An 85489-nucleotide genomic window follows, 5' to 3' on the forward strand; every position below is an offset into this window, starting at 1 on the left:
GAAAAAAAGGGGCAGCTTTTTGCTTTTGCAGCCATTGGTCTTGATGTTTGAACGGAAACTGGCAGTGGTAAGGGGAAAGCTACATATTTTTGATGTTTCCGTTTCGCGATAGTTTTTTCCTATTTGAAATGCTTCTGCAATTTTTGTAAGTATATCTCCTGTTTCTAAATGACGATCGCTGAAATTTTCCATATTTCGTACATTTTTATCTTTTAGCACTTGCCATAATTTATCGATTGCTTGAAATCCCTCTGTCGTGTTTTGAATAAGACCAAGGTTTAAAAGGCGATTAATAGATTTGTGAATGTTTTTAGTTTCTGAATTGACAAGTTTGAGGATATCAGAAAGAATTTTAGCACCAAGTATAATAACAGTATAGACAGCGCGTAGTGTCGGTGAGGTCATGGAAAAAATGAGCGAATTATAAGAAAAATGCTTTGGCTGTATTGCACATGGATATCAATAGAATATTATTCGTGCAGAATGTAGCTACCTTACGCTTGTCTATCCCATAATCCTTTAAGCTATGAGACAATTTGTAACGGCGTTTACAGAGCAATCTTTAAAGACCATTTTGAGCTTTTTTGCCGCAGAGTGTGTTACAAAATCATAATTGAGCCATTTATGGCGAAGTGTTTTGCGCACCCTTGTTGTGCCCCCAGTAGCAAAAATTATATGTGACATTGAAGTTCCTTATTTTTTTAGTTTGCATAAGGCAAAGGCAAGAAGCAAAGGCGGAGACACCAACAATCATGCAAAAGGTGAAAGCGATGTGATTGTTGAAATGGCTGATGATCCATCCACTTGTCCATGAGCCGGCAGCTTGGCCAATATTTGAAATAACAAGAATATAACTAAAAAGAACACTGGTAGAGAGGGATGAGGTTGTTTTCCTTGCTTGATAGTATATCTCTGTAATCATGACAGATTCATAGACACTGTAGGCAATTAACGCAGTCACAGCGGTAAAGACGCCACCCATGAGGAAAAATGCAGCGAAACTTCCCATAAGCCATAATAGGTAGAAAGTTGATTTATCAGAAAGGCTGAGATGTTTATTGATTATTCCTTGCCAGATACAAATACTGATGCCAACAATTGAAAAGAAAATTCCACTATAAGGGGTGAGATTGCTGTCAAATTTACTGAGAAGTGTTGTGGTGGTGATGAAAATTCCCATGAGGAATGCACAAAGCAAAGCCGTGACCAGCAAATAAGCAATAGAGCGATTATATATTATTGTTTTTAAAGAAGAAAGAAAAGAATTCTTTATTTTTTTGTTCTTTTCAAGAGATAATGTTTTATGTGGGTAATGATAAACAATTTGAATGGATAAAACACAAAGATACAAACCAATGAGTGCAAAAAAGCCATCAAAAAAACTGATGCGTTGTATTTTATGGCACTCGTTGCAACAAGAGGGGCGATAACGACAGCAGCATTTTGAAAAAAAGAATAGAGAGTTAATGCGCGTTTAAGAGCATTTTCATTGAGATGTTCTGATAAAATTTCTCTCAAAAATGGCTTTGAAATTGCTTTCGAAAAAGCCATTAAGGTAAAAAAGATCAACCATGCAGAAGGTGTGAGCGATAGGATAATGCACACAAAAGCGCTACTCCTTAAAATAAAGGCGGTAGCCATTAAGAGTTTACGCGAAAATCTTTCTAATAAACTCGTTGTGGTTACCATGAGAATGCTTTCAAGGATTACTGATCCAGCGAGATAAAAAGCGACATTGGCAGCAGTTATGAGAGAAGAGTTTCCAAGCAAAGGGAGTACAAAGAAAAAGGAAAATTCAGAAAGAAAAACTGTGCTATAGATGAAAAAAGTTATTTTATTTTTGCCCATGGAATTTCCATAGAAGTGTCGTTAAATGATCAAATACATTTTGTTGTATCTCTTGAGGAAGTTTTGTCAGCCCTGTTTCTGCTGTGCACATTTCGTTGAAATAGTATCCTTCTTGATTCACCAGCCAGTCCACTGCAAGAATATTGTTTTTTGTTTTTTCTACGATGTTTTTAGAAATATCGAGCATGATTTGGATTGAGCAACAACACTGTGCGCGGATGTCTACGCAACAATCGTAAGATCATTGAGACCTTGATCCTATATCTTCTCCTGATGGTTTTGACTGTTCCTAATCCTATTTGATAACCAATTGACATCCCGCATTCTTGTTTTTCCATTTTAACCTTTATGAAGAGGATGTACTATCCCTCCATAGATTGTCAACATATGAATGGGATGAATGATTTTGTAACCTTTTAATGAATTTATATTTTTTAGTGGAAGGTTATACATTCTCTTGAAATAGAGAAGAAAAACGATAGCGTTCGCTAATCATTTTTCAATTCTCTTTTAGCGCATGCGTTGATATTTTCCTCCATGGCGTTGTAAAAAACCTCTCTCAACAAGAGTGCGTCGTAATCGGGCAAAGTCTATCGTAAAGAGGTTGCATATCTTGGAAACTTCCGTTTCGCTATAGATTTTTCCCATTTGAAAGGCTTCACCAATTTTTGATAGCATCTCTTCTGTTTCTAAATGGCGGTCGCTTAAATTTTCCCTATTTCGTTCATGTTTATTTTCTAGCATTTTCCACACTGTCTCTTCGGCTTGAAATCCTTTTGTTGTGTTGTGAATAAGTCCAAGGTTCAAAAGGCGATTGATCGATTTGTGAATTGTTTTGGCATCTGAATCAATATGTTGGAGGATATCAGTAAGATTTTTTGCACCAAGGATAATGGCGGCATAAACAGCGCGCAGGGTAGGAGAGGCCATGGCAGAAATGAGCGAATTGCGTGTGCTGCGTTTGTGAAGGGTTTCTTTTCCCATGGGCAAAAGATCATTGCGAATGGGTAGTTCATTGATTTCTATAAGTTCTTCTTGTAGTGATTGTGCGCGTGTAGCCTGTTCGGCTGGGGTGCTTTTGCGAATAATTCCCAGACCACTTTGACGATATTTATGGTTTTCGGGGAGTGTTAAAGCTTCATAGGAGCCATCAAGCCGATAGAGGAGTTCTTCCCAGATAGGGGTTCTAACGCGTCGAACACGTTGTTCGCTATTGAGAGCAATCGTTGTGGTCATTGTTGGTTCATGCAGACAAAGATAACCACCAGGTGTGATATGTTCCCAAAGGGTTATAACAAATCGTACATCATCTGCTGGCGTTCCAGCATCAATCCAAGCAAAATCTATTGGCACCCAAGATTTGAGAGTTCTTTCATCAAGAGAGAAAAAATTTTCATTGATAAATGTTACAGTATCTTGTTCAATGCCATCTTTAAGAAGTCTTTGCCATGCTTCTTCTGCTGATTGACCTTCTACTGTAAAATCATCAATGGTAATAAGCCGAGGTTCGTAATTTTCAGGAATTCCTGAAGGGTCAAGCAAAGCTGTACGCTCTTCCCAAATGGCGGATTCTAGAAGCTTTTTATCCTGTTGCCATGCTTGTTTTGCTTTTTGGAGTGCTCTTGCGATAAAGCGCGTACTATCACCAGCACCGATTTCAATGACTGTACGCGGTCTTGCCATTTGAATGAGTGCATGGATCAGTTGAGCACTATTTTCTGTTCCCATATCAGGTCTTATCAGCTGCATCTTTTTATCCTTATAATTTTATCAATGTAGCATTCCTGCTTTTACAAGAAACTTTATTGAATCCTCTAGCGGGTGTTGAAGATGCATTGGTGTGGTGGCTTGCTTCAAGAGATGTTTTGTTTTTTCATGAAGCCGGATTGTACGTCCATTAAGTTGATTAATGGCAAGGAACCCAAGAGAAGAATCTATGATAATACATGTTGGCTCTCGTAAAAGAGCGGTTGCATCATTTTTTGAAAAGGCTTTTTGATTTGTTTCGATGAGACCGTGTCGTAGCAGTGATATCAAAAGACTATTCACGTCAAAAAAGCAACCATTGAGTTTGATTTCTTTTAAGGATTGGACAAGGCAGCCTTCACGAAGTGCTTCAAATGTGGGAAAGTCGAATCCGCCAAATGCCGCTCCTTTTGTAGAAATAACGATTGCAGGTTGTATTTGCCGTTTTCCAATTAAAGCTGGTTTATTTCTCGTTATCTGTACGTCCTTTGCCCATTGAACGCGTGATAAAGGATTGAGTTCACGTGGGTAAACGTCAAAAGAATTGATGGCTGTGGGCGGTGTGGTTTTTTGTAAGGCAAGGGTGTGGATGCTTTCATTCAAGTCATGTAGCATATAGTCTGCCAGTTGCCATATATAACCACCTGTTCCATTGTAAAAGTTTAAGCCTATAGGGTCTTGCTGCATGATGTTAAACTGTTTTCTTCTGCTTTAAAATATCAAGTTTTGGCAAGGGTTATTTGCTTGGGTTGTTTGCTCCTCCACACGAGAATGGTTTATCAAAATCACATTGCTTGGTATAGGGTTGCATGGGAGATACAATAATTTGATCAAGTGGTGATTTTTATGCCATTTTTGGGCATGTTTTTTTTCGAGAGAAAAGATGGTAAAGTTTGCTAGGCATTATCCCATTCCTTTTTTTGCAGAGCGCGGTTTAATGTAAAGCCTAATATGCCTGTGATCATGGTGGCAATGCCGATGATAAGGAGTGTGTATTGGGTGTGATGCACTTTTACAAAACCTGCACTGATAAAACCAATGCACACGGCTGTTTGTATGATAAAGATATAGGCGGGCATTTGACTGTTTCGTTGTTCTTTTTGGATGGCTTTCATCATAAAACTTGCCATTAGTGCATTTTGCACACCGTTGGCACCCCCAAGGATGAAAAATGACAGCATCATCAACCATACAATGTGTGTGAGAGAAAAGCAGAAAATTGCAAATCCAATTATTGTCGCAGCCAGTGATGCTCCAGCAGCATTGCCAAAGCGGTGGAAAAGGCTGGAAAAGCAGAGCGGTCCAACGACGAGCCCTAGACTTATCATACTTGCAATTATCCCGTAGGTTTCAGCGCTTAAATACAGTTCGGTGCGGATGCGGACAATTGATAGGACATTAAGAGCCGAGGTGAGGGTGATGGTAATGATGAGGGGGGAAAGAGCATAGACAACATTTTTTTTACGCAAGAGCCCTCTTAAGTCTAGTCCCTTTTTGGCTTGTTGTACTGCGTTTGTTGTTGGCGTATGCATTTTTAAACTTTTAAAACAGAAGAGAGTGATAAAGGTTGCACAGAGAACCATGATGGATAGTGCAAAGAGCCCTTTTTGCCCGTTTGAAAGACCATATAGTACACCTCCTAACAGTGGTCCTGCAATGTAGCCGAGATTACGGACTGTTTGGATAATGCGGTTGTTACGGTCTAATTGCCGATCATTTTTTGCGAAGTCAGGTACAGCAACAAGGATAGCAGACCAAAAGAGTGAACCAGCACACCCTAGTGCAAAAGAAAGGGTAATATAAAGCCAAAATTGGTTAGCGATTGCGGCTGCGGCTATGAAAAATGCTTCAAACAATAAAACAATGGGGACTGTTCGCGTTGGTTGGAAGCGATGTAAGAGGCGCGGCGCAATGGGTCCTGCACAAATTGCTCCTATAAGCCCTGCAAAAAGCAGCATTGAAATCGAGGCTGTACTTTCTGCTAAGTGTAAAGCAAATGTGACCTGCGCTGTTTCATCGGCAAAGCTGCTAAGAGCCAAAATAATAAAAAGCCCTATTTGGGCGAAAATCATGGATTTCTTCTTTGTCACAATGCTCCCCAAGATGCCAAAGCTTTTACAGCTTTCAAAATTTCCTGCTGTGCATATTTATATGGGGTATCATTTAATTTTGCTAGATCTAATTTTTTCCTGATAAAAGTTGGGAAAGGAAGCTCTCTAGATGAGATCTATACTCAAAATTGGCGCAATGCCCATTTGCAGCGATAAGGAGTTCTTTTGTTTCTAGTAAGGGCACCCATTGGAGGGTTGTGAGTGGGCGAAGAGTGATTTCATTTTCAATCTCAGAGACGTCAACAAGATGGCGACCGATGCATAAACGTGAACTTGTATCACAAATTAATTGAGAAACCAGCATATGGCGTTTTAAGGTACCATTTGCGATGGCGGAGTTTAGTGCAGAGTATTGAAAAGCATTATCAGGGTTTAAATTTGCTCTTCCTGATGCGCGGATATCATGTAGCGTTCGATCATCAAGATGGAGTAAATGCGTGACATAATTTTTATGATGTTGTGCATCGTGTGCTGTTTCCCAAAAAGCAATATTGATATTTGCCGCGATATTTTTTCCAGTTTCAGCAACGTGGAAAGCATCATGGGGAAAGTAGGCAACACGGTCTGTACGGTTTTGCAGCGCAATTGCTGTTAATTTATGCGCTTCATATTCAGGATATTTTAGCCCTTGGAGGTCTTCTCGTGTGTTGGGCCATGCAAACATTGTTTTGCCATCTTGTAGAGTAAAACCAAATATGAGCGTGATCCACATGTATCCCAACATGGGTGGAGGAATATCGGCCGATGAAGCAGTCAATATCCACGCGTCCATTAGGACTAAAACCTAAAGAATGAGCTAATTGATCTGAAAACTATTTTTCCACATCCCATAGAACAGGGGTTGCAGCGTATAATCCATAATACATGACCACCCATTCTTGTCCTTCGGCATATTGGTCAATGCGGGCAGTATATTCTTCTATAGTTCTATCCGTATCTAAAACAAGAAAGTTTGAAGGAGGGTGTGGAGCCCACACGCCATTAACCACTGTTACTACTTCGGATTTAGGATTAAGAGCTAAGAGTTTATGAGGACGTAGAGCGTATTGTCTTAAAGCATCCAAAACATCCCTTTCATTGAAAGGGATGTACGAAATTGACAATTCAGCTGCTTGCTTAGCCCAAATTTTTTTGAGAAAAGCCCTCTGAAAATAATTCAAGCATGCACTTAAATATACTTAATTTTAAAGTTAGATATGTAAATAGATCTGTATCAACAATACATTATTAAACTTCTAACGAACCATTCACATCAAGCTCATTTTGACAAATTTGAGTATCGTTACGCTGTGCATACTTATCAAGCATTATAGTTGGCACAACTTCGTCAGCAGTCAATTCAACAGCATCTTTTACTTCATTAAGTGAAATATTCATACATCTCCCCCTTATAGTTGATAAAAAAACAATGATAACCAAAATAAAAAAATTACCGCTTATTTCCTCTTAGTATGGATTTTATTTTTTATCAAATGTTATGTTGATTGCAAAGAGCATTTTAAATAAGAGGGCTGAATTTTAGAGTGATCAAGAAGAATTTACAAAAAAAGCTGCACCATGCGTGCAGCTTTTTGTGTATTTGCTTTAGAGGTAGACGTTTTAAAGCATGAAAGTGTCTTTACGGCTTCTATAACCATAATAGCCAAAAACACTCGAAATAATGGCGCCTATGAGGCTTCCTAAAAAGCCCCACCACCCCATATTGGAGGCTGTTTTTGTGGCTTTAGTTGCAGTGTTTTTTGCTCCCTTGATAGTATCCTCAAGATTGTCTGAGAGTTTTTCAGCCCGTTCTTCAAGGGCTTTGATGGCTTTTTCGGTTTTTCCCTCTGCGTTTTGATAGAGTTGAACGGCACGGTTGGCCGCTGTTTGTGCCTCCGCACGGGTCATGCCATCCTTCATAAGCGCATTGATGATATCGCTTCGATTAAATTTTGTCGTGAGATCTTCTACACGATCAGACAGGCGTTCACCAAGATTTTTTAAAGTGGTGCGATAGTGAGACGGATCATTTTTAAAAGCTGTTATCGCAGAACCGATATCGTTGAGTGCAGCCTGATAGGTTTGTTTTAAGCGATTAGCATTGAGAGCAGGAATATCGCTTTTATTGAGAAGAGTGTGTAACTCATTGCCAAGTTGGTCAAAATTAACTCCATTGTCACTTTTTGTTGTAAAAAACTTTTCAAGACTTTCACTGTTTAAGTTTGACAGTAGGGGGAATATGTTTGTTTTAAAACTATCTACGGTTTGTTGTATCGTAGCAGTGTTTTCTAGAGCGGTTTTAGCCCCTATTTTTGCTGTACTAGAAACCACGTGGATGGCTTGGAGTGTCAGAAGAAGTGTTATGAGAGCCCAGGTTAAGAACCCATGAAGAGCTCCTGCCGTTTCAGCAAAACGTCCGGCGACAAAGCCTCCCAAGGCTAGGCTAATCAGTGTAACGATAACAGAACCCACGCCAAAGGAGAGGAAAGAGCCTTCAAATGGGGATGAAGAAGTGAAATCCATTTGGCTGAAGCCCAAAGCAGAAATGAGAAAAGAGAGGCAGATTGAGGTGGCAAGAGCCGTCACCAGTCCCGCAAAGATCGCGGACCATGAAATGGGTGTGTGAAAGAATGGATACTTTTCTTCTAGAGATGTTTCTCCTAGAAAATTGGTATCGAATGGTGTGTCTTCAGGAATGCGAGTTTCCATGTTTTATCTCCTTGAATATGCTGGAGATACAATGCCTTTTTGCTAATTATGTTCCAAAAGTGAATAGATATGAGCCAAAAAAGGAATAGGAAAGATCTAAAGTTAAGATTGAGATCATCATGGTGGGGCATTTTCTTTTGAAACTTTGTTTAAAGCGCGTTCATAGAGAGTTTTTGTTGATCATAAAAAAGGGTGTGAAAACGACAAGGTACGCTTATAGGGCTTTATGAGGTCATAATAATATGGATGCTTTTTTGTTTATATTCTTTCATAAATTTGAATTTTTATCTCATGACAACGTCTTGGTCGATAAACATATGATAAGCGTTACGAATGGGAATATATTTATGTTTCATGAATAAAAGCACACTTTGTATAGAGAGCTCTTCTTTGTGTTTTCGCTATTGTATTCTTTTGACAAATGCTTTTCTTTTTGATTGTATCAAAAAGTTTAAAGAGAGACCTTGTTAGGATATAAAATGTTTCGTTCAACTTTTTTTAAAAATCGTGAAATCTATGGACCTCTTTGTATTGGCTTTGATCCGAGCCATAAAGTTTTGCAATCGTGGAAACTAAGCTTTGATTATAAAGGTCTAAAAGATTTTTGTGATATTCTCTTAACAGCAGTTGTGGGTAAAGTAGGTATTATAAAGCCGCAAGTCGCATTTTTTGAATTATATGGTGTGGAAGGTCTTCAAGCTCTGAAAGAACTGATTGAAAATGCACACGAACAAGGCATATTGGTTCTGGCGGATGCAAAAAGGGGGGATATTGGCTCTACTGCTGAAGCCTATGGTAAGGCTTGGCTTGGTTCAAGCGGTGCGTTCAAAGCTGATGCCATGACAATTAATCCTTTTTTGGGTTTTGATGCTCTTATTCCTCTGATAAAGGTTGCTGAAGAAACAGGAGCAGGGGTTTTTGTAGTGGTTCAGTCTTCTAATCCAGAGGGGAAACAAATACGAAATGCGCTTATTGGTGACCAGACACTCTCTCTTCATCTTGCACAGTGTATTTGTGATTATAATAGTCAGTCTTCGGTTCTCCATCATAATATTGGCCCCATAGGTGCGGTTATAGGAGCGACATTAGGATCTGAATCAAAAGATACAATTGAGCAGTTAAACAGTAGTCTGTTTCTCGTTCCAGGTATTGGCACCCAAGGTGGAACAATGACACAACTAGCAAATCAATTTCCACAAAGACTTTGGCAGAATGTTATTCCCTCTGTATCACGCTCTATTACAGATGCTGGACGAAATATTGTTGATTTAAAAAATGTTATCAATCATTTTGCAGAACAAGCGCAAAGCACACTGATGTCTTGAGGATTTTTGCATCTGTAATAAATCTGAAGAATTCTGAGAGGGAGGGCTTTTGAGGGGGATGTTTCCGATTTATCCAGAATCAACAGTTGCTTTGTGGTTTCTTTCAACAAGCACAGATGTCTTTTCATTGAATGTTAAGCGTGCATTTCATGTTGAGCGGGGGGCTATGTTCCTATTGAAAATGCAAATATTTTCAGTAGATTGCCTTAAGGGTAAAGGTTTGCATTTTTTAAAAGCAAAAGCTTATGCATATTGTTACCAGTTTCCAGTTGATAAAGGTATTGCAGCGTTTGTTTCTATAAGATAGACACACGTTATCGGTGAATATATATTGTTGTTAGAGAAAAATATGTTATCAAAACAAGAAAAAACCAAAGCCCGTTTACCCCGTGGGTTTGTTGATCGTACAAGTGCACAGTTGTATGCAACTGAAACAATGATTGCGCAAATTCGTGAAGTTTATGAACTTTATGGTTTTGAAGCACTGGAAACACCAATTTTTGAATATACAGATGTGCTGGGTAAGTTTTTACCGGATTCAGATCGTCCAAATGCGGGCGTTTTTTCGCTACAAGATGATGATGAGCAATGGATGTCTTTGCGCTATGATCTGACTGCTCCTCTTGCTCGTTATTTTGCAGAGAATTTTGAAGTTTTGCCAAAACCTTATCGCAGTTATCGTCTTGGCTTTGTTTTTCGCAATGAAAAACCAGGTCCAGGGCGGTTTCGGCAATTTATGCAGTTTGATGCGGATATTGTTGGAACACCAACGGTAGCAGCTGATGCAGAAATTTGTATGATGGCAGCCGATAGTTTGGAAAAACTAGGGTTTCAGCATCATGAATATGCCATTCGTCTGAATAACCGAAAAATTCTCGATTGCGTTTTAGAGAAAATTGGTTTGGGGGGAAATGAGCAGGCTGAAAAGCGCTTAACTGTCTTAAGAGCAATTGATAAACTGGATAAATTTGGTTCTAAAGGGGTGCGTTTGCTTTTGGGAAAAGGGCGTTTGGATGAAAGTGGTGACTTTACAAAAGGGGCGGAGCTTAAGGATAAAGAGATTGAGTGTATTCTTACCTTAACTGCTGCTGGAGCTGAAACAGCAGAAGAAACGCTTGAGGCTCTTAAAGAAGTGGTTGGTGATCATGTTCAAGGGCGTGAGGGAATTCGTGAGCTTGAGGAAATGCAAGCAATTTTTGCCGCAAATGGTTTTCAGAATCGTATCAAGATTGATCCATCGGTGGTGCGTGGACTGGATTATTATACAGGTCCTGTCTTTGAGGCTACGTTGCTGTTTGATGTTTTCAATGATGATGGGCAGAAAGTTGTTTTTGGCTCCGTTGGTGGTGGTGGGCGCTATGATGGATTGGTGGCACGCTTTCGTGGTGAAAACATTCCAGCAACAGGTTTTTCAATCGGGGTCTCACGCTTGATCGCTGCTTTGCAAAATCTTGGAAAGTTGCCTATGAAGGAGACAACAGGGCCGGTTGTGGTGCTGATGATGGATAAAGAGCCAGAGGCGGTTGCTGGTTATCAAAAAATGGTGATGCAGTTGCGTGGTGCGGGAATTCGTGCTGAGCTCTATTTGGGGGCATCGGGGATAAAAGCGCAGATGAAATATGCGGATCGACGCCAAGCGCCTTGTGTGGTTATCCAAGGCTCACAAGAACGTGAGAGCGGAAAAATACAGATTAAAGATTTGATTGAAGGGGCGCGGTTATCTCATGAGATCAAAGATAATCAAACATGGCGTGAAAGTCGACCAGCACAAGTGACGGTTGATGAAGATCAATTGGTCAAAACGGTACAGAATATTTTAGCTACCCAAAAGTGATAATGGTAAAAGTCTTTATCGAAAGGATTACCTGAAATATTCGGAAAAGTTGAGATTCAATTTTTGAAATTTGTGCTTTGCTCGTTTATACGTGCTGGCACACGCGTTCAAAAGTGGGGTTTTGAAGTGCGTGCGGCATAAAAGAGAGATTTTTTAAGAGATAAAAGTAAGCGCTATTCGCTATAAAATGTGCCCTTCTGAGGATGCGATGATAATGCATTAAAATGTGCAAAAAAAATAGTAACGAACAAAAACTCTGAGAAAATTAAAGGGTTTCACGTAATGCTTCTGAAAAAGTTTATAAAATATTGACAGTTTATATTGGCTTCATCTTTGAATTCTCATCTATGAGTATCAAATCCTTTGATGTTCTCTTCTTGGACATTACAAAATCTAGCCTTATTGCAAAAGGAGGGAGAACTAGAGCGTTTTATCCTAAAAAACTTTTTAAGCTTCAAAAAACAATGGAATGACTTAAATCGAACAATTTTTTACAGGAGCATGTTTGGATGAATTGTAAGCTGCTATAATGGTAACCTACTGATAATATGCGCTTTTCATAAAATCAATTCTTTAACGGAGAAATGAAAATGGTCCAATATGATTTTACTCTGCTCTATGAACGAAATCCCTTTATTCTTGAAAGACCTGAGAATATTGGAAAATCATTTAAACTTCCTCCTTTAAATTTCGGATTTGAAGATCTTCCGCAAATTACCTTTTCAGGCGCCTCGTCATGTCGGCGTATGATTTTTGGGTTATCATTTAATGGTATGAAAGCATTTTTTGTGATGTTGTGGCAATTAGGGAAAATGTTAGATGAGGGGGATAATGTGGATTTATGGTTTGATCAGATAACATTGGATCTTGATATTCTTGAAGAATTTTTGACTTGCGATCTTTCAATTCAAGAACCAGAATATCTTAATTTTGAAAGTTTTAAAGAAGGTATCAAAGAATTAGAAACAAATAAAATTGTAGCGAAGGGGACAAAAAAAGATTGTTATTTCATCAATCCAGATATTTTTGGTCTTCCTGAATGTGATGAAGATTTTGAGTTCGATGAAGAGGAAGAGATAGAAGCACGTTTTACGGTAGAATACCCGAATAAACAACTCCTTTAACCGTTTTTCTCTTAGAGAAAAATAAAAGCTTAGAATAAATGGCTATGAGAACAGTAATGAGTTTGTTTATGGTATGTGAATTGGAATGTTTGCGGGATTTGTTTTGATTGAATCTTCTTTATAAACGGTTCTTTATGCAGAGCTGTTTTTATGCCGTGTTTGATTATTTTTTATGAGACATAACTCAATTTGAACTGTGCGCCTCTTCAAACAAATGTTTGATCTGTATTTTCTCTCTTGATGCTTTTGTGTACCTTGCAGTCTTAATGTTCACAGCTTTCGCCTTTGAAAGCATTTACGAGAAGCATTTTCACTCTTTTTAATGGTTTATTCATATGCCAATCCCACTTGCTAATGAGCAAAAAAATAGTTTTAAGGGATTCAATATAAGAAGGGATAAAATAAAACAATCTTATGATATTCGGCTCCTCTCATTTAATATGAGAAATTATAAATCAAACCATTTTCAACATAAAGTTTTTCTCAACATGAGGAGCTCAGCGTTGATTTTGCATAGTTTATCTATATGTTAATCCTTGATGTTTCCGAGAGAGTTTTGCATGAATTTGCGCATTTGGCAATTGCATCAGCATTTTTTGATAGCGTGCAACAGCTTTTAACTCTTTGATTTTTTAGTACCACAACGGGGCCAGATTTTTCATCAGCAATTTTTCAAGCTTTTACAAAGCCGTTAGAACATAAAATATTTATTGAAAAAATTATTGCTTTAATCTTTTCTCACAGAAGGCACACAATAAACTTATAGGGTCTGCTTTCACGAATAGATGTTGCAAAAAATAAACGACACAAACTTTCCTGCTCAGGAAATTTGTGTCGTAAAATTTTGTTTAAATGGACGATTCGGGGTTGGAATTAGCTTTTCAAGGCTTTTAAAACATTTTGTGGTGAAGAAACTTCGTAAGGATCTGTTGCACAATTATCTGAAAAACCTGCTTCTTCGAACCATTGTTCAACCACACCATCATTAATAACAGCTGCATAGCGCCATGATCGCATGCCGAAACCAACATTGTCTTTTGCAACCAGCATACCCATTTTGCGTGTGAACTCACCAGAGCCATCGGGAATTAATTTCACGTTTTTGATATTTTGTGCTTTTCCCCAAGCATTCATGACAAAAGCATCATTGACGGAAAGGCAATAAATTTCATCAATACCAGCGTGTTTAAATTCATCATAGAGTTTTTCAAAGTCAGGCAGCTGAAAGGTTGAGCAAGTAGGGGTAAAAGCTCCAGGAAGAGAAAAAAGAATAACACGCTTTCCTTTAAAGTAAGCATCGCTGCTAACTTCTTGCCACCGATAAGGATTGTCTCCAGCCATTGATTCATCGCGTACGCGTGTGTGGAATGTTACATTGGGAACTGTTTTTTTCATCATCATGATGCTCCTGTATTCTTTTACGAAAATTTTGTTTTAAAACAGCCTTCGTATTTAAAAACATATGGGAAAGATCGTTTTAAATAAAAGGGCTTCTTAAAAAATTCTTACTTCTAACGAGTGTGCAAATATTTCACACTTCCGTCAAGTAGAATTAATGGTCGACTTTGGATACTCTTCACCTTAAAATTATAGGAAAGAATATAAAGGTATGGATATGACCATAAAGACAGTTTTGACCACGGCTTTTGAGGGGCAAAAACCGGGAACATCTGGTTTGCGCAAAAAAGTGTCTGTTTTTCAACAACCCCATTATGTAGAAAACTTTATACAGTCTCTTTTTAATAACATTGGGCCTCTTGAAGGAAAAATGTTAATTCTTGGGGGGGATGGGCGCACTTTTAATCGTACTATCCTTCAGATTGTGTTGAAGATGGCAGCGGCGCATGGTGTCTCTCTTATTAAAATGGGAAGGGGCGGTATTCTTTCTACACCTGCTGTTTCGCATCTTATTCGTAAAACTCATGCCCATGGTGGACTTATTCTTTCTGCAAGCCATAATCCTGGTGGTCCAGAAGGAGATTGTGGTATTAAATATAATATTTCTAATGGGGGACCCGCTCCTAATTCTTTATGTGATGCTATTTTTGCAACATCGCAACGTCTTTCTTTTTATAAAATTCTTGAAGCACCAGATGTTGATTTAGATAGGCAAGGTACGATCTTTATGGGAGCCATGCGGATTGATATTATTGATCCTGTCGCTGATTATGTTGCTTTGATGCAGGAGCTTTTTGATTTTGACTGTATTGCCAAGGCTGTTGCTCGAGGTCTTACTTTACGGTTTGATGCCATGCATGCGGTAACAGGGCCTTATGCTCATGAAATTTTTGAAAAATGCTTAGGATTTTCTGAAGGGACGGTGGTTAATGGTATTCCTTTGCCAGATTTTGGAGGTGGTCATCCAGATCCCAATTTGGTTTATGCTAAGGCTCTTTATGATTTATTGATGTCAGAGAAAGGACCAGATCTTGGCGCAGCCTCTGATGGTGATGGAGATCGTAACCTCATTATTGGTCGTGGGCAATTTGTTTCGCCGTCAGATTCTCTGGCTATTATGGCTGAGCATGCACACCTCATTAAAGGATATCGAAAAGGTGTTGTGGGGATAGCGCGTTCTATGCCGACGGGGCGTGCTGCTGATCTGGTCGCGGAAAAAAAAGGATTAAAATTTTTTGAAACACCAACGGGATGGAAGTTTTTTGGAACGCTTTTGGATGCGGGGAAAGTAACCTTTTGTGGTGAAGAAAGCTTTGGAACTGGGTCTCATCATATCCGTGAAAAAGATGGTTTATGGGCTGTCCTATTTTGGTTAAATCTTTTAGCGGTAACAGAAAAAACTGTCGCACAAATTGTTCAACAGCATTGGTACACCTATGGGCGTTTTTACACGTTACGGCATGATTATGAAGAAGTCGAAGCCGATAAAGCTTTGGAAATTATAGAACATTTGCGTGCACACTTACCACATTCAGGAACTGAAATTTCTGGATTTTTCGTCAAAAAAGCAGACGATTTTACATATCATGATCCTGTTGATCAGAGCGTTAGCACGCGGCAAGGTATCCGTATTTTTTTCAAGAATGGAGCACGGTTGGTAGTCCGTTTGTCGGGAACAGGAACACTGGGTGCTACTTTACGACTTTATTTTGAACAGTATGAAAGTGATCCACGCAAACACAATTTTAATCCGCAAGAAGTTCTCCAACCTTTGCAACAGGTGGCACTAAAACTACTAAACATACAACAAGTATTGGGACGAGACCACCCTGATATTATTACCTAAGATCATTGGAATGTTTTTTTGTAAAGGTATGATGATTGATCACATGGGGTATGTTTTTAGGGGCATGATTTTATTTGCCATAAGGAAGAGCTTAACTCCATTTTCAAGCTCGCTTTGTTTTTTTCACCTTTACATATCGATCCGATTCCTAAAACTGCGTGCTTCTTAAAACCGAATGCTGTAGGCAATTATAATCCAGCATAATCGGAGCATTTATGCCCAATGGTTTCTGATGGTTTGATAGAAGTGTTTGTTTAATAGGATGATGTTCCTCATGCAAAACAGAACACTGTCGTTATTGCGCATTTCATATGCTTATTTAAAAAGCCTCTCTCAATACACTTACGCCCTTCTTTATGGAATGCTGTTCATGTAGGAGATAACGGTAAATCCTCGAGAAGAATATAATGGTCGATATATATTGGATAATAAATTGATTTATAATAATAATTTAGTATTATTCAATTTGAATGAGAGCTCTCCAATATTGTAAGATTATCTCATCTCAAATCTATTCCATGTTGAATCAATTAAAACCATTCATTTGCACATAACAAGCGGGGAGAGCCGTGTGGATAAAAACTGTACAAAAAAGAACTAAAAACACCTCTTATGAATCAATCATCTTTTGTGCCAAGGGCAGTGACAACATTGAGCACCACCATTTTTATGAGAGAGTAAGCCCAGCTCCATCACACTTATTGATTAGTTCCCAATGTGCATCTTTCCACTTGTAACATGCAAGCGCAAGGCTTTGGTTGATTCAATAGAAGAGGATTTGAAATAAGAAAATCTTAAAATATTCGGGTGTTCTATTCAATATACAAAACCATTGATGATGATTATAAATCAACATATTCTCTAATATTATAACCGTTATTTTTACTTAAAATAAAAGGTCAAGTTAAGGCATCACTTTCTTTTCTCGCAATATTCAATCGTGCTTCGCTCTTTGAGAGAATTTATTAAGAGATGTTCCTTTTTTCATTTTTTATCCATTCGTTAATTTCATTTGTGACGGATAAGAAAATGATTTTGATTGATTTATAAGAGAGAATGAAGGGAGTAAATTTTATGATAGGTAGGGGCTTATTTAAGGTGTACAATGATAAATCATTCTTATAAATTAACGTCTTGTCTGTGGTGATCGCATTGACAAACATAGTTGGCAGATGGGGAATGAAACAAAGGGACGTATTTTTCTAAAATAATGGACAATAAGCATTTCTTGTTTTATGACCGTCATAATGAATGATTTTTCTAAAAAAGGGGAATTTATGACCCAATATCCCAAATGTCCTCGTTGTGATTGTCTTTATACTTATGAAGATGGTAAAAATTTTGTGTGTCCTGAATGCGCACATGAATGGCCACAAAAGAACGATGCCGCTGTTCTTTCCGATACTGTTTATGATGCCAATGGTCAGATTTTGACAAATGGCGATACTGTTATGGTGATAAAAGATCTGAAAGTAAAAGGCGCTTCATCTGTTTTAAAAGGGGGGACGAAGGTAAAGAATATTCGCTTGGTAGATGGAGATCATAATATTGATTGCAAAATTCCTGGGATTGGGCAGATGAGTTTAAAGTCGGAGTTTGTGAAAAAAGTTTAGACGTTTATCCTATTGCAATTGTTTTTGTATTTCTTTTCTTATTTCACTGATTATGCCAATCAGATAGATGCAATATATGCCCTTATTGGGATATAAAAATACGTACAGCAATAATTTGATTTATAAAGATAATTCACTATTTTGCATGTTGAATGAGAGCTCCAGATCTGTTCCGTGTTGAATCAATCAAAATCATGTCTCTTGCATGTTACAGGCGGGGAGATCCGTGTGGAGTGACATGGTACAAGAAAGTAGTAAAAAGGCCTCTTATGAACCATCTCAAGTGCCAAGGGCTATTGCAACCTTGAGGGTTGGAAAAATATATATAGTAGAGAAATACTGACACTGTCTTTTCTTTTAAACATATTGTGATGAGAAGGGGTAGATGTTGATTTACAAGCAACAATAAAGGTATGCGCTTTATGAAGAGAACGATGCCGTAAAGTAACAAACTTATTTCTGCTGAATTGAAAAAATATTCCCACTTTTTCTCAAATGACTTCCAAAACAACCATAATAGATCTGATTTTACATTTATTTATTTTTACAAGTATTTGTACACACCTTCCTCGCTATATTTATGGAGATCAGATTCAAGGTGCTAGAGGGGAATTTTTGACTCAAAAATAGGAAAAGATCGGTACGAGATACTGATAAGGTAGCATCATCATGCATTTTTTTCCAGCTCTCAATGTTGCAACAGTTCTTATATTTAAAAGTGTTTATAAGCGCTATTAAAAATAGTTTTTGTTATTATCCAGTTTGTGCTGTGTAAGCGGACGATTTTCATTGATGCAATAAAAACAGAATTGAAATAAGAAGAATGTCAGAATTTTCATTCAAGTTGCAAAATATGATCTTTGTCAATTTTATGCTACAACATATTGATTTATAATAATAAATTAGCGTTATTCATATTGAATTAGAATCCCGAATAACGTGGATTCTCTCATTTCAAATCTGTTCCATGTTGAATCAATTAAAATCACTTATTTGCACACCACAAGTGGGGCTGGCGTGTGGGTAAAAACTGTACAAGAAAGGATTAAAAATGGCTCTTATGAATCGTCTTAAGTGCCAAGGGCTGTCGCAACATTGGGGGCTGGCAGATATAATGATGGTGCCGGTTTGCTACAAGAAGTATTTTGCATGATTTTGTCGTTGGGAGAGCTGAGAAAGATGAAGCAAATGGGCACTCTATCTTGCAATGTTTTTTTTGGGGTTTTCTTTTTTTGTAACGAGGTCCTGTTTTCCTAGTTAAAATTGCATGACAAGATTATGAAACAAAATAAATTTAAAATGCACATCCCTATGCGTTCTATTTCTGTCTATGCGATTGGTTTATTGAAACAACTTATGCTCTTAAGGGGCAGAAAGCTTTTTAAGGCATATGTGGAGGTGAAAGGTGAGCGAAGGGATCATTTTATTTAGATTTTTTTACAGTACTGTATTTTTATGGCTGCATAGCTCACTTCTAAAATTTCAGGAATAAAATGATGTAAGATTTTTGCACTCCATGTTTGAGCGCTGTTGAAGAAGGGCAATCAATGTGGTTGTTTTACCTATTGAGGTCAATATTTATTGTGGCATGGCTTCAACGCCTAAAACTTCAGGGATAAAATGACGTAAAAGATTTTCAATACCATGTTTGAGGGTTGCCGTTGAAGAGGGACATCCAGCACAGGCGCCGCGCATATTGAGATAAACAATACCATTTTCAAATCCACGAAAAGTAATGTCTCCACCATCATTGGCAACTGCGGGGCGGATACGCGTTTCAAGGAGCTCTTTAATGGTTAAGACAATATCAGCATCTTTTTTGTCATAAAATTCTTCGTTAAGGGCATGGGTTTGTGCTTGTGTTGTGGCGTTGGTGGTGATCACTGGCTCATTGGATAGAAAATGTTCCATAATTGTGCCTAAAATGACGGGTTTAAGATGTTGCCATTCTCCTTCTTTTTTGCTCACGGTGATAAAATCATAGCCTAAAAAGACACCATTGATATTGGGAATATTAAACAGTTTAGCCGCTAAAGGTGAGTTTTTAGCTGCTTCTTCACGGTCACGAAATTCTAATACGCCCTCAGAAAGAACCACGCGTCCTGGCAGGAATTTAAGTGTTGCAGGGTTTGGGGTGGTTTCAGTTTGAATAAACATAGATTCTCCTTTTATAATGAAGGCTTGGGAAGATCTTACATTGTAGAAAATTATATTTTTTAGGCAATAGATCTAATATCTTCATCGGCAAGATTGCTAGGAATAACAATGACAGGGATTGAAAAAGCTGTCCCTTTATTCCCGATTAATTGAACAAGGGGTCCTGGTCCTTCTGTATGTCCACTGGCTGCTAAAACAATCAGTGCAATCCTTTTATCTTCGTCGATCAGTTTAGAAATCTCATCAATTTTTTTTCCTTCACGCACTACTATTTCTGTTTCAAGCGCATGGGTGGTGCGGACTTCACTGGCAATGTCTCCTAATATTTTATGAGCACTTTGCTTTGATTCTGTACGCATAAGGTTGTTTACACCCAGAAAATGTTGAAATTCTACACTATCAACGACACAAAGTAATACCAATGTTCTACTGGTATTTTGGGCATGCTGTGCGGCAAACGCAACGGCACGCCGACACTCTGGTGTTTCATCGATAATAACTAAGTTTTTTTTCTTTGGTTCTTTTTTCGGATTTTGGGGTTTGGAAATCATGCACTTTCTCTATTTTGTACAAACGATTTTTTTGCTCTCTACAGTTTTTAGTTTTATTATTTTTATGTATCGTGCAAAAATCCAACAATTTCACGAATTTTTTTCATATTCTCTTCTGCAAGCATACTAGCACGTTTAGCGCCATCATGCAAAACAGAGTCGATATAACCGCTTTCTTTATGAAGGCGACGTAATTCTTCTGTTATAGGGGCAAGCTTATGGACAACAAGGTCGGCTAGAGCTGTTTTAAAATGCGAAAACTGTTGACCAGAAAATTCTAAAAGAATCTTTTCTTTGCTAACTTTGGCAAAGGCGGCATAAATACCAAGCAGGTTATCTACTTCTGGTCGTTCTTTTAAAGCGGCAAGGGTATCGGGAAGAGGGGCCGAATCCGTTTTGGCTTTACGTATTTTTTTTGCGATAAGATCAGCATCATCGGTCAAATTAATGCGTGAAAAATCTGAAGGATCTGATTTTGACATTTTTTTCGTCCCATCGCGCAAAGACATAACGCGTGTGGCTGTTGTTCCAATCAGTGCTTCTGGAAGAGGAAAAAAGCCTTGTCTTTTTTCTTCATCCGTTTGCATAGAGACGCCAAAATTTAATTCGGCAATACGCTGTGCATAGTCGTTGTTAAACTTTTGTGCAATATCGCGTGTGAGTTCAACATGCTGTTTTTGATCTTCGCCTACTGGAACATGGGTTGCACGATAGACTAAAATATCAGCAGCCATCAAAGTGGGATAAGCAAAAAGCCCGATGGATGCTTTTTCGCGATCTTTTCCCGCTTTATCTTTAAATTGTGTCATGCGTTGAAGCCAGCCGATACGGGCAACACAATTAAAAATCCAGGCGAGTTCAGCATGTTGAAAAACACGTGATTGGTTAAAAATAATGTGTTTTTGAGGATCAATACCGGCGGCTAAAAAAGCTGCTGTCACTGTTCTGGTGGATTCGCGTAAAGTAAGGGGATCTGGGTTGACTGTGAGCGCATGCATATCCACAACACAATAGAGACAGTGATGAGAGTTTTGCAGTTCAACCCAACGCTGAATGGCTCCAAGATAATTGCCAAGATGTAAATGACCACTCGGTTGTACGCCGGAAAAGACAAGTGGTGTGAAGGTATCCATAGGAGTGCTCTTTCTTCAATTAAGGTTATTCATTTTATTGTTTTTGACAAAGTATAGATATTATGAGCGTTTTTTCAAATTTTTAAGCGTGTGAAAAAAGGAACGGGTGTTGAATAAAAAATAGGTACTAAAATAGATCAAAAATATGCCAATCATGATCCCAGCTAAGGTGATCGCGCGCAAGAAAAAGGATGCTTGTGAGGATAAAGGAAAAGACAAAAAACTAAATACATTCAATCCGTAATAGACGGCTAGTGCACTCAAAAGAGTTGCCATCATGAGACATAATATTCGCTTTATTAGTTGGAAGTCGTATTTCCAATAACCGCGTTTGATAAGGACACTCCACAGCAACAGGGTGTTGGCCCATCCAGAGGTAATTTCAGCAATAACAATGCCTCGTGCAGATAGAATAGGAAATAATGTTAAGGCGAGACCGATATTGATAAAAACGCAAATACCTGTAAAAATCATCGGTGTTTTGGTATCTTCATGGGCAAAAAAATTAGGAATAAAGACCTTAATAAGAACAAAAGCTGGAAGTCCTAGTCCATAAAGCTCCAGTAATTGTGCAACATGGTGTGTTGATTGACTGGTAAATTGTCCTCGTTCAAAGAGCAAACTGACAATGGGAGTGGAGAGCAGCAAAAAAGCGATGGATGCTGGAAGTGTTAACAACAATGTTAATTCAATAGAGCGGTTTTGTAAATGGTGGGTTTCTTTATGCTTTTTGCTCCGCAAAGCGCGTGTTAACTCTGGTAAAAGAACCGTTGCAACGGCAATGGCGATTACGCCTAAAGGCAATTGATAAAGACGATCCGCATACATTAAAGAAGAAACAGCACCTGATTGACTAGAAGCAATGTTGGTATTAATGAGCAAATTAATTTGCGTGATGCCACCCGTGATGGCTGCTGGAAATGCTAAAGTTAACAGCTTGCGAACATTAGGACTAAAATGGGGCTGGCGGAAGGAAATTTTCATTCCACTTTGACGTAAAGCAAGGGCAATTAAGGTGAGTTGAAGAAGCCCTGCTGCCAACACACCCCAAGAGAGATTTAAACCGATATGCCAAGCGTCAAGTTTATAGATCCAAGCATAGGCAAGCACACCAATCAGAACAATGTTTAAAAAGAGTGGAGCAATGGCGGCAATAAAATAGCGTCGTAGAGCATTAAGCATACCCCCCATCATGGCAGCAAGCGACATGCAGGTTAAATAGGGAAACATGATTGCAGTAAAGTGAATTGTAGCGTTAAATTTTGTTACATCTTCTGTAAAACCTGGAGCAATAATGGTTCGTACCAAAAAAGGCATACTGAGTTCCATCGCAATCGTTAACAGTAAGAGCAGTGAAAAGAGAACGCCAAAGACCTCTTCTGCAAATTTGCATGCCGTTTCGTGGCCTTCTTCAGTGATTTTTTTTGCAAAAAGAGGAATGAAAGCAGCGTTAAAGGCACCTTCAGCAAAAAAACGACGAAATGTGTTGGGAAAACGAAAAGCAGCGTTAAAGGCATCAGAAACAGGACCTGTCCCTAGGGCTGCTGCCATAAGCATTTCGCGTACGAAGCCAAAAATACGGCTCATGAGGGTTCCGGAAGCAACTGTCGCAATTTTTTTAATCAATGTCATAAAGATATATCAACTTTGTTGTAAAAGAGAAGCGATGACAGGAGAAATAAACTGTTTTAAATCGTAAAAATCTGATCTCTATCCTAATCAAGGAGACTTTTTGAAAGCGTTTTACGACGGTGTTTATCTTTCTGTCAACAATGGTGCTTGAAGACTTTTTTATGCTCCTTGTTTACTGTTGCATTAAAATTTTTATTGTTGCCATAAAATAATTAAAATTTCTTTTTCAAACTGAAATATGCGAGTGATATCATAACAGTTTGAAGGGATATATAATGATCATTTCCCTTTATGGTGTGATATCGTGAATAGTGTAAGCCAATACCGTTCTGTTTTATGTGAGGGGTGTGACCCTATTAAAAGAACTCCAATAAAATAAAAGCGTGGAGCAATGCGCCATTTCCATTATTTATTCATTATTAAGAAAACAGCGCTTTAGATCTTTTAAAAAGTCGTAAGGCTGAGCTAAAAGGTAATGGTAAAGTTGGTGATTGGTTTTCACTTTTACGGCTTTATGTTTTCCCCAAATTTGCCGGCCCTCCCATTTTAGAGATTACATAAACAAGAGGATAGGAAGACATGATCTTTCAACAGCATTTTTCCTGTTCAGGTTTCTTTTCACAGTTGATGAGGATAAAATCTGAGGAAATAAGATAAAAATTACTCTCTCATGGTTTCCATTCTCTTTGAGGTGCGATTGATTTGCCGATGAAGGCAAGGGGGATAAAGGCTATCATTTTTACCAGAGGGGGCGAAAAAGTTAAAGTTTATGAACCTTTTAGACATTCATTGCCATTGCTTTTGCGTGTGCCGTTTTGTGAGGTTGAATATTTTCTTGTCTTTTGGGATTCTGATTGACGTTTTCTGTCATTTTTTGCACTTTAATTGCCTCTTTATCAAGAGTGTTGGAACATTTTTTTTCATTGTTTTTCTTTATAGATTGATGCTGGTTTGGTGCGAAACGCTCATCGAATTTATGATTATAAAAATACATGGGTTGTATATGCTGTTCTATCTCTTTTATCTGCTTGACTATTTCCATAATCTCTTTTGCTTTGATGGTTGATGTGCCAAGACTCTTCGCAAGTCTTTCAGGATTATTTTCTTTTATAGCTTCATGCTCGCTTGAGGATAAGCGCTCATTGATTTTTTTGATATAAGTCCTTATCTCCCCCCTTAATTCGGGAGAGTTTGATAACGTTTCTTGCTGTTGTGTTTTTGACACGGAAAAGAGATTTGTTATCCAAGCTTTAGGTATTTCTACCGACTGTTCACACCGCCTTTGTTTTACATGATGGGTATGGAGAATGTCTCTTTCTGTTTGTTTAGAAATATTGATATAACGATCAATGGCTTTACAGAGGGGCAAAATATTTGCTTCAGCATGGGCGCGCGCGTTGTTTTTTATGCCAAATACATTGCTACCAGAAAGCTTAGAAATAGATTGGGGGGAGGTGGAAATTTGATAGGAGAGTTGTTCTCCTTCAATATGATTTTCATGGATCATCTCAATTCTTTCCCGCAAAATATGACGATTGCCATAAATGATTTGGCACAAAGTTTCTATTTCTTTTCTTTTTGCTTGAATGGAAACGTTGTTTTTTATCCTTGTGGCAATTTCATTGTTGGTAAGGGGGGCTATTGTTTGTGCGGGGATAAGCACTTCTTGCTGGTTTTGAATTTTTGGTGCTGTAAAGGAGAGAGCGTCACCGATTTTTAATGTCTGTATTTGCTCTGGGGTGAGATCTTTTTTATTTCCCAAGATGAAAATTCCGTTAGCATCAAGCATAAAGCCATTGGGTCCACTGCCTCTGTAAAAGCCTTTATAGGTATGACCTTCTTTTGCTGTTATAATAAGATGATGATGAATACTCTCAAGCCCGATATGTTTCATACTGTCCATGAATTCTTTTAAAATAAGTATTTTTTCTGGATTTGAGATATCTTCAAGCAGATGTTTCATTTCTTCTTTATCGTTATGTTTTAGCGATGCAATGCTGGCAAGATTCATACGTTTTTCTGTTACAAGAGAAAAGTCGAGTGTGTGGCCAGCAACTTGCCCAAGTTTTTCAAAAAACATTCGTTGCGTGCGTCCATTACCTTCTCTGAAAGGATGGGTATAGTTGAGCTGTATCAACATTTCAGTGACATATTCAACAAATGTTTCGCGGGTTAAGCCTTTTAAACTATTCGTTTCAGCAAGTATTTTATCTAAATTTTCTAGTCCCTCCTGTATCTGTTTTGCTGAGGCAAAAGAAATACCAGCTTTTTTCATCATTGGCATATAAGCAACGGTACCATCTTCAAATGTAAATGGTTTTTCGCGTGTTTGTCCGGCCCATTCAAAAGTATTTTTAAATAGGGTGTGATGAATATATTGGAGATATGTGGAGGTTAGTTTTTGTGGTGGCGCTTCTTGGCGCAGATGAATGATTGCTTTTGTTGTATCATGGGCACATTGCACTTTTAATTTTCCGTAGTCTTTTATTCCATATTTATTCTTTAAGGTGATACTATTGGGGTAAAAGAAATTACGGTGTATTGTCTTATTTTCTTCGGTTTCAGGTGGTGATGATAATTTCTCCTGTAAGGTGAGAGGGATGGTGTCCGTTTTTCTTGTACCAGTATCCCAGTATGCCATTGCTTTTTTGATAGGCTGTTTTTCTATTTCTGGATGATCAGAGCGTGTTTCCTTTGTCATTTTGACAGATATTGGATCATTTGTCGCTGTATTATTGCTCTGTAAAATATTTTTTTGAAAATCTTTTTGCATTTGCCTCATAGCGGAAGCCGATTGAACAATTGGTTGTGTCATTTGTTCTTTTTCTTGTGCTTGCAAACTTTTGGGCATAACTTCAACGCTGTCATGTAAAACATGAGAGGCAATCCATGGTGAAAAATAGGATTTTCCCTTTTTCTTTGTTTGAATGGATGTTTTGTCTTTGCTCTTTTCAGTTATTTCATCGTTTTTAAGAGTGGCTCTTTTTTCTTCTTTTTCTTCTGGAAGCAATGTTTTTTTCTGGGTTTTTTCTGGTTTTTGAACTTTTTGTGCTGTAAAGGAGAGGGCGTCACCGATTTTTAATGTCTGTATTTGCTCTGGGGTGAGATCTTTTTTATTTCCCAAGATGAAAATGCCGTTGGCATCAAGCATGAAGCCATTGGGTCCACTGCCTCTATAGGTACCATGATAGGTTTCTCCTTCTTTTGCAACGACAGCGAGATGATAATTTTTTTCATCTAATCCAAGCTCTCTCATAGAGTTGGTGAATTCTCGTAAGAGGAGCAATTTTTCTGGATTTGAGATATCCTCAAGAAGATGCTTCATAGGCTCTGGGTCGCCATGTTCCATGGCAGCGACGCGGACAAAGTTTTTACGTTTTTTGCTCACAAGAGAAAAGTCTAGCTCATGTCCTGCTGCTTGAGAGAGTTTTTCAACAAACAGTCTCTTTGTGCGCCTATTGCCCTCTCTGAAAGGATGCAAGTGGTGCAAATCTATCATTATACTAGCTGCTTGTTCAACGAATTCTTCGCGAGTTAAGTCTTGTAAATTATTCTTTTCAGCAAGCGTTTTATCTAACTTTTCTAGTCCCTCCTGTATTTTTCTGCCAATCGCAAAAGGTTTTGTAAATTCTTTTCTTTTCAAAATGGGCATAGAAGCAACAGTGCCATCTTCAAATGTAAAAGGCTCTTCGCGCGTTTGTCCGGCCCATTCAAATGTGCGGGAAAAGAGGCGTTGATGAAGGTATTTTAGATAAGAGGCATTAAACTGCTCTGGTAGAGGTTCTTGGTGCAGTTTTATCATTTCTTCTTTTACATCATTAGAACAGCGTTCTTTTAATATTTCGTTATCTTTGATGCGGTATTTATTTTTAAGCACTTTGCTATTGGGGTAGAAAAATTTTTGCGCTTCTTCATTGATTTGCTTTGAAATGGCTGCATTAATTGCAGAGTGTTGTTCTTGCAATTCTTCCGGTGTAGAGGAGGCACAATGTTCTGTGTTTTCTTTCATGCATATTTCCTTTCAAATGGTAACATTATTTTTTTAAAATCTTCTTTTTTACATTTTTTGCCTTTTATTATTTTCATAGCGTTTTCTTCAAAGAAGAGTGCCTATTTGAATGATTGAAAAAATTGACCTTATTCGCATGGAACAAAGTTACAGTTTGTAATTTTTATGAAGTATTATCGTGAAATTTTATCAATGAATTCTGTAAAATAATGGGGTGCCTTATTCAAAGTTTTCTGTATTTCATACACCGTTTTTGGTGCAATCTTGGCAAGATAATTGCACCAAAGTTTTGTATGAAAAGTCAACGATGATTATACTGTCACGACAAAGCCATTGCTTTTGATGTTTCGGCTCTGCGCGGTCGAACATGCGGTTGATTTTCTTGTCTAGAAGTTTCTGCAATTTCTTGATGCCGCTTTGCTGTTGAGCGCTCAGGTAGCTTTGAGGGCTGCGATAAGTTTTGCTGCTGTTGCAATTTTTTATCGAGATCGTTAAGCGGTTGATGACGTTTTTGTTGTTCTGCCTGATGGTTTTGCACAATGGTTTCTCTTAACTGTTTTACAGTTTCAGCATAATCCTTAATGGCGGTACAAAGGGTAGGAAGATTTTCTTCAGCAGCTTTTCGTGCTCCGTTTTTTAAGCCAAGGACTTGCTTACCAGCAAGAGGAGCAAAAGATGTACAATCCTTTTCAATTTGAAATACAATTTCTTCTCCTATCTCTGGAATTTTGTGCATATCTTCTATTCTATATTGCAAAATAAATGGATCCTTATAAACAATTTGGCACCAATATTGGATCTCTCTTTGACCATATTGAACCGATGGATCTTGTTGAACTCTGCGAGCAATTTCCTGATTTGAGAGAGGTTTTATTTTCTTTTCTGAATTGAGCGGATTTTGTAAATGTTGATTTGTTAGCTCTTCCTCCTGTGTTTGTCGCTGATGTTGTTGTTCCGTGTGAGGACCTTGAGAAATACTTTCACTTTTTGTATATTTTGAAGTATACACATAACCGTTAATAGCAGCACATAGGGTAGGAAGAGTTTCTTCAGCTTGTTTGCGCGCATGATTTTTTATGCCAAGAACTTTTCTACCAGCAAGCTTAGAAATAGACTTAGGCCGTTCTGTAACATCCCATAAGAGCTGTTCTCCCATATCGGGGTTTTCTTTGATTGCTTCTATTCTTTCACTTAAAATAAGCCGTTCGCCATAAACCTTTTCGCACAAAAATCGTATTTCTTCTTGATATGCTACGAGCAATAGCTCTCTTTCCATTGTATTAATAGATGGTTTTTGTTCGTGAGACGGTTTTGGTTGTTCAATTGCCGTGTGTGGAGAGGAAGTTTTTGGGACGACAGTATCGCTTTGTTTTCTGTTTTCCATACGGTGCGGTTTTCTTGAAGGCGGGACGGCATATGTTCCACTGTCTTGTGATGATGAACTGCTTTGCTGCCTGACTTTCATATGTGATGATGTTTTGGGTCTAACACTTGGTTCGTGTGTTTCAGGATTTTGAATTTTTGTGCTGTTTTGTACTCTTTCTCTCATGCGTGGGGGAAGGGGCGGAGCCACTTTTGTCTGTAGAGAAGGGGATTCTTGAGCAGTTGGTTTATTTTGTTCTCTATCTTTTGCACGCGGTGGTCTTTGTGGAGCCATTTTTATGCGCGTGGAGGGGCTTTCTTGGGTTTCATGCTTTTGGATTTTTGCGTCGGCTTGTGTTTTTTCTCTCATACGTGGGGGCGGGGGCGGAGCCATTTTTTTTTGCGGGGAAGGGGACTCTTGAACTGTTGGTCTATGTTGTTGCCTCTCTTTTGCACGTGGAGGTCTTTGTGGAGCTGTTTTTGTGTGCGGAGAGGAGTGTTCTTGGATTTTTGAGTTGGAGATTTTTGTGCCGGTTTGTGTTTTTTCTCTCATGCGTGGAGGAGGGGGTGGAGCCACTTTTGTCTGTAGGAAGGGGGACTCTTGAACTGTCGGTTTATGTTGTTGTCTCTCTTTTTCACGCTGAGGTTTTGGCGGAGCTGCTTTTTTTTGTAGGGGAGGTGTCTCTTGGTTTTTGGCGTTAGGAGGCATTGTGCTGGTTTGCACTGGGCTTTTCATACGTGGGGGAGGTGGTGGAGCAACTTTTGGGTGGTAGGATAAATTTTCTGGGCGTTTTTGTACAGTTGGTTTTGGCAAACTTTGAGAAACTTGGGGAGGGGGGGGGCTGGTGGGGGATTGTTCAGCCTGTTGTTGAAATTTTTCCATCATTTCGGTGATAAAAGGGGAGGGATTTCTTTTTTTCATGCATGTTCCTTTCAAACTCTTTCAATATTGTTTTTAAATACTATTTAAAAATATACGTTGGTTTTTATTCTGTTTTATGCTTTTTCACTTACTCTAATATGAAAGAGAATATGAAACTGAGAAGCTTCACAAGATTTGACTCTCATGGTTCAGATCATAATCACTCTCTAAATATTGTTTGATCAATAGCTGAGATTAAGTAGCGGAGGAATGAATTTCCCCATTTCTTGGCGCAAATCACCTCTGCTATGGTTGCGCCAAGACGTTGGATTCAACGTGAAAACTTATGTCTGTTTAACTGGCAAAAGCCATCGCTTTTGGGGCGGCAGTTTTGCGAGGACGAATATCTGTTTCTCTTTGTTGAGTAGAGGTTGTTGCTCCTTCATGCGTTACTGTTGAAAGCTCAACGCGTTGAGCAGACTGTGAGACGCTTTGTTGTTGATGCAAGATTTGCGCTCTCTCAGAAGATGCTTCATTGTGTCCTTGTTTTGTCTGCTGAGTTTTTGAAAGGCTCTCTCTTACTTGTGTTACAGCTGTTGCATAATTGTCAGCGGCGTCAATGAGGTGAGAAAGACCCGCTTCAGCATGTCTGCGTGCTTGATTTTTAAAGCCACAAAAGTTATGACCAGCGTACTTGTGAAAAGATTGAGGATTTCCGACAAGTTGCTGTGCGAGTGCTTCTATTGTTTCAGGGTTTTGGAAAAGCTCTTCTGTTTGTGATTGCAAAATGTTTTCGTTCCCAAAAACAACTTTACACCAATATTGGATTTGGGCGCGGTGTCTTTTGACTTTTGAATGTTGTTGAATTTGGGTAGAAATTTCTGTCTCTGAAAGAGTTTCTTTTTCACGTTGATCTGGTTTTTGCAGAAGTTTAGCGACGGCTTCCTTCCCCATTAAGCGTTCATAGTTTTTGAGTTCTTGCTCTGGAGATTGTAAGAGGCTCTCTCTTGCCTGTTTTACGGCTTCTGTATAACAATCAACGGTGATACTGAGAGCGGAAAAACTTTCTTCCGCGCGTCTACGCGTTCGATTTTTAAAGCCCAACATGTTGGTGCCGGAAAGTTTAGCGATACTTTCAGGATGAGCTGCCATGCGCCATGAGATCTCTTCTCCTGCAGCAGGATTTTTTTGAATTTCCTGCATTTTTTCTTGCAAAATGTTTGGGTTACCATAGGCTTTTGCGGATAAATGTTGGATTTCCTCTTGATAGGTTCGAACCAATGAATGGTGTGGAAGCAATAGAATGATTTCTTCCTCTGAGAGAACTCTTGTTGTCCTTTGGGTAACTTGTGAAGTAACTGTTGAGTGTGTCGTTTCAGGTTTTTGCTGCCTTTTGGTAGAGCTGCCTCTTGTTAACGAAGCTGTTCGATTTGTTGATGCATGTACAGTTTCTTCGCTTAAAAGAGATTGTCTTTCCTCATCTTCTTCCGGTATGGATGATAGTCTTTTGCTTTTTGAAGGTGTTTCTTTAGGAAGGGGGGCTGCGCCTGAGACCTCTGCCGCCGCTTGTTCATAGAGCTTTATAAGTTCTTGTATTGAAGAGGATGGAAAAGGATGAGGGTGTTTTTTTTTCATGCATGTTTCCTTTCAAAAATTGTTTTAGAAAACCTCTTTGGAGCACTCTTGCCTTTTATGCTTGGATTGCTTTGAGATAAAGGAAGATATCGAACTGAATGAGCTCCAAAGATCTGCGCTATTTTTAATCAGCTTAATGGACATTTGTGTCTTTTCTACAGTTTTTTTGTGAAATATTATCAATAAGTTATCAATAGTTATCGTGAATTACAGGCGCCATTTTTAGGACTATTTTTTGTAACATTCTAAAACAATTCTTGGCGCAATCGCAATGAAACGATTTGCGCCAAGAAACTCACTGAAAAAAAGATTACATGAAAAACAAAAACTATCTGTTTTTATGTTTATGCCCCCTTACATGGCAAAAGCCATTCCTTTTTCTCCATGTCTTTGTCGTTGAGGGCTGTGCTCTGGACTATTGTGTTCTTGTTCTCTTGTGTGATGATGACGATGATGATGGTGTCTCTCAACTTGCTGAGAATTTTCTTGATGGCGTCTTTGTTCCGCTAGAGGGGTTTGCAATAGCTGTTCTTTTGCGTTTTCTACAGCTTTCGTATAACCATCAACGGCATCAACGAGCAATCTAAAACCATCTTCAGCTGCTCTTCGTGCTTGGCTTTTTATGCCAAGTGTTTGGTGGCCCGCAAGCTTATGTATAGACTCAGGATTTTCAGCAAGTTGATTTGAAAGGTCTTTTCCTTTACGGGGATCTGTAAGTATGTCTTGCAAGTGTTTCTGAAAAATATTGTCCTTTCCATAGACAGTTGCACCCCAATGTATGACCTCTTCTCCATATGCTTTAACATGTGGATCTTTTAAAAGTATGACAGTTATTTGCTCCGTTGTGAGGGAAGATGGAGATCTTCCTCTTTGTTGTGGAGAAACTGTTGTATAGTCGGTTTCAGGACTTCCTCTTCCCCGATCAGGATGTCTCCCTCTTGAAAGAGGAGAAACGCTGCTCACTGATGTGTATAGAACTTCCTTTTCACGTTTTGGGGGAGCAACCGTTGCATAGTCGGTTTCAGGACTTTCTCTTCCCCGATCAGGATGTCTCCCTTTGGAAGGAGAAATACTGCTAACGGATGCGTATAAAACGTCTTCTTCTGGGGTTGGTCCGCGCTGGTTTCCTCTGTTTGGTTTATTAACTGTTGCATAGAGGGCTTCTGGATTTGCAGAAGGATGTGGATGATGTTTTTTCATACATATTTCCTTTCAATATTTTTAGAAAACCTCTTTGGTGCATTCCCCACTTTTAGTTTTGATAACTTTGATATAAGGAAGATATCCAACCGAATGACCTCCAAAGATTCTGCGCTATTCAATATTGATATGTAATGAACATTTATGTCTTTTATACAGTTTTTTTATGAAATTTTATCAATAAGTTATGATAAATTATAGGATTCTTTTTTAGAACTATTTTTTGTAATATTTTAAAACAACTCTTGGTGCAATCATGATAAAATGATTTGCACCAAGAAACTCACTGAAAAAAAGATTACATGAAAAACAAAAACTATCTGTTTTTATGTTTATGCTCCCCTTACATGGCAAAAGCCATTCCTTTTTCTCCATGTCTTTGTTGTTGTGGGCTGGGCTCTGGACTATTGTATTCTCGTCCTCTTGCGTGATGATGATGGTGGTGATGTCTGTGTTCTGGGTCTCTTTCTGGACTTTCGTGTCTTTGACTTCTTTCTCTTTCCTGCTCCCGTGTAAACTGTTTATGGAGCTTTTGTGTATTATGTATATGTCTCTCAAGAGCTGAGCAAAGGTGGGTAAACTCATCTTCAGCTTCTCTGCGGTTTGGAGATTTCACACCAAGTATTTTGTGACCTGCAAGCTTACCAGCGCTTTCAGGATTTTCTGCAAGCTCCCATAAGACTTTTTCTGCACCCTTAGGATCATCAAGGATCTTCGCAAGTGGTCCATTCAAAGCATGTTCGTTTTTATAAACAACTCTGCATCGCTCTTGGATTTCTCTTACACCATATTGAAAGTCTACGTTTTTTAAAAGCTTTGTTGTAACCACATCTTTTGGGGTTCTGGGAGGGGAGATTCTGCCTCCGCCAACGCCTTGATAGATGGGATTTTCTAGTTGTTCAGACTCTTGCCCACCTTCAGCCCCCATGCCAACCGTTGCATAGACAGATTCGAGTGGTCTTTGGGGAGAGCGACCACCTTCTGTACCAAATTCAAGCTCTGAATAGAGATGATGTTTTGGTTCTTGGGGATGTCGTCCACCCTGTGCACCTTCACCAACTGTGTCGTAAGGTGTTTGCCAATCTTGCGCTGCCAAATCTGTTATTGAATAGGGGTTTACGAGTCTGTCGGTGCGTCGCCCATCACTTGGTCTTCCACCAAGTCTGTCATAGGGATTTTCTAGTGGCTTTTGGGGAGCATAGACCGTTTTTGGTGGTTGTTGAAGTGTATATTGAGGTGAGGTGCGCTGTTCTTTGGGTGGCTTATTAACCCTTGCGTAGAGGTCTTCTACATTAGAAGCTCCTAGGTTTTGTTGGTCAAGTGGCTTTTGGGGAGCATAGACCGTTTTTGGTGGTTGTTGAAGTGTATATTGAGGTGAGGTGCGCTGTTCTTTGGGTGGTTTATTAACCTTTGCGTAGAGGTCTTCTACATTAGAAGCACCTAGATTTTGTTGGTCAACTTGTCGTCTTAGTTCCTCTACATTGGTAGAAGGGCTTGGGTGATTTTTTTTCATGGCTGTTTCCTTTCAATATTTTTAGAAAACCTCTTTGGCGCATTTCCCACTTTTTGATATTTTTTAAGACAAAAGAAGAATATCAAACTGAATGGTCTCCAAAGACTTCGCGCTATTCATATTGATATGTAATGGACATTTATGTCTTTTATACAGTTTTTTTATGAAATATTATCAATAAGTTATAGTAAATTATAGGATTCATTTTTAGGACTATCTTTTGTAACATTTTAAAACAATAGGTGGGCGCAATGGAGATAAAATGATTGGCGCTAAGAGTTAGTTGGAAGGCAAAAGTTCACGCGTTTTTAGCCGGTAAGAGCAAGCGATGAAGAGCGACTAACTTTCAAGCTGCGGGCTTGACATTGTGCTTCTTGGGTGTTCTTTACAGTATTCGCAATTTCTTTTGCTTTGCTTTCCGATGTCCCAAGGAGGCACGCTAGTCTGGTATGGTCTTTTTCTTGTATGGCTTTACGATCTTCTGAGGATAGACGATTGTGTAGTTGTCGTGAAAAGGTATGGAGTTCTTGTCGCAGTGAACGAGAATGCAATAAAGCTTCCCTTTGTTGTTCTTCTGATAAGGAAAAAAGGTTTTGTAAATTTTTTCCAGGTTTTTCGACAGCGTGACTCAATCGATTTTGTTCTCTTTGGTGTTGCTCTAAAATTTCTTCTTTTGTTTGTTGTGTTATTGTGGCATAATTTTTAAAGGCTTGGCTGAGTTGTGGAACAGTCTGTTCGGCTTGTCTGCGATTTGAACTTTTCATGCCAAGTATTTTACTTCCTGCAAATTTAGAAATTGATTGAGGGTTTTCTAAAATTTCATCGGCAAATTGATTTCCCAAGTTTGGAGCTGCCGTTACGATACCTAATGTTGTCTTTAAGGCGTGGGTTTTACCATAAACAGTCTTTGATAAATTTTCGATTTCTTTTCGGCATGCTTCAACATAAGCGTCATTTGAAATCCTTTCAAATAACTCTTCATGGGTAAAAGGGGCTAATGTTTCTTTTGGGATCAGTATTTCTTTTAAGCTTTGAACGTTGGTTTTTTGAAAACAGAGGTGAGCACCGTTTTGTAATGTTTTGACTTGTTCTGGGGGAAGATCATCTTTGTGTCCGACGACGAAAGCTCCCTCTACTTCCATGACAAAACCTTCTGCTGAAAAACCTCTAAAGATGCCTTCATAGGTTACATCTTCTTTTGCAGCAACAACAACACGATTGTTAATTTCATCCAATCCAGCGTTTCTCATTTGGGAGATGAATTCTTTTAAAACAAGGGATTTTTGCGGATGCGTGATATCTTCAAAAAGATCTTTCATCGGTTGAGGATTGCCATATTGCATGGCTTCAATACAAGCTGCTGTCATGCGTCCTTTTGTGATGAAAGAAAAGTCAATGGTATGCCCTGCTGCTTGTCCAAGTTTTTCCATAAACATTCGATTGACGCGCCCATTCCCTTTTCTAAAAGGATGCGCGTGTTCAAGCGCCATAAAAACTTCAGCGGCACTTTCAGCAAATTCTTGGCGCGATAAACCTTTTAAATTGTTCTTCTCATTAAGTGTTTTTTCGAGTTGTATGAGTTCTTTTTTTATCTGTGGACCGATAGCAAAAGGAGCTTCATAACCTTTGGGACGCATTGCCGGCATATGGGCAGAAGTGCCGTCTTCAAATGTAAAGGATGTATCGCGGGTGTGGCCCGCCCATTCAAAAGTTTCGTAGAAGAGGCTCCAGTGGATTAGTTTTAGATAGGAAGCATCAAATTTTTGTGGGGGTGGTTCATGGCGAAAATTTACGGCTGCTTTAGTGACGTCATGGGTACTGCGTTGATAGAGTTTTTTAGGGTCTTTGATGCCATATTTATTTTTGAGTGTTTTGGTTCCTTTATATAGATAATTTTGCTCTAACATGTAATCTCTCCTAAGTAGGTAGGGTGGTGGTTGATGAGCGTCTTAAACGCTGCCATGTGAAAAATTCCCCTTCGCGTATTCTTTTGAGATTTTGGTTGTTATGAGAGGGAGCATTTTTCCCTCAAGTGTATGGGTTGTATCAATCGTTTTGTGATGCTTTTGAAAAGCTTTTCTGATGTTTCCTGTGTTTATTATCTTGTGCTGTAAAATACTTGGTATTTAGGGTGCTGATATGAAGCTCATGAGTGGCCAGAAAATGGATTTTCTATAAATTGACTTTGGGCAAAATCTTCGTTCTTTGAGGTGTAAGAAAGAGGTCAAAAAGAAAAATGTAGCTTAAAACTGTTTTTTCCTTTAACAAAGTTATTTGCAAGAGCGCTTTGATGAGGGGCGTGGATATAGCGGGTGTAATCGCTCTTGGTTAGCGGATGGTGCTGGTACTTTTCATACACAGCTCTCAGATTGGTGAATCTATGGGCAAAAGCAGTCATCAAAAATTTTTCTCCATTATGTTTTTCTTATTGCTCCATATGAATATTTTGCCATACGGATATCTTTTTTGTGTATTTTGCAACAAAATGTTTTTTATTTTATATTGTTGCTCTTATTATATTGCGCTGCTCTAAGATCCATGAGAGAGAAAACTCTTTCTTTGGTTGAAAAAAAAGCTTTTTTCAGCGCTTTATCGTTAAAATAGAACACTTTATGATATCGTAAAGGGGGGAAAGCTTGTGTAAGAATGATTTATTCATTTTGATGTATATCTTAAATATTTTTTGGGAAAAAATCGATGTTCTTGAGTGTAGGTGTTTTGAGAGTTCTTGTCTCAAAGATCAATCGTTTGTTTTTCTTAAGCCTTGATATTGGTGATTAGCGTTGTGAAATGTTTTTGGTTGTTTGTAGGGGATAAATTATACACAAAAAGCTTTGTAGGAATGTATTTGCAGGACTTTTCCAAGTGGAGAGGTTGGTTTAGTTATAGATAATTTGAGGGTTTTGGTATTTCTTATAAAGACGATGGGCGCTGGTAAAACGATACACAAAATACAAAAAGGAAAAACACGGATTTTTTTATCATGTTTTCCTTATATGTGTGTGTGGAAGCGGTCAAAAACTTTTTGTTAACGGGTTTTTAAAAAACAGAAATCTATGTTGTTTCTGTGGTTGTTCTTTTCATAGTCAAGATCTCATAATAGAAGGTTAGTTTTTCTTTTGTGGAGCAAAGCGGTTTTTTGCAGCAGCGGTTAACATTTCTTTTCTTCTGAAATAGATGGCGCGGCCACATCGCAAAGGGGGCTGTCCTTTCATAAGAATAATTTGTTCATCTTGACGCATTTCTTGAATTATCTCATGGGGTAAAATGAGAGCTCTTTTTAAAATATTCATATAACCACGAAAATCGACTCCATCTAAGACAAATAAAATAGGCTTTTGTAGCTTTCGTCAGTAGTAATCATGACGTTTAAAAGGAATTAACAATTATCCTGTCCAATTGCTTTGGATATGGTGTATATGCTATGTGCAAAATTGGTGGTAGGGCGCTTAAGTAGTCTGTTTTTTGCATGTATGATAAGAATATTAAAATATCTCTTCCACATAGGTGTTTAAATCAAAAAAACAAAGTTTCATATTTTTTAGTTGGCCATAGCAAGTGTATTTGAACGATTTTGTGTGCGTGTGTAGAATTGGCTATGAGCGTTCCTTGCTTTTTGAACAATGTCGGTAATTTCTCGTGCTTTCTGTTCTGATATACCAATACTTTGTGCAAGTGTTTCATAATCTTTGTTTGTGATCGCACTACATTCGTTTGATGAGAGACGATGTTCTAAACTGTTTATAAAAGTACGGAGCTCTTGGTATAATTGAGGAGATTGAGACAAGATTTCTCTTTGTTTTTCCGGTGATAAAGCAAAAATATTTTGCAAGTTTTGACTGGGATTCTCTACCGCTTTTCCAAGGCGTTCTTGTTTAATTTTATGGTCTCGAGTGACTATATTATAGGTAGTTTCTACAGTATACACATAATTCTCAATTGCAAGAGAGAGCACATCAAGATAATTTCGAGCGTGTACACGTGTCGGATTTTGTAGACCGCATATACTAAAACCTGCAAGAGGAGAAACAGAGTGCGGTGCCTGTTTAATCTGATTAGCAAACTGTCTGCCTAATTCTGGATTTTTAATAATCTCTTCTATCTGTTCGTTTAATACGTTTGCGTCACCATAAACAGTTTTTGCGTAAGCTCGGACTTGCTTTTGAGCTTTGAGAACGTAACTATCTAGCGCAACTGTTTTGGCACATTCACTTTTTGTGAGAGGCGCTAATGTTTCTTTTGGAATAAGCGTGTTTTCAAGCTCTTTGCTGTTGGGGGCGGTAAAGGTAATGATATCACCAGGTTTTAATGTTTTTAATCGTTCTGGTGTGAGATCATCTTTGCTACCAATGATGTAAGTTCCTTGCATATCGAGTATAAAACTTTCTGAATAACAACCTTTATAAGTTCCTATATAGGTTTCTCCTGCCTTTGTTGCCATAACAAGGCGATCATCCACGTTGCGTCCCGTATTGTTTATGTGGTCCATAAATTCTTTTAAAAGACGTATTTTGGGGGGATTGGAGATATCTTCAAAAAGATCTTTCAACAATTGTGTATTGCTATATTGCATTGCTTCGCTACAGGCAGCCATCATACGTTTTTGTGTGACAAGCGAAAAGTCAAGCTGATGTCCTGCAGCTTTGGCAAGATTTTCAAAAAAGACTTGTTCTGTGTGCTCATTGCCATCTATGAATGGGTGGATTTTGTGAAGAGAATAAAATAGACTCGTTGCTTCCTTGACAAATTCTTCGCGTGTTAAGCCTTGCAAATTGTTTTTTTCGGCAAGCGTTTGATCTAATTTTTGTAAGAGTTCAGGGATTTCTTCACCAGTTGCAAAATTATTGCCCCATTCCATTCTTTTCATTTCTGGCATGGCGGCAATGCTATCGTCTGTAAATGCGAAGGGGATATGGCGCAGATGTCCAGCCCATACAAAGGTATTTTTAAACAATTGTTGGTGGATATGGCATAGATAAGTTGAATTAAAATATTCTGGCAGGGGTTCTGCACGCAGATTGATCATGGCTTTTTGCCTATCATGTGAGCATTTTTCCAGAAAGCGTTTTAAATCTGTTTCTCCATATCTATTTTTGAGAATTTGGGTACCAAGATAGATATAATTATGGGGTGAGGGAATTCCTTTTGTTTTTTCTTTTGCTTTTGGCATTGTTACATTCCTTATAATGTTACATTGTCTATGAGAGTGTGTTAAACTTTTTGTTTGAAAATCCCCCACGCATATTGTTTTGAGATGTTGAGACTTGGGTGAGGAAAAAATCCCTCAAATTCGTAGGTGTTTTTGAGTGTATAAATCTTTATCTTGGCACTTTTTTCTTTTACTGAGAGAGAATAGTTCATTTGGGTTGTTTTCATGCATATTGTCTTTTAATTTTTTTGTAGAAAAATTTTCCTATAAAAGCGGTGCCTTCAAAAGTTTCTTGATAGGATTCTCAAGGCATAGATATGATTGGTATTTATTATTTGGAGATGAGGAGAGTGCTTTATAAAGAAAATTGGCATTGGTAAGCACAGGCATAATACCATCATTCAAAGACTTTTCCCTATATTTTTCTTGTTGTATCAAGCGGGAATTCCTTCTTTATAGGCTTTTATGAGATAGAGTCTCTGCTTTTATCCTTTGATGTTTTTGTTTTGATGCATGACCTCCATTGGAGGGTGTTTTTTAGTTTTTCTGTGCTTTTGGGGCAAAACGGTTTTTTGCAGCTGCGGCTAACATTTCTTTTCTTCTGAAATAGATGGCGCGACCACATCGCAAAGGGGGTTGTCCTTGCATAAGAATAATTTGTTCATCTTGACGCATTTCTTGAATAATCTCGTGGGGTAAAATGAGAGCTCTTTGTTGGTAATTGATGTTGTAAGAACTTTTTCCTAAAGATAAACCTCTTGATTTGCTCGTTCCGGTGACTTCAACGGTCATTTGACCACAGCGTTCTGAAATGTCTTTAGCTGTTTGAAGGTCTTTAATGGCCGCATAACTGACAAAGGAGCAGCTTTCAAACCATGAACGTGCTCCTGCTTCGCCAAAGTGATTGACCAACTGACCCGTGGATTGATAAAAGAGCATCAAGGATGTGCCGTATTTACGTCCACGATCGCGGGCTTCTTCTAAAATATTCATATAGCCTAGAAGATCAACTTCATCTAAGACGAATAAAACACGCTTTTTATAGTTACCGTCTGCTGTAACCATGGCATTGAGAAAGGCGCCAATAATCACACGTCCAATAGCTGGATAACTGTTTAAAATGCTTGCGGGGAGATTGAGAAAAACATCTGTATTGCCATTGGCAATATCTGAGGAAAAAAAATCATCTCCGCAGACAAGATCTGCATAATTGGATAAAGAAAGCCATTGGGTGTCTTTTGAGGCGGTTGTATAGACTCCTGAAAAGGTTTGCTCTGCCATTTCTGTAAAAATACCCACCATTTCACGAATAAAAGGAGAAGGTGTTGTTTCTTGAATCATGCGTAATTGATTAACAACAGCTGTTTCTGATTGAGAGAGAATACCACGCAATGTTTTTAAATTGCGCTCGCTGTCTTCATATTCATCAGAAAATACAACATGAGCAAGAAGAGCTGTTAATAGGTTATGGGCTTGTGTTGAGAAATATTCCGCTGAAGAATTGTCTGATTTTTTATCTGTAAGAAGCAACTTTGAAAAGCTTACAATATTCGCTTCGCGTTGTGTGCGTGGTACGCTGTCGTCTAAAAGCCAATCGATGACATTAAAGTTTTTTGTTAACAATGAGTTGGGATCGAGAACAATGACATTTCTATTTCCCATTTTTTGACGCGCATATTTGACCATTGGGGCAACTTCTGTTGAAGGATCAAGACAAATAATAGACCCTGGATAGGTTAAACACGTAGGAACTACTGTACTTGTTGTTTTATAGCCACCAGAACCAGCAAAAAAGATCATATGAGTTGAACCAAAATCAAGATTAAAGGTTAGCAAAGGGACTGTTCCACCCTTTCCCCATGTTGTTTTATTGCCAGGTGCAAAGGGAATGTTGCACACATTATCTTGATCGACACGATATCTTTCACCCACAACAATTTGCCCATTGGCAGGAAAGATTTTTGCTGCCTCTCTTAAATTCATCCATGATGCTTCACCAAAAACACCTTTTTTTGCACGCTTGACCTTACTTTTAGGTGGAGAGGTTGTTATGAATTGAATGAGGGACAAAAAAACACCAATGATGATGCCAAAGACAACCATGGGATCCATAAATTGAAGAGCGTAGCTCCACGTTATTCCTTGTTGTCCAACATAGGGACTTAAGCGTTTTATTTCACCACCAATATAGTAAAGAGCAGTCATTCCAAAAAAGACAACGGAGACAAAAGTGATTATTCTACGCAGGTGCAGTTTTTGCGAGAGACTATACAACAATGAAACAGTAGCCGTTAGTGCTAGGACTAATAAAGGTTCTGAACGAAGAGTCCAATAAATTTGATCGCTCTTTAGTCCATTTGTTATAAACAACAAAAAGTGAGGGACAAGGAATATTGTTAAAGCACCTAAAGCGATCGGTGTTAAAATGATTACCATTTGTGTTTTGGTATATTTCATTGTATTTTACTTTCAATTCTGTCAGAATATGTTGCGAAATGCTCTTTTCCAAGTGTGTGATATGAACTCTCATCTCTTTTTGCAAAGGTGCAGATAACGCCAGACAGTTTTTGCTTATGAGCCTTTCTCATTAAGGAGAAAGGTTTTATCTATTCTTAGCAGGCCATAGCAAATGCTTGGGAACGATGCATTGTGCATATTTGCGCTCCTTGATGTACTTCTTTGGTTTGCTTAATAATTTCTGTAATTTGCTTAGCTTTACTTTCTGATACACCAATACTTTGAGCCAATGTTTCAGAGTCATTCTTTTGGACTGCTTTATGTTCATTTGGTGAGAGGCGGTTATTGATGCTTTTTGCAAAGTTTGTAAGCTCTTTTTGCAGTGAAGGATTTTTTGCTAAAGCTTCTTGCTGTAATTCTTTTGGCAAGGCGAAGAGATCTTGCAAGCTTTGACTTGGCATTTCTACCGTTTTTGCACGACGACTTTGTTCTGTTGCATGTTCTTGCGTAATTTCCTTTTCAGCATGTTTTACAGCATACGCGAAATTTGCAACGGCAGTACAGAGCATCTCAAGATGATTTTTAGCGTTTGCACGTGTCTGGTTTTGTAGTCCACATAAACTGAAACCGGCAAGATGAGAAATAGAGTGCGGTGCTCTTTCAATCTGGTTAGCGAGCTGTTGGCCTAAGCTTGGATTTTTGATGATTTCTACCATCTGTTTGTTTAATGTTTTTTCGTTACCATAAACAATTTTTGACAATTGCTGAACCTGTTTTAGGCTTGCGTGGACACAAGAATCTTCTGCAACCATTTGGGCCGTTTCATTTTCTGTCAAAGGGGCTAATCTTTCTTCTGGAATGAGAATGCTTTCAAGCTTTTTTGTTTTGGGAACGGTAAAGGTAAATCTATCACCAGGTTTTAATGTTTTGAGTTGTTCTGGCGTGAGCTGTTCTTTATTGCCGATGATGTAAGCGCCTTTCACATTGAAAGCAAAGCTATCATAACCAGCACCCCTATAGGTACCTGTGTAGGTTTCACCTTCTTTTGCAACCATAACAGGACGATCATTAACATTGCGTCCAAGTTCTTTCATGTTGTTCATGAATTCCTTTAAAAGAAGTATTTTATTGGGATTAGAGATATCTTCAAACAGATGTTGCATTGGCTCTAGGTCACCATTTTCTGCTACAGCAACACTGGCGAGCATCATGCGTTCTTTTGTAACAAGTGAAAAGTCAAGCTGATGCCCTGCGGCTTTGGCGAGATTTTCAAAAAAGACCCGTTGTGTACGTCCATTTCCTCCCCTAAAAGGATGGAGTTGGTTAAGGGCGTTAAATAAGCTTATTGCTTCAGCGTTAAATTTCTCACGCGTTAAGCCTTGCAAATTATCTTTTTCGGCAAGCGTTTGATCTAATTTTTGTAAACCGTCTTGGATTTCATCGCCGAGTGCAAAAGGATTTTCCCATCCTGTTCTTTTCATTTCGGGCATGGCGGCTGTGGTACCATCTTCAAATGTAAAGGGGAGATGGCGCAGATATCCAGCCCATTCAAAGGTATTTTTAAATAAGTGGTGATGTATAGAGCATAGATAGGAGCTATCAAACTTTTCTGGTACGGGGGATTCACGCAGATTAACCATCGCTTCTGCTGTATCCTTTGAGCATTTATCCAGAAAGGATTTTAAGTCTTTTATTCCATATTTATTTTTGAGTGTTGTGGTGTTTGGGTAGACATAATGATGGGGAGAAACTGTCTGTATATTTTTTGTCTTTGCTTTTGCTTTTGGCATCGCAGCTTCCTTATAATTTTACGTTGTCCATAAGAGTGTTAAATTTCTCGAGTGAAATATTCCCCTTTGCGTATTCTTCTAAAATTTTGAGTGTTGTAGGATGAAGCGCTATTCCCTCTATCGTATGGGTGCTGATGGCTGCTTCAACGGCTTCACGGCGTTTTTTTAATTCTTCCTCTGTCATCGATAAAAGATTTTCTCTATTTCTGTTTCGTTGGTTTTCATGCATTTTTTCTCTTATTTGCAATTGTTGCTTTAAAAGAGCCTTTGGCAGCCGGTGTGATCTTTCTTTTAGTCACCTCCAAAGATGTTTCGTTGTTTGAAGGGATCGTAATAAATTTCTGTGACCTTAAATTTTCCTTCAATCCGTTTGCATTGGATGATGATATCAATCATTGAAATCAACAGTCCTCGAATATCATCACGCTCTAAATCACCACCGCCTTCACTTTCTTTGACCAAAAGGGTCATCTGCTCAAAGGCTGCAAGTGCTGTTGATGCGTGAACCGTCGTAATGGAACCTGGATGGCCTGAATTGACATTGCGGATATAATAAAAGGCTGTACCATCTCGAAGTTCTTGCAAAAGAATACGATCAGGACGCATCCGTAAAGATGATTCAAGCAACTCTTTGGGGCCAACGGAGGCTAAGCCTTGTCCATCTTTTGAATAGAACATTGAGACATGGTTAGGGTGTGGTATCACCAATTCTTGCGTGTCTTCAATGGTGATAATACGCTCTTCTTGAGGGATTTTGGCGATTAATGCTTTTGATAATGTTGTTTTACCCGAACCGGTTTTTCCCGCAATTAAAATATTTTTCTGACATTCTACAGCTTGATTTAAAAAAGAGACAAAGTCTTTATTACAGTAGGCATTGGCTAAATTATGCTCGATGATTTTGAGTTCGTTAAAACGAGAATGATAGTCATTCAAAGGTGTGAAAGAGACCTGTTCACAGAGCGAGAAGAGGCCTTTCTTGGCGAGTTCTTCGAGAGAAAAACTCTGCGATGATGGTTTACGAATTGTCATACTAATCGTGTCTTTTTCGACAGCCGGTGGAATGACAATTTGAATGCGCTCATTGCCTGGTAGCGTTGCAGATAATATTGGGTTTTTGTCCGATATGTTTTGCTTGGAATAGGAGGCGACAACTTTCGCAATCCCCATAAGCTCATTAAAAGAGAGAGCCGGTGCTTCTATTGTTTTCCATCCATCAAATCCTTCAGTCATGACTTGATAGGGACGATTGATAACAATTTCAAAAAGACTATCATCTTTCAAAAAAGCATTGATGGGTTCAAGTTTTGTGAGAACAATCGCAACGGTTTCATCGCACATGGTATGTAAGTTTGAGTTCATTCTAAAGTTACCGCAGAATTTTTGTAAAAGTTTCTTGAAACAGCTCGATTGATAATTTGTTTTTTGTTTTCGATGACTTTCAATTTATAAACGCTGGAAAAATCTAAATCGCGGGCAACAAAGATATTCACCATTTCCCCTTGGTTTTTGGATAATGTTGGAGGAATATTGGCGTAATTTTCTACGAGAATGTTTGCGATGTTTTGTCCTGAAGAGAGAGTTTCAGTTTCTTCTTTTTCCTGTTTTTTTGATAAACGTTTATTGGCATAGTGTGTTGCATCTTTTATTAGTGAGACAAGAAGCGCAGACCCAATCCTCTCGAGCCAATGGTTATCAATATCTCCATCCATACCAGAACGCCCTAAAGTATCCGTTGCCGGTGAAGCTAAGGATATAATGATACCATTGGGGGTTTTTGCTCTATTCCATAGTACAAAGAGACGTGTTTGGCCTTTTTTCAATCCGGCGCGATATTCACCAACAATTTGGGTGCCTTTATCAAGAAGCACAACACGACCATTGTCTGATAAGATATCTCTGGAGATGATACAACTGGCAAAACCTTGTTGATCACTGTTGATGGCTGTTTCTAAAATACAAGGAATAGAAGTTCCCATCGCGATGATGTAGTTTCGATTGCCAAGGGTTGAAGCACGAATACCTTCAAGCACTGTGGGTTTGAGAAGATGATTAAAACGTTGTGTCGTTTCATCAGATTTACTTTCAAGTTGGTGAGGCAAAGCACCATTATTTGTTTGTGAATCTATTTTGCTTTGTTGTGTACTTGCATAAGCTAATACAGGAGCACGTTGTGCTGCCTCCAGCAGTGAGTCATCAGAATTTAATTGATTGATGTTTGGTGTTGGTAGCTCGACTTTTGGTAATAGAGCGTTATTTCGTTGAGGCTGTTCAAAGGGGGGAGGGGTAGGCTTTGCAGGACGAAAAAGCTCTGTTTGTTTTATAACTTTTCCTTCTTTTGAAGATTCAACCGGTTGCTTTTTGTCTGTAACAAGTGTTGAATAGGCTAAATAAAGACAGACACTGAAAAGAATAATAAGAGCAATAGCTTTCCCCACATTGTTCTGTTGACTTTTCCCTTGAGCATTTTTTATTGTATCGCGATCATTAATGCTTTTTTCATCCACGGTGTTATTCATGGCTGCTTCCTAGGTTCACTTTACGTTGTACAGATGGTGATGTCGTACCTGTTTCAGGGTTAATTCCTTTTGGTACGAACCTTTTGTTAAAGATGCACAATACTTCATTCCCACGTCGTAGCGTGAATTGTGCAGATGTCGCATGGACAATAACCTTGTTGCCTTTAATCGATTTGGGAATAAGGGCTTCTTGCCCATCAGGCGATACAATGTAAATGGCAGGGATTTCAATGTTGCCTAAAAAGGTAAAGGTTGTTGTTTTCCCATTATCATAGACAGAAGCAGGTTCAATGAGGGATGAGCCTTGAGCTTCATAAGCCCAATTGCGTGGTCCAAAATCTTCATGGATATTTAAAATATCATTGACAAAGTTTTCTTCACGTTGTTTTTCTTTTTCTGCTTCGGCTAATTTCTTACGTAAGGCTTCATCTTCTGGATAACGAAACTTTACTAAGAAATACGTCTCATTACCCGCTGAAACATCGCCTTCACGGACTTGTAGCTCGAATTGATAAGAGCGTTGTGTTCCATCTTGGCGGCTTGTGACAATTTGTAAATTTGTCACAGGCTGGACTTCACGTGGTTTGAGAAAAACAAAGTGTCCAGCCGGTGCAACTTGCCAAGCAACCGAATTTCCAATTCCTACATAGGTTACTTCTTCATCAACGGCAAATTCTAGTTGAACCGAAGAGCGAATGGAGCCAATGATTTGTACGACGTTGTAGGGGTCATAATTGACAAATCTGATGCGGTTATCTTTACGTGCACTGATAGGCGCTGTTTCTGCAAGTGAGAGAACTGTGTGAAAGCTGAGAGTGATCGTAAAAATTAAAGAGATTGTTTGCAAAAGTCTGATCATTTTATCACCTCTGGATCAGATCTATATTCCGATACTTGAAAACCAAGAGGGTTGATAAGACGATCAGACGTTGAAATGTGTGCGTTCACGTAGGAAAAATTTAAGATTGAAATCCAATGGGAAATATTTTCTTTTTCATTCAAGTCTCTGATCGTTTTATAGTAACGAACTTGGATAAGATCTTTGCTTATAAAAGAGATTGATTTGATTGTGACGGTAGCAATCATGTTATGATAAATATTTTGCGGACTTTCTGGATTATTGCCCGCGTACCATTTTGCAAAACGGTTTTGTTCTTTTGGAGAAGATAAAAGAGAGACTAAGCGAAAATTGTTTTCTGCTTCTGATGCTTGAAAACCTTCACGAGCGCGAACGTATTGGCTGGCAAAATAACGCGTTATAGCTTCATCATAGTCGTTAGGGGATTCTTTTAGGGCGCTTACAGTATCAATAATGCCTGTTGAGTTATCAACGCGGATAACAAAAGGCTCTACCGTTTTCAAAGGCGTCAAAGCTGCGACAGCTAAAGCTAGCGCAATCGTCATCAATCCAAAAAGCACTGTTAAAGCCATGGAGATTTTCATCCGCACACGCATGCTATGCATGCGATCAATGTCAAATGAGCGCGCTTCTTTTATATATTCTTCAAGGGCATCACTTTTCACGCATAACCTCCACAGTTTTATCAGATCGTGCTTCATGAATAACCGGCTTTAATAAAGCTGAATTGGCTGTTACTTTTTCACTTTCCAAAGTATTGAGAATGATGGGAGTAGTAACAGGCTTTAGGCTCTTTTCTGGGTAGACAATGTTTTTATTGTCCCAATTCCACTTATCTTTATTTAAAGCGCGTGTATGTTTGCCATTACAGCGTGGTGGTTTTTTAGGACCACTCAAAGAGGCACAACCAGTAAGAACCATTGTTAGGACCATAACAAAAGTTATTTTTTGTTTCATTTTTTAAACTCACAAATATCTTGGAATACAATGCATGAGAGCCTTTGTTCTGAACATTTTTACAAGTTTATGTGATGCAAGATTTCGATTGGTTTTGTTGTTAGACCCAAGGTGTTAGATCTTATCTGGAACAGGATCATGGCGCGTGCACCCTTTGGCGCACACAAGGAAAAAACAAAAATTCTTATTCTTTTAAAGAGGTGCTTTATCTTAAAATCGACCACGACCACCTCCAGATTTACCTGCTTTTGCGGCCGCCCCTGCCGCACTTCTAACAGCGTTACCAGCAGCTCCTGAGATTTGTGAAGTGGCACTTTTTACTGCATTGCCACTCGCTCTTGCACCATTTGAAAGCATTGTAAAAATCTGTCCTCCTGAAGAGACACCAGCGTTAAAGTATGGTCCGCCAGAGGCCAGCGCTGTTGCAATACCAGGAAGTGCACGGAAGATAATAACTCCTATGATCGAAATGACGATGACAGGGGGAAAAAGAACGTAAATTGATTCATATGAAACTTTGAGAACCTGTAGGATAACTTGACATATAATGGTTCCAAGCATGATTACGAGAACTTGTAAAATGGTAAAATTGATCAAAGTTGTAATCCATGCATCGGAGTATTTTCGCGTTGCATTGAACAAATACAAACTAATAAATAGAGGCCCAAGACCTATAATCATGACGAGTGCAACTTGTGCAAACATTTGCACAATAAAACCACCTATACAAAAAAGAATAACTGCGAGAAGCATGATAGAACCAAGAAGACCCACAATGATCTTTTCAAAAAACCAAGCATTGTATAAGACTTCTTGATAACGCGAACTTGCCTTTAACAAAATATAATCAAAAACATTGGAGCTTGCAGGATTACTGTTAAGCGCATTCCCAATAGCATTGGATAAATCATTAAAGAAAATATCCTTGACATAAGTATTAAATATATCCGCATTCGTTGCCATTGTTGTAACAACAACGATTTTAACAACATTATTGAGAAGACTATGCATGGAAAGCGCAACGCGACCTGTCATAACATTATAGCCATAAAGAAAGATAAAAATGATTGCAGCGAGATTTAAGGGCGCTGAAATAGCAGAAGATAGCCCACTCACCGTTGTGTCCATCACATTATCGAGGGGTTTTAAAATATACCCAGAAACGCTTTCAAAGGGAGAAAAACTAAAGTCTGACATCTGTACGCGCACTTTCAAGTTTTTCTTTTAATTGTTTTTCTTTTTCTTTTAACTGTTTTTCAATATGTTTATGCTTTTGTTGTTCCTTTTCTTCACGCAATTCGTCTTTCGTTTTCGTATCTCTTGCTTGAATCATATCAAGAGACTGAAGTTTTAAAGAATTCACTTGAAGATCGGCTTGAAGAAGAGAAAGTTTTATTTGAAGCTCTTGTTGAAGGGCTTGCAATTCTTCAGGCTTAGTGTCTTTTTTTGATTGAATATTTTCAAATTGATGATTTATTTCTTTGATTTTATTTGCAGTGTCAGTTGCTGTTTTATAAATAGTTTCAGCTGTTTCTGATTTTGCAGCATTTAATTTTTGTGTGTTCTCGAGTGCTTGTTTATAATATTCATCTACATCGGGTGTCGTTTGTGATATTGCATGAGAAATAAAAGAAAAAGATAACAGTGTAACTAAGCCATATTTTTTCATTGATTTTTTCTCCTTTGATAAAATATGGGCAGCCATTTGTCAGGGTCAGCTCCATATTCGTTGATAATTTCATTCATGAGTTCAATGTTTTTTGTTGTGCCGCTTAAAACGGCGATCTCATCATTCATTCCACGTAAGTTAAGTTCTGCAACGACGGAACTTTGTCCTTGTTTGATGAGAAAACGACGGGATTCTCTGCTTAACTCTGACTGTATCAGTTCAAATTCACGCTCAGTAAGTTTGAAAGCTTCGACATAATCATTGTAATTTGCTTTTTGATTTGGAAAAAATATTTGGGTGGGGCATTGCTCAATGATTGTGTGCGCGATTGTTGAGTTCAAAGCATCTTTAGGGCTTTGTGTTGCAAAGAGCATCATGCCATTTTGTTTACGAATTGTTTTTAGCCGATCTTGCGCAAAAGCTTTAAATGAATCATCTTCTAAAGCTTTCCAGAATTCATCAACGACGATAATGATGCGCCGCCCATCAATCAAATCAAGAATGCGGTGAAAGAGATACATCATTAAGGGGCGCCGAATTTCTTCATTATCTAAGAAATCGGTCATGTCATATCCAATGAACTGCGCATTTAAATTGAGATCATCTTGATCATTATCAAAAACCCATCCTAAATCATTGCCTCTAATCCAACGTTGCAGCCGTATGGCAATCCCTTCTTTGGATGTGTTGTCAAAAAACAGTTGAAGGGCACCAAGAGAGCGCTGGGTTGGGGGTAAGTTTTCCAAGGAATCAATGGCTTTGGCGATATCTTGTCGCTCTTCTTCTGTTACGATTTGCCCTTCAGCGGTCACCAGCTTTAAGATCCAATTACGAAGAAAGATTTTATTTTTTTCGGTGTATTCCATGCCCTTTAAGGGAGCAATACCCGTGGGCTGCCCATTCTTTAAAGGTTTATATTTCCCTCCTCCAGCCCGTACAAAAATCTCTGCTCCTTGATCTTTATCAAAAAAAACCATAGTTGGATTGTGTTTTTGTAATTGTGCAAGAAGAAAATTAACAATCACTGTTTTACCAGAGCCCGATGGACCACAAACAAATGTGTTTCCAAGATCGCCATAATGAAAATTAAAATAGTAAGGTGAACCGGCCTGTGTTTTTAGCAATGCGACAGCAGCTCCCCAAACATTATCGTTCAGTTTGCCAACAGGGAAAGAATGGAAGGGCGATAAAGCAGCAAAGTTTCTGCTAGTAATGGCGCCTGAACGCGCACGATAGCTAAAGTTTCCAGGAAGTTGTGCCCACCATGCTGCTTCCAATCCTAAATCTTCTCTGGCAATTACGGCTCCCCCATTGGTTAAATGGGAACGTGCTTTTGATAAGTTTTCAGACAATATTTTGGGATGATCAGCAAAAACAGCTAAAGAAATGTGGTGTTCTCCCAAAACAAAACGGTTTGATTCTAAATCATCCAGCGCTTCATCCAATGCATCAATTTGTGAGCTAGCACGGTCAGCTGCATTGATCATTTGATTTTGCTTGCGGCTCATAATCGCACTGGCGGCTGCCTTACTTTTAAAGACAAAGGATTGTGTTAAGATGAATTCAAATGGCACCGTAAGCAGACCATCAGTCATACCTGGGCGTGTTTTAGAAGGATACTCTTTCCATCCAAACATGCCCACAAAGCGTTCATTGCTTTCATGGCGAATTTCGATAATTTCTTTCCCAAAAATAACACGATCCGAGTAAATTGTTGAAGCAATAGTTCCAAATGTGAGAGGAATACGCTCACGTCTTCCCCCCACTAGTTGATGGAGAAATTCACTTTGTTCGGCAAATAAAAGTCCTTCATGTTCATAGATTGATAGTAGACGGACTTCATACTCTTCCAAACCTTGCATAAGATCTTGACTTAACTCTTCGAGTTTACGAATAGCTTCCTCATCGGGTTCAGATTGTGTTTTCTTCGCTTTGCTCAAGCGCTGAAAAAATGAAACCAGCTTTTCTGTTTTATCCGCGGCCGGATTCCAAAGCAGTGAAATAAATAGATCATTTCTATACAGTTCTTGCGAAACCATCTTCTTTTTATATTTTTCATCTAATATTGTTGCAAAAGATGAAAGAAAATGACCTTCTGGGTATATAGTTTCACGGCGGCGGATGATGTGAGAATATAAAGCAAGCCGTTCGTCTGCGATATTTTTTAAAAGGGTGTTTAATTGGTTGTGTAAAGAATTTAATTGATCAATATCCGCAGTGTCAAAATTTATACCCTCAACAGCCATCACAACCATTAAACAGCGTGAATTTAAAGCAACGACATGTTGGTTGATGTAGCGTATATAGGGAATATATTCTTCAGGCAAAGTTTCCCGTTTCATGATTGACATCTGTTTCACCAGTTTCGTTCCTTCAGCTTAGTTCCTTATAAGTGCGGATAAGGCGTAAAGGGGAGGTTGAACCTCCTCCCCATCGGTTGAGGTTTTTTTGTTTTCCTCGGGTATTGAGCCATGCAAATAATACGCGAAATTGGTTGTGATCGTACTTTGTCACTTCTCGCAAAATAAAGTGCATCCCAATCCCAAGACCAAACATGGTAAAATCACTGGTCAAAATGAAAAGAATGGATGTCGCCATAACATTGAGCGCCATCGCTTCCATTGTAACACCAGCAAACATGGCCGGGCGCGTACAGGCAAGGAAAAGAGTATCTTCGTTCATTTATGTTGTGCCCGCTAATTTGCCGACGAGAGTGGGGGCACCAAAAACAATAGCAATCCCCAGAACACAGTAAGCTGCTTTGCGTAAATCAATAAAGCCGTACATCCAGCCAATCCCCACAGCAGCAACACATATAATAGCAATAAGCCTTGCCGTTGGACCCGTCATCATTGTGACAATGTTGTCTAAAACACCATCAAGCTTCCCGAAACCACCTCCATTAGTAGAAGAAGCAGCATAAGAAAGATCTGATACAAGCAATGCTGTAAAAAACAGCATGGTCACGATAAAAATGATGTTTTGGAATCTATTATCTGTCATTTTACCTCTCTTTAACAAATAATATTTGTTCATATATCGACATTCCATCGCCTCTAACAAACTGGAGAGTGTTGTCATTTGATGACAGTTTAATTCTTCTCGTTTGTTTGTTTTAAAAGCCTTGATCGTGGATCTGTTCACTCTCAAGCTCTTCTTCGTAAAGAGACAGAAGTCTTTTCAAATTGAGATTGTGTTATATGAAAATGGCAATTTTAAGTTGTGTATATTGGTAAAAATAACAATATTAAAATAATGAAAGAAAGAATATCATTCTTTACAAAATGTAGTTAATCTGCAACACTTATATTTGGATTTTTTCTTTAAAAACAAGGGGATTTCTGATCAATAATCTGACATGATAGGAAAAAAACGAATTTTTTGAGCGAGCGTGTTAAGAGATGCTATTTAAATTGATTGTTATTATTTACATTATGGGGGCCACAGTGTGGGGATTAAGCCAATATAAAGATAAAATGGATTTCAGCATTCTTAAAACATTTGAGACGCAAGATATCCAAGATATTGTCGATCTCTATCGAGAAGAAAAAAAGTTGGGTAGACCTATCGCTAAACAGCAATTAGAAAAAAATGAACCAGCTCTCGATTTGCAGAAGAGTGTTTCATTAAATGATGTTGCAAATAATGCTGTTGTTTTTCATGGTAAGGCTTCTGTTACAAGTGGGGTTACATTTAAATTACTGACGCCTGCTGCACAATCTTGGCGCTCACATATCTCCCGTGATATTCATCTTTATGGTGTGGACACATGTGCACCCCGTCAAAAAGCAAGATTAAATGATCAAGAATGGCCCTGTGGTGTGGTTACAATGGCTTGGCTTGTCACCAAAACACTTGGGCAGGATTTATCCTGTAAACAGGCTTTGATGCACAATGGTGTTTATTATGCGCAATGTTTTGTTCAAGGGGTTGATTTAGCTGAGGCAGGTCTTACAGAAGGTATGTTGGTACTCTCAAAAGAGGGGAAAAATCCTATTCCAGTCCAGTATCATCATGCGGAAGAAAAAGCACGTGGCAACAAGATTGGTCTTTGGTCGAGTGATTTCACTGAACCTTTAAAATGGCGGCGAGATAATGGATCCTATAACCCCTTTGCTAGTCCATGATTGGTTTTAACGAACATATTTACTTAAATTTTTATAGAAAAAACTTTATCAATAAAATTGTACCAAATCGTAGAGCAAGTTTGAATAAACGGTGAGATTATTTTCGTTTTTGAAGTAAATGGATGATACATTCATGTTGAACAGAGATTTGCTCTTAAAATAGCTTCTCTTATTGATGTGTTTTATAAAAGCAGGAAAATGTCATTGTCGGTGGCAAAGCATTTTTGAGTATTTGTGTTTGAAGGAGAAAGTGAGGCGATAAAAAACGCTCAAGAAACGGATTTCTAGAGCGGTGTTGATGAAAGTAAAAAATAAACAGATCTCCAAATGGTGTAACGTTTGATATAATGGATAAAATCTTTCACAATGCCTTAAAAGAATTCATAGAAAAAGTTTTTTCATCAGAATTTTGTCTTCAGGATTGGATCACGTTTTTTACTTCTTTAAAAGTGATCAATCTGTTGCATTCCTTGAAAAGCTTTCATAATTATCTGCTTTTAAATTCAGACTTCCAAATGATGGATGGATTTCAAATAGACTCTACACGAAGAAATCTTCGTAAAAATGATTTGCATTGCTGATTGTTTTCTATATATCACAAAACGTTTCTATTTAGGCCTTCGATGGGGAACAATGATCAAAATATAAATAGGTAAAAGAAGGGGCTCGTACTTTGTTTGTTATGGCCTCATAGTTCATTGATCGCAATACTAACCATTATAATGTTCATAGACTATCCTACTGGATAGGGATAATTTTTATCACAGTCTCTATATTTGAAATTAGTTGGACAAAAGCTTTAGTCCGCTTTCTGATTTTATCATTTGTGGTCAGTTTTGGCTTTTTCCTTCTCATAGTATTTATGACAAATTCATACAATGGTTGTCGTGAGCTCTTCTTGCGTTATTTTACTCAGAGTATTTGCTGTGAAAGCAAGCAAGTAATAGTAAGGCTGTATTCTCATATAGTGTGAAAATTAAAAATCCATTTAGGGGATGATGTTAACAAATAAGCTCTTTAAAGAGGGGTAAAATGAAAAAAATTATTTTATTATGCATGGCTCTATTATTCGTTGTGGGATGTGAAAAAACTTATAGTGTGGAAGATTTTAAGAAAGATGCAAAATTAAGAGAAGAATGGGGAAAGAAATGTTTTCTTTCAGGACTAGCTGTTCAGGAATCTAAAAATTGTCAAAATGTTCTCCAAGCAGATAATGAACTATTTTTCTCGCCAAAGCTTGATTCTACAGGTCGTGAACACGGCTTTTAATAGAAATATACACTCTACAATAAATTTTGATATATTAATGTCTCAATAAAGAAGTTACTATTCAAAGAATAATTGCCTCTTTAATTTTTATAGGTAGTAATCGTTATCATTTTTTAGATAATTGCCTCAAATTGTATTGGTCATTATGTTGTTTGTTTCAACTTTGTAAAATTGAGGATTATTCTCACGAGAGTATAGGATTGCGTTGTCTTATGATGGCATTGGTATCGCATTGAGACTTTAGAGGAAAGAAAATGCTTTTAGGAATGTATAATGATACCAAGTCTTTATACAATAAATTCATTTATAATGATAATTTACTGTTTGTATGTTGAGTGAGAGTCCCGAATATCGTAAGATTCTCTCATTTCAAACCTGTTTATGTTGAAGCAATCAAAATCACTTTCTTGCATATCACAAGCGGGGTGAGTATGTGGATAGAATTTGTATAAGAAAGGACTAAAAATAGTTCTTATGAATCGTCTTAAGTGCCAAGAGCTGTTGCAACATTGGGAGCTGGCAAAGTTTGTGATGGTGCCGGGTTGCTTCCCCACAAGCGTAAAGATGGGGCTGCTCAATGAATTTACCGTTATACCATTCATGGGCATTGTCGCGAAGTGGGCTTGGGTACTTTAAGAGATGTTTTTTTAAACAAGTCTATGAATTGGAAATTGGGTGGCGTTCTATTTTACGTGAGGGTTGTTACCCCATTAAAGAACGCGATAAACAAAAGCGTGAGGCAATAAGCAATCTGCATTATTTAAAAGATATTGCTTTGGGTATTTTTGAAAGCCGTAAAGCTGAATTAAAAGGAGATGGGAAAGATGGTAAATGGTTTTCACCTTTATGCCTTTATAAGCAGGCATCTTACGAAAGTATATTAAATGCACATCGTTTAAAATTAATGGAGTGTCCACAGCGAAGAGGGCGCTACCCTTTATACGTATGAATGCTTGTCCTATTGTGCTGTAAAACACTATTGTTTGCGGTATGGTGATATAAGACACAAAAATTTATGCATAGGCTGTTTTGATAAGAGAGTGTGATGAATATTCAAGGGAGGGCTTTTTTATATAATTTTGTGAAAGGAATCCTATGAAATTGAAAGCTGAGAAGGAGTTATTTTTGAGAAGGCGGATTGTTTATCAACCGGTTTGAGGAGGGAGCGTCCCTTGAGGTGTGGGGAGAAAGCCAAGAATAGGGCGTGTAGTACCCTATAGCTATGCTTTTAAAGCGTTTTAATTTTGATCACAAATTAAGTTTAAAATCGCTTTCTGCTTGACAGATGTGAGGACTCTAAAACTTTTTAAAAGCAAATATTCTTCTTTGTTCGAGGCGATTTCATCATAATGGTATGGGGTATTGTCTTTTTTGATGATATCAGTGTAAAAAAAGGCAAGTGGAACATTAAAAATATCGGAAATTTCCTTTAAACGTCCTGCGTTCACGCGATTTAAGCTTTTTTCATATTTCTGGATTTGTTGGAAAGTGATACCTAAATGATGCCCTAATGTTTTTTGATACATTTTTAGCATTTTTCGCCTAAAGCGAATCTTTTTGCCCACAAAAAGATCAATATTAAGATTTGGAGCTTGCATTTTTCCCCCACCGATTGCGAGCGCCCTCGCATGAGTATTCCGGGAGTTAAAAGTACTGAACTTAAATCAGCATTTTGCTTTTAGTGCGTCGACACACTTGGACATAGCAAAATCTCCCAGAATTCCGGGATACCCGAAAAGCGGGGTCAATTCATGTTTGAGTTTTCAGGCTTTTAATCCCTATTAGTCGTTGCGTATGCGGCCAAGACACTTTCTGACTCATAAAGTAATTTTAGGAGATTGGCAATAAAAATAGTTTTTCTTGAGACGGATAAATTTTTTTAAATAGGAGGTTTTTTGCCTTTCAAACTTTTAAAGTTTTCTTACTAAACGCATGACATCAGATATGCATTTTACGAAGGTAAACCTTGGTTTTTAAGCTCAAGGCACCGCTTACGGTGTTGCTCTTAACCAATAACCAAAATGGCTTGTTTTGATACGTCTGAGATATCATGATGATAGGGGAAAGCTTTTATGAGTAAAGAGCCCTCATGCAAAATAAACTCAAAACATTATAGATCTGATTGTTGTATATTCACATGTTTGTTTTAGAAGATATTTCTCAATGTTAGCGCCTATTTTACAATGGTGCTTCGTAAAATATATAGTGTAAAAGCTTCTATGAATGGGATAAAAGCTATATTCCTATCTTTACTGAAAAAAAGATGCTCGGACGGCACATACTCTCTGCCAGTTCAAAATATTACGACAGTTTTTGCCTTTGAAAGGGAGCATAAGAGTTTTTCTCTCTTCACATGTTTTTATCTGTACGCTCTCTGCTTATAATGTGTAAGCGAATAGGTTTTGATTGATTCAATATAAACAAATTTGAAATGAGAAAATATATTGGGCTTTCTCATGATGCATGTTTTTAAGAGGGGGATACGTTTATTTTCTCAGTGAAGAATTTGAGTATTTTAAATAAAAAACTCTATCAACGTCGTTGTTGTTAGAATTAAAATTTTTATGAGAAAAATGAGCATTGGGGAATGATAAGCTTTTGCTATCAAGCATTTTAGAATTTTGCACAACTTAATGATAACTTAGTTATTTTATCATTTCTTATGATCTCTATAGACGATAAAAAGTTGGGATATGGTTTGAGAAAGCAGATGACACAAGTATTATCTTTCGGTAAGTAGTTTTGAAGTAAAAGACAGCTTTAAATGACAAATAGAGATAGGTGCACCATGAATGAACTTACCCATATTGAGACTATTATAGCGCATTATGATGCTGTTTTTTGTGATGTGTGGGGTGTTGTGCATAATGGTGTACATGCATTTGAACCAGCGTTGAAGGCGTTGTATAAAATCCGACAAATGGGAAAAACTGTCATTTTATTAACCAACTCCCCTCGGCTACGGGAAGATGTTGCTGCTCAATTACAAAGTATGAATGTTCATAGCGACTATTATGATGCCATTATCACCTCAGGGGATGTAACGCGCGATCTCATTCAGAATGCTCCACGTAAAGTTTTTTTCATTGGTTCACAACGTGATTTGGTGCTGTTTGAAGGGTTAGAGTGTGAATTTGTTGAAGAATGGGAGGCTTCTGTTGTCGTCTGTAGCGGTTTTCTTGAAGATTTTGACGAAGAACCCTCTGCTTATGAGGAGATGTTTCTTCGTATGCGGGCGCGGAATTTACCTTTTATTTGTGCGAACCCAGATGTGATTGTCCATTATGGAAATAAAGAATTTTGGTGCGCTGGTGCATTGGCTCGTCTTTACCAACAATTAGGAGGGGAAGTGCGCATTGCTGGAAAACCTCACGAGCCTATTTATGAATGTGCCTTTGAAAAACTTCAAAAAATACGGGGAACAGTAGAAAAAAGTCAAGTTTTAGCTATTGGTGATGGTCTTTTAACGGATATTAAGGGAGCGGCTCACTTTGGTCTTGATGCCCTTTATATTATGGGGGGGATTCATCATTATGATTATACGCAAAATGGTGTGGTTGATAAGCAAGCTTTGCATTCTTTTCTTGAACATCATGGTTATAAACCACAAGCAATCATGTGGGCACTTCAGTAATGACTAATTTTTTGCGTCTTCAGGGAATTCATATGTTTCCCTCGGCTTGGCGGGGAGCAGTGTTGGCACTTGGAAATTTTGATGGTGTTCATTGTGGGCATCAGGTGGTGTTGCAAAAAGCACTTGACTTTGCGCGGATAAAAAAGAAACCAGCCGTTGTTTTAACCTTTGAACCACATCCAAGAAGTTTTTTTCAACATTCAACTCCTGTCTATCGTTTGACAGAGGCAGCTGAAAAAGCTGAAATTTTTAAAACCCTTGGCTTTAATGGTGTGATTGAACAGCCCTTTGATGCACAGTTTGCCGCTCTTTCAGCGGACGAATTTATTAAGTCTTTTTTAAAGGAAGTTTTTGATGTTTCAGTTGTGGTGACAGGCGAAAATTTTCAATTTGGTCATCAGAAAAGTGGAAATGTACATCTTCTTTGCAAAAGGGGAGAGAAATATGGATTTGAGGTTGTGCAAGTTCCTTGCGTTGCTCGTCCTCAAGAATCACAATCTTTGATTATTTCCTCGAGTTTTATTCGGCAACTTCTCTCACAAGGGGAAGTGGACAAAGCAGCCCATTTGTTAGGGTATCACTATCGGATATGCTCCAATATTATTCAAGGTGAAAAACTTGGACGTCTTTTGGGATTTCCTACCGCTAATCAAATGTTGCCTCCCCAAGTTCGTTTGGCTCATGGTGTTTATGCGGTACGTTTGCGTCGTGCGAACGGTGTTTTGTATGATGGTGTTGCAAGCTTTGGTTGTCGTCCAACGGTTGTTAAGGATGGGGCGCCCCTTTTGGAAACCTATTTGTTTGACTTTAACGACGACCTTTATGGGGAAAATTGTACCGTTTCTTTTTTCCAGTTTTTGCGAGGACAAGAAAAGTTTGATGGACTTGAACCTTTGATTGCCCAAATGCATCGTGATGAAAAGAAAGCAAAAGAAATTTTAAAAACAGTACAACCATTATCAACGTTGGACAGACTGCTTACTTTTAAAAATATGTTCTAAATTTATCTGAAAAAGAGAGAAGAGCTGTAAAAATAGCACTTAAAGTGATTATAATCACAAAGATATATTCCAAAACGTCGTGGAATATATGTTTTTTCCGTTGTTGAGAGGGAGAATCGAATATCTGAAGATCTGATTTTGGCATCATTTTTTTCAAAGTTCATTTGAGGGCTTTTATTATCATCCAAAAGTTTACGGCATGTTTCTTTCTGATCCGTTAAGATCCATGATGCAAGATGTAGTAAATGAATAAGTACCAAGAGTATTGGGCAATGATAATAAATTGTGAAAAGAGAGAAATGCTGTTTTTAAAATTGATGTTTTTTTATTTTAAAGTTTATTGCTTCTTTTTTCTGATTTGTCTTATTATGCCGTTTATACTATATCGCCTTTTATAATGATATTTGGCTCATGTAAAACTTTACGCATGTAGTATTTTTTGTTCGTCGTATGATGAAAATTTTTAAGCGGGTTTTAGTTTGTCGAGTCTCGTAAAGTAGATCAATGGTCAGCAGCGGCTTTCGTGTTAACCAATCGCGTCAATGAGAATGAAGCTGATGAGAAAGGCTTTAAGTCTCGTTTCTCTCATATGTTGTGATGGGGAATACATATTAAGGAGACTGCGATTGATTGCAGATAAAAAGAAATCATTGCGAGAAAGCAGGTATATTTGTTTCAAAATTTCTAATGCTTTTGATGGATAAAGGTACAATTTTGTTGTCGTAATATGTCAATCTTTTAGATTCTCAAGCTAAGAACTATCCATATATTTCCTTTGTCCTTCACAAAGGTAAGGCCTATAATGCAAAGGAAAGACAGTCTTGTAAGGATATGAAAACACAAAGCCAATAATGTTTTGTTGTTTTTTGGTAGAAGTATTGGATAAAAGTTAGAACATCTTTCCAGTCTATGTTCGGTCTATTCATGACTTTATCGTATTATTTTTCTCATAAAACTTTTTCTTTAGCGATCCCCAATGCAGCAATATGTTTGAGATAAAAATTAAGGCGCTTTAATGCTCTTTCTACTGTTACAGCTTTTGTATGCTAGATGAGGAGAGCCCTATTGCATTATCCATTTGCGTAATCTCTGAAATCGGTTTACAGCCTTATTGGAAAAAAATATGAAGTTATCAAGGGAAAATCAGTCCAGATGACTGTCTTTTTTAAATTTGGCTTTGCTACTTTCAAAAGTGTCCAGAGCAATATCTCTTAAATCATGAAAATAACAGCTTCAGGCTTTTGTTGTTCTTTGAATAGGATATCAGATCCCACAGGTAAAATAAAATGCTGGAATGTCCTTGTTTTACTAATTTATGCGCTTCTTTTAAAGAAATATCTCTCAACGCTTCTCATATTCATTTTCATGATGGCTCTCATGAATGGTATCATGCAAGTTTCGTTGAGCGCTATCATCTTTATGCCTAATAAAAGAGAATCCGACACCATCAGTTATATTGACAAGCTTTCAGTTTTGTACAGCCTTAGCTATTTGAGAGCGTTTATGAGAGTTTGTTCTTAACTCGTTTTATTTCACATGAACACTTCCTGCTTGTGACATGTAAGAAACACGCTTTTGATTGATTCACTATAAATAGACTTGAGAGAATCTTACGGCATTAGGATTTTTTACTCAATGTGCAAAATAATTAATTGTTATAAATCAATATGTTGTAGTTAATCATAGATTATGGCTTACGGTTTTTTTATAAAATACTCTGCATGCCTTTTATTCGGAATATGGGGTTTTCTTAGTGGTTTTACTGTCGTTTTAGGTGTCTGTGGCGTACGAATGAGCTCGTATTGGTAAAGGAAGAGAAAAAGAAGGTGGAGCAGTGATAAAAAGTGAGGTGAAAATAATTTTCTTTGATCATCATATGCATTTTCATGCATTTTTATGGCTTCGGGTGTGCATGCTTGTTGTATATTAAGGAGCAAAGCTTGCTTGTAGAGTTTTATGAAGAGGCAAGCCAAGGGAAAGGCGCAAGACAAAGATTATTGACAGATTGTTTGTTAAAAATCGATGTGTATTTAAGAATTTTTGTCTTTTAAGGCGAGGAGGAAGTGTGCATACCCTCTGTTTAAAGATGCGCTAAACGATAAAGATGCAGCGAGCGTGATCCGTGATGACAATAGGCAAGAAGAGGCAGAGAGGCTGTTTTTAAAATTGTTTGCATGGCTTCAACAGCTGATTTTTCTATAGTTGGAGGAGAAATGGGAATGTGATAGGCTTTTATGCCATATTCATTTGCGACCGTTTTAATGCTAGAAAAGTCAGGTTGATGGAGCTCTTCGTGATCGGGGCGGTTACAGATAATTGTTTTAAAACCAGCTTGTGCCAATGTTTTGATATTTTCTATGCTAATTTGTGCACTGATAAAAATATCAGGTTCAATTTGTTGTAAATTCATTTTTGTTTATTCCCAATTGCACGATCTTCACGATACCCTCTGGTCTGTTATATAGAAAGAAGATAATGAAGGTAAGTTTTTCAGTGGCATCTTAACAAAAATATTCTTTTTGTCGAGAAGATCTATTTGGGAAAAACGAGCTTTAAGATGCAAAATATCTCATTCCGCAACATGTTCGTTATGCGATCTTATAAAAGACGGATGTTTGGTCTTTATGGATAATCTATAGTGTTTACTCAGCATAGACATTTCATTGTGTTGTTTGTTTACACGCTTGCTAGAGGTATCCTTATTTCTCTTAAGCCCATTTTACTCTGTCGAGCGTCAAAGAGTATAAAATTCACGGATCACCACTCTCTTTACGCTTATGAAGAAGGAAGTCGGTACCATTGTTATATTTGCCAACCCCCAATATTGTAATAGTTCTTGGTACTTGAGATTCTGCATAAGAAGCATTTTAAATCCTTTCTTGTACAGTTTTACTCACACGCCAGCCCTGCTTGTACGTACAAGAGATATGATTTTGATTAATTTAATATAAGAGGTATGAAATGAGAGAATCTTCCTGATTTCGGCTCTCTCATTCAACGTGCGAAACAATGAATTCTCCTTATAGTTTGTTGTATATTCAGAGTGGAGCTTGTTTGTAGAGTTGCATTAAGTGGATTGCATGAAAGGAGAAGCCCAAAAGGCCGGCGCAAAATAAGAAGCTGGATCATTTACAGAGCATTGTTTACAGATCGACATGGATTTAAAAATCTTTGTTTTAGGGTGGGGAAGAAGAGCGTGTTTCGTGTTTAAATTTTTCTTATCCTCAAGAATATTATTTTTATAATATTTCGCTCAATGCTAAAAGTTAAAAGAATATTATAAAGATAAAATTGGGTGGTGTCGTTTTTATCCTAAAAATGGGAGAAGTAGTTGTTTTTCATGTGTTGAATGCTTGCTTCTTTTGTTATTTTCAGTATTATCGTAAAAACGATAATACTGAAAGGCGTAATGGATGATCATTGGACTTTTGAATCAAAAGGGAGGTGTCGGAAAAACGACGTTGAGTGTTAATCTTGCCGCCAGTTTTGCACGTACTGGTGCACGTGTATTGCTTATTGATGTTGATCCACAGGGAAGCGCATTGGATTGGGCTGCTGCACGTGAAGATGCACCTTTGTTTTCGGTTATTGGTTTACCGCGTGCAACGGTTCACAAAGAGATTACACAGATTGGGCATGGTTATGATCATATTATTATCGATGGCCCTCCGCGTGTAACTGATCTTGCTCGTAGTGCTCTTATGGCTTCGGATTTGGTGCTTATCCCTGTTTTGCCTAGTCCCTATGATATTTGGGCAGCGGATGGAATTGTAAAGCTGATTGATGAAGCACGTGTTTATAAAGAAAATCTTAAATCTGCTTTTGTCATTAATCGTAAAATCGTCAATACAGCGATAGGGCGTGATGTGAACGAAGCTCTTGGCATATACCACGTGCATGTTCTTTCTTCTAGCGTTGCGCAGCGCGTGATTTTTGCAGAAGCAGCAGCACAGGGGAAGGCGGTTTATGAAGTTGATGAGCAAGGACCAGCAGCAGCAGAGATTGAAGCGGTTGCAGCGGAAATCAAGGAGTTAGCGCGATGAATAAAAAAATTAAAATCGGCACAAAACCAACGAATAAATCAATTCCTTTAACAGCGGATGCATGGGTAGGAAGCCACAAAGGGAGCATGAATGGAGGGATGAAGCGCCTTACGATTGATATACCAGAAAGTTTGCATCGGTTGATTAAGGTCAGTTGTGCAAGTCGTGGAACTAAAATAGCTGATGAGGTCCGCGAATTGCTTTCACAAAAATACGGAAAAGTGTAAAAAATGATACGATAATTTCGTTGGTTTGAGTGCTTTTTCTAGAGATGATATCGATTGTTTTTATACGAAGTTAATAATAAAAGCGCTCTTCCTTTTTCACGATGGTTGCTTCATTTAAGTTGTTTTTCATAAGGTTCTGTATCATCTTATGAAAGAGCTATGTGTTTGCGAAAAATTCTCCATTTCAAACTTTTCCCTATAAATGTGATAATCATCATACTACTTATTATCTTATATCTCTAGATGAATAGATAAGTTTATTCTTCCATAAAAATTATCTTGATAATGATTTTAAACATCAGGTTATTTTTGTTTATTTTACTTAATACATGGGTAAATAATGTAATAATGTAATAATGTAATTAAGAGTAGCGTTGATTATTTTTTTCTGTTATGCAGCAATCCATTTTATTAAATTATATTCATGTTTATAAAGGGGGGGGAATAAAAATAAGTAAAATTTACTGATATTGACGCGCTATAATTTTTCCTAATAAACAAAAGAAGTCATTGAGTATACTATAGACAATATTTCTTACATTTATATGATTTTATAGTCTTAAATAGTTAATGCCATTCGTAATGATATACAAGGCAATAGGCTTTTTTCTTCAATTGGAAATGTATAAGATTGCTTTTTTAGCATTTCTATTGGCTTTTAAAAAGTGCAGGGGGGGACTTAAAGCTTTCTTTTCCGGTGGTTTAGAAATGATAAGAGCGCAATTAGTTGATTAAAAGGTGTATTCTTTCGTTTGCAGGGAATTTGCAATGGGTATAGGCATAACGAATTTTGGGTAAGATATTCGTACTGTTTCTCGTTACCAAGAGGTTCTTGAAGGAAAAGAAATGATTAAAAAGCTTTTTGAGAATGTCAAGATATCAGAATTTTTGCTGAAGTTTTAACACTTCAAATACAAAGAGCAGCCGTGCAGATAATGTTACAAATGCAAGTCTGATAAATGAAAGCAGTTTTCATGATTTAATATGTTTGCGTTGGAAGTGTACGTATTTGCAAAGGAAAGTTAGACGCAAGGTCACAATATAGGAGGGGATGTGAACCCAAAGATATTGTTAATAAAATATAAAACAAAGAGAGGGGTTAAATCATGAACAAGATCATTATAACAGCGCTACTGCTTTGCGTGGGATTTGTCGTTGCTGGTTGTGAAAAAACTTATAGCGTAGCAGAGTTTAAGAAAGATCCCAAATTACTCAATCAGTGGTTAGAGAAATGTTTTATTGCAGGAAGTTTTGATTCAAAAAATTGTAAAAACGCAGAACAAGCTGAATTAGAAACTCGTAAAAAATGGGGAATTTTCGGCTCTGGAAAGGACGACCAAGAAAAAACTGAAGATAAAAAAGAAGGGAATTAAATCATGAATAAAGTCATTATTACAGCATTGCTCCTTTGTACTGGACTTGCTGTTACTGGTTGTGAAAAAACTTATAGTGTAAAAGAATTTAAAACAAATGAAAAATTATACGAGGAATGGGCAAAGAAATGTGAGAAGGATGATTCACCGCTCAAATCCTCTCAAAATTGTAAAAACCTTCGACAAGCATATATAGAACTTTTTTTAAGGCCCTAAATTGTGTCCTAAACTTTGTAAATTTGAAAAAAGGGGAATTTATTTATGAATAAAGTTATTATTACAGCATTGCTGGTTTGTACTGGACTTGTCGTTGCTGGTTGTGAAAAAAACTACAGCGTAGCGGAATTTAAGAAAGATAAAACATTACTCGAAGAGTGGGCAAAAAAATGTGAAAAGCTGGATCAATCTTCTATGGAGAAATCTAAAAATTGCCAACATGCCAGACAAGCATATATGGAACTTATGTTTGGCATTAATTAAAAACATACAGTTTAATAAATAAAGAATTGTTTAGTTATTGATTCTATTGCGTTTTTAGGCTATCTCTAACTTTTAGAGAGTCTTTTTATGGCTTCAAGAATTAGTCTTTTACGCTTAGTACTCTTTGTATAAACGGATGCTATACTGTCATTGTTAAGCCCAAAAGTGCTTTCAATTGTAGATAGTATTGCCTCCCAATGAGTTGTTACGTGTTACTGCTAATTTTTTAATGTTTTGGTTACATGTATTTAAAATATGAGATTAAATTTATCTTTGGGGTGTTTTTTTGCGTTTATCACAAATAAATGTTTCATAACACTAAGATCGTCTTTAAGCGTTGCGGCTAATTTCGGAAAAATTCGGAGGAAACATTTGTTTGGAAATTACTTTTCTCTGTTTTAATAAAGAGAAAAACATTCTGAATGGAATTATTATCGTTTCATACTCAAATGTTTTTCTCAAACTATTTTAAAAAAATTGCTTTTGATTTGAGAATATTATAACATTAGTTAAGTTGTGAGGCTGTTTTGCTAGGACGGTTTTGCCGGATGTGTGAGGAATTGAGCGCTCTCCACATCTTTTCATTTTTCTCCTCTCTTTTCTGAGTTTGCAAGGTCTTTCCTTATTATTTTTTTATCTTAATTGTGTCGTTATATTATCATGTTGAGCAGTGGAGCTCATATAAAACTTTACGTATGAGGTGTTTTTTGTTCTTGAGTGTGTGATAAATGTTTTTATAAATAACACTTTGATTTATAAAAATAACTTAATTATTATTATGTTAAATAAGGATCTCGAATAACGTAAGCTTCTCTTATTCCAAATCTGTTCTCGGTTGAATTAATTAAAACCATCTTCTTGCATGGTACAAGCATGGAGAGCCGTGTAGATAAAAACTGTTGGAGAAAGAAGTAAAAATGCCTCTTATAAACGATCTCAAGTGCTAAAGGTTGTTGCAACATTTGGGGCTGGAAAAGTGTTTGATGCTGCTGGTTTATTTTCTCATAAGGGTAAAGATGGTGTTCAATGGATTTATCATAAGCTTCATGAAATATTATCCTTTAGGATTGTGATATGCACTGAAGGGGGGAAGAAAAAGGAACTTACTCAATAAGGAGACAAATTATTTACAGATCGGATCTGGTAGAAAATTTCGTTTTTTAAGCTGGGAATGAAGTTGAGATTCAAGATAGCGTGAAAAGACGGACAATGATGGTTAAAAATGCATACAAAAAGCAGAGTTTACCCTCAAATAGTTGCAAGCGATGTTTGAAGTTGGATGTGTGGTTTATCTGTAGAATTAAAATTTTGCTTTGCTCTTATGTGAAATTAAGATGCTCATTTGCACAGATTATAAAAAGCCAAGAGAGTATTAGTATATTTCTATTACGAGAATTAAAATAACAACAAAAGCATTGATGGTGATAATCAAGGTTGAATAAAGCATAGCGGCTTTTACGAGATCAGCCATAAAAACCTCTTTCTGTTCTTTTTGAGGTGATTTTATGAATAACAATATGTTACAATCTGTAATATATTCTGATACAACATATTCGGCAAGCTTAAAATCGTTCCTTTGTTTATAAAAGCTTAAGGAGTTGGAGTATTGTGAATACTAAAAAAGAAAGTTTTAAAAGGACTATTGATTGATTTTGTAAGTTTTGTGTTTCTGGAAACTTTTTTATCCTGTTATGCTATAAAGCACTGTCATTTATAACGGTAATATAAGACATATAAGTTTTCTTGGAACGTTTAAGTATTTTTTAGTGTACGATGAATATTCGTAGGTTTATTTGTTGAGATTTTCGTTTAAGTGAATCAGATGAGGGGAAAGTCAAGAGAAGAGCGTTTGACAAAAATTCGGACTGCGTACAGAGCCGATTGAGTTAAGATCTTGGTTCTTTAAGGTGAGCGGCGGAAGACAAAAATGTTTTCTGATCGTTTATCTCATAGCAAGATTGGTTAATGCTGCTCTAATGGGGCATATTTTGCACAAAAGTAAAGAACGCTCCAAACGAAATATACTTATGTTGTATATTCGTATATTTGTATTGCATATTTATGTACTTGTTTTAAAGAAACATCTCTCAACGCACACGACAGACATTTTACGATGACACTCGTAAATGGCATAACGGTAAATGTGAATAGTATAACAGTAAAGCTCTCGTGAAATAATATAAAATTTGAATAATATAAAAATTTATAGAATGCTATCATCTTTATACTTATAAAAGAGCAAGTCACAATTATCGTATGCTTGCTTCCAATGTTTATTATAGTTCTGGGCATTTGCTAAGGTTCATAAGAGGCATTTTTCTTTCAGCGTATTTTATCAACACATCAAGGCGTTGTTTGTGATGTGCAAGCAAGTGATTTTAATTTATTCAACATGGAATAGATTTGAAATGTGATGATTATGAAAGAGAAGAGCCGCATTTAAAAGGTTAAACGAGAGAAAGATCGTAACAAAAATTGTACCTTGATTATAAAATGATTGTTTCTCTGTTTTTATACCAGTAGCGCATGTAAAGTCGCGATATTAAGAGAAAAATGTGTTATGGAATGAAATAATCTATAGGAAGATGCTGTGAAAATTCTGAAAATATCAATGGGGGGAGCGTTAAGCATTATTAATTGTATAATGTTTTTATTTATAATGATAATCTATCGTTATTCAACTTGAATTAGATCCCTGAATACTGGAATTTTTTTCATTCCAAATCTGTTTCGTGGTGAATTAACCAAAACCATGTCTTTTGCAGTTACAAGCAGGGAGCGCCCATGCGCAGAGAAATTATACAAGAAAGGCCACGCTTTATGAACCGTCTTAAGTGCCAAGGGTATCAGAACATAAGGGGTTAGAAAAATATGTGATGGTGCTGGCTTGCTTCTTTTATTAAGCGTAAAGATGGAAAGTGCTCAATGGATTTTATACATGTCATGGAAGATTTATCATTGTACCATTCATGCATTCATGGGCCGCGGTGCTAAATAGGCTTGGGTGCACTTAAGAGATATTTCTTTAAAACAAGCGCGTGAATATGCGATTGAAGACGTATCGAACTGATTGGCTAAGAAACTCTTGAAAAGGTTCAAAAAATCTTATATAGTCGTTCATTGCAAAGAAAAGCGAATGATAATTTAAAAAAGGAAGATTGATGGCTGTTTAGCTATTTTAAGGTGTCTTTTTTTATATTGCTGTATGGCTGATCTGTTCAAAAGAGCATTCTTTTTGTGTTTTATGCAAAATACTGCATGTGTGCAGAAAGAGTATGGGAGAGGGGGGTGTCCTTTTGAATGGGTGCAAATTGATCTTGTCGGGCGCCATCTTATGGGGTGCCAGAAGGTGTACAAGTTTAAGTGCAGAGAGAGCCATGAGGTTATGGAGGGTAAAGTGCTTCTATCAGTAAAATGCTGAAATTTTTGATGGGCTTAAGTCTTTATATGCTGCAAGATAGACTGCGGTTTTTTGTCGGCAGATATTTTTGTGGCTGAAGTTCTCGTGAAAGCATTGTTATTTTCTATTGAAGATGAGCTCGTGATAAAATCGGCAAAGATAAAATCGGCAAGGCGAAATAGACAGAGCAAATATGGAAGTTTCGATATTGCTGTAAGGTTTGAGTTTATAGCGTTTTGATGGATTAGTATAGCCACAATGATGGTTTTGGAGCAAAGAAAAAATATTTGAGAGAACGCGTTAAAAGTTGAAGTGGTATACACTTTGAAGGATTGTCGTGCTGTTGTAGCAATGTTCGATTACGAGCTTGGTTGAGTGTATCAGCATTGAAGAGAACCTGTTTAATCTCCCTCATTTGAAAGTAAGATTGAACAATAGTGTTGAAGGGGAAGTAAAAATGTCTGTAGTGCAATATGGTGATGATAGTTTTGCGGCAAAAGCAAAAGTTCTTGATAACAACCTTATTGATCGTGATTGGGCGATGACAAAATTTGTTGCTGCTGTTAAAGGATTAGCTCAAGTTGTTGATTATGAAAGCAATATGCTAGAGAGCAGTGGTGTTCCAGATTACGAAGAAATAAATTTGCGTAAAATACGTGGTTTGCGTGATCTTAATAAATCCATGAGTGATGTGAAGCGCTACATGAATCAAGATATTGAGCATGAGGTTGAAAGTTTGTTGTCTGATTTACAAGAAAAATTACAGCGTAATAGTGAATTACTTCAAACACATTTAAATGCAGTTAATGATCTTTCTAAAGCTATACAACTATCTGGACGTGCAAAAGAAATAGAGGAATAAATTCAAATCTGATTAATACGGGCTGTTCTAACTAATGACAATGATTAGGTGGGGCAGTTGATTTGGATAAATAGTGCGTTTAGTGAGTAGACTTGTTTTAAGCGCATTTTGGTATTTAAATTATTATCCTGATGTACTGTAAAACGCTGTTCTTAAAACAGTATTTTTAAAGGTATCGTGATGTGAACCGCATGCGGTGAGAAGCTGGCCGGAAGAGAACTCAGAGAAGGCGGATTATTTACAGAGCATTGTTTGCAGACTGAGTTAATAGGGAGCTTCATTTTTTAGTTTAGGGGGAGAGGCGATCAAGAGAATATTTAGACCAGCCTGTGATGCCTTAAAAACAGCTTCCTTGGGGCTGTGGTAATGTAAGGTTTATACATTGGTCTTTTGCATGCATTTAGCAGATCTGGCGGCGACTTACTCTCCCTTGCCTTAAGGTAAAATATTATCAGCGCTGGAGCGTTTCACGGCCGAGTTCGTGATGGGATCGGGTGCGTTCACTCTGCTATAACCACCAAGTCAGCAAAAAGCATGAATGATGAAGAGTATGTGATGAATATTGCCTAAGCTTCATGAAGTATTGTCCTTTGAAGTGTGGTGATATGAAGCGGTTAGTTGCTTAAATCTATATGTTTGAGACAAAAATTAAAGCGGTTTAATATTCTCTTCTGCTGTTTTTAGTTTTTGTATACCAGATTGGAGAGAGCATCCAGATTTGAGTGAATATAGTGCGATACCTTTGTTGGCGTAATATTTGAAATGGGGAGGTGATCTTATTGGGAAAGAATAAAGAGGGTAGAAATCAGCTTCCCTTTGTACCACTGTCCTTTAATTTAGCTTATGTCTTTCAAAAGTATCTAAAGCACTATCTGTTAAATAATGAAGATTACACATTGTTTCACGCTTTTTTTATTGTGTTTTTTACTGGGGGGATGGCTTTCATACTCAACAAAATACTCAAAATAGAATGGATTTGTTATTCCTAATTCACGGCCTTGTTTTAAAGAGATATCTAAGCTCTCAAGTCTATTTCGGATGGTGTTTGTGGGGCAGTGCAACGACATCTTTGATGCAACGGTGCTTGTGAATGGTATAATAAGAAAGTTCCCATGGAAATAATATAAAATCTATAGGGCGCGACCATCTTTATGCTTAATAAAAGAGCAAGTTGATATTGTTATATTTTTCAACACTGTCATATTTTTTGTTTGATCCCAATGTTGCTACAGCCCTTGGCACTTGAGATAGTTCATTAGAGGCATTTTTAATCTTTTCTTAATAGTTTTTTATCCCCATGGCTCTTCCCTCTTGTCACTTGTAAGAAATATGGTTTTTGTTGCTTCAACATGGAACAGGTCTAAAATGAAAGAATCTAACGATATTCTGGATTCTCATTTAACATGGAAAACAATTAATTGTCTTTATAAATCAATATCTTGTCTTATAATGGAGCTGCTGTAGCATTGAGATTTTAGAGGAAAAACATGCCTTTAAGAATTTATACCAGATACTAGTCTTTATAGCAGGTATATTAAATGCACATCATCTAAAATAAATGGAGCGTCTACAGCGAAGAAGGTGCTGACTTTTTTAAAATCCGCATGAATGCTTATTCTGTTGTGCTATAAAAACATTATCGCTTGAGGTGTGGTCATAATATAAGACATAAAAATTTTATGCGTGGGGTATTTTGATGAGAGATTGTTATGGTATTCAGTTTTTTATTCAATACGCAAAAGAAATATTATAAGTCAAAATCTTCTTTGATGTGATAATGATTTTTGAGAATTAAAAAATGTATAAACTTAAATAAAAAAGCAGCACTTTGTGCTGCCCTTTTATTTAAGTTAAAATTAACTTCTGCTTTAGAAACGATAACGTATCCCGCCAGAAAAATTGGTGCCAGATACACCGGCTTTTTGCAGTTTTTGCCGATAGCTGATATCGGCGTTTAGTACGATATTTTGAGAAAGATATGCATTCACCCCCATGCCTCCCTCAACTGAAGAGCCGGTAGGATCAACATGAAAGGTATCAGCAATTTTTATTGTTTTACCATCGCCAAAAGTTCTGATAACATTCATTTTACCATAGAAGGAAACAGCCTTGTTTTCTTCAACAGCCATTATCGTTTTTGTTAAACGTCCACCAAAACGGATCAACCATTGATGTGGATTGCCCATGTCTACTTTTAAGCCATTGGTATCTGAGAAAATATCAAATATGAGATTTTGATAAATGAATTGAGCTTGTGGTTCAAAGACCAGCCCTTTTGTATCGGTTGCTAATTTCTGACCAATGGTTGCAGATATATTAAGCATCTCGGTACCATCTAATTTTGCGGCATTCCCAACAAGAGCTGTGGTAATATTTCCTTTTAAGGTTCCGTAAGAAAGAAGAGCGTTGACATATATACCATTGCTATGCTGGATGCCGCTATAAGCGGTAAGTGACCATTTATCAAGCGTTGTCTTTTCAGAATCTTGCATCTCTTTTGGCGTAAAGGCAAGCTTTCCGTACGTTCCTAAAAGACCAAAATATGCGCTTATGTCTTTGCTTTCTAAGGCGGCTAATATGCCTCCTAATTGTAAGGCAGTATAGTTTATATCAGCACCATAACCATAGTGCAGTGGATCGCGGTTGGAAGATAGGGTGACCTTCTCGCCGTAGGAAGAGAAAAAGATACCATTCTTTTTATTGTCTTTTGCCCCAAATACTGTTGTGCGCATATTGTCTAACAACGTGTTTTGATTGTTTACATCAGTAAATCCAGCAGAAAATAAAGTATTAGATATGGTTAAATAGTTTGCTACCTGTGGTAAAAGGGCTCGAACTTTTTTGTCTTTATCAATGTAGGCATTCTGTAAGCGGAAATCCCAAAAATCATGATTATTTTTGCCAAAAAGATTTTGGCTCTCATGAGATGTTCCTGGTTTATAGCCTGTGAGTACATATTTATAAGGTTGTTCACCTATTGTCGTATAGTTTTCTGCTAACGTGAAGGAATTTTCATTTGCTTGTCCGGAAACTTGAATGATTGAAATCCCATGTGTCCCTAAAGGAAGTGACGCCATGCGTTCTTCCCAAATAGCAGAGCTATCGGTTTGGAGATTGATGTGAACAACAGTACTCCCTGAGACATCGCCATTAATCACAACGCGATCAGTTTGTTGTTCCGTGATAGGAGAATGTTTATCCCATTGAGTGTTTACATAAATCTCTGCAAGACCCGCTGTACTATAAACCGCTGCTGTGTGAGTTGTTTCGTCTTCTTGCGAAAGATTAGGTCCTATAAACAGAGTTTGATAATGTCCCTCCACTGGCTTGTCAAACATAATGACACTGTTTGTAAGGTGCAATTCAGAAAGATTAGAGTATGATTTTTCATCAACACCAAACTGTCTATAGTCATTTAAAATATTATCATTATTTGTGACATTTTTATTCGCCTTTAAAAGCCATTTCGTCCTCTCTTTTAGATCAAAAACTGTTCTATTATCTTCAGAAGTTCTTACCCGACCTTCTAAAGAAGAGTGGTCTGCAACTAATGTAATGGTGTTTGTGGAGGCACTTTCGTTCTTGATATTTTTTAATAAAATATCGGCATGAACTTCTGAATTTTTAAGGTTGACTTCTCCGTTTACGCCTGTTCCATAAAGGTTGATACCGCTACCATGTTCAACGAAAAGCTTTGTATTCTCTAGGGTTACTTTATCAGCAATATTGGCTACATCTTGTTCTTGAACGGCATTGGTGTTCTTTTTAGCATTGCGTGTATATCGTTTTCTAGGGGCATTATACGGATTGTTGCGGAAAATAATACCGTCTGCTTCATAATTTCCCGTGACATGTACGCTTGAATCCTTAAGTTTTATTGTGCCCTCTATGTTTACCAAAGCAGCTGTTTCTGCTGTTGCAGTAATGCCTGTAGCATCAATTTCTCCACCATCTGATACGCTTAGTGCAACAAAACGCGCATCAACTGTTCCCCCTATCATGTTGACTTTTGAATTATTTCCCTCTGCATGTACAGCAAAACTATTGTCTTGAATTTTTTTGTTATGTAACGTTATGGTCTTACCGTTTTTAGCTTCAACTCCAGTGCTTATATCCTCAATTTGTGTAGACTTTTCATATTGTTTTATCGGTGATATTGGTTTTTCAATCTCTGGTTTTTCATACATTTTTTGTGCAGATGAAGATTGCACTGGCGCTGGTTTTACAGATTTTGGTGGTACCTGCAATGCTGGTTTTCCAGTTTCTATTCTTAAAGATGTTTGCTGTATGCGTTCTGACTCTTTAGGCACTGGTGATTGTTCTGCTGTTGGTCTTGTAATGCCCGCCTCTGTAGATTCAGAGTTTCCAGATACCTTTTGGGCAGATGTGGGTTGTGTGGGCGTTGGTCGTACAGATTCTGGTGATCGTGATGATGTTGGCTGTGTGAGTTCTGGTTCTTTAGACGTTGGTGATAGCTTTGTTGCTGGTTTTGTAGATTCCGCTCTTGTAGATTCAGAGTTTGCAGGTGTTGGTTGTAAATTGGGTGCAGATTGTGTCGCTTCTGATTGTGAAGAGACAGCAGAATTTGGAGGCGTCTTTTCGCTGGAAGAATCTGTAGAAGAGGTGGTGGCTCCTGAACGCCTTCTCGATTTTGCTTCCATTCCTGTTGTTGAAGCTGTTCCTTTTGTTAAAACTATCTTTGTTGTTGCAGTTTCTTCTCTCGTTGGAGCTATTTCTGTCGATGGTGATTGTGTAATATCGCTTTGTGTGGCTGTAAGGCTAGACTGTAAACTTTCTATCGTTTTAGTTTTTGATGTTTGTATACTTTCTCGAGCATGCCTATGCTTTTGTTTTGAGGAAGAAGTTGTATTTTCAATGGTTACATTTGGGAATGTCGTTTTTCCTTTAGAATTTTGAGAAGAAGCCTTGGACGTTTCTGTGTTTTTAGGGGGTGTTTCAGGTTGTGTAATTGTTCCAGGTTCAGAAGATTCTGTGGAGGTTTTAGGCTTTGTAGGGTGTTCAGATGATTGGGGGTGTGTTGAAGAATTTGTCGTTTCTCCATATGAAGAGCGTGTATATCTCCTTAATTTTTCTCCAAGTTGCATGTGAGGAACGACAGTGCTTGTAGGAGTAGACTTTGTAGGTTCATTTCCGGTAGGATGAGGGGGGATGATCGTTCTTTTGGAGTCAGATGTTGTCGGGGGAGAAGAGAGATCTATCGTTGGAGTCATAGCATGAATAGCATAAGACAAACTGTTGGAAGAATAAAACAGAACTCCGGAAACTGTGTATAGTAAGAAGCTTTTTTTCATATGGATGTATTCCTAAAATATTTCCCCCTCTCTCATAAAAAGTAAAACTTTGACCTCATTATGTCTCTTTTGTAAGAGACAAAACGAAACATAATGAGATCTCTTCATATTTCAAGATAAGGAATACAAGTATTTTTAAAAGTGATAGCGCATTCCAGCGGAAATATTTATTGCAGAGATGCCAGCTTTTTTGAATTTATGTTGATAGCTGAGATCACTATGAAGCTGAATATTTTGTGATAAGTGTGTGTGAATACCAAAACCACCTTCGATTAAAGATCCCATAGCTGCAAGCTGAAAATTTTTACTAAAAGTTTTGATCATGTTCAGTTTGCCGTAGAAAGAAACAGCATGTCCTTTGTTTTGCGTTAAACGTCCGCCAATACGGAGCAGCCATTGATAAGGATTACTTATGTCTATTTTAGAGTTATCGTCATCTGAGAAAGAGCTCCTATCTGATAAAGAACCAAGCATGAGACGTTGATAAACAAGTTGTGCTTGCGGTTCTAGGATTACACCTTCCAAACTGGTTGACAGTTTTTGACCAACAGTTGCAGCGGCTCCTAATGTTTTACTATTCTTCACTTTTGAGGTATGTTTGATGAGAGTTGTAGCGTGATTTTCTTTGAAAATTCCGTAAGAGAGAAAGGCACTTGCATAGATGCCACTGTCATGCTGAATATTTCCATATGCGGTGAGTGACCATTTATCAAACATATTTTTTTGAAAGCTCTCCTTGTTTTTAGGAGTAAAAGACAGTTTCCCATATGTTCCAAAAAGACCAAAGTTGCTGCTGATATTTTGATCTTTTAGCGCTATTAGTGTTGCTCCTGCTTGCAATGCAGCATAGCGAATATCTGCTTGGATACCATCTTGTTTTGCTTGAACCTTAGAAGAAAAGGTGCTTTTATTGCCATAAGAGGATAAGAAAACGCCTCTCTCTGGATGATCTTTGGGTTCAAACATTGTTATTTGCATATTGTCTAACAAGATATTTTGATTGTTGACATCACTAAACCCAACGGCAAACATCGCAATAGGCATGGTTAAAGAACTTTCTTCTTGTGGTGTAAGAGTTGTGCTTTTTTCTGTTCCATCAAGAGAAGTAGAAGCTGCGGTTGCTTTATCATCATCTGTAAGTTTAGAGGAGCTCTCTGTCGCAGCGGTAGCGGTATTCTCAACCTTTGGGAGCAATTTCATATGCGCTTTTTCTGATGTATTAAGAGTCGTTTTTGATTCCGAGGAAGTGGTGTTTGTTTGGGGATCAATATCAGATTGCGAATTTTCATTTATTTTAGGCTGTCTCATTCCATGATCTGTTCTTGTGAATGAATTGTCCTTGTGTTGGGCAGCAACGTGAGCGGGTGGTAATTTATCACTAGCGCGTTTTTGTCTTGTGCTGGAGTCAATAAGAGGTTGTTTATTCTCTTCAGATGCAGGAGGGGTTGGTTCTTCTTTTTTCTTCACGTTGGTTATTCCATCGTTGTTCAAAGTCTCTAATACTGCTTTGCGTAAAGTATTGGAAAGTTCCTTGTTTTGTCCTTGTAAAGCACTATCCAATTGTACTGCTTTATGTAATATTTCTGCTTTATTTTGCAGTTTAGACCAATTACGATTGTCTTGGCTCATCCATTCTTGGCGCGCAGCATTAACACGTCGTTGGTTATTGGCATCAAGTGCTTGATTGAAGTGCGAATTATCCTCCATCATGGCGCCAGAGGCTATCTTTTCAAGATTTTTTTCTGCTTGTGTTGGTGTGTTTATTAAATCAATGACATGGCGATATTGTTCAGGTAATTTCATAATCCCTTCAATGGCATGGCGTTCCTGGGGGCTTAGAGCAGAGGCGGTGCTGGTAGATGTGAAATTAAAAGAAGAAAAAAATAAAGCACAAGCGGCTGTACATAACAAAAGATTCTTATGCATAGAGATGTTCCTTAAGATATTTTCTTTATTTTGCTAAAAATGAACCACTTTTTGACACATTACGGTTTTTTGTAATGTAGTTAAGCAGCACTGTTTTCATCTCAGCGCTGCTTATGCGTCAAAATAGAGAGCTAAAATTGTTTAAAAGCGATAACGCATTCCTCCGGAAAAATTAATTCCAGAGAACCCAGCTTTTTGAAGTTTATGTTGGTAATTAACGTCAGCATGAAGTGCGATATTTTTAGAAAGTTGCGCGTTAATGCCAAGCCCACCTTCAAGAGAAGAGTCCATAGAATCAAGATGGAAAGAATCAACAATATCAATTGTATTTTTCTCACCAAAAGCTTTAATGACGTTCAATTTACCATAAAAAGAAAGAACACGATCTTTTTCAATAGGAAGTATTGTTTTTGTTAAACGACCTCCAATACGGACCAACCATTGATGAGGGGTCTTTATATTAACTTGGAAGCCATCAATATCTGAAAGAGTGCCAAAGGCAATATGTTGATAAATAAGTTGTACTTGTGGTTCAAAGGACACCCCTTCAACACCAGTTGCTAGTTTTTGTCCAACGGTAGCTGATATATTTAATGTATCCGTATTGTTTAATTCTGTGGTGTTGCCGATAAGGGCTGTTGTAATATGTCCGTTTAAAATGCCGTAAGAGAACAGTGCATTAATATAGAGACCATTGTCATGGTGGAGATTTCCATATGCCGTAAAGGACCATTTATCCAGTATGCTTTTGTCAGAACCTTCCATGTCCTTTGGCGTAAAAGCGAGCTTTCCATATGTGCCTAAAAGACCAAGATTCGCGGTTATATTTTGATTTTCTAACGTTGTTAATGTCATGCCTGCTTGTATAGCAGCATAGTGAACATTAGCACCATAACCATATTCCAATGGACTACGGCTGGAAGATAACGTCATCTTGTTGCCATAAGTCGATAAAAATATCCCTTTTTGTTTATGACCTTCTAATCCAAAAACTGTTGAATGCATATTATCTAACAGTGTATTTTGATTGTTTATATCAGCCAAGCCAGAGGAGAATACTGCATTATGCATAACCAAATAGCTTGCCATTTGAGGAACAAGAGCTTTGATTTTTCCTTCATCATCAAGAGTCGCATTTTGTAGACGGAAATCCCAAAACTCTTCACTTTCTTGCAAAAGACTTTGCTGTTTGTCAGCTCTCCCACGGCTGGATGTTGGTCCATAGCCATTTAATACATATTTATAGGGTAATCCATCCATTGTAGTGTAGCCATTTACCAGCGTGAAGGCGGCTTCCTCTGCTTTTCCAGACACCTGAACAAGTGAGAGACCACGCGCATTCAAAGGAATGGAAACTTCATCATCATCGAATGGTTCTGCACGCTTTGAAAGATTGTTGAAATAGATCGTTGTGGTGCCTGAGACATTACCATGAACGAGAACACGGTCAGTTTTTTGTTGTTCTTTTATAAGACCATTACTCCATTCGGTATTAAAGTAAATCCTTGCGTTGCCCAATGCATTGTAAACCGTTGTTGTATCGAAGCTTCTGTTTTGCTCTGCTTTTGCAGCTTCAGCTATTGGCTGTTTTCCCACATGCAAGGTCTGATACTGATTGTCTGCTAGTTTATGCGGCGCATTAAATATAATAGAGCTATTATTAAGGTTCAATACTGAGACAATAGACTGTGCACGTTGTTTAATATCAGTGAGCAAGTATCCTTTAGAGCTGTCAAATTCTTTGTCTACTTCAAATTGACTAATCTTTAGGGACCACTTGCTGTTATTGTTGAGAGTAAAAATCGTTGTATTTTGAGGTAAAGTCTTTGCTCGTCCTTCTATAATCGAATTGTCAGCGCTTAATATAAAAGTGCGAGGATCGATATCTTTTGAGTTTTCTGGGATTTTATTTTTTAATAATATATCAGAACGAATTTCTGAACTTTTAAGTTCTACCTCAGCAACAGATTTTGCATAATCTGGTCCTAGAATACCAATACCATTTTCAATAAGAAGTTTTGTGTTGGTAAGAATTGCTTTATTGATAACTTTTTCGCCCTCTTTTACTTGGGAACTTGGGATGTAATCAAAAAGGATACCACGACTTTTGTGATGTCCGGAAACATTAATGATTGAATCTTCAATATGGATGATGCCGTTTGAAATTTCTAAACCACGGGAATTTGATTTTCCTACAGTTTTTTTAGCATGAATACGTCCACCTGTTGTTGCGGTAAATAAATTTGAGTCTGAACGCATTGTTGAATTTGTAATGGTGATAAAGGCTTTGTCATCAGCAACCACTGTTGTATATGCGCTGCGGATAAAAACGTTATTAAAGGTTTTTTCTTCTCCTGCTTTATCCGCACGAGCCATAACCATTGTAGGAGCTGATGTATTTGCATAAGTTGAACCGAAATGAGAAAAAATCAAAGTTCCAGCAATTGTACATAACAAAAAATTTTTCTTATAAATATATTTCTTACACATAGATATGCCTTTAGTATTTGGTATGCTTTGATGCTTACTTCATTCCCCTGATGGCGCAAGTACCCAGACAGTTTCTATATCATTATGTTTTTATTGTAAACAACAAAACGAAATATTGCGTCCTGTTCTTTATCGTTTAAAAAATGATTTTAGAAGAGTTTTTAAAATAGAAATTGCAGTGAGCAACTATGAATTGTAGAAAAGCTAGATTGATAAGTATTCCGTTTAAAAGTGTTAAGAAACAAAATATTTTGCAAGGATGTTTGTTGCTTAAGGCTGTTGTTATGAAAACTCTACAAAGTTTTTGGAGAAGCTATTGTTGTGCGCTTACAAAAAGCTTTTAATTGATTTTCTTACACAGAAAATTATTTATTACGTGTTTTAAAATACAAAAAAATTTATTAAAAACATTTGATTTTTATAAATCAAAAAGGCAGCTCTCTTGAGAATCCAGTATTCATTTAGAGATAACAGATTTTGTTACATTTGGTTTGAGTGAGATTAATTGGCTCAAGAAAGGTGGTAGAAAGATCGTTATTGACGGTTCGTTCCGATAGATTGTAAAAAGGCAGCTCATTTGTACTGCCTTTTATTAAAATGAATAGAATATAAATTATTTTTTGCTTTTTCTTAAAACTGATAGCGTATTCCGCCTGAAAAGCTTGCTCCAGATATACCTGTTTTTTGAAGCTTATATTGATAGTTAACATCAGCATGAAGTGCGATATTTTGTGATAATTGTGCATTTACACCAAGTCCACCTTCAAGGGCAGCTCCCATAGAATCAAGGTGGAATGATTCACCAATCTGTATCGTACCATTGTTAGAAAAAGCTTTAACAATATTCAATTTACCATAGAAAGAAAGAATATCGCCGTTTTCAATAGAAAGCTTCGTTTGCGTTAAGCGTCCACCAACACGCACTAAGTATTGATAAGGATTTCCCATATCCACATCAAAACCATCGACATCTGAGAGTGTGCCAAGCATGAGACGTTGATAAACAAGTTGTGCTTGTGGTTCAAAGACCAATCCGTTCCTACTGGTTTCGAATTTTTGTCCAATGGTTGCTGATGCACTGAATGTATCAGCATTTTTCAATTCTGCAGTCTTTCCTATGAGAGCTGTGGTGATATCTCCCTTGAGCATTCCATAGGAGAAGAGTGCATGGATGTATATCCCATTATTATGGTGCAGCCCACTATATGCAGCAATTGACCATTTATTGAGTGTACTCTTGTCAGCACCTTCCATGTCTTTAGGGGTGAAAGCTAATTTCCCATATGTCCCTAAAAGACCAAAATTGGTGGTCATGTTTTGATCTTCTAGAGCTGCTAATGTAATGCCTGCCTGTAAAGCTGCATAGTGAATATCGGCACCATAGCCATATTGTAATGGCGTACGGTGAGAGGATAATGTCATCTTATTTCCATAAGTCGAGAATAAGATTCCTTTGTTTTTATGATCTTTTGTCTCAAAGGTGTTTTCCTGCATCGAGTTGAGTAAAGTGTTTTGATTGTTTATATCAGCCAGTCCAGCTGAGAATAGTGCGTTAGGCATGGACAAATAGCTTGCCACTTGAGGAACGAGAGCTCTGATCTTTCCCTCATTATCGAGAGTCGCATTTTGCAAGCGAAAATCCCAGAAATTTTGATTTTTTTCCAAAATGTTTTGTGCGTTGTTTGCTTGTCCAAGGGATGATGAACCGGTATTTTGCGCTTCTTTCTCTTTTGGTGAAACGCCTTCAATCATTTTTCCTGATTCTGATATCGTATAGATTGTGTAGTCTTTGAGGGTATTTTCTTTTGATTCTTGTGATATTCCGCTAAAATGACTTTGTGTGCTATCGGCTGTCCCATGGCTGGATGTTGGACCATAGGCTTTGAGTATATATTTATAGGGCAATCCCTCCATTGTGGTGTAGCCGTGTGCAAGTTTGAAGGAATCTTCATTTGCATTTCCAGAAACTTGAATGACTGAAAGACCACGCATATTCGAGGAAACAGAATCTTCAGCTTTTAATATCTCACCTTTCGCAAGGTTCTTGATATGGACTGTTGTGCTGCCTGATACATCACCATGAATAAGGAGGCGGTCAGCTTTTTGCTGTTCTTTTACTAGACCATCACTCCATTCAATATTAAAATAAATTTTTGCATTGCCTGTGGCATTGTAAACTGTATTATAAGTGCTTTCTATATCGGGGATTGTACTTCCCTCAGGTCTACGAACCTCAGCTGTTCGCCCTACATACAAGGTATGATAATGATCTTTTTCCCGCCCTTGCGGTACCTTAAATATGATAGAACTATTATTAAGATTCAGTACTGAAACGGTAGAAAGGGTTCGTTGTTTAATATCACTGAGCTCATAGTTAAACGTATTAAAGTCAGTATCGACTTCCTCTTGAGAGGTCTTTAAGTACCATTTGCTCTTGTTATTCAGAGTCAAAACCGTTGTATTGACTTTTAAAGTTCTTGCTCGTCCCTCTATTGTTGAATTATCAGCGGTTAATGCTAAAGTTACAGGAAGAGTATCGTTATCATAATATTTACGTTTCGTTTTATTTCTCAATAATACGTCAGATCGAATTTCTGAGTCTTTAAGTTGAACTTCAGCAACGGCTTTTGAGCAGTAGGGACCAAGAATACCGGTACCGTTTTTCACAAGAAGTTTTGTATTGCTAAGAACAATCTTATTGACAACTTTTTCTCCACTTTTCAGTGAAGAATCTTTTGTTTCATAAAAAACGATACCACCGGCACCTCCTCGTTGGACGGTTATGGTTGAATCTTCGACGTCGATTATACCATTCTTTGTTTCTAAACCTTTATACACTGTATTGACTTCAATTTCTTTAGCATGAATGCGTCCACCTGCTGATACAGAAAGTGCAGACATTTCCGTGTGTATTGTTGATTTTACAATTGTGATAGCTGCTTTATCATGCGCTAATATTCCAGGTCCTTTATCGCGGACAAGAACATTATTTAAAGTCTTTTCTTCTCCCTTATTTAATTCAATCTTCCCAAAAATTCCAGGAGTTTCAGGAGCCGATGTATTTGCATAAGTTGAACCGAAATGAGAAAAAATCAAAGTTCCAGCAATTGTACATAACAAAAAATTTTTCTTATAAATATATTTCTTACACATAGATATGCCTTTAGTATTTGGTATGCTTTGATGCTTACTTCATTCCCCTGATGGCGCAAGTACCCAGACAGTTTCTATATCATTATGTTTTTATTGTAAATAACAAAACGAATTATATTGATGGTGTTCTCTATGATTTGAAGTTTTGCTTCAGAAAAACTTTTTTCATGATCATAAAAAGTTGAGAAAAGTGGATTTCATAAAACCTCGCTTGGTTAAGCTTATGCTAAAAGCACTATGAAGTATGATATTTAAAAATTGTCTATTAAAGATAATCGCTATAAAAGCTCTATAGTGTTGAGATGTATTATTTGATGCACTAACCAAAACGATCAGCAAATTTTTTCTGCTATAAGAAGAAGAGATGAGGGGGGCTATTCACAGGCTTTCTTTAAGGAGGCTAAGGGTAGCAAAGCCTATTTTTCTAAGGAAGCACAGCCCATTTCGCGACGGTGTTCATGAATGCTATAACGCTAAAGCCGTAGAGTTCCATCATATTTACGCTTACGAAGGAGCAAGCCGATACCTTTACGCTTAATAAAAGAGCAAGCCCGTCACACATTTTGCTAGCTCCCAATATTTGTGATAAGCCCTTGGCACTTGAGACAGTTCATTATAGGACTTCTCAGGCTTTTCTTATATAACTTTGCTTCACACGCCAGCTCTGCTTGTAATGTGCAAGTGAATGATTTTGATTAGTTCAACATGGAACAGGTTTTAAATGAGAGAGATTACGATATTCAAGATTTTAATTCAATATGAGTAATGATAAATTATCATTATAAATCAATATTTTGAATATTCAATTTAAAACATCTTTTATTGATATAAAAAGAACTTTATTGAGTGATTTCATTTTATAAATGAAAAAATTAGCTTTCTTGAGCATTTTGTATATGAAAGATAAAGCGCTTGTTGTTAGATTTTCTTTTCATGCATTAATTTTCTCAAAACTGTTTGTTTAGAAGAACCAGCAATGGAAGTGTAAATAAATCTTTATAGATAGCGACAACACATCGTAAAGAAAGAAATTATTTTATTGCTATAATAGATTGTAAATAAAAAAAATACAGTCCGTTTTTTTGTTAATAGTAAACGGATTAATATGCTTATTTTTTATAATTTTTATATTAAAATTGGTAGCGTATTCTATCAGAAAAACTTGTCTCGGCTACACGTCTTTTAAAGTTTTTTCTGATAGTTTACATCAATATAGAGAGTTAAATTGTGAGATAATTGTGTATTGTGCTAAACGCACCTTTAACGGCAGAATCTATCGGATTAAGGTAAAAATGAATACCAATCTGTTTAGTATCATCAATATCAAAGTTTTTTAAGGAAGTTCACTTTCTTATATAAGGATGGGGTATGGTCTTCTACGGTCCTAACAATAGTTTTTGTTAGATACCTACTTATCCGGACTAACTGGGGAGGCTGTCTGATTTAATTTTAAGATTATCAATATGTTAAAAGTCGTTAAAAATCAAACCATTAGCACACAAACTATGTTTGTGGTTCAAACGGTTAGTTCTCTGATTATTTTTTGCAAATTTTTGACAAATGATTGTTGAGGCAATTAACATTTTTACAGCATAACTTTAATAGTATTTTTATAGAAGTTTTAGAGATATTTGCTGTCCAGATATCATAAGGGAAGAGTGTAGCCATATGAAAACACTGTTATGCTCTTATATTATAAGCTATGATTGATTATTTATCCGGTATGTTTTTTTTCATTTTCTATATCCTTTGGAATAAATGAGAGTGGCTGTAGGTTTCCTATCTGTTTTAAATGTGCAGTGGTTAACTTTTCATTTTTCTAATATCATCTTTGCTTGGACAGCTCCATGGTGCATATTTGCACCATATCTATCTTCAAAGAAGAGCATAATTGAACGGTAAAGTTGTTGTACTTCCATAAGTGAAAAAGCAAGAAATCTTCTATTTTTTAAGATTTATTCTTAATGCTGTTATCTTTATATTATCTAGAAATACACTTTGCTTAGCTTTATGGGAAAATTCGATGATGAATAGCTGCGCAATCCATGTGAAGAGGAAGAAAAGCGTATTTAAGTAGAAAAGAAAACACTTCAGGAAAAAATGGATTTCATGTACGAAAAGGCAGCATACTTTGTGACATATTCTAGATAAAAATACCTTATCTTTTATCTTGATAAAAATGGTATAATATACTGATTTATAATGATAATTTAGCGTTACTTTCATTGAGTTAGAGTTCTGAATAACGTAAGATTCTCTCATTTTAAACCTGTTTGTCTTAAATCAAGAAAAACCATTCTCTTGCATACTACAAGCGGGGCTGGGCGTGTGGGTAAAAAATGTATAAGAAAGGACTAAAATGGCTCTTATGAATCGTCTCAAGAGCCAAGGGCTTTAGCAACACCCACGAGCTGGAAAATATAATGATGGTGCCGGATTGCTCTTTCACAAACGTAAAGATGGGGGTACTCAATGGATTTACCGTTATACCATTCATATACCATTCATGGGCGCTGTCGCTAAATGGACTTGGGTGCTTTGAGAGATGTCTCTTTAAAACAAGCTCGTGAATTGGCAAACCCAATAGCGTTCTGTTCTTCGTGATGGTCATGATCCCATTAAAAAACGTGAGAAACGAAAACGTGAGGCAATGCGTAATCTCCATTACTTAAAAAACATTGCCTTAGATGCTTTTGAAAGTCGTAAAGCTGAATTAAAAAATGATGGTAAAGATGGAAACAGGTTTTCACCTTTAAAACTCCATATTCTCCCCAAATTAGGCTGTCTGCCTATTTCAGAGATTACACAAATAGAAATACGCAATATCCTCGCTCCCATCTGTCATACAAAAGCTGGAGATGCTAATACAGCACTGATGCGTCTCAAGCTTTGTTTCAAACATGCTGCGGCGTTGGGTGTGGATGTTGATTTACAGGCAGTAGAAAAAGCAAGGGCTCTCTTAAGGAGGGATAGTGTAGTGTTATTAGGATTTATAAAGCGAAAAGGCAACACGATGTGCTGCCTTTTTTGTTAATGCATAGAAAAGAAATACGCTATTTTTACAGCCTTGTATTAAAACTGATAACGTATTCCTCCTGAAAAGCTTGCACTAGATATACCGGTTTTTCGAAGCTTTTGTTGATAGCTTACATCACCATGAAGGGAGAAATTGTGAGACAGTTGCGCATTGATGCCAACGCCGCCT

59 protein-coding genes, 1 rRNA gene and 5 pseudogenes are annotated in these 85489 nt (G+C 37.5%); 20 read left to right on the top strand and 45 right to left on the bottom strand.

Annotated elements, in window-relative coordinates; translation table 11 throughout:
• From ACFIMU_RS07130 to ACFIMU_RS07180, 11 genes and pseudogenes are all read right to left on the bottom strand, one after another.
• Nucleotides 1–405: pseudogene (locus ACFIMU_RS07130) on the bottom strand (hypothetical protein); the annotation flags it as partial.
• 217 nt (nt 406–622) lie between these two features.
• Nucleotides 623–1180 carry a hypothetical protein gene (locus tag ACFIMU_RS07135; protein ID WP_375696946.1) on the bottom strand — a complete coding sequence of 186 codons (558 nt, stop codon included), beginning with the start codon at nt 1178–1180 and terminating at the stop codon, nt 623–625.
• A gap of 89 nt (nt 1181–1269) precedes the next feature.
• A complete protein-coding gene (locus tag ACFIMU_RS07140; protein ID WP_375696947.1) occupies nt 1270–1848 on the bottom strand; it encodes an MFS transporter in 579 nt (192 codons plus the stop codon).
• Entirely contained in the window at nt 1835–2035 is a 201-nt protein-coding gene (locus ACFIMU_RS07145) for a hypothetical protein (RefSeq protein ID WP_375614198.1), read from the bottom strand. Before ACFIMU_RS07145 ends, ACFIMU_RS07140 begins: the two co-directional genes overlap by 14 nt.
• Before the next feature lie 323 nt (nt 2036–2358).
• Complete coding sequence (locus ACFIMU_RS07150) at nt 2359–3597, bottom strand: DUF2087 domain-containing protein (protein WP_375696948.1); 1239 nt, start codon at nt 3595–3597, stop codon at nt 2359–2361.
• Between the two features lie 21 nt (nt 3598–3618).
• Nucleotides 3619–4281 carry a hypothetical protein gene (locus ACFIMU_RS07155; protein ID WP_375696949.1) on the bottom strand — a complete coding sequence of 221 codons (663 nt, stop codon included), beginning with the start codon at nt 4279–4281 and terminating at the stop codon, nt 3619–3621.
• A 209-nt stretch (nt 4282–4490) separates the two neighbouring features.
• A complete protein-coding gene (locus tag ACFIMU_RS07160; protein WP_375696950.1) occupies nt 4491–5684 on the bottom strand; it encodes an MFS transporter in 1194 nt (397 codons plus the stop codon).
• 88 nt (nt 5685–5772) lie between these two features.
• Nucleotides 5773–6477 (bottom strand): hypothetical protein, encoded by a 705-nt coding sequence (locus ACFIMU_RS07165; RefSeq protein WP_375607513.1) that lies wholly within the window; start codon nt 6475–6477, stop codon nt 5773–5775.
• A gap of 40 nt (nt 6478–6517) precedes the next feature.
• Complete coding sequence (locus ACFIMU_RS07170) at nt 6518–6865, bottom strand: hypothetical protein (protein WP_375607512.1); 348 nt, start codon at nt 6863–6865, stop codon at nt 6518–6520.
• A gap of 67 nt (nt 6866–6932) precedes the next feature.
• Nucleotides 6933–7082 (bottom strand): hypothetical protein, encoded by a 150-nt coding sequence (locus ACFIMU_RS07175; RefSeq protein WP_375675789.1) that lies wholly within the window; start codon nt 7080–7082, stop codon nt 6933–6935.
• Between the two features lie 222 nt (nt 7083–7304).
• Nucleotides 7305–8393, bottom strand: a complete 1089-nt coding sequence (locus ACFIMU_RS07180) for a DUF3792 domain-containing protein (RefSeq protein ID WP_375696951.1) — start codon at nt 8391–8393, stop codon at nt 7305–7307.
• A 479-nt stretch (nt 8394–8872) separates the two neighbouring features.
• On the opposite strand from ACFIMU_RS07180, the gene pyrF reads away from it, so the two are divergent.
• The 4 genes from pyrF (at nt 8873) to ACFIMU_RS07200 (ending at nt 12676) form a co-directional block, all read left to right on the top strand.
• Complete coding sequence (gene pyrF / locus ACFIMU_RS07185; protein ID WP_375696952.1) at nt 8873–9718, top strand: orotidine-5'-phosphate decarboxylase; 846 nt, start codon at nt 8873–8875, stop codon at nt 9716–9718.
• A gap of 49 nt (nt 9719–9767) precedes the next feature.
• Nucleotides 9768–10025: a hypothetical protein gene (locus ACFIMU_RS07190; protein ID WP_375607232.1), complete on the top strand. Its 258-nt coding sequence runs from the start codon at nt 9768–9770 to the stop codon at nt 10023–10025.
• Nucleotides 10026–10067: 42 nt separating this feature from the next.
• Nucleotides 10068–11552, top strand: a complete 1485-nt coding sequence (gene hisS / locus ACFIMU_RS07195; RefSeq protein WP_375614708.1) for a histidine--tRNA ligase — start codon at nt 10068–10070, stop codon at nt 11550–11552.
• Between the two features lie 590 nt (nt 11553–12142).
• Nucleotides 12143–12676 carry a replication protein gene (locus ACFIMU_RS07200; protein WP_375696953.1) on the top strand — a complete coding sequence of 178 codons (534 nt, stop codon included), beginning with the start codon at nt 12143–12145 and terminating at the stop codon, nt 12674–12676.
• An 873-nt stretch (nt 12677–13549) separates the two neighbouring features.
• On the opposite strand, the gene ACFIMU_RS07205 is transcribed toward ACFIMU_RS07200, so the two are convergent.
• Nucleotides 13550–14074 carry a peroxiredoxin gene (locus tag ACFIMU_RS07205; RefSeq protein ID WP_375607278.1) on the bottom strand — a complete coding sequence of 175 codons (525 nt, stop codon included), beginning with the start codon at nt 14072–14074 and terminating at the stop codon, nt 13550–13552.
• A gap of 217 nt (nt 14075–14291) precedes the next feature.
• Here ACFIMU_RS07205 and ACFIMU_RS07210 point away from each other — a divergent pair, with 217 nt between their 5' ends.
• The 3 genes and pseudogenes from ACFIMU_RS07210 to ACFIMU_RS07220 all read left to right on the top strand — a co-directional run.
• A complete protein-coding gene (locus ACFIMU_RS07210; RefSeq protein WP_375607235.1) occupies nt 14292–15920 on the top strand; it encodes an alpha-D-glucose phosphate-specific phosphoglucomutase in 1629 nt (542 codons plus the stop codon).
• A 1277-nt stretch (nt 15921–17197) separates the two neighbouring features.
• A complete protein-coding gene (locus tag ACFIMU_RS07215; RefSeq protein WP_375696954.1) occupies nt 17198–17533 on the top strand; it encodes a zinc ribbon domain-containing protein YjdM in 336 nt (111 codons plus the stop codon).
• A 1051-nt stretch (nt 17534–18584) separates the two neighbouring features.
• A pseudogene (locus tag ACFIMU_RS07220) lies at nt 18585–18667 on the top strand (DUF4102 domain-containing protein); the annotation flags it as partial.
• Nucleotides 18668–19111: 444 nt separating this feature from the next.
• On the opposite strand, the gene ACFIMU_RS07225 reads toward ACFIMU_RS07220, so the two are convergent.
• The 25 genes and pseudogenes from ACFIMU_RS07225 to ACFIMU_RS07345 form a co-directional block, all read right to left on the bottom strand.
• Nucleotides 19112–19690 carry a NifU family protein gene (locus ACFIMU_RS07225; protein WP_375662369.1) on the bottom strand — a complete coding sequence of 193 codons (579 nt, stop codon included), beginning with the start codon at nt 19688–19690 and terminating at the stop codon, nt 19112–19114.
• 59 nt (nt 19691–19749) lie between these two features.
• Nucleotides 19750–20241, bottom strand: coding sequence for a universal stress protein (locus ACFIMU_RS07230; protein WP_375607238.1), 492 nt, complete (start codon nt 20239–20241; stop codon nt 19750–19752).
• A gap of 62 nt (nt 20242–20303) precedes the next feature.
• Nucleotides 20304–21374, bottom strand: coding sequence for a tryptophan--tRNA ligase (gene trpS, locus ACFIMU_RS07235; protein WP_375607239.1), 1071 nt, complete (start codon nt 21372–21374; stop codon nt 20304–20306).
• 60 nt (nt 21375–21434) lie between these two features.
• Nucleotides 21435–23006: a murein biosynthesis integral membrane protein MurJ gene (murJ, locus tag ACFIMU_RS07240; RefSeq protein ID WP_375608076.1), complete on the bottom strand. Its 1572-nt coding sequence runs from the start codon at nt 23004–23006 to the stop codon at nt 21435–21437.
• A 778-nt stretch (nt 23007–23784) separates the two neighbouring features.
• Entirely contained in the window at nt 23785–27015 is a 3231-nt protein-coding gene (locus ACFIMU_RS07245; RefSeq protein WP_375696955.1) for a BID domain-containing T4SS effector, read from the bottom strand.
• Nucleotides 27016–27334: 319 nt separating this feature from the next.
• Nucleotides 27335–29299, bottom strand: a complete 1965-nt coding sequence (locus tag ACFIMU_RS07250; RefSeq protein ID WP_375696956.1) for a BID domain-containing T4SS effector — start codon at nt 29297–29299, stop codon at nt 27335–27337.
• A 294-nt stretch (nt 29300–29593) separates the two neighbouring features.
• The gene (locus ACFIMU_RS07255) at nt 29594–30874 is read right to left on the bottom strand and encodes a BID domain-containing T4SS effector (protein ID WP_375607243.1); all 1281 of its coding nucleotides are present in this window, start codon (nt 30872–30874) and stop codon (nt 29594–29596) included.
• 354 nt (nt 30875–31228) lie between these two features.
• Nucleotides 31229–32074 carry a BID domain-containing T4SS effector gene (locus ACFIMU_RS07260; RefSeq protein ID WP_375607244.1) on the bottom strand — a complete coding sequence of 282 codons (846 nt, stop codon included), beginning with the start codon at nt 32072–32074 and terminating at the stop codon, nt 31229–31231.
• 343 nt (nt 32075–32417) lie between these two features.
• A complete protein-coding gene (locus ACFIMU_RS07265) occupies nt 32418–33587 on the bottom strand; it encodes a BID domain-containing T4SS effector (RefSeq protein ID WP_375696957.1) in 1170 nt (389 codons plus the stop codon).
• Nucleotides 33588–33895: 308 nt separating this feature from the next.
• Nucleotides 33896–35494, bottom strand: a complete 1599-nt coding sequence (locus ACFIMU_RS07270) for a BID domain-containing T4SS effector (RefSeq protein ID WP_375687692.1) — start codon at nt 35492–35494, stop codon at nt 33896–33898.
• 1200 nt (nt 35495–36694) lie between these two features.
• Nucleotides 36695–36880 (bottom strand): annotated as a pseudogene (locus ACFIMU_RS07275) (type IV secretory system conjugative DNA transfer family protein); the annotation flags it as partial.
• 248 nt (nt 36881–37128) lie between these two features.
• Nucleotides 37129–38757, bottom strand: a complete 1629-nt coding sequence (locus ACFIMU_RS07280; protein WP_375687694.1) for a BID domain-containing T4SS effector — start codon at nt 38755–38757, stop codon at nt 37129–37131.
• Nucleotides 38758–39273: 516 nt separating this feature from the next.
• Complete coding sequence (traG, locus tag ACFIMU_RS07285) at nt 39274–41193, bottom strand: Ti-type conjugative transfer system protein TraG (protein WP_375696958.1); 1920 nt, start codon at nt 41191–41193, stop codon at nt 39274–39276.
• Nucleotides 41194–41348: 155 nt separating this feature from the next.
• Nucleotides 41349–42983 carry a BID domain-containing T4SS effector gene (locus ACFIMU_RS07290; RefSeq protein WP_375696959.1) on the bottom strand — a complete coding sequence of 545 codons (1635 nt, stop codon included), beginning with the start codon at nt 42981–42983 and terminating at the stop codon, nt 41349–41351.
• Nucleotides 42984–42993: 10 nt separating this feature from the next.
• Nucleotides 42994–43212, bottom strand: coding sequence for an antitoxin VbhA family protein (locus ACFIMU_RS07295; RefSeq protein ID WP_375607250.1), 219 nt, complete (start codon nt 43210–43212; stop codon nt 42994–42996).
• A gap of 62 nt (nt 43213–43274) precedes the next feature.
• Nucleotides 43275–44345 carry a P-type DNA transfer ATPase VirB11 gene (gene virB11 / locus ACFIMU_RS07300; protein WP_375607251.1) on the bottom strand — a complete coding sequence of 357 codons (1071 nt, stop codon included), beginning with the start codon at nt 44343–44345 and terminating at the stop codon, nt 43275–43277.
• On the bottom strand, nt 44342–45502 hold the full coding sequence (virB10, locus tag ACFIMU_RS07305; protein WP_375607252.1) for a type IV secretion system protein VirB10: 1161 nt from the start codon (nt 45500–45502) through the stop codon (nt 44342–44344). The genes virB11 and virB10 overlap by 4 nt, the downstream gene beginning before the upstream one ends.
• Entirely contained in the window at nt 45495–46361 is an 867-nt protein-coding gene (virB9, locus tag ACFIMU_RS07310) for a P-type conjugative transfer protein VirB9 (RefSeq protein WP_375607253.1), read from the bottom strand. The genes virB10 and virB9 overlap by 8 nt, the downstream gene beginning before the upstream one ends.
• Nucleotides 46358–47062: a virB8 family protein gene (locus ACFIMU_RS07315; RefSeq protein ID WP_375614693.1), complete on the bottom strand. Its 705-nt coding sequence runs from the start codon at nt 47060–47062 to the stop codon at nt 46358–46360. Before ACFIMU_RS07315 ends, virB9 begins: the two co-directional genes overlap by 4 nt.
• Nucleotides 47016–47318, bottom strand: coding sequence for a type IV secretion system protein VirB7 (locus tag ACFIMU_RS07320; RefSeq protein ID WP_375696960.1), 303 nt, complete (start codon nt 47316–47318; stop codon nt 47016–47018). Before ACFIMU_RS07320 ends, ACFIMU_RS07315 begins: the two co-directional genes overlap by 47 nt.
• 210 nt (nt 47319–47528) lie before the next feature.
• Complete coding sequence (locus tag ACFIMU_RS07325) at nt 47529–48515, bottom strand: type IV secretion system protein (protein WP_375607256.1); 987 nt, start codon at nt 48513–48515, stop codon at nt 47529–47531.
• Nucleotides 48502–48987, bottom strand: coding sequence for a type IV secretion system protein VirB5 (locus ACFIMU_RS07330; protein WP_375610596.1), 486 nt, complete (start codon nt 48985–48987; stop codon nt 48502–48504). The genes ACFIMU_RS07325 and ACFIMU_RS07330 overlap by 14 nt, the downstream gene beginning before the upstream one ends.
• Nucleotides 48984–51338, bottom strand: coding sequence for a VirB4 family type IV secretion/conjugal transfer ATPase (locus ACFIMU_RS07335; RefSeq protein WP_375696965.1), 2355 nt, complete (start codon nt 51336–51338; stop codon nt 48984–48986). The genes ACFIMU_RS07330 and ACFIMU_RS07335 overlap by 4 nt, the downstream gene beginning before the upstream one ends.
• A 22-nt stretch (nt 51339–51360) precedes the next feature.
• Nucleotides 51361–51669: a type IV secretion system protein VirB3 gene (locus ACFIMU_RS07340; RefSeq protein WP_212112790.1), complete on the bottom strand. Its 309-nt coding sequence runs from the start codon at nt 51667–51669 to the stop codon at nt 51361–51363.
• Entirely contained in the window at nt 51670–51990 is a 321-nt protein-coding gene (locus tag ACFIMU_RS07345) for a TrbC/VirB2 family protein (RefSeq protein ID WP_375696961.1), read from the bottom strand.
• 398 nt (nt 51991–52388) lie between these two features.
• On the opposite strand from ACFIMU_RS07345, the gene ACFIMU_RS07350 reads away from it, so the two are divergent.
• The 3 genes and pseudogenes from ACFIMU_RS07350 to ACFIMU_RS07360 form a co-directional block, all read left to right on the top strand.
• Complete coding sequence (locus tag ACFIMU_RS07350; RefSeq protein ID WP_375695838.1) at nt 52389–53114, top strand: hypothetical protein; 726 nt, start codon at nt 52389–52391, stop codon at nt 53112–53114.
• Nucleotides 53115–54146: 1032 nt separating this feature from the next.
• Nucleotides 54147–54383 carry an EexN family lipoprotein gene (locus ACFIMU_RS07355; protein WP_375607261.1) on the top strand — a complete coding sequence of 79 codons (237 nt, stop codon included), beginning with the start codon at nt 54147–54149 and terminating at the stop codon, nt 54381–54383.
• Nucleotides 54384–54848: 465 nt separating this feature from the next.
• Nucleotides 54849–55239: pseudogene (locus ACFIMU_RS07360) on the top strand (integrase); the annotation flags it as partial.
• 382 nt (nt 55240–55621) lie between these two features.
• Here the strand turns inward: ACFIMU_RS07360 and ACFIMU_RS07365 are convergent.
• Complete coding sequence (locus ACFIMU_RS07365) at nt 55622–55981, bottom strand: helix-turn-helix domain-containing protein (RefSeq protein ID WP_375608097.1); 360 nt, start codon at nt 55979–55981, stop codon at nt 55622–55624.
• Nucleotides 55982–57171: 1190 nt separating this feature from the next.
• Between ACFIMU_RS07365 and ACFIMU_RS07370 the strand changes: the two genes are divergently transcribed.
• A complete protein-coding gene (locus tag ACFIMU_RS07370; RefSeq protein WP_375607263.1) occupies nt 57172–58017 on the top strand; it encodes a TIGR01459 family HAD-type hydrolase in 846 nt (281 codons plus the stop codon).
• Complete coding sequence (locus ACFIMU_RS07375; RefSeq protein ID WP_375696962.1) at nt 58017–59018, top strand: bifunctional riboflavin kinase/FAD synthetase; 1002 nt, start codon at nt 58017–58019, stop codon at nt 59016–59018. Before ACFIMU_RS07370 ends, ACFIMU_RS07375 begins: the two co-directional genes overlap by 1 nt.
• Before the next feature lie 2080 nt (nt 59019–61098).
• Here the strand turns inward: ACFIMU_RS07375 and ACFIMU_RS07380 are convergent.
• Complete coding sequence (locus ACFIMU_RS07380) at nt 61099–61428, bottom strand: TIGR01244 family sulfur transferase (RefSeq protein ID WP_375687703.1); 330 nt, start codon at nt 61426–61428, stop codon at nt 61099–61101.
• A 1003-nt stretch (nt 61429–62431) separates the two neighbouring features.
• Between ACFIMU_RS07380 and parA the strand changes: the two genes are divergently transcribed.
• From parA to ACFIMU_RS07415, 7 genes are all read left to right on the top strand, one after another.
• On the top strand, nt 62432–63061 hold the full coding sequence (parA, locus tag ACFIMU_RS07385; RefSeq protein ID WP_375607266.1) for a ParA family partition ATPase: 630 nt from the start codon (nt 62432–62434) through the stop codon (nt 63059–63061).
• Nucleotides 63058–63288, top strand: a complete 231-nt coding sequence (locus ACFIMU_RS07390; protein ID WP_375607267.1) for a hypothetical protein — start codon at nt 63058–63060, stop codon at nt 63286–63288. Before parA ends, ACFIMU_RS07390 begins: the two co-directional genes overlap by 4 nt.
• Nucleotides 63289–64394: 1106 nt before the next feature.
• Nucleotides 64395–64661, top strand: a complete 267-nt coding sequence (locus tag ACFIMU_RS07395; RefSeq protein WP_375607268.1) for an EexN family lipoprotein — start codon at nt 64395–64397, stop codon at nt 64659–64661.
• Nucleotides 64662–64664: 3 nt separating this feature from the next.
• Complete coding sequence (locus ACFIMU_RS07400; RefSeq protein WP_375614688.1) at nt 64665–64877, top strand: EexN family lipoprotein; 213 nt, start codon at nt 64665–64667, stop codon at nt 64875–64877.
• Nucleotides 64878–64922: 45 nt separating this feature from the next.
• Complete coding sequence (locus tag ACFIMU_RS07405) at nt 64923–65141, top strand: EexN family lipoprotein (protein ID WP_375614687.1); 219 nt, start codon at nt 64923–64925, stop codon at nt 65139–65141.
• 940 nt (nt 65142–66081) lie between these two features.
• Entirely contained in the window at nt 66082–66255 is a 174-nt protein-coding gene (locus ACFIMU_RS07410; RefSeq protein WP_375696963.1) for a hypothetical protein, read from the top strand.
• Nucleotides 66256–68998: 2743 nt separating this feature from the next.
• On the top strand, nt 68999–69403 hold the full coding sequence (locus ACFIMU_RS07415) for a flagellar protein FlgN (RefSeq protein ID WP_375607272.1): 405 nt from the start codon (nt 68999–69001) through the stop codon (nt 69401–69403).
• Nucleotides 69404–69810: 407 nt separating this feature from the next.
• Here the strand turns inward: ACFIMU_RS07415 and rrf are convergent.
• From rrf to ACFIMU_RS07440, 5 genes are all read right to left on the bottom strand, one after another.
• Nucleotides 69811–69925, bottom strand: a 5S ribosomal RNA gene (gene rrf / locus ACFIMU_RS07420).
• Between the two features lie 1346 nt (nt 69926–71271).
• A complete protein-coding gene (locus ACFIMU_RS07425; RefSeq protein WP_375696964.1) occupies nt 71272–74715 on the bottom strand; it encodes an autotransporter outer membrane beta-barrel domain-containing protein in 3444 nt (1147 codons plus the stop codon).
• Between the two features lie 135 nt (nt 74716–74850).
• Nucleotides 74851–76641 (bottom strand): autotransporter outer membrane beta-barrel domain-containing protein, encoded by a 1791-nt coding sequence (locus tag ACFIMU_RS07430; protein ID WP_375607274.1) that lies wholly within the window; start codon nt 76639–76641, stop codon nt 74851–74853.
• Nucleotides 76642–76782: 141 nt separating this feature from the next.
• Nucleotides 76783–79131 carry an autotransporter outer membrane beta-barrel domain-containing protein gene (locus ACFIMU_RS07435; RefSeq protein WP_375614684.1) on the bottom strand — a complete coding sequence of 783 codons (2349 nt, stop codon included), beginning with the start codon at nt 79129–79131 and terminating at the stop codon, nt 76783–76785.
• A gap of 630 nt (nt 79132–79761) precedes the next feature.
• The gene (locus ACFIMU_RS07440; RefSeq protein ID WP_375607276.1) at nt 79762–82284 is read right to left on the bottom strand and encodes an autotransporter outer membrane beta-barrel domain-containing protein; all 2523 of its coding nucleotides are present in this window, start codon (nt 82282–82284) and stop codon (nt 79762–79764) included.
• A gap of 2359 nt (nt 82285–84643) precedes the next feature.
• On the opposite strand from ACFIMU_RS07440, the pseudogene ACFIMU_RS07445 reads away from it, so the two are divergent.
• A pseudogene (locus tag ACFIMU_RS07445) lies at nt 84644–85246 on the top strand (integrase arm-type DNA-binding domain-containing protein); the annotation flags it as partial.
• 110 nt (nt 85247–85356) lie between these two features.
• Here ACFIMU_RS07445 and ACFIMU_RS07450 read toward each other — a convergent pair.
• On the bottom strand, nt 85357–85489 hold a 133-nt coding region (locus tag ACFIMU_RS07450), incomplete at its 5' end, for an autotransporter outer membrane beta-barrel domain-containing protein (RefSeq protein WP_375696966.1).

Source organism: Bartonella sp. AC70YNML, from assembly GCF_042196545.1.
Lineage (GTDB): Bacteria > Pseudomonadota > Alphaproteobacteria > Rhizobiales > Rhizobiaceae > Bartonella.

Bases quoted from the DNA above. Each gene is read 5' to 3' on its own strand.
- virB9 (WP_375607253.1), bottom strand. From the start codon at position 46,361: ATGATCAGACTTTTGCAAACAATCTCTTTAATTTTTACGATCACTCTC.
- ACFIMU_RS07320 (WP_375696960.1), bottom strand. From the start codon at position 47,318: ATGAAACAAAAAATAACTTTTGTTATGGTCCTAACAATGGTTCTTACT.
- ACFIMU_RS07245 (WP_375696955.1), bottom strand. From the start codon at position 27,015: ATGAAAGAAAACACAGAACATTGTGCCTCCTCTACACCGGAAGAATTG.
- ACFIMU_RS07415 (WP_375607272.1), top strand. From the start codon at position 68,999: ATGTCTGTAGTGCAATATGGTGATGATAGTTTTGCGGCAAAAGCAAAA.
- ACFIMU_RS07150 (WP_375696948.1), bottom strand. From the start codon at position 3,597: ATGCAGCTGATAAGACCTGATATGGGAACAGAAAATAGTGCTCAACTG.
- trpS (WP_375607239.1), bottom strand. From the start codon at position 21,374: ATGGATACCTTCACACCACTTGTCTTTTCCGGCGTACAACCGAGTGGT.
- ACFIMU_RS07395 (WP_375607268.1), top strand. From the start codon at position 64,395: ATGAACAAGATCATTATAACAGCGCTACTGCTTTGCGTGGGATTTGTC.
- ACFIMU_RS07390 (WP_375607267.1), top strand. From the start codon at position 63,058: ATGAATAAAAAAATTAAAATCGGCACAAAACCAACGAATAAATCAATT.
- ACFIMU_RS07425 (WP_375696964.1), bottom strand. From the start codon at position 74,715: ATGAAAAAAAGCTTCTTACTATACACAGTTTCCGGAGTTCTGTTTTAT.
- ACFIMU_RS07180 (WP_375696951.1), bottom strand. From the start codon at position 8,393: ATGGAAACTCGCATTCCTGAAGACACACCATTCGATACCAATTTTCTA.
- ACFIMU_RS07290 (WP_375696959.1), bottom strand. From the start codon at position 42,983: ATGCCAAAAGCAAAAGCAAAGACAAAAAATATACAGACAGTTTCTCCC.
- ACFIMU_RS07295 (WP_375607250.1), bottom strand. From the start codon at position 43,212: ATGCATGAAAACCAACGAAACAGAAATAGAGAAAATCTTTTATCGATG.
- ACFIMU_RS07135 (WP_375696946.1), bottom strand. From the start codon at position 1,180: ATGGGAATTTTCATCACCACCACAACACTTCTCAGTAAATTTGACAGC.
- ACFIMU_RS07200 (WP_375696953.1), top strand. From the start codon at position 12,143: ATGGTCCAATATGATTTTACTCTGCTCTATGAACGAAATCCCTTTATT.
- ACFIMU_RS07335 (WP_375696965.1), bottom strand. From the start codon at position 51,338: ATGTCAATCATGAAACGGGAAACTTTGCCTGAAGAATATATTCCCTAT.
- traG (WP_375696958.1), bottom strand. From the start codon at position 41,193: ATGAAATATACCAAAACACAAATGGTAATCATTTTAACACCGATCGCT.
- ACFIMU_RS07340 (WP_212112790.1), bottom strand. From the start codon at position 51,669: ATGAACGAAGATACTCTTTTCCTTGCCTGTACGCGCCCGGCCATGTTT.
- ACFIMU_RS07370 (WP_375607263.1), top strand. From the start codon at position 57,172: ATGAATGAACTTACCCATATTGAGACTATTATAGCGCATTATGATGCT.
- ACFIMU_RS07400 (WP_375614688.1), top strand. From the start codon at position 64,665: ATGAATAAAGTCATTATTACAGCATTGCTCCTTTGTACTGGACTTGCT.
- virB10 (WP_375607252.1), bottom strand. From the start codon at position 45,502: ATGAATAACACCGTGGATGAAAAAAGCATTAATGATCGCGATACAATA.
- ACFIMU_RS07230 (WP_375607238.1), bottom strand. From the start codon at position 20,241: ATGATTTCCAAACCCCAAAATCCGAAAAAAGAACCAAAGAAAAAAAAC.
- ACFIMU_RS07350 (WP_375695838.1), top strand. From the start codon at position 52,389: ATGCTATTTAAATTGATTGTTATTATTTACATTATGGGGGCCACAGTG.
- ACFIMU_RS07375 (WP_375696962.1), top strand. From the start codon at position 58,017: ATGACTAATTTTTTGCGTCTTCAGGGAATTCATATGTTTCCCTCGGCT.
- ACFIMU_RS07280 (WP_375687694.1), bottom strand. From the start codon at position 38,757: ATGCCAAAAGCAAAAGAAAAAACAAAAGGAATTCCCTCACCCCATAAT.
- ACFIMU_RS07380 (WP_375687703.1), bottom strand. From the start codon at position 61,428: ATGAATTTACAACAAATTGAACCTGATATTTTTATCAGTGCACAAATT.
- ACFIMU_RS07225 (WP_375662369.1), bottom strand. From the start codon at position 19,690: ATGTTTATTCAAACTGAAACCACCCCAAACCCTGCAACACTTAAATTC.
- ACFIMU_RS07260 (WP_375607244.1), bottom strand. From the start codon at position 32,074: ATGAAAAAACATCATCCACATCCTTCTGCAAATCCAGAAGCCCTCTAT.
- ACFIMU_RS07355 (WP_375607261.1), top strand. From the start codon at position 54,147: ATGAAAAAAATTATTTTATTATGCATGGCTCTATTATTCGTTGTGGGA.
- ACFIMU_RS07440 (WP_375607276.1), bottom strand. From the start codon at position 82,284: ATGTGTAAGAAATATATTTATAAGAAAAATTTTTTGTTATGTACAATT.
- ACFIMU_RS07210 (WP_375607235.1), top strand. From the start codon at position 14,292: ATGACCATAAAGACAGTTTTGACCACGGCTTTTGAGGGGCAAAAACCG.
- ACFIMU_RS07330 (WP_375610596.1), bottom strand. From the start codon at position 48,987: ATGAAAAAATATGGCTTAGTTACACTGTTATCTTTTTCTTTTATTTCT.
- ACFIMU_RS07430 (WP_375607274.1), bottom strand. From the start codon at position 76,641: ATGCATAAGAATCTTTTGTTATGTACAGCCGCTTGTGCTTTATTTTTT.
- ACFIMU_RS07205 (WP_375607278.1), bottom strand. From the start codon at position 14,074: ATGATGAAAAAAACAGTTCCCAATGTAACATTCCACACACGCGTACGC.
- ACFIMU_RS07175 (WP_375675789.1), bottom strand. From the start codon at position 7,082: ATGAATATTTCACTTAATGAAGTAAAAGATGCTGTTGAATTGACTGCT.
- pyrF (WP_375696952.1), top strand. From the start codon at position 8,873: ATGTTTCGTTCAACTTTTTTTAAAAATCGTGAAATCTATGGACCTCTT.
- ACFIMU_RS07265 (WP_375696957.1), bottom strand. From the start codon at position 33,587: ATGAAAAAAAATCACCCAAGCCCTTCTACCAATGTAGAGGAACTAAGA.
- ACFIMU_RS07165 (WP_375607513.1), bottom strand. From the start codon at position 6,477: ATGGACGCGTGGATATTGACTGCTTCATCGGCCGATATTCCTCCACCC.
- ACFIMU_RS07250 (WP_375696956.1), bottom strand. From the start codon at position 29,299: ATGAAAAAAAGAAATCCCTCCCCTTTTATCACCGAAATGATGGAAAAA.
- ACFIMU_RS07270 (WP_375687692.1), bottom strand. From the start codon at position 35,494: ATGTTAGAGCAAAATTATCTATATAAAGGAACCAAAACACTCAAAAAT.
- ACFIMU_RS07215 (WP_375696954.1), top strand. From the start codon at position 17,198: ATGACCCAATATCCCAAATGTCCTCGTTGTGATTGTCTTTATACTTAT.
- ACFIMU_RS07140 (WP_375696947.1), bottom strand. From the start codon at position 1,848: ATGGGCAAAAATAAAATAACTTTTTTCATCTATAGCACAGTTTTTCTT.
- ACFIMU_RS07345 (WP_375696961.1), bottom strand. From the start codon at position 51,990: ATGACAGATAATAGATTCCAAAACATCATTTTTATCGTGACCATGCTG.
- ACFIMU_RS07325 (WP_375607256.1), bottom strand. From the start codon at position 48,515: ATGTCAGACTTTAGTTTTTCTCCCTTTGAAAGCGTTTCTGGGTATATT.
- ACFIMU_RS07255 (WP_375607243.1), bottom strand. From the start codon at position 30,874: ATGAAAAAAAAACACCCTCATCCTTTTCCATCCTCTTCAATACAAGAA.
- ACFIMU_RS07435 (WP_375614684.1), bottom strand. From the start codon at position 79,131: ATGTGTAAGAAATATATTTATAAGAAAAATTTTTTGTTATGTACAATT.
- ACFIMU_RS07145 (WP_375614198.1), bottom strand. From the start codon at position 2,035: ATGCTCGATATTTCTAAAAACATCGTAGAAAAAACAAAAAACAATATT.
- virB11 (WP_375607251.1), bottom strand. From the start codon at position 44,345: ATGAACTCAAACTTACATACCATGTGCGATGAAACCGTTGCGATTGTT.
- murJ (WP_375608076.1), bottom strand. From the start codon at position 23,006: ATGACATTGATTAAAAAAATTGCGACAGTTGCTTCCGGAACCCTCATG.
- hisS (WP_375614708.1), top strand. From the start codon at position 10,068: ATGTTATCAAAACAAGAAAAAACCAAAGCCCGTTTACCCCGTGGGTTT.
- ACFIMU_RS07365 (WP_375608097.1), bottom strand. From the start codon at position 55,981: ATGCAAGCTCCAAATCTTAATATTGATCTTTTTGTGGGCAAAAAGATT.
- ACFIMU_RS07155 (WP_375696949.1), bottom strand. From the start codon at position 4,281: ATGCAGCAAGACCCTATAGGCTTAAACTTTTACAATGGAACAGGTGGT.
- ACFIMU_RS07315 (WP_375614693.1), bottom strand. From the start codon at position 47,062: ATGAAGCACGATCTGATAAAACTGTGGAGGTTATGCGTGAAAAGTGAT.
- parA (WP_375607266.1), top strand. From the start codon at position 62,432: ATGATCATTGGACTTTTGAATCAAAAGGGAGGTGTCGGAAAAACGACG.
- ACFIMU_RS07405 (WP_375614687.1), top strand. From the start codon at position 64,923: ATGAATAAAGTTATTATTACAGCATTGCTGGTTTGTACTGGACTTGTC.